At 64.2% G+C, this 91081-nt stretch carries 87 protein-coding genes and 2 pseudogenes (1 of these 89 only partly in view); 35 read left to right on the top strand and 54 right to left on the bottom strand.

All coding sequences use genetic code 11. From position 1 onward, the window contains the following. Nucleotides 1-110: 110 nt before the first annotated feature. The 4 genes and pseudogenes from GGD67_RS39960 to GGD67_RS21175 all read right to left on the bottom strand — a co-directional run bounded on the left by GGD67_RS39960 (nt 111) and on the right by GGD67_RS21175 (nt 4210). Complete coding sequence (locus GGD67_RS39960; protein WP_246783491.1) at nt 111-1391, bottom strand: TRAP transporter large permease subunit; 1281 nt, start codon at nt 1389-1391, stop codon at nt 111-113. 219 nt (nt 1392-1610) lie between these two features. Next, a pseudogene (locus GGD67_RS39955) lies at nt 1611-2087 on the bottom strand (TRAP transporter small permease); the annotation flags it as partial. 152 nt (nt 2088-2239) lie between these two features. Further along, nucleotides 2240-3241 (bottom strand): DctP family TRAP transporter solute-binding subunit, encoded by a 1002-nt coding sequence (locus GGD67_RS21180; RefSeq protein WP_179735547.1) that lies wholly within the window; start codon nt 3239-3241, stop codon nt 2240-2242. Between the two features lie 198 nt (nt 3242-3439). Next, nucleotides 3440-4210: a methyltransferase domain-containing protein gene (locus tag GGD67_RS21175; protein ID WP_179735545.1), complete on the bottom strand. Its 771-nt coding sequence runs from the start codon at nt 4208-4210 to the stop codon at nt 3440-3442. A gap of 145 nt (nt 4211-4355) precedes the next feature. On the opposite strand from GGD67_RS21175, the gene GGD67_RS21170 reads away from it, so the two are divergent. Then, nucleotides 4356-5099, top strand: coding sequence for an SDR family NAD(P)-dependent oxidoreductase (locus GGD67_RS21170; protein ID WP_095426400.1), 744 nt, complete (start codon nt 4356-4358; stop codon nt 5097-5099). A 281-nt stretch (nt 5100-5380) separates the two neighbouring features. On the opposite strand, the gene GGD67_RS21165 is transcribed toward GGD67_RS21170, so the two are convergent. The 5 genes from GGD67_RS21165 to GGD67_RS21145 all read right to left on the bottom strand — a co-directional run bounded on the left by GGD67_RS21165 (nt 5381) and on the right by GGD67_RS21145 (nt 10367). Next, a complete protein-coding gene (locus tag GGD67_RS21165; RefSeq protein ID WP_246790845.1) occupies nt 5381-5998 on the bottom strand; it encodes a hypothetical protein in 618 nt (205 codons plus the stop codon). A gap of 24 nt (nt 5999-6022) precedes the next feature. Further along, a complete protein-coding gene (locus tag GGD67_RS21160) occupies nt 6023-6652 on the bottom strand; it encodes a hypothetical protein (RefSeq protein WP_246783487.1) in 630 nt (209 codons plus the stop codon). Continuing rightward, on the bottom strand, nt 6649-7692 hold the full coding sequence (locus GGD67_RS21155; protein WP_179735543.1) for a TAXI family TRAP transporter solute-binding subunit: 1044 nt from the start codon (nt 7690-7692) through the stop codon (nt 6649-6651). The genes GGD67_RS21160 and GGD67_RS21155 overlap by 4 nt, the downstream gene beginning before the upstream one ends. A gap of 62 nt (nt 7693-7754) precedes the next feature. Continuing rightward, nucleotides 7755-9389, bottom strand: coding sequence for a hypothetical protein (locus GGD67_RS21150; RefSeq protein WP_179735542.1), 1635 nt, complete (start codon nt 9387-9389; stop codon nt 7755-7757). 699 nt (nt 9390-10088) lie between these two features. Next, nucleotides 10089-10367: a hypothetical protein gene (locus tag GGD67_RS21145; RefSeq protein ID WP_157644503.1), complete on the bottom strand. Its 279-nt coding sequence runs from the start codon at nt 10365-10367 to the stop codon at nt 10089-10091. Between the two features lie 131 nt (nt 10368-10498). Between GGD67_RS21145 and GGD67_RS21140 the strand changes: the two genes are divergently transcribed. From GGD67_RS21140 to GGD67_RS40180, 3 genes are all read left to right on the top strand, one after another. Next, the gene (locus GGD67_RS21140; protein ID WP_018322718.1) at nt 10499-10675 is read left to right on the top strand and encodes a hypothetical protein; all 177 of its coding nucleotides are present in this window, start codon (nt 10499-10501) and stop codon (nt 10673-10675) included. Nucleotides 10676-10798: 123 nt separating this feature from the next. Then, nucleotides 10799-11230 (top strand): pyridoxamine 5'-phosphate oxidase family protein, encoded by a 432-nt coding sequence (locus GGD67_RS21135; RefSeq protein WP_179735540.1) that lies wholly within the window; start codon nt 10799-10801, stop codon nt 11228-11230. Next, on the top strand, nt 11230-11514 hold the full coding sequence (locus tag GGD67_RS40180; RefSeq protein ID WP_179735584.1) for a hypothetical protein: 285 nt from the start codon (nt 11230-11232) through the stop codon (nt 11512-11514). The genes GGD67_RS21135 and GGD67_RS40180 overlap by 1 nt, the downstream gene beginning before the upstream one ends. Before the next feature lie 11 nt (nt 11515-11525). Here the strand turns inward: GGD67_RS40180 and GGD67_RS21125 are convergent, their stop codons facing one another. Together GGD67_RS21125 and GGD67_RS21120 are read right to left on the bottom strand one after the other, a co-directional pair. Further along, complete coding sequence (locus tag GGD67_RS21125) at nt 11526-11705, bottom strand: hypothetical protein (protein ID WP_179735538.1); 180 nt, start codon at nt 11703-11705, stop codon at nt 11526-11528. 190 nt (nt 11706-11895) lie between these two features. Beyond that, entirely contained in the window at nt 11896-12957 is a 1062-nt protein-coding gene (locus GGD67_RS21120; RefSeq protein ID WP_179735536.1) for an isocitrate/isopropylmalate dehydrogenase family protein, read from the bottom strand. A gap of 173 nt (nt 12958-13130) precedes the next feature. Here GGD67_RS21120 and GGD67_RS21115 point away from each other — a divergent pair, with 173 nt between their 5' ends. Continuing rightward, nucleotides 13131-14519, top strand: coding sequence for an MFS transporter (locus tag GGD67_RS21115; RefSeq protein ID WP_179735534.1), 1389 nt, complete (start codon nt 13131-13133; stop codon nt 14517-14519). A 39-nt stretch (nt 14520-14558) separates the two neighbouring features. Here the strand turns inward: GGD67_RS21115 and GGD67_RS21110 are convergent, their stop codons facing one another. Next, complete coding sequence (locus GGD67_RS21110; protein ID WP_179735532.1) at nt 14559-16754, bottom strand: hypothetical protein; 2196 nt, start codon at nt 16752-16754, stop codon at nt 14559-14561. Nucleotides 16755-17017: 263 nt separating this feature from the next. Next, nucleotides 17018-18634 (bottom strand): B12-binding domain-containing radical SAM protein, encoded by a 1617-nt coding sequence (locus GGD67_RS21105; protein WP_018322713.1) that lies wholly within the window; start codon nt 18632-18634, stop codon nt 17018-17020. 332 nt (nt 18635-18966) lie between these two features. Between GGD67_RS21105 and GGD67_RS21100 the strand changes: the two genes are divergently transcribed. From GGD67_RS21100 to soxA, 7 genes are all read left to right on the top strand, one after another. Further along, a complete protein-coding gene (locus tag GGD67_RS21100; RefSeq protein ID WP_026202799.1) occupies nt 18967-19416 on the top strand; it encodes a (2Fe-2S)-binding protein in 450 nt (149 codons plus the stop codon). Between the two features lie 12 nt (nt 19417-19428). Continuing rightward, nucleotides 19429-21615, top strand: coding sequence for a molybdopterin cofactor-binding domain-containing protein (locus tag GGD67_RS21095; RefSeq protein WP_179735530.1), 2187 nt, complete (start codon nt 19429-19431; stop codon nt 21613-21615). A 52-nt stretch (nt 21616-21667) separates the two neighbouring features. Further along, nucleotides 21668-22939, top strand: coding sequence for an NAD(P)/FAD-dependent oxidoreductase (locus tag GGD67_RS21090; RefSeq protein WP_179735529.1), 1272 nt, complete (start codon nt 21668-21670; stop codon nt 22937-22939). Nucleotides 22940-23135: 196 nt separating this feature from the next. Continuing rightward, nucleotides 23136-23576 carry a sulfur oxidation c-type cytochrome SoxX gene (soxX, locus tag GGD67_RS21085; protein ID WP_179735582.1) on the top strand — a complete coding sequence of 147 codons (441 nt, stop codon included), beginning with the start codon at nt 23136-23138 and terminating at the stop codon, nt 23574-23576. Nucleotides 23577-23584: 8 nt separating this feature from the next. Further along, on the top strand, nt 23585-24052 hold the full coding sequence (locus GGD67_RS21080; RefSeq protein WP_179735527.1) for a SoxY-related AACIE arm protein: 468 nt from the start codon (nt 23585-23587) through the stop codon (nt 24050-24052). Continuing rightward, entirely contained in the window at nt 24052-24369 is a 318-nt protein-coding gene (gene soxZ, locus GGD67_RS21075; protein WP_179735525.1) for a thiosulfate oxidation carrier complex protein SoxZ, read from the top strand. Before GGD67_RS21080 ends, soxZ begins: the two co-directional genes overlap by 1 nt. Next, entirely contained in the window at nt 24366-25145 is a 780-nt protein-coding gene (gene soxA / locus GGD67_RS21070; protein WP_179735523.1) for a sulfur oxidation c-type cytochrome SoxA, read from the top strand. Before soxZ ends, soxA begins: the two co-directional genes overlap by 4 nt. A 2-nt stretch (nt 25146-25147) precedes the next feature. Here the strand turns inward: soxA and GGD67_RS21065 are convergent, their stop codons facing one another. Continuing rightward, the gene (locus GGD67_RS21065) at nt 25148-25672 is read right to left on the bottom strand and encodes a hypothetical protein (RefSeq protein ID WP_246783486.1); all 525 of its coding nucleotides are present in this window, start codon (nt 25670-25672) and stop codon (nt 25148-25150) included. Between the two features lie 34 nt (nt 25673-25706). Beyond that, nucleotides 25707-27326, bottom strand: a complete 1620-nt coding sequence (locus GGD67_RS21060) for a hypothetical protein (RefSeq protein ID WP_246784408.1) — start codon at nt 27324-27326, stop codon at nt 25707-25709. A gap of 165 nt (nt 27327-27491) precedes the next feature. On the opposite strand from GGD67_RS21060, the gene GGD67_RS21055 reads away from it, so the two are divergent. After that, the gene (locus tag GGD67_RS21055; RefSeq protein WP_179735521.1) at nt 27492-28496 is read left to right on the top strand and encodes a helix-turn-helix domain-containing protein; all 1005 of its coding nucleotides are present in this window, start codon (nt 27492-27494) and stop codon (nt 28494-28496) included. Nucleotides 28497-28574: 78 nt separating this feature from the next. Here the strand turns inward: GGD67_RS21055 and GGD67_RS21050 are convergent, their stop codons facing one another. The 3 genes from GGD67_RS21050 to GGD67_RS21040 all read right to left on the bottom strand — a co-directional run bounded on the left by GGD67_RS21050 (nt 28575) and on the right by GGD67_RS21040 (nt 32146). After that, the gene (locus GGD67_RS21050; RefSeq protein WP_179735519.1) at nt 28575-30242 is read right to left on the bottom strand and encodes a regulator; all 1668 of its coding nucleotides are present in this window, start codon (nt 30240-30242) and stop codon (nt 28575-28577) included. Nucleotides 30243-30252: 10 nt separating this feature from the next. Continuing rightward, complete coding sequence (locus GGD67_RS21045) at nt 30253-30951, bottom strand: cysteine hydrolase family protein (RefSeq protein WP_018322701.1); 699 nt, start codon at nt 30949-30951, stop codon at nt 30253-30255. 247 nt (nt 30952-31198) lie between these two features. After that, nucleotides 31199-32146, bottom strand: coding sequence for a hypothetical protein (locus tag GGD67_RS21040; protein WP_179735517.1), 948 nt, complete (start codon nt 32144-32146; stop codon nt 31199-31201). A 164-nt stretch (nt 32147-32310) separates the two neighbouring features. On the opposite strand from GGD67_RS21040, the gene GGD67_RS21035 reads away from it, so the two are divergent. After that, nucleotides 32311-35787: an indolepyruvate ferredoxin oxidoreductase family protein gene (locus GGD67_RS21035; protein WP_179735515.1), complete on the top strand. Its 3477-nt coding sequence runs from the start codon at nt 32311-32313 to the stop codon at nt 35785-35787. Nucleotides 35788-35990: 203 nt separating this feature from the next. Here the strand turns inward: GGD67_RS21035 and GGD67_RS21030 are convergent, their stop codons facing one another. The 4 genes from GGD67_RS21030 to GGD67_RS21015 form a co-directional block, all read right to left on the bottom strand. Further along, complete coding sequence (locus GGD67_RS21030; RefSeq protein WP_179735513.1) at nt 35991-37721, bottom strand: FAD-dependent oxidoreductase; 1731 nt, start codon at nt 37719-37721, stop codon at nt 35991-35993. 59 nt (nt 37722-37780) lie between these two features. After that, the gene (locus GGD67_RS21025) at nt 37781-38800 is read right to left on the bottom strand and encodes a S1C family serine protease (RefSeq protein WP_179735510.1); all 1020 of its coding nucleotides are present in this window, start codon (nt 38798-38800) and stop codon (nt 37781-37783) included. Between the two features lie 92 nt (nt 38801-38892). After that, nucleotides 38893-39339, bottom strand: a complete 447-nt coding sequence (locus GGD67_RS21020; RefSeq protein ID WP_092259814.1) for a hypothetical protein — start codon at nt 39337-39339, stop codon at nt 38893-38895. 7 nt (nt 39340-39346) lie between these two features. Further along, a complete protein-coding gene (locus GGD67_RS21015) occupies nt 39347-40945 on the bottom strand; it encodes a GMC family oxidoreductase (protein WP_179735508.1) in 1599 nt (532 codons plus the stop codon). Nucleotides 40946-41145: 200 nt separating this feature from the next. Here GGD67_RS21015 and GGD67_RS21010 point away from each other — a divergent pair, with 200 nt between their 5' ends. Next, nucleotides 41146-41934, top strand: coding sequence for a thermonuclease family protein (locus GGD67_RS21010; RefSeq protein WP_179735506.1), 789 nt, complete (start codon nt 41146-41148; stop codon nt 41932-41934). A 219-nt stretch (nt 41935-42153) separates the two neighbouring features. Here GGD67_RS21010 and cyoD read toward each other — a convergent pair whose 3' ends face one another. The 4 genes from cyoD to GGD67_RS20990 are packed head-to-tail and all read right to left on the bottom strand — an operon-like array spanning nt 42154 to nt 46001. Next, nucleotides 42154-42540 (bottom strand): cytochrome o ubiquinol oxidase subunit IV, encoded by a 387-nt coding sequence (cyoD, locus tag GGD67_RS21005; RefSeq protein ID WP_018322693.1) that lies wholly within the window; start codon nt 42538-42540, stop codon nt 42154-42156. Next, entirely contained in the window at nt 42537-43178 is a 642-nt protein-coding gene (locus GGD67_RS21000; protein ID WP_179735504.1) for a cytochrome (ubi)quinol oxidase subunit III, read from the bottom strand. The genes cyoD and GGD67_RS21000 overlap by 4 nt, the downstream gene beginning before the upstream one ends. After that, nucleotides 43178-45178: a cytochrome o ubiquinol oxidase subunit I gene (cyoB, locus tag GGD67_RS20995; RefSeq protein ID WP_179735502.1), complete on the bottom strand. Its 2001-nt coding sequence runs from the start codon at nt 45176-45178 to the stop codon at nt 43178-43180. The genes GGD67_RS21000 and cyoB overlap by 1 nt, the downstream gene beginning before the upstream one ends. Beyond that, nucleotides 45168-46001: a cytochrome ubiquinol oxidase subunit II gene (locus GGD67_RS20990; protein WP_179735500.1), complete on the bottom strand. Its 834-nt coding sequence runs from the start codon at nt 45999-46001 to the stop codon at nt 45168-45170. The genes cyoB and GGD67_RS20990 overlap by 11 nt, the downstream gene beginning before the upstream one ends. 249 nt (nt 46002-46250) lie before the next feature. Here GGD67_RS20990 and GGD67_RS20985 point away from each other — a divergent pair, with 249 nt between their 5' ends. Beyond that, nucleotides 46251-47051, top strand: a complete 801-nt coding sequence (locus GGD67_RS20985; protein ID WP_018322689.1) for an SDR family NAD(P)-dependent oxidoreductase — start codon at nt 46251-46253, stop codon at nt 47049-47051. 198 nt (nt 47052-47249) lie between these two features. Here GGD67_RS20985 and GGD67_RS20980 read toward each other — a convergent pair whose 3' ends face one another. Continuing rightward, nucleotides 47250-48611, bottom strand: a complete 1362-nt coding sequence (locus GGD67_RS20980) for a PQQ-dependent sugar dehydrogenase (RefSeq protein ID WP_409411121.1) — start codon at nt 48609-48611, stop codon at nt 47250-47252. 178 nt (nt 48612-48789) lie between these two features. Here GGD67_RS20980 and GGD67_RS20975 point away from each other — a divergent pair, with 178 nt between their 5' ends. From GGD67_RS20975 to GGD67_RS20965, 3 genes are all read left to right on the top strand, one after another. Further along, nucleotides 48790-49992 carry a urate hydroxylase PuuD gene (locus tag GGD67_RS20975; protein WP_179735498.1) on the top strand — a complete coding sequence of 401 codons (1203 nt, stop codon included), beginning with the start codon at nt 48790-48792 and terminating at the stop codon, nt 49990-49992. 148 nt (nt 49993-50140) lie between these two features. Beyond that, nucleotides 50141-50998, top strand: a complete 858-nt coding sequence (locus tag GGD67_RS20970; RefSeq protein ID WP_179735496.1) for a VOC family protein — start codon at nt 50141-50143, stop codon at nt 50996-50998. A 77-nt stretch (nt 50999-51075) separates the two neighbouring features. After that, on the top strand, nt 51076-51351 hold the full coding sequence (locus GGD67_RS20965) for a hypothetical protein (RefSeq protein WP_018322685.1): 276 nt from the start codon (nt 51076-51078) through the stop codon (nt 51349-51351). Between the two features lie 6 nt (nt 51352-51357). Here the strand turns inward: GGD67_RS20965 and GGD67_RS20960 are convergent, their stop codons facing one another. After that, on the bottom strand, nt 51358-52392 hold the full coding sequence (locus GGD67_RS20960) for a L,D-transpeptidase family protein (RefSeq protein ID WP_179735494.1): 1035 nt from the start codon (nt 52390-52392) through the stop codon (nt 51358-51360). Between the two features lie 184 nt (nt 52393-52576). On the opposite strand from GGD67_RS20960, the gene GGD67_RS20955 reads away from it, so the two are divergent. Continuing rightward, the gene (locus GGD67_RS20955) at nt 52577-53536 is read left to right on the top strand and encodes a lytic transglycosylase domain-containing protein (RefSeq protein WP_179735492.1); all 960 of its coding nucleotides are present in this window, start codon (nt 52577-52579) and stop codon (nt 53534-53536) included. Nucleotides 53537-53584: 48 nt separating this feature from the next. Here the strand turns inward: GGD67_RS20955 and GGD67_RS20950 are convergent, their stop codons facing one another. Further along, a complete protein-coding gene (locus tag GGD67_RS20950; protein WP_179735490.1) occupies nt 53585-54700 on the bottom strand; it encodes a DUF1236 domain-containing protein in 1116 nt (371 codons plus the stop codon). Between the two features lie 106 nt (nt 54701-54806). On the opposite strand from GGD67_RS20950, the gene GGD67_RS20945 reads away from it, so the two are divergent. Continuing rightward, complete coding sequence (locus GGD67_RS20945) at nt 54807-55268, top strand: NUDIX domain-containing protein (protein WP_179735576.1); 462 nt, start codon at nt 54807-54809, stop codon at nt 55266-55268. 21 nt (nt 55269-55289) lie between these two features. Here the strand turns inward: GGD67_RS20945 and GGD67_RS20940 are convergent, their stop codons facing one another. After that, nucleotides 55290-56273, bottom strand: a complete 984-nt coding sequence (locus tag GGD67_RS20940) for a tripartite tricarboxylate transporter substrate binding protein (RefSeq protein ID WP_179735488.1) — start codon at nt 56271-56273, stop codon at nt 55290-55292. A 451-nt stretch (nt 56274-56724) separates the two neighbouring features. On the opposite strand from GGD67_RS20940, the gene GGD67_RS20935 reads away from it, so the two are divergent. The 4 genes from GGD67_RS20935 (at nt 56725) to GGD67_RS20920 (ending at nt 58758) form a co-directional block, all read left to right on the top strand. After that, entirely contained in the window at nt 56725-57372 is a 648-nt protein-coding gene (locus GGD67_RS20935) for a hypothetical protein (protein ID WP_179735486.1), read from the top strand. After that, nucleotides 57369-57665, top strand: coding sequence for an HGGxSTG domain-containing protein (locus GGD67_RS39780; RefSeq protein WP_179735485.1), 297 nt, complete (start codon nt 57369-57371; stop codon nt 57663-57665). The genes GGD67_RS20935 and GGD67_RS39780 overlap by 4 nt, the downstream gene beginning before the upstream one ends. Before the next feature lie 141 nt (nt 57666-57806). After that, nucleotides 57807-58247 carry a CBS domain-containing protein gene (locus GGD67_RS20925; RefSeq protein WP_026202791.1) on the top strand — a complete coding sequence of 147 codons (441 nt, stop codon included), beginning with the start codon at nt 57807-57809 and terminating at the stop codon, nt 58245-58247. Nucleotides 58248-58389: 142 nt separating this feature from the next. Further along, entirely contained in the window at nt 58390-58758 is a 369-nt protein-coding gene (locus GGD67_RS20920; RefSeq protein ID WP_092259841.1) for an avidin/streptavidin family protein, read from the top strand. Between the two features lie 117 nt (nt 58759-58875). On the opposite strand, the gene GGD67_RS20915 is transcribed toward GGD67_RS20920, so the two are convergent. The 3 genes from GGD67_RS20915 to GGD67_RS20905 all read right to left on the bottom strand — a co-directional run bounded on the left by GGD67_RS20915 (nt 58876) and on the right by GGD67_RS20905 (nt 61165). Further along, nucleotides 58876-59040, bottom strand: a complete 165-nt coding sequence (locus GGD67_RS20915) for a hypothetical protein (protein WP_245283389.1) — start codon at nt 59038-59040, stop codon at nt 58876-58878. A gap of 195 nt (nt 59041-59235) precedes the next feature. Further along, entirely contained in the window at nt 59236-59475 is a 240-nt protein-coding gene (locus GGD67_RS20910; RefSeq protein WP_179735484.1) for a DUF3606 domain-containing protein, read from the bottom strand. A 271-nt stretch (nt 59476-59746) separates the two neighbouring features. After that, the gene (locus GGD67_RS20905; protein WP_179735483.1) at nt 59747-61165 is read right to left on the bottom strand and encodes a TAXI family TRAP transporter solute-binding subunit; all 1419 of its coding nucleotides are present in this window, start codon (nt 61163-61165) and stop codon (nt 59747-59749) included. Between the two features lie 287 nt (nt 61166-61452). Between GGD67_RS20905 and GGD67_RS20900 the strand changes: the two genes are divergently transcribed. Both GGD67_RS20900 and GGD67_RS20895 read left to right on the top strand, forming a co-directional pair. Continuing rightward, nucleotides 61453-62973: a CYTH and CHAD domain-containing protein gene (locus tag GGD67_RS20900; protein WP_179735482.1), complete on the top strand. Its 1521-nt coding sequence runs from the start codon at nt 61453-61455 to the stop codon at nt 62971-62973. 226 nt (nt 62974-63199) lie between these two features. Continuing rightward, nucleotides 63200-64450: an MFS transporter gene (locus tag GGD67_RS20895; protein ID WP_179735481.1), complete on the top strand. Its 1251-nt coding sequence runs from the start codon at nt 63200-63202 to the stop codon at nt 64448-64450. Between the two features lie 54 nt (nt 64451-64504). Here GGD67_RS20895 and GGD67_RS20890 read toward each other — a convergent pair whose 3' ends face one another. Continuing rightward, on the bottom strand, nt 64505-65377 hold the full coding sequence (locus GGD67_RS20890; RefSeq protein ID WP_246784407.1) for an outer membrane protein: 873 nt from the start codon (nt 65375-65377) through the stop codon (nt 64505-64507). Between the two features lie 254 nt (nt 65378-65631). Between GGD67_RS20890 and GGD67_RS20885 the strand changes: the two genes are divergently transcribed. The 3 genes from GGD67_RS20885 to GGD67_RS20875 all read left to right on the top strand — a co-directional run bounded on the left by GGD67_RS20885 (nt 65632) and on the right by GGD67_RS20875 (nt 69513). Next, nucleotides 65632-66825 carry a M20/M25/M40 family metallo-hydrolase gene (locus tag GGD67_RS20885; protein ID WP_179735479.1) on the top strand — a complete coding sequence of 398 codons (1194 nt, stop codon included), beginning with the start codon at nt 65632-65634 and terminating at the stop codon, nt 66823-66825. A 171-nt stretch (nt 66826-66996) separates the two neighbouring features. Then, nucleotides 66997-68085, top strand: a complete 1089-nt coding sequence (locus GGD67_RS20880; protein WP_179735477.1) for a mandelate racemase/muconate lactonizing enzyme family protein — start codon at nt 66997-66999, stop codon at nt 68083-68085. A 279-nt stretch (nt 68086-68364) separates the two neighbouring features. Continuing rightward, nucleotides 68365-69513 carry an amidohydrolase gene (locus tag GGD67_RS20875; RefSeq protein ID WP_179735475.1) on the top strand — a complete coding sequence of 383 codons (1149 nt, stop codon included), beginning with the start codon at nt 68365-68367 and terminating at the stop codon, nt 69511-69513. 1 nt (nt 69514) lies between these two features. Here GGD67_RS20875 and GGD67_RS20870 read toward each other — a convergent pair whose 3' ends face one another. Continuing rightward, nucleotides 69515-69730 carry a hypothetical protein gene (locus GGD67_RS20870; protein WP_018322666.1) on the bottom strand — a complete coding sequence of 72 codons (216 nt, stop codon included), beginning with the start codon at nt 69728-69730 and terminating at the stop codon, nt 69515-69517. A 92-nt stretch (nt 69731-69822) separates the two neighbouring features. Here GGD67_RS20870 and GGD67_RS20865 point away from each other — a divergent pair, with 92 nt between their 5' ends. Then, complete coding sequence (locus GGD67_RS20865) at nt 69823-70545, top strand: DUF72 domain-containing protein (protein ID WP_179735472.1); 723 nt, start codon at nt 69823-69825, stop codon at nt 70543-70545. Here GGD67_RS20865 and GGD67_RS20860 read toward each other — a convergent pair. Continuing rightward, nucleotides 70542-71729 (bottom strand): CaiB/BaiF CoA-transferase family protein, encoded by a 1188-nt coding sequence (locus GGD67_RS20860; RefSeq protein ID WP_179735470.1) that lies wholly within the window; start codon nt 71727-71729, stop codon nt 70542-70544. The two genes, GGD67_RS20865 and GGD67_RS20860, sit on opposite strands and share 4 nt — an antisense overlap. 509 nt (nt 71730-72238) lie before the next feature. Here GGD67_RS20860 and GGD67_RS20855 point away from each other — a divergent pair. Then, nucleotides 72239-72748, top strand: coding sequence for a hypothetical protein (locus tag GGD67_RS20855; protein ID WP_246790844.1), 510 nt, complete (start codon nt 72239-72241; stop codon nt 72746-72748). A gap of 19 nt (nt 72749-72767) precedes the next feature. Here the strand turns inward: GGD67_RS20855 and GGD67_RS20850 are convergent, their stop codons facing one another. The 5 genes from GGD67_RS20850 to GGD67_RS20830 all read right to left on the bottom strand — a co-directional run bounded on the left by GGD67_RS20850 (nt 72768) and on the right by GGD67_RS20830 (nt 78051). After that, the gene (locus tag GGD67_RS20850) at nt 72768-75053 is read right to left on the bottom strand and encodes a heavy metal translocating P-type ATPase (RefSeq protein ID WP_179735468.1); all 2286 of its coding nucleotides are present in this window, start codon (nt 75051-75053) and stop codon (nt 72768-72770) included. Nucleotides 75054-75086: 33 nt separating this feature from the next. Beyond that, nucleotides 75087-75539 carry an EF-hand domain-containing protein gene (locus GGD67_RS20845; RefSeq protein WP_179735466.1) on the bottom strand — a complete coding sequence of 151 codons (453 nt, stop codon included), beginning with the start codon at nt 75537-75539 and terminating at the stop codon, nt 75087-75089. Between the two features lie 100 nt (nt 75540-75639). Continuing rightward, complete coding sequence (locus GGD67_RS20840; RefSeq protein ID WP_018322660.1) at nt 75640-75846, bottom strand: DUF2783 domain-containing protein; 207 nt, start codon at nt 75844-75846, stop codon at nt 75640-75642. After that, on the bottom strand, nt 75843-77480 hold the full coding sequence (locus GGD67_RS20835) for an FAD-dependent oxidoreductase (protein ID WP_179735464.1): 1638 nt from the start codon (nt 77478-77480) through the stop codon (nt 75843-75845). Before GGD67_RS20835 ends, GGD67_RS20840 begins: the two co-directional genes overlap by 4 nt. A gap of 28 nt (nt 77481-77508) precedes the next feature. Further along, nucleotides 77509-78051: a VOC family protein gene (locus GGD67_RS20830; RefSeq protein WP_179735463.1), complete on the bottom strand. Its 543-nt coding sequence runs from the start codon at nt 78049-78051 to the stop codon at nt 77509-77511. A gap of 124 nt (nt 78052-78175) precedes the next feature. Between GGD67_RS20830 and GGD67_RS20825 the strand changes: the two genes are divergently transcribed. Continuing rightward, nucleotides 78176-78664: a MarR family winged helix-turn-helix transcriptional regulator gene (locus GGD67_RS20825; RefSeq protein WP_018322657.1), complete on the top strand. Its 489-nt coding sequence runs from the start codon at nt 78176-78178 to the stop codon at nt 78662-78664. A gap of 10 nt (nt 78665-78674) precedes the next feature. Here the strand turns inward: GGD67_RS20825 and GGD67_RS20820 are convergent, their stop codons facing one another. After that, the gene (locus GGD67_RS20820) at nt 78675-79574 is read right to left on the bottom strand and encodes an MBL fold metallo-hydrolase (RefSeq protein WP_026202785.1); all 900 of its coding nucleotides are present in this window, start codon (nt 79572-79574) and stop codon (nt 78675-78677) included. A 43-nt stretch (nt 79575-79617) separates the two neighbouring features. After that, nucleotides 79618-80250, bottom strand: a complete 633-nt coding sequence (locus GGD67_RS20815; protein ID WP_179735461.1) for a DsbA family protein — start codon at nt 80248-80250, stop codon at nt 79618-79620. A 110-nt stretch (nt 80251-80360) separates the two neighbouring features. Here GGD67_RS20815 and GGD67_RS20810 point away from each other — a divergent pair, with 110 nt between their 5' ends. Beyond that, nucleotides 80361-81272: a LysR family transcriptional regulator gene (locus tag GGD67_RS20810; RefSeq protein ID WP_179735459.1), complete on the top strand. Its 912-nt coding sequence runs from the start codon at nt 80361-80363 to the stop codon at nt 81270-81272. Nucleotides 81273-81287: 15 nt separating this feature from the next. Here GGD67_RS20810 and GGD67_RS20805 read toward each other — a convergent pair whose 3' ends face one another. Together GGD67_RS20805 and GGD67_RS20800 are read right to left on the bottom strand one after the other, a co-directional pair. Beyond that, nucleotides 81288-81467, bottom strand: coding sequence for a hypothetical protein (locus GGD67_RS20805; protein WP_179735457.1), 180 nt, complete (start codon nt 81465-81467; stop codon nt 81288-81290). After that, on the bottom strand, nt 81464-81688 hold the full coding sequence (locus tag GGD67_RS20800; RefSeq protein WP_049815116.1) for a hypothetical protein: 225 nt from the start codon (nt 81686-81688) through the stop codon (nt 81464-81466). The genes GGD67_RS20805 and GGD67_RS20800 overlap by 4 nt, the downstream gene beginning before the upstream one ends. A 327-nt stretch (nt 81689-82015) precedes the next feature. On the opposite strand from GGD67_RS20800, the gene GGD67_RS20795 reads away from it, so the two are divergent. Next, a complete protein-coding gene (locus tag GGD67_RS20795; protein WP_179735455.1) occupies nt 82016-82471 on the top strand; it encodes an Hsp20 family protein in 456 nt (151 codons plus the stop codon). Between the two features lie 599 nt (nt 82472-83070). On the opposite strand, the pseudogene GGD67_RS20790 reads toward GGD67_RS20795, so the two are convergent. The 9 genes and pseudogenes from GGD67_RS20790 to GGD67_RS20760 all read right to left on the bottom strand — a co-directional run. Next, nucleotides 83071-83412 (bottom strand): annotated as a pseudogene (locus GGD67_RS20790) (ABC transporter substrate-binding protein); the annotation flags it as partial. Between the two features lie 300 nt (nt 83413-83712). Further along, a complete protein-coding gene (locus tag GGD67_RS20785; RefSeq protein ID WP_179735453.1) occupies nt 83713-85320 on the bottom strand; it encodes a gamma-glutamyltransferase family protein in 1608 nt (535 codons plus the stop codon). 450 nt (nt 85321-85770) lie between these two features. Next, nucleotides 85771-86376: a zinc-binding dehydrogenase gene (locus tag GGD67_RS39435; protein ID WP_246784406.1), complete on the bottom strand. Its 606-nt coding sequence runs from the start codon at nt 86374-86376 to the stop codon at nt 85771-85773. Next, complete coding sequence (locus GGD67_RS39430; RefSeq protein ID WP_246784405.1) at nt 86373-86639, bottom strand: alcohol dehydrogenase catalytic domain-containing protein; 267 nt, start codon at nt 86637-86639, stop codon at nt 86373-86375. The genes GGD67_RS39435 and GGD67_RS39430 overlap by 4 nt, the downstream gene beginning before the upstream one ends. Beyond that, nucleotides 86612-86746 carry a hypothetical protein gene (locus GGD67_RS39775; RefSeq protein ID WP_283814133.1) on the bottom strand — a complete coding sequence of 45 codons (135 nt, stop codon included), beginning with the start codon at nt 86744-86746 and terminating at the stop codon, nt 86612-86614. The genes GGD67_RS39430 and GGD67_RS39775 overlap by 28 nt, the downstream gene beginning before the upstream one ends. Nucleotides 86747-86875: 129 nt before the next feature. Beyond that, entirely contained in the window at nt 86876-88357 is a 1482-nt protein-coding gene (gene gabD, locus GGD67_RS20775) for an NADP-dependent succinate-semialdehyde dehydrogenase (protein ID WP_179735452.1), read from the bottom strand. 7 nt (nt 88358-88364) lie between these two features. Further along, a complete protein-coding gene (locus tag GGD67_RS20770) occupies nt 88365-89918 on the bottom strand; it encodes a class I adenylate-forming enzyme family protein (protein ID WP_179735450.1) in 1554 nt (517 codons plus the stop codon). Nucleotides 89919-89946: 28 nt separating this feature from the next. After that, nucleotides 89947-90699 carry an SDR family oxidoreductase gene (locus tag GGD67_RS20765; protein WP_179735447.1) on the bottom strand — a complete coding sequence of 251 codons (753 nt, stop codon included), beginning with the start codon at nt 90697-90699 and terminating at the stop codon, nt 89947-89949. Continuing rightward, a protein-coding gene (locus GGD67_RS20760) for a xanthine dehydrogenase family protein molybdopterin-binding subunit (protein ID WP_179735445.1) crosses the window boundary here: on the bottom strand, nt 90683-91081 show its final stretch. The gene runs 2034 nt beyond the window's last position; the window shows 399 of its 2433 coding nt (coding positions 2035-2433); the start codon falls outside the window, past its right edge; the stop codon is at nt 90683-90685. Before GGD67_RS20760 ends, GGD67_RS20765 begins: the two co-directional genes overlap by 17 nt.

Raw genomic sequence — 91081 nt, 5'->3', positions numbered from 1 at the left:
TCCTGTCCGCTTCACCGCCATCGTCATTCCCCCAAGGCTTTGCCCTAGGGAATCACAACTGGCGAATTACGCAACAGGCCCACAAGGGGAGAGGGATTCAGAACTCGTCGCTACATCCCCAACAATCGCGGCAGCCACAACGACAGGCCCGGCCAGTACGTCACCACCACCAGGAATCCCAGCATCGTCAGCAGCCATGGCCACACCGCGACCGTGAGCTCTGTGATCCCCATCTTTGCGATGCCTGACGCCACGTAGAGATTGAGGCCGACAGGCGGATGGCAGAGGCCAACCTCCATGTTGACTGTCATCAGGATGCCGAAATGGATCGGGTCGATGCCGAGCTTGATCGCGACCGGAAACAGGATCGGAGCCATGATGAGGATGATCGAGGACGGCTCCATCACGTTACCCGCCAGCAGCAGCAGCAAGTTGACGAGGAGCAGGAAGCCGATCCACCCCAGGCCCTGGTCGATCATCCATTGCGCCAGCGCTTGCGGCACATTCTCGTAGGTCATCAGGAACGAGAACAGGACGGCGTTGGTGATGATGTAGAGCAGCATCGCCGAAAGATTCGCCGACGACAGCAGCACCCGCGGCACGTCGCTCAGCTTCAGGTCTTTATAGATGAACACCGCGACGATGAAGGCGTAGACCGCACTGACGGCGGCAGCTTCGGTCGGCGTGAACAGGCCGCTGTAGATGCCGCCGATCACGATCACGATCAGCAGGATGCCCCAGATCGACTTGCGGAAGGCATCGAAGCGCTCGAACAGCGTTGCCTTCGGCATCCGCGGATAGTCGTTGCGCCAGGCCCGGTAAAATGTGGTGGCGCCGAGCAGCGTGGCCAGGACCAATCCCGGCACGATGCCGGCGATGAAAAGCTTGCCGACCGAGCTGTTGGTGGAGACGGCGTAGAGAACCATCGGGATCGACGGCGGAATCAGAATTCCGAGCGAGCCCGACGTCGTGATCACGCCCGCGCCGAACCGCTTCGGGAAGCCTTGCGCGACCATCGCCGGCAGGATCACCGAGCCGATCGCCACCACGGTCGCCGGCGACGAGCCGGAAATGGCGGCAAACAGCGCACACGCGACCACCCCCGACAGCGCCAGACCGCCGTACCAATGGCCGACCAGCGAGGTCGCGAAGGTGATCATCCGCCGCGCCACCCCGCCATGAGTCAGGAAGTTGCCGGCGAGGATGAAGAACGGGATCGCCATGATCTCGAAGTTCTCGATGCCGGTGAACAGCTTCAGCGCCACCGATTCCGTTCGCACGTCGGTCAGTGTGAACATGAAGCTGAGCACGGTGAGACCGAGCGCGATCGAGATCGGCATGCCCGTCAGCATCAAGGAGAGCAGAAGCGCGAACACGATGAGGACGCGCAAGCCCTGCGGCAGCGTGATGACGTGACCCGCATGCGCGAAGCACAAGGCGACGATCAGGACCGGCAGCAGCATCAGGATCCAGCCGAGCGGGCTGCGCTCGTCCCGGACGACCTGACTATGCGTGACCGGCGCCGGATGCACCGGATCCGCCTCGACACCCTCGACGCCCGCCATGTCGTGATGCGGCAGCTCGCCGGTGCGGTGGAACGACCAGGCGACCTGCAGGAAGCGGAAGCACATCAGGCCGGAGCCGAGCGGGATGGTGAGATACACCATCCACATCGGTGCTTCCAGATCGTTGGACTGCTGGCCGGTCTGCCACATCTGTCCCACGAACGCGGCGCCGAAATAGGCGACGATGGCGGTGAAGAGGGCGCCGCACAACAGACCGAAGGTGATGACGCGCCGGCGCGATCCGCCGGGCAGGATATTAACCAGCACGTCGACGCCGACATGGATGCCGGTCCGCACGCCGTAGGCGGCACCGAACTTCGCCATCCAGATGAACATGTAGATGCAGAGTTCCTGCGCCCAGGACAGATCGAGCGCGGCAAGCCAGACGAATGCCGCGCGCGCCGGGACGGCGAGGAAGGTCAGATTGCGGGCTTCCGCCCATTTGGCGATATCGATCGACAGCCCGGCGCCGTAGCGGTGCAGCACGGCGACGAAGATGAGCGACGTCGCAGCCGCGATCATCGTCGCGATCAGCCACTCCTCGAGATGATCGAGCACACGATTCAGAACACGCAGCAACTTCGTCCCCCCAGCATTGGCTCGTCCATTCAAGAGCGAAACGGCCGGGAGTGCGATCACCCCCGACCGTTGCTATTCTTGTTAGGGCGCGGCCGTCAGTTCATCTTGACGTCGAGTTCCTTGGCGACGAGGTCGAGCACCTCCTGCCCGACCCGGCCCTTTGCCCATTTATAAGTCGGCTGCATCGCATCCTGCCACGCCTTGCGATCGGCATCGGTCAGGTAATGCAGATTGGTCTTACCTGTCTTCTTGATCTCGGCCAGCGCGTCCTCGTTCTCCTGGCGCGCGATCGAGTTGGTGTAGTCGGATGCCTCCGCCATCGCCTTGTCGAGCTGGGTGCGGATGTCGGGCGGCAGGCCCGACCAGAACTTCGAATTGACGATGACCGCATATTGCAGATGCGCGTGATAGGACACGGTGATGTCCTTCTGCACCTCGTAGAACTTCTGCGTCAGGTAATTGGACGCGGTGTTCTCGCAGCCGTCGACCACGCCGGTCTGCAAGGCCTGGTAGACCTCGGAGAACGCCATGATCTGAGGGATCGAGCCCATGATGCGCAGATATTGGTCGGCGACCTTCGATCCGGAGATGCGGAATTTAAGGCCCTGGAAATCGGTCGGCTTCAGCAAGGGGCGGTTGGCGGAGAGCATGTGAAAGCCGTTGTCCCAATAGGCAAGCCCGGTGATGCCCTTGGTCTCGAGCTTCTGGAACAGCCACTTGCCGACCGTGCCCTTCATCGCGTTGGAATAGGTCTGGTCGTCCTTGAACAGCCAGGGCAGGTCGAGCGCCTCGAACTCCTTGATGCCGAGCGGCGCGAATTTCGCGGTCGAAGGGGCAAGCATGTGCACGGAGCCGAGCTGCAGCGCCTCGATCTCCTCCTTGTCCTTGTAGAGCGTGGAGTTCGGGTAAACTTCAACCTTGACCTTGCCGTCGGTGTATTTCTCGGCGAGCTCCTTGAACTTCAGTGCGCCCTTCCCCTTCGGGGTGTCGTTGGCGACGACGTGGCTGAACTTGATGACGATGGGAGTTTGGGCCTGCGCAGCGGCAGGGGCCAGAATCAGCGCGGCCGCCGCGACCGCAAGAAGCAGTTTGCGCATGAAGACCTCCCAACAACCTCGACAAACCGGGTGCTTTTTTGTTTTCCGGTTTGAGTAGTGGCAGCAATCCGCAGGCCGAACAACTAGACCTAAGCCCAATTTGCCGCAGCCAAGCTATCTTGACGAGCGCTGTCTACGCAACCCGGCACCTGCTTCTGTCCAGGGGAACGAGCGCTTATGTCGCATTGCGGCAGAGCATCAGCTCTTGCGCTGCGCAACCATGAAAAGGCGGCGGAACGGGAACAGGGTCTGCCCCGCCGCATTCTTCGGATAAGCCTTCGCAACCCGCGCGCCATAAGCGGCTTCGAATGCGATCTTCTCCTCGCCTGCGAGCACGTCGAGATAGCGCGTCAGCCAGGTCCCCTTGGTCCATTCCTTCACGGGGTTCTCGCCTTCGAGCACCTGCAGATATTCGGTCTCCCAGATGTCGATGTTGGCCGACATCGGCGCAAGAAGATCGTGATAGAAGGCCGGCCCCTCGACCGGCGGCGGCGTCACGAGATGCTCGAGCTTGGATCGCCACGGACCATCGAGTGCGGTCTCGCCGATCAGCACATGCGACGGCGCCAGAAAGTTGCGCGGCATCTGCACCGCAAGCATGCCGCTAGGCTTCACCTTCTCCATGACCGATGGAAACAGCGCCGCATGATTGGGCAGCCAGTGCAGTGCGGCATTGGAATAGATCAAGTCGTATTGCCTGGCGGGGCGCCATTGGCCGAGGTCCTCGTGGGACCATTCGACATCGGGTGCAGCCTTGCGGCCGGCGGCAACCATCTCGGCGGAGCCCTCGACGCCGGTCACGCTCGCCTCCGGCCAGCGCTCCTTGATGAGTTTTGTCACGTTGCCGGCGCCGGCGCCGAGATCGGCAATCTCGCGCGGGCCAAAATCCGGAATCCGCATCAAGAGGTCAACGGCGGGCCGGAGCCGGTGGCCGGAGAATTTTAAGTATTGCTGCGGATCCCAGGCCATCGCTCAACGCCTTTTCTTTTTCGTGTTTCCTTCAAGGTCGCTCTTGGTTACCACTGCTCGTCCCGCTCAGGCAATTCGCAAGGCGCGCGGGACGGGCAGGAAGCGGACAGCAATAAGCAAGAACCAAACAAGAGAGCGTGTGACCATGGACCTCGGGCTCAAATCGAAAACCGCTGTTGTCACCGGCGCGAGCATCGGCATCGGCCGCGCCATCGCCAAGGGCCTCGCCGCCGAAGGCGTGCGTGTGGTCGGCGTGGCGCGGCGCACCGATCTGCTCGCCGAGCTGGTGAAGGAGGAAGGCTCCGGGCTGATCACGCCGCTCGAGCAGGACGTGATGGCGAAGGACGCTGCAGAGCGGATCGCGGCGTTCGCGGTGAAGGAGCTCGGACATGTCGACATCCTCATCAACAATGCCGGCGGCAGCCGGCCACTGCCGGTCGATGCGCCCGACAGCAAATGGGACGAGGCGATCGCGCTGAACTTCACCAGCTACCGCCGCATCGCGCATGCACTGCTGCCGCAGATGATCGAACGGAAATGGGGCCGCATCGTCAACATCACCGGCAAGTCCGAGCCCGAGGGACTCAACGCCGCGTTCGCCGCCAAGGCCGCCGTGCACGCCTGGGCCAAGGGCCTGTCGCGCGAGATCGGCGAGCACGGCATCACCATCAACTGCATCCCTCCCGGCCGCATCATGAGCGAGCAGATCCGCCGCAACTACGCGCCTGACTATCGCGAGCGCTTCGCGGAAGAGGAAATCCCGGTCGGCTATTGGGGCGAGCCGGAAGATCTGGCCGCACTCGCGGTGTTCCTGGCCTCGCCGGTGGCGCGGTACATCACCGGGACGGTGATCCCGGTGGACGGGGGGCTGCGGCGGTATCAGTTCTAGGGCTGGGCTCCTGTATCCACGACCCGCGAACGCTCGCCATGTCCGGTTTGCCCCCAGGGCTATCGCATTTGGGAGTGATTTCGCCTGTGGCCATCCTTCGAGACGCCCGCCGTTGGCGGGCCCTCAGGATGACGATCGAGTGCGCGGCTGCAGTTTCAACGAGCACCGATGCTGCTTAGCCTCATCCTGAGGAGACCGCGAAGCGGTCGTCTCGAAGGACGAGGCGCGCGCTCAGCTCGCGCTAAGCGCCAAATGCATTGACCTGGGTTTGCCGCCAGACCTCACGGTTTGACGTAGCTCCAGCCCTGCTCCTGCAGCTCCATGACGCGGACAACGCCGGATTTCACGACCGTTGCCTGTGGGATCAGGTTGATGTCCTTGTTCTCCGCCTTGCGCATGTTTTCCTGCGTGTTGCCGCAGGCTTTGAACGAGATTTCGGGATGGCTCATCGCGAGCACCTCGATGCGCGGCTTTACCGGCGAGGTGTCGTCGCGCAGCATGTGAAGGCCGGGACCAAAGGTGACGACCTCGATCGACACTGGTTCACCGAGATCGCGATAGTATTGCGCGACGTTGCTCGCATTGTTGAGCGTGAGGTTCATCATCGCAGGTTCGTTGGAATTGACCTGCAGCACCAGCCGGTGCGACTTTTTCGCGCTCTCGGTTCTTGAAGCCTGAGCCATCTTCGTGTTGTTGGGATGATCCTGCCTGATCGCGTGAATCTGCCGCGGCTTGCTCACCTGCTTCTGTCCACCCGGATGCTTCGCGTTGCTCGCTTGGCTCTTCTCGCGCGCCTGCGGGAACCACTGGTTGTCCTGCTGCGCCTGCGCGCCTGGTCCGACCAGAAGCCCTATCGTCAAGCCGCCGATGACTGCCAGCGCCAATTTTGGATTGATCATCTCGTGTCTCCCATATCCTGACCATCACCTACCTGGCCTGGTGACGACATGTGGCCATTTGCATGCAGCCGCCATTTTCTTGCGCACGTTTTCGAATCCGCTGAGCAGGAATTGTCCGTCTTGCGCCGGGCCAGTGCGGGTGAAAAGGCTCACGACGATGTGACCGTCGTCGGGTAGTGAGCTCAACAATTTTACGACGTCGCCCCCGAAAGCGACGCCGGAGCCGAATGACGGCGACGCTGCTGCGAGTTGCATTGGCGTATCCGCATTCAGCCGAAAGGAGATCACGTATTCGTTGGCGCTGCGTGACAGAGCCGGTCCGGCGACGATGACTTCCGTGCGGCCTCTGCGGCAGTGGATTGCGAGCTGCATCGCGGCACCGTCCGAGCGACCGACAGAAGTGGCCGTGGCAGTGACGACCGGCAGATAATCGACTGGCGAAGTCGTCTCGCTGACGATCCAGCCAGCATCCCGGCTACTCCGGCTGGACGGCGGAATCTTGCGCGATAAGCCTTGCAGACATTCCAGCCGGGCTTGTCCCTCCATCGCCGAACAAGCCCTCAGTGTTTCCATGGGATCGCTCGTACTTTGCGCGTAGGCGATACCGCAGGCGACGTTGAAGGCGACAGCGAGCGGCGGAGCGGCAGTCTTCATGGCCTCGCCTGTACGCTGCGCGCTTTGCGATCCAGCCATTCCTGCGCGGCCTGGAAGCGGCTAAGACCCGGGACGGATGCCGCAAGATTGATCGACTGCCATTTCGGATCGAAGCCTGGTGCCTGCAGCCGGTCGATGCGCGAGAACAGGTACTCGACAAGGCGAGCCACGCGTTGGTAGCGATTGGAGCCTGGCGGCCAGTTGAAAGCGACAAGCGCTGTCGGGACCGCGATGGTCGAGACCCGCTCACCCTGCTTGATCAGATTAGGATACTCATTGGCGTCCAAGGTCGCGGGCAGATAATAGTCCTCGAATTTCTTGTCGTAACGGATCGGGAGGAACTTGAATCCGGCCTCCCAGCGGCCCTTTACGAAGGCATCGACGGGTTTCGACGTGATGAACACAACGGCCGACATTTCGCCTTTGCGCATCTGCTCCAGGGCAACCTGATGTGGGATGAATGTCTTTTCGACATCGATCCCGAGGCGGCTGAAGATCAGTGGCCCTGAATAGGCGGCCGCGGTGCCCAGGGTGTTGAAGTTCACCCTCTTGCCGACAAGATCCTGCAGGCTTGTGATCTCAGGCCGCACAAAGATGTGCAGCTCGGATGGGAAGAGATTGAGCAGATAGGTGATGCGGCTCCGGATCTGCGGTACCTGAATCTTATACTCCTCGAGCGCGTCGGAATTGATGATGGCAGTATCGACGCCGCGCAAATAGAGCAGCGCGTTCAGATTGTCGGTGGCCCCCCGGGTGACGATCGGCAGGAGATGCAGGTCTGCTCCGTCGTCGACGACGCGAGCCATTTCTGCGGCAAGGCGGATCGGCGCGCCCTCGAGCAGGCCCCCGGCGAGCCCGACCGTCCAGGCGTTCATCCGGTTCTTTTCGTTCTCTTTCGGAAGCGGCCGTCGGTCGAGCTGTGCATCGGCCTTGGCATTTCTCGCCGTTTGCGCTTCCAGGCAGGCCGTTTGAAGCATCATAGCGACCGGCACCCACCAAGCCAGCAGGAGCAACGAGCGTAACTTTGGCGCCTTGTTCATGTCGTTCCCTTCCGGCTCAGCCGCCGCAAGCTTTCGTCTCTCGGACTGCAAGAATCCCATTCTCAGGGTCGGAGCGCATCCAGCCGTTCCTTGGCTTCGCGAATACCGCCCCTGTGTGCCTTCGCGTAAAATTCGCGCGCCTTGGCCGCTTCGCCGCGAGTTCCATAAGTACCCCAGGCGGAAAGAACCGCCGGATCATAGGTCTCGGCGAGCATGAAACTTGCCTGCGCAATGTCCTTCTCTGCTGCGAGCTCGAGTACAATGCGTGCTGCACCAATATTTCCTTGATCGAGCAGCGCCCTGGCACGCGGGAGCAAACGGGCCTCCGCCTCGTTCTGGACTGCGGCGGTCGGTGGCTCCGCCACTTCCACGCTCCGCGTCGCCGGCAGGACCGGCGCGTCATTTGCTTGCTCGGCAAGGGCGCGCTCATGGGTGGAGCGCCACCCCGATGCAAGATCTCTCTCCCTGGCCTCGGTTTTGCTCAGCTCCTGTTTCAGCGACTGTCGCAGCTCACTGATCTCTCGTTTCGCTGCCTGTCTCTGCTGCAAGACCGCATTTTCGGCATCGCGCAATTGCGCGTTGCGGGTTTCGATCTCCCGGCGCACTTCGGCAAGTTCGCTCTCCAGCGCAGCGGCGTGCGCCTGAGCCGCTTCGAGAGCGCGGCGTTGTTGATCGGCATCGGCAGCTGCTGCCTGCGCTGCTTTGGCTTCCGTGACCAGAATGGCGTTCTTTTCCTGCTCTTGCTGCAGGGACTGCCGCAGTTCCGCAATCTCCAGCCCCTCCGCCGGGCTTTCCTCCGCAGTCGCAGCTTCCGTCACAGGCAAGCGGCGAGGCATTCCGGCGAGTTCGCTCGCGAGCGCGGCGGCGCGCGACTGCGCCTCGTGGCGTTCCTGCTCAGCGCTCGCCGCCGCTGCCTGTGCGGCGTTCACCTGCCTTGCGCGGGCGGTGCTAGTTTCCCGCTCGCGCTGCAGAGACTGCTCTAGTTCTGCGATCTGCCGCTGCGCCGCTTCTCTCTGTTGCGCGGCCACATCCTTCGCCTTCCGCGATTCTGCGTCGCGGGCGTCGACCTGCCGGCGGAATTCGGCAACTTCGTTCGCAAGCGCAGCGTTGCGCGCTTGCTCCTGTTGCAGCGACTGCCGCAACTCGTCCGCCGCAATTTTTGCCGCGTGCGCCTGCTGGACCGCCTCCTCAAGTTCCCTGCGCGCCCCGTCCGGTTCACTGGCGCGCGCATGACTGTGCAAAGCATCTCGATCGGGCCATGGCTCAGGCTGCACCATGCCCGCTGGCACCGTGTACGTTAGGTCTCCGTTCGCTTCGCGCTGAAGGAGCGCTTGCGACCTCGCCCCTATTTCCGGCCGTCGGTCGAAGCGGAGGGCATTCTCGCCGCCGATTTGCGCCATTTCCGGCATCGTTCGTGCGCTGAAAGTATCGAACACACCCAGTAAGGCCGCTCCAACCAGGATCGCGGGAAGCAAAATGACAGCCGCCGCGAGCGGATTGCCCGATGGTTCGCCCTCTGGGTCAATGTCCTCAGCTTCGGGATACCAATGGGTCGGCTCGGCGTTGATTGGAGCACCGTCTTTGGAGACCCATTTGCCTGCTTGAGGCGACCAGCGAGCGACGTCAACGACCCCGGTCGCATCTTCCACCCAGATGTCTTCTCCGTCCCTGGGTGCAGTATCAATCGGTCGGCGCATCGATCACGCCTCTTTAGATAAAGGCTAGAGCGGCGCGATTGCTCCGCCTGTTTCGCGGTTCGGCATGGAAGAAAATCCCGAGAGCGAAAGGACTTGGCAGGCATCAGCCCCACAATTAAATAATTAAATAAATTATATATTTTGAACCAAATGCGGAGTCAAATTAAATCAGCCGGGTCCGACCTGAAAGGGGCGTCAAATCAGGCACGTCTGCTTCCTGTTGGCATTGCGCGGTCGGGTACGTTGTCGTCCACGGCAAACCACCCCTCGTACATCGTTTGGAATATGGGCAGTGCACGGCGAACATGCGAAGTTAAGGCGTTTTCGCGTCTCGGAGCTGAGGAGTGACCGATGCGCCTTGCATTGCCCTATTTGGGAATTGGCGTCTGTTTGTCTCTTGCGACCTGGTTGGCGTTGGGGCTTGCGTTCGAGTGACGGTTTTCCACCCCGAGCGTTGACCTCCACATCGCTTATTCCGCCGATTTCTTACTAGCCGTCTTGTCGCGACCTCGCGCAATTCATCATTCGGAACTACCCGATCTCCCGGCCCCCTAGTCGTCAGCCTGGGCGAGCCTGCTAAGGCAATACAGTGCGGGAGTGCGTGCAGGAGGCACCGACAACAATGTCGGCGACAGCGCGCCGAGCATCTTCCTTGCCTTCAAAAGCGGCCGATGATGCTCGTAAGAGGCGCGCGCACGATCACTGATCCGCCGCCGGCTTCTTCAACCACCACCTGCGGATCAGCAGCCACTGCATGGCGCAAATCGTCACTCCCATGGCAGCAACCACTCCGTAGACGATGAAGAGCGAAACGAAATTGAACGGATGGCTCTCATGAGCTGCCATCTGCTGACGTGATCCATGCAGCGGAAATAAGTGAGCAGTGCGCCTGTCGTGCACCAGCGCCACAGCTCGGAAAGTCCGAGCCACGCCATCAATGCGCAGCGACACCGTCGACGAACGTTCAGCACTCAGCACGATGAGTTTCGCAAGCGCTCTACCATTCTGCGCGTTCGAAGGCACAACTCGGTTCCCCGCAATCTGCGCCGTTATGATACCGGAACGCCAAGTCCGCCAACGCGTTATCGCCTGTATGGAAGGAGAAGATCATGAGCGTTGAAGGCAAGATCAAGGAAGGCGCCGGTTACATCAAGGAAGAGATGAACGAGCACGGCAAGGATCCCGAGAGCCAGCGCAAGGCTCAAGAGGGACGCGATCTTCGCAATGAGGGCCGCATGGAAGACGGCAAGCCCCCGAAGACCACCAAGCCTGGCACCGGCCACTGATCCGATTCAATTCGAAACCGCCTCCGACTGATGTCGGGGGCGGTTTTGCGTTTCCAATGAGTAGAACGCGAGGAACGCGTAGCCTCATCCCGCCGTTGCTCCAGCCCCACTGGAGGAAAATTCATGTCCAAGACATCGCTCGCCGAGATCGCGAAGGAAATGGCCGACATCGACATCGCCATTCTTTCGACCCACACCGAGAACGGCGAAATCGCCAACCGCCCCATGAGCAACAACGGCGATGTCGCCTACGACGGCACGTCTTACTACTTTGCCCATGACCGGACCCGCACCGTCTCGGACATCAGGCGAAATCCGAAAGTCGCGCTCGGCTTTTCGTCGGAAGCGGGCCTGTTCTCGAAGGGGATCTATGTCGCCGTCGAGGGGACGGCCGAACTAATCCGGGACAAGGCGGCATTCCAACAGCATTGGACGAGCGATCTCGACAAATGGTTCGACCGCGGCATTGATACGCCGGGCATCGTGCTGATCAAGGTCAAAGCCAACCGCATCACTTACTGGAAGGGCCGCGAAGAGGGTGAGGTTGCGCTCTGATTGGCTCGGTACAGCGATTCGCTGATTGGTTCTTCCGGAGCCGCGAAACAGGTGCCATCACTATCGCGCAGTGGCCGAATCTTCTTCTTTGGATCGTCCTCGTTGCCGGCGTTCTGCTTTGGATCTGGCCTGCCGCAGGCAAGGTCAGCGTCGGCTTGACGATCGTCATGAAGGGCGGACTCGTCGTCTGGGGCGCCGACGAGGTCTTCCGCGGCGTGAATCCCTGGCGGCGCTGTCTCGGCGCTGCCGTCGTCGTCTACGAGTTCATGACGCTTCTGCCGTGAACCCAACTACTTCAGTCCATCACCTGATCGGCACCGATCAGAAAACTTTCGGAGATCACGAGGTCAAGAGCCTTGGCGGGCCGGCCCGGGCAGCGGCACCGCGATCGGCGCGCGATATCGTAGGTCAGCGCTTGCCAAGCCGATACGTGGCCCGCCTTGATAGGCGGCGTCGCACGTTCACCGGCGTCCACGTCTTTTTCGGGATCGCTAGCACGTTAGCATCCTGCCAGTGTTTTGCCCGACGGTTCAACTTGATCGCAGCCGCGACTGCCGTCGCAAGGCGGTTCGAAAATCCCTTATCAATCAAGGCGACTTCTACTGTGCATGGGGTTGTTTTTCGACTTTTTGTCTTGGGCCCCGAGGAAAGTGTGCAAGCACCGCTCACTCCGCCTGCAGAATCTCCGCAATCGCCGCTCCTGCCGCGATCGTGCCGAGCTTGCCGCCGATGGCCCGCGTCGCCCTGCCCTCGCCAATCGCCTTCGCCACCGCCGCCTCGATCGCGTGCCCGGCCTCTTCATAGCGGACCGCACCAGTCTTCTCGCCGTGCCAGGCCAGCAGCAGCGCGGTCGACAGGATCAACGAGACGGGATTGGCGACGTCCTGTCCGGCAATGTCGGGCGCCGAGCCGTGCGCGGCCTGCGCCATCGCGTAGCGCTCGCCGACATTCAGCGAGCCGCCGAGGCCGAGGCTTCCCGAAAGTTCGGCGGTAAGATCGGACAGGATGTCGCCGAACATGTTGGTGGACACGATGACGTCGAAACGATCAGGACTGCGCACCACATGCGCCATCATGGCATCGACCAGAATGTCGTCGACGCTCAGTCCTGGATAGGCCTTCGCCGCCGCGCGGCAGATCTCGAGAAACATGCCGTCACCGATCTTGAGCACATTGGCCTTGTGCACGATGGTGAGGTGCCTGCGCCGCTTGATCGCGAGGCGGCATGCGGCATGCGCGATGCGCTCACAGCAGAGGCGTGTGATCCTTCGCAGCGAGATCACCACGTCGGGCGTGACCAGCATCTCGCCGCTGCCCTGCTCCAGGTTGCGGTCGGCGTAGAACCCCTCGGTGTTCTCGCGGACCACGACGAGGTCGAAATCACCGAGGCGCCCGGGCTGCCCCGCATAGGTGCGCGCGGGCCTGATATTGGCGTAGAGGTCGAGGTTCTTGCGGAAGTACCTCGACGGATTGATCTCGCCATGAGCCTCGTCCTTGAAGTCGAAGGTCGCGGTCGGACCCAGGATCAGGCCGTCAGCGGCGCGGACGATGTCGAGCAGCTCGGGGCGCACGGTCGTGCCTGATAGCTTCAGGCTCGCATGCCCGACCGCGTGCTCCTCCAGACGCAAATTGAGCTGGAAGCGCTCTGAGGCCGCGCGCAGCACGCCCGATGTCGCGGTCGTGATCTCGGGTCCGATGCCGTCACCGGGCAGAACGACGATTTGCATGGCGATCCCCTGACTTTTGCAGCCGCGGCGCGATCATACGCCAGCGCGAGCCGTCATCGCCTCACCTTCGCGCATACACAGCATGCAAGCATATGCCTGTGGAAGGCGGCCCCGCCGTAGTACATGCGAAATGACCGATTTGAGCCGCGCCGCCGGAGCCACGCGCCAACGCAATGACGATCACGTTACCTGCCGCCGCGCGCGAGCCCGACCACACCATCTCTGATGGCCTCCCCGCCGCGCAGCGGCGCTGGGCGATCGCCGCGATCTTCACCGCGCTGGCGATGGCCTCGCTCGACACCGCGATCGCCAACATCGCCCTGCCCGCCATTGCTGCCGATCTGCATGTCTCGCCGGAGCAGTCGGTGTGGGTGGTCAACGTCTACCAGATCGCGCTGGTGGCGACGCTCTTGCCGCTGGGTGCGCTCGGCGAGATCGTCGGACACCAGCGCATCTATCTCGGCGGCCTCATCCTGTTCACCATCGCCTCGCTGCTCTGCGCGGTGGCGTGGTCGCTGGACAGTTTGCTGGTCGCGCGCATGCTGCAGGGGCTGGGTGCCAGCGGCATCATGAGCGTCAACACCGCGCTGGTGCGCTTCGTCTATCCCGGCCGGATGCTGGGCCGCGGTTTTGGCCACAACGCGCTTGTGGTCGCGACCGCCTTCACCTTCGGGCCAACGATCGCCTCCGCCATCCTGGCCCTCGGCCCGTGGCCGTGGCTGTTCGCCGTCAACATCCCGTTCGGCCTCGTCGCGATCGGCATCGGCGTTGCGATGCTGCCGAAGACGCCGCGCGCCGATCACGGGTTCGACTTTCTCGGCGCAATCCTGGCGTCGGCCTGCCTCGGCCTGTTCATCACAGGCATCGGCAGTGCCGCGCATAATCTGTCGCCGGCGGTCGTGATCATCGAGCTGGTCACGGCCCTCGCGCTCGGCTTTATCCTGACGCGCCGGCACGCCGACCATCCGGCGCCGATGCTGCCGATCGACCTGTTCAGCCGGCCGATGTTCGCGTTGTCGGCCGCGACTGCGGTGTGCTCCTTCGCCGTGCAGGGCCTCGCCTTCGTCTCGCTGCCGTTCTATTTCGAGGACGTGCTCGGCCGCTCGCAGGTCGAGACCGGCTTCTTCATGACGCCGTGGCCGCTGGTGGTCGGCATCATGGCGCCGATCGCGGGACGCCTATCCGACCGGCACGCGGTCGGCCTGCTCGGCGGCATCGGCCTGGTGCTGCTCGGCCTCGGCATGGCGCTGCTCGCAACGCTTCCGGCCAACCCCGCCATTGCCGACATCATCTGGCGGATGGTGATCTGCGGCATGGGCTTCGGCTTCTTCCAGGCGCCGAACATGAAGGCGGTGATGTCAAGCGCGCCGCCGCACCGCAGCGGCAGCGCCTCGGGCATCGTCGCGACCGCGCGCCTGACGGGACAGACGACGGGGGCGGCCCTCGCGGCGCTCTGCTTCGCGCTGGCCGGTCACGACGGCGCAACCGTCGCGCTGGCGCTCGGCGCCGGCTTTGCCGCACTCGGCAGCGTGATGAGCTTCCTGCGGCTGGCGGTGAAGTAGACCGAACGCGTTGGCGCGCCTCAATCGGCCGGCCTGCCTTCACGGAGCCTTCTGCACGATGGGACGGCTCACGATTGCCGCGGCATCGAGCGGCTCGCATTTGATCGTCCGTGTCAGCTTTGGCGGGCCTTTCCAGCCCGCGGTCTCGCTCAGGGGCGCAAACGTGCCTCCTTGCGGCGTCAGGATGATCGGCTCCGACTTCAGGCAGAGATCGGGAAATGCGAGGCCATGGCCGCCGCCTTGGCTGAACCGCCCAACCAGCGTCTGGGAGGCCTGCATCCGCGTCGCTGGCGAGGCTCGCATCGCGCGGTCGGGGTCGAAAGCGCGATAGCACGCCCAATCGGTGTGGTTCGCTTCGAACTCATAGACGACCCGGCAAGCAGCTCCGGCCGATTTCACGAACGGCGCATCCGACGGCGCGGCGGCATCGCGTTCGAAAACCAGGGTCTGCAGCGTCAACACTTCGGTCGTCGCGCGGGACACGTCGGGCTTGCCCGGTTCGATCGCTATTTCCCCACGGGAGAACACCAGCTTGGTCCTCGGTCGCGCCTCCCTGGTCTCCAGCACCAGCATGGGCCTCTCCGCCCACGAGCGGTCCAGGTCCACGTCCCCGTCGCCCATCGTCAGCCGCGCATTGCCAACGGAAGGGTTGTCCCTGGCGAAATCGATCGTGCGAAGGTGCACACTCGACTTCGACGCCTCGAGGCTCAGGAATCGCAAATCATCCGCCTTGCGCGTGATCGGCATCATCGGATCGAAGCGATCGTCGATGTTGAACCGGACGATCTTCTTCAGCTTGGCCGAGAGAGGCCCTTTGGCGGCGAGCGGCGGCGCAACGTCAATCACAAGCAAGGCACCGTCGGGCGAGAAGCTGTTGCCGAAGGCGCGCTGCCAGGCGGCGGTCAACAGCGAATCCGTCCGCTGATCGATGTCCCGCGCGAAATAGATCTGCTGTCCGGCGCGAACCAGCGGAAAGTTCTGGAATGCGCCGAGCGCCGCGCCCTTGCGAACCTCCGGTTCGGGGAAGGTGACGCATTTGGACCGGTCGTCGCCTCCGGACTCCTCGACCTTCCTGGATGCAGAGCGGGAGCAGAAGCTCAGATGCTGCTCCTTTGTCTTCTGTGTGCTGATCGACGTCGCGTAGACGAGATCCGGACTTCCGGGCACTTCCATCGGAAGCGGAGAGGTCGCGAACATGTCGACCTCAACCCTGCTGAGCGACGGGCCCGCATCGACGGAGCAGAGATCCCGGGCCGGCAGGGTATTGGTGAGGAGGCGCGCCGGATCGGCGCCGACGATACAGGACATGCTGTCCTGCGGGTTGTTCCGGCTCATCCAGATCAGACGGTCCTTGCCCGCTCCGTCGACCAGGAGATGCGGCGCGGCGTGTCGACGGCGCGGCGGCAACCAGACCGGCATGGTTTCGGACAGCAGGGGCTCGCGCTTGAGCAGCGCTTCCGGCAACCGCGTCACGCCGACCGAGCGCAACTCGGCGCTGACGGCGTTGGGATCGGTCGTCCACTCGAGAACGGGAACACTCGCGCAGGTGATGCAGGTCACCGCAAGATTGGAGCGGACGTTCTCGAACATGAGAATGACCTGATCGGGGTCGCTGCCGTATTTGGCCGGCGCGGCCGCCTTGAACGGATGATCCACCACACGGCTGACCAGAAATCCGTTCGACCGCGACGGGTCCGAATCGAACTCGAAATAGGTCGATCGGTCCCAGCCGCGATAGGCGTCGTATCCGCCGATGCTCACGCCGGCCAGAACCATCTTGGAGTCGGTCTGACAGCGCGCCGCGCTGCTCTCCTGGCTGCCGTTTCGTATGTAGAGACACAGTCGAAAAGCCGCGTTCTGCAGAATGCGGTCGCAATCGTTCTGGTTATAGCCATAGGTCGCCAGGCCATGGCGATAGCACAGGTCGTGAAAGACGCAGGCCTGCCTGAAGCGCTGCAGGACGAGATGGCGCTTCTGGTTGGAATCCCTGCCGCCGTCGAAAAATATGTTGGCCCAGGGCGGCAGGCTGCAGTTCAGGCCCTCGCCGCTGCCACCGATGGTACTGACGACGTCCGGCCCCGATTGAAAGGCCGTGACGGTGGCGGGCATCTCGCCATCGGTGATGTCGTCGACGTTCTTGTAGATGGAATCGGCGATGAAGGAAGGCAGATATGCGAAGACCAGCACCGCCACGACAATCAGCGCAACCGACCAGCGGATCACCTTCCTGAACATGGCCCAACCCCGCTAGAGCTTTTCCGGCAATGACGTCGGTCGCAATGGCAGACGAACACTGAGCCTCGCGGGCCAACTCAAAATGCCCGCGCGGAACGTCCAGACGCCGAAATCGCGGCGGGCCCGGGTCGTCCTGACGACGATCAGCTTGAGGTTGTCCTGCTGTCAAGCCGGGATCTCACACATGACAGCCAGTTTGATTGCCGACGGCACGCCGGGCAGCGCATTAAAGCGTCGTGGGCGGTTCCATCGCTCTCCGGATGTCAGGCCAGATGTCGAGCCTCGGTCGCGCCCACAGCTACGGCTGGACTCGGGATTTGCTCGTCCAGCGCCGCCAGGCGCGCGTCAATGGCGGCGATGACCTTGCGCGAGAACGGTCCGAGATGGGCATAGGCTGCGATCATCTGCACGGCAATGCGCGCGGATGTCGTGTCGCGCTTGGCGCAGTTCATGAAAGTTTGCCACAACGGTCCACGCGCCTCGGGAAGGGCGGTGACCACCTTGTGCACCGTCTCCATCGCACCGAGCTTGGCGCGGATATCGCCTTCGGCGAGCTCGTGGCGCTGCCGGGACCGGTCGAGCAGCGTCATGAGGCGGTCGACGCGTCCTGAATAGGCAGCCGGGCTGTAGACGTGCTCCAGCACCCGCTTGTAGTCCGTCAGGATGTCGCGGAGCGGGCGCACCGGATCGAAATTGATTCCAGCCGTGCACTGATCGGCGCCGATGGTCGGCGCCACATCGTGGCCCGCGTGGAGCCGGCCTTCGCGCTCCAGGCGGCGCGTCAGCTGCGTGTTCGGCAAGGCATAGAGCAGCCCGACCATGCTGACGGGAATCGCCGCTTCCTCGATGAAATCGATCATGGCGTCCGCCATGGAGACCTTCTCATTGTCGAAACCGACGATGAAGCCAGCGGTGACGAGCATGCCGGCGGCGTAGATCTTGTGGATGCTCTCGGCGATGTTGCGCCGCGTATTCTGCTTCTTCCGCATCGCGACCAGCGTTGCCGGATCCGGACTCTCGATACCGACGAAGATGGCGAAGAAATTCGCCGCCCCCATCAACTCCAACAGCTCGGGATCATCGGCCAGGTTGACCGAGGCTTCGGTCGACAATTCGAACGGATAGCCGTGGGTCCGCTGCCATTCGGCGAGCTTAGGCAGGAATTGCCGCAGCGACTTCTTGTTGCCGATGAAATTATCGTCGACGAAGTCGAGATGGCCGCGGTAGCCCATCTGATAGAGCCTATCGAGCTCGACGAACATCTGCTCGATCGTCTTGGTCCGCGGCACGCGGCCGTAGAGCTCGATGATGTCGCAGAACTCGCACGTGAACGGACAACCGCGCGAATACTGCACACCGAGATAGAGATAGTCCTCGAACTTGAGCAAGTCGAAACGCGGCACCGGCGTCTTGGTCACGTCCGCCTGGAATTTCGGTGCGGTGAAGGTGCCGCTCCGCGCGCCACCCTCCCAGGCCGCAATGAATTCGTCGATGACGCTCTCGGCCTCACCGAGCACCCGGAAGTCGGCCCGCTCATAGATGTGCGGGCTCGAAGTCGGGTCGGGGCCGCCCACGACCACCGGCTTGCCGGCCGCGCGGCAGAGCTCGATCAGGCGCAGCGTGTCGGCCTGCTGCGGCATCATCCCGCCGGTGAAGACGACATCGGCCCAGGCGAGATCCTCGTCGTTGAAGGGCGCCGTGTTGCAATCGATCAGCCGGACCGTCCAGCTTTCGGGCAGCATCGCGGCAACGGTGATCAGGCCCAAAGGAGCGGCCGGGCGCTTTACGCCCAATACCTTGCAGGATTCGCCAAAGGTCCAGAAGGACTCTGCCGAGAACAGCGGGTATAGCATCAGTACGTTGGGACTCGGCACGTTCATGGAACTCCTTCTGGCGTCGGCGCAGTGTACCAAAGCGCCCGCGTCTTGCACCCCGGCAAAAGGGACAAACTGTCGCCGTGGCCTCGACCGGGCCTGGAACCGGCGTTCACGGCTGGCGTCGCCTCAGACCCATGGATTGGCGCCCGCGGAAGGCCGACCGAATCAACCATGATGGAGGGCGAGACAAAACACCACCCTCCCCACAATCTTCCCTCAGCGGCGTAATTCTTCGCATTTCACCCCTCGGACTGTTGATTTGAACAGTTCCAGTTTGCCGGACACATTGCGCCCCTGAGTTCAATCGGTGGATTGGGCCAATCAGGGGACTTGCGATGGCAAACCTAACAATCAACGGAAAAACCTTCACTCTCGACGTCGAGCCGGATACGCCGCTGCTCTGGGCGATTCGCGAGAATGCCGGCCTGACGGGCACCAAATACGGTTGCGGCATTGCACAATGCGGCGCCTGCACGGTTCACATCGAAGGCGTCGCCACCCGCTCCTGCGGCGTCTCGGTCAGCGAAGCCGAGGGCAAGAAGATCACCACCATCGAGGGGCTCGCCTCCGGCGATGCGCTGCACAAGGTGCAGGAGGCCTGGATCGCCCAGGACGTGCCGCAATGCGGCTATTGCCAGAGCGGCATGATCATGGCGGTGGCGGCGCTGCTGAGCGAGAAGCCGAAGCCCACCGACGCCGATATCGACGAGGCCATCACCAACATTTGCCGCTGCGGCACCTTCCAGCAGGTGCGCGAAGCGATCCACACGATCGCAAGCGCGTAAGGAAATCCCCACATGAATAAGCATGTCTCGCCGCGGCTCAACCGCCGCGCCTTCGTCATCGGCACAGCCGCGGTCGGTGCCGGCCTCGCCATCGGCCTCGACCTCCCCTTCGGCGGCCCCGCCGTGGTCCGCGCCGCCGACGGCTCGCCGGAGATCGGCGCCTGGGTCGTGGTCAGGCCCGACGACACCGTCGTGATCCGCATCGCCCGCTCCGAGATGGGTCAGGGCTCGCTGACCGGCCTTGCCCAACTCGTCGCCGAGGAGCTCGAATGCGACTGGACCAAGGTCACGACCGAATATCCGACACCCGGCCAGAGCGTCGCCCGCAAGCGCGTCTGGGGCGATTTTTCGACCGGCGGCAGCCGCGGCATCCGCTCCTCGCAGGACTATGTCCGCAAGGGCGGCGCCACCGCGCGCGTGATGCTGATCCAGGCCGCCGCCGATGCATGGAAGGTGCCGGCCTCCGAATGCGCGGCCGCGAACAGCGTCATCACCCACACGCCATCGGGCCGGACCACGACCTACGGCAAGGTCGCCGAGGCCGCAGCCAAGCTGTCGCCGCCGGCCGAGGTCAAGCTGAAGGATCCGAAGGACTGGAAGCTGATCGGCAAGGGCGTGAAGCGGCTCGACACCGTCGACAAGACCACCGGCGCCATGATCTACGGCGCCGACATCAAGCTGCCGGGCATGCTGAATGCCGCGATCAAGGATTGCCCCGTGTTCGGCGGCAAGCTGAAGAGCTTTGACGAAGCCAAGATCGCCAGCATGAAAGGCGTCAAGAAAGTCGTCAAGGTCGGCGATACCGCGGTCGCGGTCGTTGCCGACACCTGGTGGCACGCCAAGACCGCGCTGGAGGCGTTGCCGATCGTCTGGGACGAGGGCGACAACGCAAAGGTCTCCAGTGAGACGATTGCCAAGTGGCTGGCCGAAGGCCTCAACAACGACCAGCCGGCCTATGTCGGCAACAAGAACGGCGATGCGAAGGCCGCGATTGCCGGCGCCGCCAAGAAGGTCGAGGCCGTCTACTCCTATCCCTACCAGAACCACGCCACGATGGAGCCGATGAACGCCACCGCGCTCTACACCGCGGACAAATGCGAGGTCTGGTGCGGCACGCAGAATGGCGAGGCGGCGTTCGCGGCGGTGCTCGAAGCTTCCGGCCTGCCGGCCGACAAGTGCGACGTGCACAAGGTGATGTTAGGGGGCGGTTTCGGCCGACGCGGCCAGACCGACTATGTCCGCCAGGCCGTGATGATCGCCAAAGAGATGCCGGGCACCCCGGTCAAGCTGTTGTGGTCGCGCGAAGAGGACATGGCGCACGGCCGGTACCACCCGATCACCCAGTGCAAGATGACCGGCGCGTTCGATGCCAACAACAATCTGGTCGCGCTGCACTACCGCCTGTCCGGGCAATCAATCCTGTTCTCGCTGCGCCCCGAAGCGCTGCAGAACGGCATGGACCCAGCTGCCTTCCAGGGCGTCGCCCAATCCGGCGAAGCGGCGTTCGGCTATTCGGTGCCGAACCTGCTGGTCGAGCATGCGATGCGCAACCCGCACGTTCCGCCCGGCTTCTGGCGCGGCGTCAACGTCAATCACAACGCGATCTACATGGAATGCTTCATGGACGAGCTGGCCCAGGCCGCAGGCCAGGACCCGCTCGAATTCCGCCGCAAGTTGATGGGCAACCATCCCAAGCATCTGGCGGTGCTCAACGCGGTCGCCGAGAAGATCGGCTGGACGACGCCGGCGCCGCAGGGCGTTTATCGCGGCATCGCCCAGGTCATGGGCTATGGCAGCTATGTTGCTGGCGCCGCCGAAATCTCGGTGACCGACGGCAGCAAGATCAAGGTGCATCGCATCGTCGCCTCCACCGATCCCGGCTACGTCGTCAATCCGGCGCAGGTGGAGCGGCAGATCGCGGGGTCCTTCGTCTATGGCCTCTCCGCGCTGTTCTACGGCGGCTGCACCGTCAAGGACGGCAAGATCGAGCAAACCAACTTCGACACCTACAACTCGATGCGCATCAACGAGATGCCGAAGGTTGAATCGGTGATGGTGCCAAGCGGCGGGTTCTGGGGCGGCGTCGGCGAGCCCACCATCGGCGTCGCAGCGCCGGCGGTGCTCAATGCGTACTTCGCCGCGACCGGCAAGCGCATCCGCTCCGTGCCGCTGCGGGACCAGAATATCACCTTCGCCTAAGCACAGCCGCGGCGGCCACGACGGCCGCCGCGGCATTTTGCGGACAAGATTCATGAATGCGCCGGTGACACGGCGGAATGCCGTTCTCGGCATCACCGCCGCGGCCACATCGTTTGCCGTCCCCTCGATCCTGCGCGCGCAATCCGCAGGCCGCATCGTCGTGGTCGGCGGCGGCTTTGGTGGAGCGGCCTGCGCGCGGGCGCTCAAGCGTGCGCAGGCGGGCTTGCAGGTGACGCTGATCGAGCCGAACAAGACCTTCACGTCGTGCCCCTTCAGCAACGAGGTGATCGCCGGCTTGCGCGAGATCGACGCGCAGCAGTTCGGCTATGACAGGCTCGCCGCCGAGGGCGTCACCGTCGCTGCTCAGGCCGCGACGGCCGTCGACGCGCAAAAGCGCAGCGTGACGGCCGCCGATGGCGCCACGTTTGCCTATGACCGCCTCGTGCTCTCGCCCGGCATCGACTTCCACTTTGAAGCCCTGCCCGGCTATGACGACGCCGCATCGGAGAAGATGCCGCACGCCTGGAAGGCCGGCGCGCAAACGCTGTTGCTGCGCAGGCAGCTGGAGGCAGTGGCTGACGGCGGCACGGTCGCGATCGCAATCCCCGCTAATCCCTTGCGTTGCCCGCCGGCGCCTTACGAGCGTGCCAGCCTGATTGCGCATTACCTGAAGACGAACAAGCCACGCTCGAAAGTTCTGATCCTCGACGCCAAGGACAATTTCTCCCAGCAGCGGCTGTTCGAGAGGGCGTGGAAGGAGCTCTATGGCGACATGATCGAGCGCATCGCGCTGTCACAAGGCGGTCGCGTGACCTCGGTCGATCCGGCGACCATGACCATTGTCACCGAGTTCGGCAACTACACGCCAGATGTCGCCAATGTCATTCCGCCGCAACGCGCGGGACGCATTGCCGAGATCGCAGGCGTGGCGGACCACACCGGCTGGTGTCCGATCGATCCCGTGACCTTCGAGTCGAAGCTCGTCAAGAACATCCATGTCATCGGCGACGCCTGCCTCGGCGGCGGCATTCCCAAATCGGCCTCGGCCGCAAGCGGGCAAGGCAAGGCTTGCGCCGCTGCCATCGTCGCTTTGCTCGCGGGCCGGGCACCCGAGACGCCACGGCTGACCGGCGTCTGCTACAACACCGTCGCGCCAGGCTATGGATTTTTGCTTGCAGGCAATTATCAGCCGAAAGGCGACATCTTTGCCGAGGTCGAGGGCGGCGCGACGAGCCCAGTCGATGCCCCGCGCGAATTGCGCGCCCGCGAGGCGACCGAAGCCGAGCGCTGGTTTCAAATCATCACGGCGGACGTCTTTGGTTAGAGCGATGATGGGACCAAGTTGCCGCCACGAGCTAGGTGCGCTCCCTCCCCCGCTTGCGGGGGAGGGTTGGGGAGAGGGTGTCTCCACTCGCGAGACTCCCCAAGAGGAAAAAGCCCTCACCCGCCGCTGCGCGGCGACCTCTCCCGCAAGCGGGAGAGGTAAGCGGAGTTCGCGGCGGCACCGTGCACCCAGTCCGATTTCTGCGGTTGCTGCGTTCATCGCGGCGAGCCTCGCCCTGTCCTCGCTTGCCAAGGCAGACGAACCCGCGCCCTACAAGATCGTAGGCGAAGGCATCCCGGCTTCTCTCACGGGCGCGCCAGGCGATGCCGTGCGCGGCCGCGCGCTGGTGCTGGCGCGCACCACGACCTGCATCCTCTGCCATTCCGGCCCTTTCCCGGAAACGCGGTTCCAGGGAGATCTCGCGCCTGACCTCACAGGCGCCGGGAACCGATGGTCGGTGAGTCAGTTGCGGCTTCGGCTGGTCGATGCGGCGCGCTTCAACCCGGACACCATCATGCCGTCCTATTATCGCAACGGCGACCTCGTACGAGTCGGACGCAATTTTGCCGGAAAGCCGATCTTGTCGGCGGCGGAGATCGAGGACATCGTGGCTTTTCTTGCAACGCTTCGCGACTAGGACTGTTCATGCCAACCACGCGACGACAATTTCTGAGCCTCGCCGGAGGCGTGACGGCCGCCGGGACGATCCCGATCGTCACCCTGCGTCCGCTTCACGCGACGCCCGCGATGCTCAACATCGCAATCCGCAATGTCGTCGGCGAAGCACCAATTCGCACCGGCAGGGTGAAGCTCGACATTCCGCCGCTGGTCGAGAACGGCAACACCGTGCCGATGACGGTGAGCGTTGCAAGCCCGATGACGGCGGACGACCACGTCAAGAGCATCCACGTCTTCAACGAGAAGAACCCGCAGCCGAACATCGGCAATTTCTATTTCGGCCCCTCCACCGGCCGCGCCCAGGTCGCGACCCGCATCCGCCTCGCCGACACCCAGAAGGTGGTTGCGATCGCCCACCTGTCCGACGACACGTTCTGGCAGGTCGCCGCCGACGTGGTCGTGACGCTGGCCGCCTGCACCGAGGAGATGAACTGATGGCCGCGCTCATCAACGTTCCCGCGAAGGCCAAGCGCGGCGACGTCATCGAGATCCGCACGCTGACCTCGCACATCATGGAAACAGGCTTCCGCCATACCACAGACGGCAAGCTGGTGCCGCGCGACATCATCACGAGCTTCTCCTGCCGCTACAACGGCGCCGAGATCTTCCGCGCCGATCTGTTTCCGGCGATCGCGGCCAATCCTTATCTGTCGTTCTTCACGGTCGCCAGGGAAAGCGGCAAGTTCGAGTTCGAGTGGATCGGTGACAACGGCTATTCCTCCACCGCGTCGGCATCGATCATTGTCGAATGAGCGTTTGGCGCGCGATAGCAGCGGCCGCATTGTTCGCCGCAGCGCCTGCCCTGCTCGCCGGTGAGATCCTGCCCGATGCGCGCCGATCCGGCTACTCCTTCATGGGCCCGGACACGCGCGCCATGCAGGACGACGACACCTCCAATCCGGGCATGCTGTTCGTGCTCGATGGCGAACAGCTATGGGACAGGAAGACCGGCAGCGCCGAGAAAGCCTGCGCGGATTGTCATGGCGATGCACGCACCAGCATGAAGGGTGTTGCCGCACGTTACCCGGCCTTCGACAAGGCGCTCAGTCGCCCCGTCACGCTCGACCAGCGCATCAATCTCTGCCGCTCCAATCATCAGCAGGCCTCGCCACTGCCTTACGAGAGCCGCGACCTCCTGGCGCTGTCCGCCTTCGTCGCCCATCAATCGCGCGGTGTCGCGATCACCGCCGGCGACGATCCGCAAGCAAAGCCCTTCGTGGAGCAAGGCCGCGACCTCTTCATGCAGCGCGAGGGCCAGCTCAACCTCGCCTGCACCAATTGCCACGACGACAATTTCGACAAGCGCCTTGCGGGCGCGCCGATCACGCAGGGACAGCCGACCGGCTATCCGCTCTACCGCCTCGAATGGCAAACGCTGGGATCGCTGGAGCGACGGCTGCGCAGCTGCATGAGCGGCGTCCGCGCCCAGGCCTATGATTACGGCTCGCCCGAGCTGGTCGCGCTCGAGCTTTATCTGATGTCGCGGGCGCGCGGCTTGCCGATGGAGACGCCGGCCGTCCGGCCCTGAGACTAGTGCTTTGAGGCTTCCGCTTGCGGCGAGGTGGCTTCGGCCGCAGCCGCGGGTGTCGCGACCGATAGTCCATGGAGCCTCCAGCTGCCGCCGACATCCTGAAACATCAGATCGAAATCGATCTGCAACGGCCTCGTCGGAATGGTGCCGCTGAGCCGCAGCATGCCGCGGCCATTGACGTTGGGTGCCGCCGACAATCGCGGGGCGAGAAGTGCGGCTCCAAACAGGTCGAACTTGCGGGCCCGCAGGTCGGAGAACGCAAGCGCGAGATCGGCGGCACTATTCCTGGCCTGGAATTCAGGTGCGGCAAGGTCGCGCAACACCGAATAATTGCCGGAGCGATTGGCGTCATTCAACGTCAGGAGCGAGGAGCGGATCAGATAGAGTGCCTGCTCGACGGTGACCTGCGGCCCGCCCTGTCGTGTCGGGGCCGCGGCGGGCTGAACCGCCCAACGATCCGCAAAGCCGGAAGGCGGTGATTGCGTCTCCGCACGCATGGGTGCGCAGGCTGCGATGAGGATCATACCTATGATCAATCGTGGCGATACGACCATACACTCACCAGCCCATGCGCAAGCCGACGCGTCCGCCGGCGACCCGCTGGTCGGGTCCGTAACCTATTCCGCCGTTGAACTGCATGTTCTGATTGAGACGTAGTGCCGCGTTGAACGCGAGACCGTTGGCCCGCTCGAAGGTCCCGTAGTTCATGGTCACGGCAAAACTCTCATTCGGCAGCAGCGTCGGCACGCCGGCCATGGCAAAGGCCATGGCGACGCCGCTGGTCACCTTGCTGGTCCGGCTGCTGAGGTCGTCGAGGCGGCCGTTGATGCTGGCGAGCTGGCCATTGATGGCGCTGAGATCGCTGGCCGAGGCGATGCCGAGATTGGCAAGCGTCGTGGTCGCGAGATTGCCGGCGCCATCGGAAGTGACAAGCTGGGTCGTGCCGCTCTGCGCAGCCTTGCTGGCCGAAGAAGTGATGCCGGCCATAGTGTAGGTGTTGCCGGCCGTGCCGAACGTCTGCTGGTTGGCGCGGGTCACTGTGGCGCCATTGCCGAAGGCGGCGGAATTGGCAAAGCCGGCGCTGGAATTGTTGCCGATAGCGAAGGCATTGGCCCCAGTGACCGAAACGGTGTTGCCGATTGCGATGCCGCCTGAGCCGGTCACGGTCGCCGCGTTCGCCATCACCAGCGCATTGGGCGCATTGACGGTGTTGCCGGAGCCGAACACGGAGGATCCGGCAGCGCTCGCCGTGCCGGCCACCGCATTGTTGGAGCCGACTACATTGACGTTGTCGCCCCGCCCGGCCTGATTGGTGCCGTTGACGGTGTTGTTGTCGCCCAGCACGAAGCTGCCGTTGCCATTCAGCGTATTGGGGTCGCCGATGGCGTAGCTGCCATTGCCGCGCACGGTCTGCCCGGTGCCGAACGCGCCGCTGTTGTTGCCGGTGACACTGTTGCTCGCGCCGACCGCGGTGCTGTTGGCACCATTCACTCCGGTATTGTAGCCGACCGCCGTGCCGTTTGTGCCCGCTGCATAAACGTTGGCGCTGGCACCTATCGCCAAGGCGTTGTCGGCGAGCGCCCGACTGGCGTTGCCAACCGCCGTGCTGGCAATGCCGCCTGCTGCCGCTCCATAGCCTACGGCCGCACTGGCAAAGGCGCCAGCGGCCGCCTGGTAGCCGATCGCCGTGCCGGCAAAGCCTAACGCGGAACTCTGGTAGCCGAAAGCCGAAGCGTTGGCGCCGCTGGCCGAACTCGAGGCGCCGGCCGCCGTGCTCCAGAAGCCGCCCGCATAGCTGTGATAGCCCAGCGCCGTGCTCATGCCGCCTGCGGCGAGGCTTCCGGCACCAAAGGCCGAGGCCTCCGAACCGGCAGCGCTCGAAGCGCCGTATGCGGCGCCCTCGGTCGTCGCGCTTGCATTGGCTCCGCAAGCGACGCTTGAAAACGAGCTTGCGGTTGCACCGGCGGCACTGTTGCTGGCATCGACGCAGACGAACTGCGCCCGCGCGGATGAGGCATCCAGCCAGGCGAAGGCGAGCGCGATTGCAGCAGCCGCGAAATTCCCGAGCAAGGGCCGGCCGCACCCGCGGCGCGCAGCCCCCCTCGCGGCCGACGTCCTTCTCTCGACGATCCGACCCTCAGCCGGCTTCAACGCAACCGCCATCCCCTGCTCGCTCATCGCTCACCTTCAAGTCATTAGCAAATTGCGCGGGCCGGCAAACACTCACGTCTGGCCCGCGCGCGATAATATGAATATTCATGTCCGTAGACTGCGGTTCGACGACGTGGAAACTTGCCTGATCGTCCCAATTTGCAGACCAACTGCCGGAGGGAGCGGCCTGGCATGACGAAAATTCCGTATCTGCGGTTCGATACAGCGGAGCTACCCGCCGCCGAGCGGCTCGATCGCTACCGCGCGATTCTCACCCATTACGAGGTGTCGGTCCCCGAAGGCACGTCCAGCGACGACTTCGAGGTTCTGGCCGAGGCCTGGCTGCTGGGCGGCCTCGTGACCGCATCCACCAGGATGGGGCCCGTGCGCTTCACCCGCACCGCCGCGCTGGCAAAGGCCGATGGCCGCAACTCATTCGCGCTGCTGCTGCTCCGTCGCGGCGCCTGGAGCGGCGAGGTCGACGGCGAGCCGATCTCGGCCGGCCCCGGCCAGGTGCTAGTGCTCGACCTGACCCGGCGCTTCGACGGCATCGCCACGGCGACCGACACGATCAGCCTCGACGTCGAGCGCGATGCAATCGTCAACGCCGCGCCCGATGGTCTCGACCTGCACGGGCTCGTCCTCGACGGCGCCGCCGGCCGCGTGCTCGCCGATCAGATGGGACTGCTGCGACGACGGCTTCCGGCGATGGACGGGAACGAGGCGCCCGAGGCGGTCCAGACGACGCTCGGGCTGCTGCGCGGATGTTTCGGCATGGCCGCGCGGCCGCGCGAGCAAGGGCTCGCCCGGCGCGACATCGCCATCCTTCATCGCGCCAGCCGTTTCATCGATCAGAACCTCGGTCACCCCGATCTCTCGGTGGCAACCATCTGCCGCGAGATCGGCGTGTCGCGCTCGGTGCTCTATCGGGTCTTCACGCCGCTGGCGGGCGTCGCCGATTACATCCGCGGACGGCGGCTCGAGGCGATCCATGTGCTGCTGGATGACGCCGACGAAGACCGCTGGAATGCGGAGATCGCAGCTGAATTCGGCTTCGTGAGCCAGGCCCATTTCAGCCGCAGCTTCCGGCAACGCTTCGGCTACTCGCCGCGCGCAGCGCGCGACTCCCGCGATCTCGCAGCTGCCGTCGACGCTGGCCCGGAGCTATTCCGCGAGTGGATCAACCAGCTCGGTTGACTTGCCTTGTCGTGCGGCTTGAAAGGAAACGGCCGGGCAGCATATCGCCCCCCGGCCGCAATCTCCGCTTCGCTTCTCCTATTCCGCCGGCGCGGCCGACATCTCCGGATGGGCGGCATAGTGTCCGCCGGCGCCAAGCTTGCTGGCCGCGAACAGGCCGGCGGCCATCGCGGCGTAGGCCAGCGCAACGGCGGGCGTGACACCGAATCCGCCGCCGATGCCGACGGCCTCGCCATGCATGAAGCCGAAATAGGTCAGGACCGCACCGACCAGCGCGAAGCCTGATGCCTTCTCGAAGTCGCGCTCGAGGATGAAGACGCCGATCGCGCCCAGGATGAGGCCGCCGAGGATGGAGCCGCCGCCCATCACCTCCAGTCCGTGGTAGAACACGCCCTGCTGCGGCAGCGCGGCGATCGCGGCAGCCTTCACCGCGTCGGCCTTGTCGGCCGCCATGCCGCCGACGGTTGCCGCCGCATTCATGGTCGAGCCCAGCATCGTGTCGATCTGCAGCTTGGCCCAGGCGGCCAGATGCGGGGTCAGCGCCAGCACGATCGCGGGCGCGTGCTTGACCGGCGTGGTCTGGAACGCCTGGGCGCCGATCAGCATGCCGATGTAGAGCAGGATCGGCGAGATCGCGACCACGGGCACGAGGGCCAGCAGCACCGAGATGATGCCGAACCAGGCCAGCACGATCACCATGATGCCGGTTGCGGCGGAGTAACCGATACGGCCGCCCATTGCCTTCCAGCCGGGATGGCCGATATAGACGGCGTTGATGAAGGGATTGCCCATCAGGCAGCCGATCAGGCTGACGACGCCGTCCGCCGTGAGCACCCGCGTGGTTGGATATTCGTCGCCGGCGGCTTCCGCGCTCTCGACATTGTCCATGGCTTCGACGAGGTCATAGATGCCGAACGGAATGGCGGTGACCAGGATGATGCCGAGGAATTCGAAGCCGGAGAACACGTAGCCCACGGCGGGAATCGGCACCGAGAAGCCGAAATTGGCGAAGGCATCGCCGACACCCTTGACGCTAAGTCCACCGAGGCCAAGACCGAACAGGTTCGAACCCCAGGCGATGATCATCCCGACTGCGATCGCGACGAGGCCTGCGGGAATGCCGCGCGGATATTTCACGCCACCGAACCAGCTCACCAGGATGATGGCGAAGCAGACGAGACCAATCTGCGGCGTCATATACATCTCAAGCGCCGGCCGCATCGAGATGAAGGTGACCGAGACGCCGGCAAGCGTGCCGAGCAGCGCCGCGCGCGGCGTGATCTTGCGGATGAATGGCGCTATGAAGCCGCCGATCATGAGAATGAAGCTCTGGAAGAACACCCAGACGAGGCCGGCCGACCAGCCCTTGAGCGGGTCACCGGTCTTCAGCGTGATCGGCAGCATGATCACGAAGGTGACGATGAACATGTGCGGCACGCTGACGCCCGAGGGTAGCGCGCAGACGTCGTTGCGGCCGGTCTTCTGCGCCAAACGGTAGGCGAGGTAGGCGTAGTAGAAGGTCGAGAGGCACATCATCAGCCCTAGCGCGGGCAGGATGCGGCCGAACACCAGACTGTCCGGCATCTTCAAGACGAAGCGCAGCAGCCCCGTGAGCACCAGCATGTTGACGAGGATGTTGGTGCCGAAGCCGAAAAACGCGTTCCAGTCGCCCGATGTCCATAGCGCCGGCTTGAACTCGGACTTGTTCAAGTCAGATTTGCCGGCCGTCCCCGTCAATGTGCTCATGACAATACCCCTATGTGGTCGAAACCTTCATTGCCTCCAGAACTGCGGCTGAGGTTGCGACCCAGCCGAAGATGCCGCCCTGGGCCTTGATCATCTTCAGGCCCATCTCGTGAAACTCGGGGAAGTAGGATGCGCAGCCGTCCGACATGACGACGCAGCGGTAGCCGCGGTCATTGGCCTCGCGCACTGTGGTGTTGACGCACACTTCGGTGGTGACGCCGCACACCAGCAAATTCTCGATGCCGTATTTCTCCAGCACGTCGCCGAGCTCGGTGGCGTAGAACGCGCCCTTCCCCGGCTTGTCGATCACGATCTCGCTGTCGAGCGGATAGAGCTCGGGAATGATGTCGTGGCCGGCTTCGCCGCGAATGAGGATGCGGCCCATCGGGCCGGGATCGCCGATGCGCAAAGACGGCGCGCCGCGTTCGACTTTCGCCGGCGGCGCGTCGGAGAGATCGGGCAGATGGCCCTCGCGGGTGTGGATCACCAGCATGCCGGTGTCGCGCGCCGCCGTCAGCACGGTGCCGATCGGCTTCACCGCGCGCGCAAGCTGGCTGACGTCGTTGCCGAGCGTCTCGCCGAAGCCGCCGGGCTCCATGAAGTCGCGCTGCATGTCGATGATGAGAAGCGCGGTGCTCGGCCAGTCGAGCCTGATCGGCTCGGGCTCGGCGCTGATGACGCCCAATGTCGACTTGCTCGAGTCCAGCATGACGCCCGCCCCTCGCGAGAACTCTCTTTGCCGGAGTTCTGCAAGCGCCGTGCCATTGTGTACAATTGCGGTGGAGCGCCGGACGCGAGGGAATTCGTTGTGTAGTCAGAAGGTTACGCAAGCGATCGGCGTCTGCATATTCCCTGTGCGACGGCTTCGCCGCGTGCATCTGCTTAAAGGATGGGCGGCCGATTGGCAGCATTCTTCCCTTCTCCCCTCACAAGGGGAGAGGGTGCAGCCATCGCTCCTACACCCCATACAGCTGCCGATACTCTTCCTCGTAGGGCGCATAGGAGTCCTTCATCGTCGCCATGTTCAGCAGCATGGTGGCCACCATGCTGCCCGCCTTGTCGAACACGCGTGTCCTGACCCAGGCGCTTTCGGTGCGGCGGCTGCCGGAGAGCGCGACCACCTCGCGCTCGACTTCGTACTCCTCGCCCTCGAAGAGCGGGCCCTTGATCAGCCGGATCTCCTGATCGGCGAACAGGCCGACGGCCGGGCCCTTGGCCGGGAGCGGATCGTCCTTCGAGCGATACTGGAACAGCACGCTCAGCATCTCCATCGGGATGATCGGTCTGCCCCAGGGGTTGTCGGCGCCGGAATAGTAAGGCGAATTCTCGGTGATGACGGCGAGCTTCTGCCGCAGCGAGAACGGATAGAGGTCGCCCATGGTCTGATCGAACGCCATGCGGACCGTCTGTCGCTTGCCGGTCTGCGCCACCTTGACGTCGCGCAGGATCACGGGATCGGCGAGCGGCTTGAGCTCGGCGAGGCGCGCCTCCAGCGCAGTCGCTGCGTGCGGTTCACCGACCGAAGCCGTGCCGCGCAGCACCTCGGTGCCGTCGCGCTTGACCATCTGGATCTGGCACTGGCTTGTCCCGGGCAGTGGCTTCGACAGAATCGCCTGCACCTCCTCGCCCTCATAGCAGACGCTGCGATAATGCGCGGACAGGCAGCCGGTTTCGAACCAGGTGTGTCCCCACAGCTGCGCGCAGAGCGGAGCGAACTGGCTGAAATGCGTCGGGCCTTCGATGGTGCCGCCCTTGAAGCCGAGCTTCTGCGCGGTGGCGTCGTCGTGAATGGACGCGTGCGCGTCGTAGGTTTGCGCTTGCAGCATCTGACGCGGCTGGCGCCACGGTCCAATCAGGGCCTCGGCCGTCGCTGTGATCTCGGTGTCGAATGCGTTTGCAGCCATGATGTTCTCCACTGGAAGCCATGACTAGCAGGAGCGCCACGGATGCGGCCAGCGATATTGACTTCGCCGGCCCATGCTCTTGACTGGCATCTCTCGCTTCGCAAAGCCGCAAGCCTCCCGCGGCGCAAAATCCCTCGCCGGACTACCACACAAGGACTGCCGAAATGACGCTGTTGCAGGTCGAGCTGGACGACAAATACCGGCTCGAATCGAAGCGGATCTTCCTGTCCGGCACACAGGCTCTGGTTCGCTTGCCCATGTTGCAGCGCGAACGCGACCGGCTCCAGGGCCTCAACACCGGCGGATTCATCTCCGGCTATCGCGGTTCCCCGCTCGGCATGTACGACCACGCGCTGTGGCGCGCGAAGTCGCACCTCCAGCAGCATGACATCGCCTTCGTCCCTGGCCTGAACGAGGATCTGGCGGCGACTGCGGTCTGGGGCAGCCAGCAGGTCGGCTTGTTTCCGGGCGCCAAGGTCGATGGCGTATTCGGCATCTGGTACGGCAAGGGCCCAGGCGTCGACCGCTCGGTCGATGCCCTCAAGCACGCCAACGCCGCCGGCACCTCGCTCAACGGCGGCGTGCTTGCGCTGGCCGGCGACGACCACGGCTGCCAGTCCTCGACGCTGGCGCATCAGAGCGAGCAGGTGTTTGCGGCTGCGCTGATCCCCGTGATCAATCCGGCGACGCTGCAGGACTATCTCGATCTCGGCCTCTACGGTTTTGCGCTGTCGCGCTTCTCCGGCTGCTGGGTCGGCTTCAAGGCGATCAGCGAAACCGTGGAGAGTTCGGCGTCGATCGACAGCGACCCTGAACGCATCAAGATCGTGCTCCCTGACGATTTCGAGATGCCGCCCGGCGGCCTCAACATCCGCTGGCCCGATCCGCCGCTGGAAGCGGAGCGGCGCCTGTTCGGCCCGAAAATGGCGGCGGTGCAGGCCTTCGCCCGCGCCAACCAGCTCGACCGCATCGTGCTCGATTCCAAGCCTGCGCGGCTCGGCATCGTCGCGACCGGCAAAGCCTATCTCGATCTGCGCCAGGCGCTGGCTGATCTCGGCATCACCGACAAGGACGCGCAGGACCTCGGTCTTCGCATCTACAAGGTTGCCCTGACTTGGCCGCTGGAAGAAAGCGGCGCCAAGCGTTTCGCCGATGGTCTTCAGGACGTGCTCGTGGTCGAGGAGAAGCGCGGCTTCATCGAAGACCAGCTGATGCGCATCCTCTACAACATCGATGCATCGCGGCGCCCGACGATCACGGGCAAGCGCGACGAAAGCGGCGCGCCGCTGCTCCCGAGCGAGGGCGAGCTGACGCCGACCATCGTCGCCGGCGCGCTGGTGGCACGCTTGCGCAAGCTCGGCCATCACAGCCCGGTGCTGGAGCAGCGCCTCGCCCGGCTCGAGGCCTTCGACAATCCTGTCACCACCAGCACGCAGATCAAGCTCGCGCGCACGCCCTTCTTCTGCTCGGGCTGCCCGCACAACACCTCGACCCGCGTGCCCGAAGGCAGCCGCGCCATGGCCGGCATTGGCTGCCACGGCATGGCCCTGAGCATGCCGACACGCCGCACCGATCTGATCTCGCATATGGGCGCCGAGGGCGTGAACTGGATCGGCCAGTCGCCCTTCACGAGCGAGACGCACATCTTCCAGAATCTCGGCGACGGCACCTACACCCATTCCGGGCTGTTGGCGCTCCGCGCCGCATCGGCCGCCGGCATCAACATCACCTACAAGATCCTTTATAACGACGCCGTCGCCATGACCGGCGGCCAGCCCGCCGAAGGGGCCTTCAACGTCGCGCAGATCGCGCATCAGGTCTGGGCCGAGGGCGTCAAGCGCCTGGCAATCGTCTCGGACGATCCGGGCAAGTACCCGCAAGGAAACTACTTCCCGCAAGGCGCGACCATCCATCACCGCCGCGAGCTCGATGCTGTCCAGCGCGAGCTGCGCGACATCAAGGGTCTCACGGTCGTGATCTACGACCAGACCTGCGCCGCGGAAAAGCGCCGACGCCGCAAGCGCGGGCTTTATCCCGATCCCGCCAAGCGCGCCTTCATCAACGAGCTGGTCTGTGAAGGTTGCGGCGACTGCTCGCAGGCCTCCAACTGCGTCTCGGTGCAGCCGCTGGAGACCGAGTTCGGCCGCAAGCGCCAGATCGACCAGTCGAACTGCAACAAGGACTTTTCCTGCGTCGAGGGCTTTTGCCCGAGTTTTGTGACCGTCCATGGCGGTTCGCTCAAGCGCATGAAGACTTCGGCCGTCGATTCCGGCCAGCTGTTCGCCGATTTGCCGCTGCCGCCCGCACGCGAGCTGGACGCGCCCTACAACATCCTCGTCACCGGCATCGGCGGCACCGGCGTCATCACCATCGGCGCCCTGCTCGGCATGGCGGCCCATGTCGACGGCCGCGGCTGCTCGGCGCTCGACTTCACCGGCCTGTCGCAGAAGAACGGCGCCGTGATGAGCCATGTCCGCATCGCACGGAAGCCGGAGGATATCGCCGCGGTCCGCATCACCACCGGCGGCGCCGACGTCATTCTCGGTTGCGACATGATCGTCTCGGCCGGCCCCACCGCGCTCAGCCGCGCCGAACGTGGCGTGACCAAAGCCTACATCAACGCCGATTTGCAGCCGACCGCGAGCTTCGTGCAAAACCCCGACCTCGACTTCGAGATGGGCACGATGCAGACCGTGCTGCGCGACGCCGTCGGCGACAAGAACCTCGATATTATCGATGCCACGGGCATAGCCGCCGCGCTGATGGGCGACAGCATCGCCACCAACCCCTTCATGCTCGGTTTTGCCTTCCAGAAGGGCGCGATCCCGCTGTCGCTGGAGGCGCTGCTGCGCGCCATCGAGATCAACGGCGCCGCGATCGAGATGAACAAGCTCGCCTTCACCTGGGGACGCCTGGCCGCCCACGACATGTCGCGGGTGCGCAGCGTGCTGCAGTTCAAGAGCCGGGCGGCGGCGCCGACGAAGTCGCTCGACGACATCGTCGCGACGCGCACGGAGTTTTTGACCAGCTATCAGGACAAGGCCTATGCCGACCGCTATCTCGCGGCCGTCGCCAAGGTACGCAAGGCGGAAACATTCGCCTCTCCCGCGTCAACCGAGCTGACCGAGGCCGTCGCGAAAAATCTGTTCAAGCTGATGTCCTACAAGGACGAGTACGAGGTCGCCCGGCTCTACACCGACGGCAGCTTCGCGAAGAAGGTCTCGGAGAGATTCGACGGCGACTTCACCCTGAAATACCATTTGGCACCACCGATCTTCGCCAAGCGCGACAAGTCGACGGGCCGGCTGCAGAAGCAGGAGTTCGGCGGCTGGATGATCCATGCCTTCCGCGTTCTCGCCAAGCTCAAGTTCCTGCGCGGCAGCGCGCTCGATCCGTTCGGCCGCACCGAGGAGCGCCGGACCGAGCGCAAGCTGGTTGAGGATTATCTGTCGATGATCGATCAGCGGATGGCCGGGCTGAAGGCAGAGCAGATCCCGCTGCTGGCACGCCTCGCGCGCGTGCCCGAGACGATCCGAGGCTTCGGCCACGTCAAGGAGGCCAACATCAAGCTGGCGGCGGCCGAGACGGCGCGGCTGGAGGCGGAGCTGGAGAACAGCCGTTTTGCGGCGGCGGCGGAGTAGCGGCTAAGAACGCAGGCTCTCTCCCCGTCATTGCGAGGAGCCATGCGACGAAGCAATCCAGAGTCTCGCCGCATACTCAGTGTCATCGCCCGGCTTGATGTATAGACCGGGCGATCCAGCTCCCGAGGCGGTTGTGATTGAACCGATGGGCCGCGGCGTACTGCATGCCCCGCTTTCGCGGAGCATGGCAGCGGTGGAAATAGCTAAACCGACGCCGACACGCCTGCAGCGGTCTCACGTGTGACGCTTCCCTCCGCCAGATGCCTTCCTGCGATATATCCAAACACCAGTGCCGGCCCCAGCGTGATGCCCGGTCCCGGATAATTCCCGTTCATGATCGAGCCCATGTCATTGCCGCAGGCATAAAGGCCCGCAATCGGCGTGCCGTCAGCGCGCAGCACCCGGGCTTGCGGATCGACCTTCATGCCGACGGCCGTGCCGAGATCGGCCGGATGGATGCGCATCGCGAGGTACGGGGCGCGGAGGATGGGCGCAACGCAGGGATTAGGCTTGTGAGCGGCATCGCCGAGATGGCGCTGATAGATGGTGCTGCCGCGGCCGAATTCGGCATCGCGCCCCTCCTTCGCGCCTTCGTTGTAGCTCGCGATCGTCGCCGCCAGCACCCGCGGCTTGATGCCGATCTTCGCCGCGAGGCCCGCGATATCAGGCGCCTCGATCAACTCGCCGCTTGCCACATAGCGCCGATAGCTCCGCGCGAACGGCCTGATGCGGCCGAGGCCGTAAGCCCACAGGAACCGGCGGTCGCAGATCAAATAGAACCGCCGGTCCGCTTCGCCATTGCTGTCGCGCAGCATGGCCAGCACGAATTCGTGGTAAGACAGCGCCTCGTTGACGAAACGCCGGCCCGCGGCATTGACGGCGATCACGCCGGGCTTGGCGCGGTCGGTCACAAGGTGCGGGAACACGCCGCGGCTGCCGTCGGCGCGGCGGAATAGCGAGGCCGGCACCCAATAGGCCCGCCTGGTCGCATCCGCATTGAGCGCGGCACCTGTCGCTGCCGCCAGCCGAAGTCCGTCGCCGGTGCTGGAAGGGCTGGTCGCCGAGACGAATCCAGCCGCCGCCGGGAAAAAGCGCTTGCGCAATACGGCGTCGTGCGAGAACCCGCCGGTTGCCAGCACCACGCCGCGGCGCGCTGCGATCGGCCGGTCGCGCGAGCCGTGACGGATCACCACGCCACTGACGCGGTCGCCCTGCATCGAGAGGTCTTCGACATCGGCGCTGAAGAGAACTTCAACCTGCCGCGCCAGCACCGAAGCATAGAGCTGCGCGGCAAGTGCGTTGCCGAGATACAGCAACGTGCCGCGCGGGCTCCGCAGCCGCTGCAGCGCATATCGAGAGATCAGCCGCGCCGCACGCAGGGTCGAGCGCAGCGATTTTCCAACACTGCGCAAATGCGGAACGTCGCGAGGATCGACCATCATCCCGCCGAACAGCGTGAACTCCGGCAACGGTGGCCGCAATCGCGCAAAAGCGCCGCCGAGCCGCGTGCCGTCGAAACCGACCGGCTCCAACACGCGGCCACCGGGCGTTGCGCCCAGCCGCTCCGGATAACAATCCGGACAAGCCTTCACCGGCTGGAGGCGAACTTCCGTATTGGCTTCGAGATAGGCGATCGCCTCGGGCCCGCGCGCGAGGAAGGCGGCACGCAGACCGGCATTGGCGGGCTCGGGCACCGTGCTCGACAGATATTGGACGGCATCCGCGACGCTGTCGGAGAGCCCGGCCTCCCTCATCCTGGCATTGGCCGGAATCCAGACCATGCCGCCGGACCAGGCGGTGGTGCCGCCGACGAACGCGGTCTTCTCGATCATCAGCACGCGCAGGCCTTGCGCAGCGGCCACGGCCGCCGCCGTCATGCCGCCGGCACCGGCGCCGATGACAATGACGTCGTAGGTCTCATGCGCCGGCATCACGCGGCGGGTTTCCGAAGGCGAGGCATGACACCGTCATACCCCGCCTCGCCCCTTCGGCGCTAGCGCTGCGGCTTGCGCTCGATCGGGTCGATATCGATCGCCCGCAGGCGGCCGAGGCGCAGCACGTCCATGGCGAGCCGCCGGCCGATGCGGTCGCGGTCGAGCACGCGGATCAAATCGTCGACGCCGTTGATCTCAACGCCGTCGAGCCTGATGACGACGTCGCCAGGCAACAGGCCCGCCTTCGCCGCCGGACCCTCCGGCTCGATCTGCGCGAGCAATGCGCCCATCTTGTTTTCGATGCCGGCCAGCACCGCATGCCGCCGTGGGATCGGCGCGGTCTGTCCGGCGACGCCGATATAGGCGCGACGGACATAGCCGTGACGGATGATCTCCGACAGCACGAATTGCGCGGTGTTGCTGGCAACCGCGAAGCAGATGCCTTGAGCGCCGTTGATGATGGCAGTGTTGATGCCGATCACCTCGGCATTCGACGACAGCAGCGGGCCGCCGGAATTGCCAGGGTTGAGCGCGGCGTCGGTCTGGATCACGTCCTCGATGGTGCGCCCGCTCACCGAGCGGATCGAGCGGCCGAGCGCCGAGACCACGCCGGCGGTCACGGTCGATTCGAAACCGAGCGGATTGCCGATCGCGATCACGAGCTGGCCGCGGCGCAGCGTCTTGGAATTGCCGAGCGCGGCATAGGGCAAATGGCGCACGCCGTTGGCGCGCAGCAGCGCAAGATCGGTATCGGGATCGACGCCGAGCACCTGGGCTTCGCCGACATGGCCCTCGACGTCGCGCAGCCGGATCTCCTTCGACGTGCCGACCACGTGGCTGTTGGTGAGGACGAGGCCATCAGGCGAGATCACGATGCCCGAGCCGAGCCCGCCGCGCTCGCGGCCGTTCGGCACTTTTGGCCCGGTCTCGACACGCACGACCGCGGGGCCGACCCGGTCGGTCACATCGATCACGGCATTGGAATAGGCGTCCAGCAACGCCCGGTCATCGGCCGGCGCAGATGCTGTCGTTCGCGATGACGCGGCGTCATCGACGATATCTGAGGTGAAATCCAGCATGGCAAGAGTCCTTGAAGGCTCACACAGATGGTGGCCTGTGCCCGGCCGCGCAAGGTGCCCGTCGGGCGCGCAGGGCTGGACTGCCCAGATGGCTAGGGCGCCCGCCTGAGCGTACCGGCCCTCGCCTTCACCGGATCGAGCAGCGACCAGTCCCCATCCGGAAGCACATGGCCCTTCGGGAATGGCGCCCGCAGCTCGATCCCCAGCGAACCCAGCACGCGGTCGTCGCGGTAGTAGCATTGCAGCACGACACGGACGAGCGTCGCGGCGGCGACGCCGCCGTGCTTGCGAAACTCCTGCGCCACCGCATCGCGTCTGGTGGCATCGAGCTCGGCGAGCGGCGCTCCTGCCAGTCGCGCCAGATCATCCAGCGCGGCCGCGACCAATTTGGTATCGCGGCCAAGCGTTGCGAGCATATCTGCCTGGATCGCGGGATCGTCCGCGCCGGGCACCTTGTACTCGTCGCTGGCGGGAACGATCATCGCGGCGATGCTGCGGAGGTCGTCGCGTTGGGTGCGCGTGAGATTGTCTGCGGACATGGCGGCCTTAATCAAACAAATTGGCGAGGCGCTGCTTCATCTGGTCGGCGATGTAGAGCGCGAGGGCCTGGATGGTGGAGGTCGGGTTCACGCCGCCCGACGTGACGAAGATGCTGCCGTCGACGATGAAGAGATTCTTGACGTCGTGCGTGCGGCCCCATTCATTGACCACGGAGCGCTCCGGGTCGGTGCCCATCCGCGCGGTGCCGAGCAGGTGCCAGCCGCCCCAGGGGATCGGCGAATTGATGCAGATGTCGGTGGCGCCCGCGGTCTCCAAAATCTCCCGGCCGCGCGCCAGCGCATGCTCCATCATCTTCCGGCTGTTCTCGCTGATGGTGTAGTCGATCTTCGGCGCGGGAATGCCGTGGCTGTCCTTGAGCACGGGATCGAGCGTGACGCGATTATGCTCCTCCGGCAGATCCTCGCAGATCGCGGAAAATCCGAGCCGGTGGCCGTTCAGCTTGCGGAAGACGCGGTGATGATCCTCGCCCCAGGGCAGAATGCCCTTCTGCTCGCTGACGACAGCCTCGAACACCGGCCCTGCCCCACGCACGAACTGGACGCCATAGCCGCGCACGAAGCCGCGCGAGGGGTCCGTGTCGTACCACTGCTTGCTCCACAGGCAGGTCGGCGGCGCGCGGTTGCTATCGGTCGGCTCCTTCACATAGCCGTAGATCTGCGCATAGGGATGGAACATCAAATTCTTGCCGACGAGGCCCGACGAATTGGCAAGGCCGTTCGGAAAGCGGTTTGACGCCGAATTCAGCAAAAGCCGCGGCGTGCCGACGCCGTTGCAGGCGATGATGACGACATGCGCGGGCTGGAACTGCTCGACGCCGTCCTTGTCGTAATAGACCACGCCGGAGGCCATGCCACTCTCGTCGGTGGTGATCTCACGTACCCGGCAATGGGTGCGCAGCTCGACACCGGCACGGACCGCCTGTGGCCAATAGGTGATGTCGGTGGAGGATTTGGCGCCTTGCGCGCAGGCCGGCGTGCAATGGCCGAGATTGATGCAGCGCGCCCGGCCCTCATAGTCCATCGTCGCGACCGTCGTATCCGACGGCCACCAGTGCCAGCCGAGCTTGTTCATGGCCTTGCCGATGATGGCGCCGGACAATCCGAGCGGCTGTTGCGGCATCGGCGGATGCGTCAGCGGCGAGAGCGGATCGCCTGACAAGCCCGACGTGCCCATGATCCGATCGTTCTCCTCGAAGAACGGGGTCAGCGCGTCGTAATCGATCGGCCAGTCGTCGGCGACGCCGTCCAGCGTCCTCACCTTGAAATCGGAGGGATGCAGCCGCGGCCAGTGCGCGGTGTACATCACCGTGGAGCCGCCGACCGCGTTGTAGTTCACGACCTTGATCGGCGAATTGTCGTCGTTGATCGGATAGTCCTCGGGCCGGCCGCGCACGTTCGGGCTCGACGACCACTCGCCGTAGAACTTGGCCTCCCAGTCCCGGCCCGTGCTGGGATATTCCGCCGGGTTCATCCAGCCGCCCTGCTCCAGGCAGAGAATGTGCATCTTGGTCTCGGCCAGCGACCACGCCACCGCCGCGCCCGAAGCGCCGGCGCCGATGATCAGGACGTCCACGGGGTCTTTCATCGCAACCTTTTCCTCCCGCCCTCGCCGCTTCCCGGGCGATTCGGCCTGCACGGTCCGCAAGGCCTGGGAACGATAGGGTCAGAGCGGGCGGGGAGTAAAGCCGCGGGGCCGGAATGTCGCACTTCGCAGGGTGCAGACCATTGGTATCGCCACATCCGGATGCTAGGAACAGGCACACGAGCAATCGATAGCGAGACCGTATGTCCTTCCGAAATGTCTTTGCCGCCGCCCGCGCTTTTGCGCTCGTTTTGTTTTTCGCCTTGTCCGGAGTCCTGGCGTCTTCCGAGCCGGCTTCCGCGCTGACCGCCGCCGCGACAGTCCGCGACGGCAACTCCATCCAGCTTGGCGACGTCACCTACCGGCTTGACGGCGTCGACGCGCCCGAGCTCGACCAGGTCTGCATCGACGACCACGCCGATTCCTGGACCTGCGGCATCGAGGCTCGCGACCAGCTGGCGAAGCTGATCAACAAGCGCTCCGTGCGCTGTGACGATGTCGGGCCGGAGAAGAGCTTTGGCAAACGGCACCGGGCGATCTGCACGGCCGAGGGCGACAAGGCCAGCCTGAACGAGCAGCTGGTCAAGCTCGGCTTTGCCGTCGCCCGCGAGCCGATCAAGGCGAACGTCAAGCCGGCCGTGGCCGAGGCCAAGTCGGCCGCCGCCGGGATCTGGAAGGGCTGTTTTGTTGCGCCGCAAGACTTCCGCGCGGGCAAGAAGGACGGCGCACTGCTGGGCGCCGCCTGCCGTCCGGACCGCGACAAGGAAATTCGCGCTGTGCTGTTCCCGGAGGAACTGACGATGCCGCCGAGTTGCAGCATCAAGGGAAAGCTCGCGGTGCGCGCACGCGTCACCGGCAACATCGGCATCTATCATCTGCGGGGTTGCCCGAGCTACCCCGCGACCACCAAGCCGGACCGCTGGTTCTGCTCGGAGGACGATGCCCAGGCGGCCGGCTTCCGCAAGGCCTACAACTGCCGCCGGCCGAAGTGAAAAATTCCCTCACGCATCCGTGAGTAGTAGTCCATGACCGTATTGATCCGGAATTGAACCCCTTCGCGAGTTGCTGCACTCATAAAGGTACGCAAGCGCTTGCGCGGGCGTTTCCTTGGCAGCAATCCGGCTCCGGCCTGATTGCCCTGCTTGGGCGTTTCCTCCCTAGACTTGGGCCGCTTGTCACAACAAGCGGCTCTTCTTTTTTGGGCGGTGCTATCACTGCATCCGCATGATCTGGTCCATCGGCGGCATGTTCGCGTTCAGATGCGCCATGATCCAGACCGTGCCGCCCACCACCAGGAAGACCACCAGCAGGCCGAAGGCCAGCGCCAGCACGTTGTTGGTGTTGTCGGGACCGGTCGTGATGTGCAGGAAGAACACCAGATGCACCCCCATCTGCGCGATCGCCAGCACGATCAACGCAACCGGGATGGAGGGTTGCCAGACCAGATCGGTGCCCGCGATGAAGAACGACGTCGCCGTGAGCAGCAGAGCCAGGACAAGGCCGACGACGTAGCCGAGAATGCGGGTGCCGACGCTGTGTTGCTCTTCCTCGCCCGGCGCGAGGTCGTGGTCGCTCCGCGCGTGGCTCTGATCGCTCATGCGGCACTCCCAAGCAAATAGACGACGGAGAACACCCCGACCCAGACGATGTCGAGCGCGTGCCAGAACAGCGCAAAGCACATCATCCGGCGCAGGACGTCGGCGCGGAAGCCCTTGGCAAACACCTGGGCCATCATGGTGAGGAGCCACAGCACGCCGGCGGAGACATGCAGGCCGTGGCAGCCGACCAGCGAGAAAAACGCCGTCAGGAACGCGCTGCGCGACGGGCCGTAGCCGCGCGCGACGAGATCGACGAATTCGCGGAACTCGATGACGAGGAATATCAGCCCAAGCACGCAGGTCACGGTCATCCCGAGATAGAACCAGAACCGGTTGCGCACATCGGCCGCAATGCTGGCCATGCCGCAGGTAAAGCTCGACAACAGCAGGCACACGGTCTCGATCGCGACGTTCCTCTGCTCGAAAATCTCCGAGCCCTTCGGGCCGCCGGCAGTCTGCCCGGACAGCACCGCGTAGGCCGCGAAGAAGCAGGAGAACATCACGATGTCGGAGAGCAGGAAAATCCAGAAGCCGTAGGCGGTCACGATCCGCTTCGAAGCGGGTCCGGGATGCTCGATCACGAGCCCGATGTGATGGGGATCGGCATGCGCGTGGCCGGCGGTCGCAGTCATCGTCATCAGACCGCCCCCGCCATGCTGACGAGGCTGCGTCGTTCCTCGAGATTGATGCGGTCGATCGCTGCGACCTCCTCCGCGGGAATGACGTATTCGTCATGGTCGCGCCAGGCGAAAACGACGAAGGTCGCGAATGCGCCGAGACCGCCCAAAATCACCATCCACCAGATGTGCCAGATCAGTGCAAAGCCCATGACGGTGGCGAAGAACGCGCATACGAAGCCGGTCGGGGAATTCCGGGGCATCTCGATGTCCTGATATTCCGGCCTGTCGCGTTCGAGCGATTGCTGCTGGGCATGGACTTTCATGTCCCAATAGGCGTCCTCGCCGCGCACATCGGGATTGAAGGCGAAGTTGAACACCGGCGGCGGCGACGAGGTCGCCCATTCCAGCGAGCGGCCGTCCCAGGGATCGCCGGTACGGTCGCGCAGCGCCTCGCGGTTGCGGATGCTGACCACGAGCTGCATGATCTGGCAGATCACCCCGATCGTGAGCACGGCCATGCCAATTGCTGCAACGATCATCCAGGGCCGCCACGCCGCGACGTCATAATGCTGCATCCGCCGGGTCATGCCGAGCATGCCGGCGATGTAGAGCGGGATGAAGGTGATGAAGAAGCCGAGAAAGGTGAACCAGAACGCCAGCTTGCCCCAGCGCTCGTCGAGGCGGAAACCAAACGCCTTGGGAAACCAATATTCGAAGCCGGCGAAGGCGCCGAACAACACGCCGCCGATGATGACGTTGTGGAAGTGCGCCACCAGGAACATGCTGTTGTGAAGCATGAAGTCTGCGGGTGGCACCGCGAGCAGGACGCCGGTCAATCCACCGATGATGAATGTCACCATGAAGCCGACCGCCCAGAGCATCGGCGTCGCGAAGCGGATGCGGCCGCCATACATCGTGAACAGCCAATTGTAGATCTTCACGCCGGTCGGCACCGCGATGATCATGCTGGCGATGCCGAAGATGGCGTTGACGTCCGGCCCTGCCCCCATCGTGAAGAAATGATGCAGCCAGACCATGAAGGAGATGACGCAGATGGCCATGGTCGCAAGCACCATCGAGCGATAACCGAACAGCGCCTTGCCGGAGAAGGTCGAGACCACCTCGGAGAAGATGCCGAAGGCCGGCAGTACCAGGATGTAGACCTCCGGATGTCCCCAGGCCCAGATCAGGTTCATGAACATCATGACGTTGCCGCCGGCCTCGTTGGTGAAGAAGTGAAAGCCGAGGTAGCGGTCGAGCAGCAGCATCGCGAGCGTGGCGGTGAGGATCGGGAAGGCCGCGACGATGAGCAGATTAGAGGCCAGCGTGGTCCAGCAGAACATCGGCATGCGCAGATAATTCATGCCCCTAGTGCGCAGCTTCAGCACCGTGGTGACAAGGTTGATGCCGGCGACCAGCGTGCCGACGCCGGATATCTGCAGCGACCAGGCGTAATAGTCGACGCCGACGCCCGGCGAATAGGACAGCTCCGACAGCGGCGGAAAGGCGAGCCAGCCGGTGCGCGCGAACTCGCCGATCACGAGCGAGAGATTGACCAGCAGCGCACCGGTCGCGGTCAGCCAGAACCCGACCGAGTTGAGCGTCGGGAAAGCGACGTCGCGCACGCCGAGCTGCAGCGGCACGATCAGGTTCATCAGCCCGATCACGAACGGCATCGCCACGAAAAAGATCATGATGGTGCCGTGCGCCGAGAAGATCTGGTTGTAGTGCTCCGGCGGCAGGTAGCCCTGCGACTGGTAGGCGACGGCCTGCTGGATCCGCATCATGATGGCGTCGCTGCCGCCGCGCAGCAGCATCACCGAGGCCAGCAGGATGTACATGACGCCGATGCGCTTGTGATCGACGCTGGTGATCCATTCGCTCCAGAGATAGGGCAGATGCCCCTTCACCACGACCCAGGTCAGCACGCCCAGGATCGCGACCAGCACCACTGCACCCGCGACCAGCGGGATGGGCTGATCGAACGGAATGGCCGACCAATCGAGCTTACCGAGCATCGTGGCCTCCACTGTGCGGACGGCCTGCATCGGAGAGCAGCTCCGGCCCCGGTCCCGGCGGAATGTGCTGGGTCGCGATCAGATCGAACAGGCGGGGATCTTCCAGGCGATAGATCGGCCTGCCCTTCTCGACGCCCTGCTGCATCAGCTTCTTGTAGCTGTCCTCATTCAGCACGGCATCGGTCTTCGCCGTGGCCGCCACCCATTCAGGAAAGGCGAGCGGCGAGACCACGTTGACGTCGAACATCATGTCGGGAAAGCCGTCGCCGGAGAAATGCGCGGACAACCCCTGCAGCTTGCCTTCGTTGTCGGCGCGCAGGTTCAGCTTCGTCACCATGCCGTTCATGGTGTAGATCATGCTGCCGAGCTGCGGGATGAAGAACGTGTTCATCACGCTCGACGACGTCAGCTGAAAGTTCAGCTCGGCGCCGGCCGGCACGGTCAGCGTGTTGACGGTGGCGATGCGCTGGTCCGGATAGATGAACAGCCATTTCCAGTCGAGCGAAACTGCTTGGATCCGCACCGGGCTTCCGGTCCCCGGCACCGGTGCTGCGGGATCGAGTTGATGCGAGCCGATCCAGGCGACGCCGCCGAGCAGGATGACGGTGAGCGCAGGGATCGCCCACACCACCATCTCGACCCGGCCGGAATAGACGAAGTCAGGCTGGTAGCGCGCTTTTGGATTCGAGGCGCGAAACCAGAACGCAAAGCCGAGAATCGCGAAAATGGTCGGCACCACGATCACGAGCATGATGAAGACGGAATCGACCAGAATGGTGCTGTTGGCCGCAGCCACGGGCCCTTGTGGGTCGAGCAGATTCATCGGCAAGCCACTGGCGGTTGGGAAGCCCCGGGACAGAGCCTAGCGCGGGAAAGGCTCCGCAACAAACGCGGCGGCCTCAGAACGGTTCCTGAACCGCAAGGGCCAGCCATGCGCGTTGGGCCCGCGCAACATGCAATTCCATGCGATGTCAATGACATGAACGCAGAGACCGCGCCCTTCTCCCCGGTCGGGACGATTGCTAATCTGCACGAAAATAATGAGAAATACGGGATCAGGGAGTGAACCGAGATGCGCTTGAAGGACAAGGTCGCCATCGTCGTCGGAGCCGGGCAAAGCCCCGGCGAAGGCATGGGCAATGGCCGCGCCACCGCGCTGACCTTCGCGCGCGAAGGCGCAAAGGTCTTGTGCGTCGATCATCATCTGGAATCGGCGCAGGAAACGGTGGCGATGATCACCGCGAAACATGGCACCGCCGCGGCCTTCAAGGCCGACGTCACGAAGTCGGCCGACATCAAGGCGATGGTCAAGGACGCCCAGTCGCGCTGGGGCCGGATCGACGTGCTGCACAACAATGTCGGCGTCAGCCTGTCCGGCGGCGATGCCGAGCTGCTGCAACTGACCGAGGAAGCGTTCGACCGCGTCGTCGCCATCAATCTGAAAAGCTGCATTCTGGCGGCAAAAGAAGTGATCCCGATCATGCGCGCGCAAGGAAGCGGCGCCATCATCAACATCTCCTCGATGGCGGCGATCACGAATTATCCTTACGTCGCCTACAAGGCGACGAAGTCGGCGATGATCGCCTTCACCGAACAGCTCGCCTACCAGAACGCCGAATACGGCATCCGCGCCAACGTCATCCTGCCCGGCCTGATGAACACCCCGATGGCCGTCGACACCCGCGCCCGCGAATGGCACAAGACCCGCGCCGAGGTCGAGGCCGAACGCGACAGCAAGGTGCCGCTGCGCAAGAAAATGGGCACCGGATGGGACGTCGCGAACGCTGCGCTGTTTTTGGCGTCGGATGAGGCAAACTTCATTACGGGCGTGACGCTGCCGGTGGATGGTGGAGCCAGCGTGAGACGAGGGTAGGTCTTCTCCCTCTCCCCGTTCTTACGGGGCCGCGACCAGCTTCGCTCGCGCTGAGAGCGCCGGGGTGAGGGCCACCTCCGCAAACTCAATAGAAGGACTCGCGGAGACTCCCCCTCACCCGCCGCGCTCTGGCGCGCAATTGCGCTGCCGAGCGCGTCGGCCTCTCCCCGCACGCGGGGAGAGGCTAAGTGAGCTGGCTCAGCGCGAATGCGTCACCCGCCAGATCGTGCCGTTGCCATCCTCCGAGATCAGCAGCGATCCGTCCGTCGCCACCGCGACTCCCACCGGCCGCCCCCACACTTCCGTGTCGCTGACGACAAAACCCGTGACGAAATCCTCGTACTCACCCGTCGGCTTGCCCTCCTTGATCCGGATGCGGATCACCTTGTAGCCGGTGCGCTTCGACCGGTTCCAGGAGCCGTGCTCGGCGGCGAACGCGTCGCTCTGATACTCGGGCGGAAACTGCGTGCCCTGATAGAAAATCATGCCGAGCGAGGCCGAGTGCGGCTGCACCAGCACATCGGGGACCGTCACCTTGTCCTTGATATCCGGCCGCGCACCGGCGTGGCGTGGGTCTTCGTTGGCGCCGATATAGAACCAGGGCCAGCCGTAGAACGCGCCTTCCTTCACGCTGGTCACGTAGTCGGGCACGAGATCGTCGCCAAGGCCATCGCGCTCGTTGGTCGAGCACCAGGGCAGACCGGTCTGCGGCTGGATCGCAAGGCCGACGCAATTGCGGATGCCGGTGGCGTAGATCTTCCGCTCCTTGCCATCGGGATTGAAAGCCAGCACCGCCGCGCGTTCGGTCTCGCTGGCCCAGGCTGCGCCGAGCGGTTGCGTTTTCGACCACGCCTCCATCCCGCCCGGCGGCGTGCCCAAACCTTCCGCAACGTTGCTGAGCGAGCCGACGGAGACAAGCATACGCTTGTTGTCGGGCGTGAAGACGATGTCGCGGGTGGAATGACCTCCGTCATGCGGCAGGCTCGGCACGATCGTCTCGGCCTTGCCGCGCGCCTTGAGATCGCCGGCCTGATAGGGAAAGCGGACGACGCTATCGGTGTTGGCGACATAGACCCATTGCGGATTGTCCCCGTTCGGGAAGAAGGCGATGCCGAACGGCTGCCTCAGGCCGCTGGCAAACACCTCGTTGGTCGCGAGCTTGTTGCCCTCCCCGGCCCGCAACACACGGATGGTGCCGGCCCGCGTCTCCGCGACGAAGACGTCGCCATTCGGCGCAACCCTGATGATGCGTGGCGCGCGCAGGCCTTCGGCGAACAGTTCGATCTTGAAGCCCGGCGGCACCTGGAGCACAGCCTCCGACGGACGCGGCACCACGCGCGACGAGCTTGCGACCGACCGCGTCGCGCCGGGCCTGACCAGATCCCGCGGCCGGATCAGCCTGACCGTGCCGGGCTTGTCAGCCTGCCAATCGCCATAAGCGTCCTTGCCCTGCAACACCGGCTCGGCCTGCACACCGGTGGCAACCAGCAGCCCCGCGAATATCGCGACGGACAAAATTCTGCTCTTCAAATTGTCCTCCCGGCCTGCAATCTCGACCATCGATACCACCGCGGCAGGTCGAAGCTCTGCCGCATCCCACGTCAGCTGATGCCCGCACGATGTGCATCAGCTGCGCCCATCGTACTGGAAAACACCGCGGATAGGTGCGACACATTGTAAGGGCGGGGGTTGCGGTCATCAAAGCTGCGGCATCGCTGTCGCAATTGACGGGATGATCATGTGGGGATCCATCATATCGGAATGGGCGAGCCTGCTGCTGCGCTGGCTCCACGTGGTGGCGGCGATCGCCTGGATCGGCAGTTCCTTCTATTTCATCGCCCTCGACCTCAGCCTCAGGCCCAAGGGCAACCGAACGAGTGACCTGCCCGACGGCGTCCAGGGCGAAGCCTGGCAGGTCCATGGCGGCGGCTTCTACCGGATCATGAAATATCTGGTGGCTCCCAACCAAATGCCGGACGAGCTGACCTGGTTCAAATGGGAGGCCTACACCACCTGGCTGTCCGGCTTCGCACTGATGGTGGTGGTGTATTATCTCGAGGCCGATCTGTTCCTGGTCGACAAGTCGATCCTCGATCTCACGCCGTTCCAGGCCGGCCTGTTCAGCCTCGCGAGCCTGGCTCTGGCGTGGCTGCTCTATGAAGCCGCCTGCCGTACCGGCCTTGCCCAGCGCGAGCTGCCCTTCGCCATCGGCGGCTATCTGTTCCTGGTCGCGCTGACCTATGCCTTCACCCATGTGCTGAGCGGCCGCGGCGCCTTCAACCAGATCGGCGCCATCATCGGCACCATCATGGTGGCCAATGTCTTTGCGCTGATCATCCCCAACCAGAAGAAGATCGTGGCCAGCCTGATCGCGGGACAGGCGCCGGATCCGAAGCTCGGCAAGGCCAGCAAGGAGCGCTCGGTCCACAACAACTACCTGACGCTGCCCGTGGTCGTGCTGATGATCAGCAACCACTACCCCCTGCTCTATGCCACGCGGTTCAACTGGATCATCGTCGCTATCATCCTGGCGCTGGGGCCCGTGATCCGCCACTTCTTCAACGAGCGCCACGCGGGGCGCAAATCGCCATGGTGGGTGTGGGGCGTCGCGGCAATCGGCGTGATTGCGATCCTCTTCCTCTCCGCCGCCGGACCGCGCGAGGTCAAGTCCGGCGCGCTGCCGACACAGCCGACCCTTGCCGCTGTCGAGGAGATCGTGACGTCCCGTTGCAGCATGTGCCACGCCGCCGAGCCGGTCTGGGCCGGCATCGTGACCGCACCGAAGGGCATCCTGCTCGATGCGCCCGAGCACATCCATCGCAACATCCGCCTGATCGGCCGCGTCGCGGCCTGGTCGAGCGCGATGCCGCCGGGCAACATCACTGAAATGACCGGCGAGGAGCGCGCGATCCTCGCCGCCTATCTCGAGCAGGCCCGCTGATGCTGCCCGCGCGGCGACAGATCATTTCGCGGAATGAAATTCCGCATCTCCCACTGAATTGAAAATGACTTGACCGCCTATCCGGCGTAGACAGGACCAGCGGCCGCCGACGCGGCCCAAAGTCATTTGCATGCGCGGGGAAAGAACAGTGGCCCTCAAGAACGTCATCGGTATCGACCACGCTGTGGTCATGGTTCAGGACCTCGACAAGGCCGCCGAAAATTATCGGCAGCTTGGCTTCACCGTGTCGCCGCGCGGCACCCACAGCGCGCATATGGGCACCGGCAATTACACCATCATGTTCGACCCCGATTATATGGAGCTGCTCGGCGTGCTCGTCGCGACCGAGCACAACGCACCGGCGCGCGCCTTCCTCGACAAGCGCGGCGAAGGCATCGAGCGCATCGCTTTCACCGCGGTCGATTCCGCCGCCGGCGCGGAAGAGATCCGCGCGCGCGGCCTGGCGCCGATCGGCCCGACCGATTTCGAGCGCCCGGTAACCTTGCCCAACGGCACGGTCTCGGCGGCAAAATTCCGCACCTTCATGTGGCCGACCGCGGAAGCGCCGGGCGGGGTGCGCATCTTCGCCTGCCAGCACAAGACGCGCGAGACCGTGTGGATTCCCGAATTGATGAGGCACGCCAACGCGGCAAAGCGGATCAGGCAGACGCTGATCGCAACCCCGGAGCCGGCAAAGGACGCCGCGCATCTCGGCCGGCTGATCGACCGCGAACCGACCGCCGAGGCCGACGGCGCGGTCACGGTGCCCTCCGGCGGCGATCGTGCCGACTTCGTCTATCTGACGCTGGACCAACTCGCCAAACGCTATCCGGGCGTTCCGCTCGCGGGCCTTTCCGAGCGCGGCGGCGCGGCGCTGGTGCTCGCCAGCGGCGACCTGGCAGCGACCGAGAAGGCCCTGGGTTCGGCAGCGGTGCGCAGCGGGCCGACGATCTGTGTGCCGCCGGCCAAGGCCAACGGCACCCTGCTCGCCTTCATTGCCGGCTGATTTGAACTAATTCTTCAACGCGTGTTTACCCGGCGGCTCTAGGATTCCCTGCAATCCAAGCCACCGGGTCCAAACGCATGTTCAAAGAGGGATCGCCGATCGCCTATGACGCGCCGGCCGAACTGAAGAAGTGGCCGTCGCTGAAGGGCGAGAGGCAGAAGGACCGAGGTCCGCCTTATCTCGTCTACAACGGCACGCTCGCCGACTGCGTCCGCGAGCTCATGGGCAAGCCGATCAAGGGCATCTCGCTCTACGACATCATGACGAAGCCGCAAGCGGCCTTCGATCAGACCGTGCTGTCGCCGGGCGATGCCGCCGAGATGGCGATGCGCAAGGATTTCCCAAAGGACTAGCAAGGACTAATTCGCGGCGCGCTTGCCGGCCGTCTTGCCCTTCTGCTTCGAGGAAGATTCCGTCGGCGCATCGAGGAAGACGACGGGCGTACCGCGCTTGGTGTTTTCGCCGAGCGTGCGGGCGTCCCAATTGGTCAGCCTGACGCAGCCGTGGGACGCCGACTTGCTGACCCTGTCGGGCTCCGCCGTCCCGTGGATGCCATAGCCCTGCGCCGACAGGCCGATCCAATACGAGCCCACGGGATTGTTGGGACCCGGCTTGATGTCGAAGGGTCTTTTGGATTTCACACTCTTGAACTTGTACTCCGGATTGTAGTGATAGGTCGGCTGCTCGTTGATGCCGGTGACCTTCAGCGTCCCCGTCGGCGTCGGGCGATCCGGGCTGCCGATTGATGCCGGGTAGAACGCGACCAGACGACCAGAGCCCTCGTAAGCCTTCAGCGTCGCGCGCGTCTTGTCGATCTCGATCCGAGCGATGCGCGGCAGCTCCCGCCGCGCCGGCACGTTGGCCACGGCAATCGCCTCGCCAGCCTTGTCGAATGACTTGCCCGGATTGAGCGCCTTCAACAGCTCTCCGCTCATGTGGAATTTTTCCGCGAGCCCTTCGAGCGGGCTGGTGTAGCTCAGCGCGTCCAGCGACTTCATGTCATCGAGCTTGGCCGGTAGCTTCTTGAGGAACGGCCCCTTCACGTCCGCGTCGGTGATCTTATAGTCGACAACGACAGGCCCCTCACTCACTGCGGTCAGCTTGTCCCAGAGTTCAGGGGCAACGACCTTGTCGAAGGCCATTCCGTTCTGCTCGGCGAACGCCTTCATCGCCTTCTGCGCGTTCTCGCCGAACTTGCCGTCGATCTGGCCAGGAGAGAACTGCGCACGATCGAGCAGAATCTGCAGCTTCGTCACCGGCGCGTCGACCTTGTCCGCGGCCGGCTGCTTTTCCGGCCGCGCGGCCTCGTTCACCGCTTTCGCATCGAGATGGCCCGCGAGCACCGGGCAGACGAACCACATCGACATCACCGCGCCAAGCAGCCACCGCCTCATGATCGCTCGTCCCATTCTAAAAATAATGATCCGCAAAACCGCGGGCAGTTTCTTCTTGGGAACACCGTAGTAACACCGAAGGAACCAACGAGACCGCAGCTTTGCCGCAATCAGACGGTTAAGAACTTCTTATCGCCGGCGCACCGCTGGCCGTTCATCCCACAGTTCGAGGTTGTCTCCGCAAATGCGATTTGTCATCGCGGCTTGCGCCGCGTTCATGATTCTGATGTGCGACCTCGATCCGTCGGCGTCCCGGCAAACATCAACTTTCGACCGCGCCGTTATTCAGAACAATCGGGCCTCCCCACTTGTTCCGGTGGTCGAGCTCTTCCTCGCAAGTGTGCAGGCCATCGAGCTCGCCAACGCGCGTGCCGCCTATGAGCAGGTGATCGAGCCGCCCCGGGCGGACGAGCCAGCCCTACAGGCGCCGGTTTCCCCGACCGAGCGATTTTGCCATGCGCTGCGCGAGGCCGCCGAGGCCAGCGGCATTCCCGTGCCATTCTTTGCCCGCCTGCTCTGGCAGGAGAGCCGCTTCAAGTCCAACGAGGTGAGCCAGGCCGGCGCTCAGGGCGTGGCGCAGTTCATGCCCGGGACGGCCGCCGAAGTCGGGCTCGACGATCCCTTCGATCCCATGAAGGCGCTGCCCGCATCGGCAAAATTCCTGCGCAAGCTTCGCGACGATTTCGGCAATCTTGGCCTCGCCGCGGCTGCGTATAATGCCGGTCCCGGCCGCGTTCAGAAGTGGCTCGCCAAGGAGAGCGAGCTGCCGCGTGAGACGCGCGACTATGTCCGCATCATCACCGGTACCAAGGCTGAGGACTGGACCGAGCGGTCCGAGGCGCTCGCGATCAGGATCGACTTGCCGCGCGAGGCGCCATGCGAGGGCATCGGCAGCCTCTCCAAGGCCAAGGATATCGCCTGGGTTCCGGTCAACCTGACACCTTCAGTCGCGACCATTATTCGCAAGGCCGAACAGCTTGCGGCGCGCCTGTCGACCAACCGCGCGCGCAAGCGGCTCGTATCCCTGCTCCACAAGAACGCCTCGGCCCGTGGCAAGGCGAGGGGCATGATTGCAGCGCGCGTGGCGAAGGGCACCAAGGCTCGCGCCATCCGCATCGCGGCGCGCGAACGTTCGGCGATCTGACGCACAAATCGAGAAGCCGCCCGATGGGCGGCTTCCGACGGCTGAGAACTAGTCGATCTCCTCGATCACGCGTCGTTCGCGAGGCTCGATGACATAAGTCCGGGTATCGCGATGGATGTAGCGGTACTCCCGCAGGTCGGGCGCATCCCGATAAACCGTGCTCGGAAATTCCTCGACCTCGACGCTATCAGGGACGCGATCGCCGACATGGATCTCGGTGCGTGCGGTGCTTCCGGTGGTCTGCCGTTCGCTCCGGCTCTCGGGACGCGCTTTCGCATGCTTGCGGATCGCATCGCGATCGCGGTCAGAGAACTTGCTTGCGCTGCGCTCGCGGGTGGTCGACGTCGTCGTTGCCGTGGATTTCCCCGAATACGGCAGCACCGTCACGATCTTGTAGGTCGCCGGATCGACCACGACGATCTCATCCTTCACCAGCGCGAAGCTGTAGCCGCGATATTGCGGCACGATCTCGACCACGTCAGGCGGCAATGTCGACAGATGCACATCGCGCGGCACGACCGTGCCGACATTCAGCGAGAAATTGACACTGGTCAGCGGCCGGACGTTCAGATGCGAGATCGAGGTGCTGATCTTCGTCTCCTGCTGGCGGTTCAGATTGACGTTGGTCTGCGCGGCCGCCTGAGAGTTGGTTCCGGACCGCTCGCCCTGCGCCTGATTGCCGGCTGGCGCCGTCGGCGCCTGCTGAGCCTGGTTGGTCCCGGATGCAGCGGGCGCCTGCTGCGCCTGATTGCTATTGGCCGGTGGCGGATTGGACCGATCCTGCGCCTGGTTCGTGTTTGCCGGCGGCGGGTTGGCGCCCTGCTGGGTCGCGGGCTGGTTACCGGTCGTGTTCGAGCTTGCCGTGCCGCTCTGCGGCCGCGAAGTGTCCGTGCTGTTCGCAGCATTGTTGGATGTGCCGGAATTGGCGGCCCCGGAGGATGGCGCGGTGCTCTGCGTCGTCTGTGCCGAGCTTCCTGTCGACGGTGATTGCTGCGGCTGCGATGTGGTCTGCTGCGGGCCGGCCGCACCAGACGGTGCGGTGGTGGACGGCGCCGTGGAATTGGATTGGGATTGCGGCGTCTGCTCGGACTTGGTGGGCGATTGCGCGAAGGCGGCGTTCGCCAGCACCAGCCCTAATGCGGTGGTTGCCAACAGGCGGATCATGGTTCACTCCCTTTTATCAAATGAACGTTGGCTACTAACCTGCGCTAAAACGGCCGGTTCCACTTTTTCCCGAGACAAAGCGGACCGCTTCTGCACGGAACCTGCGATGCCATCGAAGAGTGCGGGGATCATTGCCTATCGCAAACGCCGGGCGATCGAGATCCTCCTCGTTCATCCCGGCGGGCCGTTCTGGCGCAACAAGGATCTCGGCGCGTGGTCGATCCCCAAGGGCGAATATGCGGACAAAGAAGATGCGGAGGCGACCGCGCGACGGGAATTTTCCGAGGAGCTGGGATTAGAGCTGTCCGTGCCGCTGGTCTCGCTTGGCGAGGCCAAGCAGCGCGGCGGCAAGGTCGTCACGGCGTTCGCCGCCGAGCTCGATATCGACGTGCGCAGCATCCGCAGCAACACGTTCGAGATGGAATGGCCGCCGCGCAGCGGCAAACGGCAAGTCTTCCCGGAAGTCGACCGTGCCGAATGGTTCACGATCGAGGAGGCGCAGGAGAAGATCAACGCAGGACAACGCCCGCTGCTCGATCGGCTGGCGCAGCTGGCCGGCGGTGAATAGCGATGGAAGCAGGTGCGCTCCCTACTCCGCCTTGATGTCCGCGGCTGCGACGACCTCGGCGAGCTCCTTCGTCTCCTTCGCGATCTTCGCGGCGTACTCGGCCGGGGTCAGCACGCTGACGACCCCCTGCGAGCCGAGCTTCTCCGCGACCGCCGGATCCTTGGCGGCCGCGACGATTTCCCGGTGCAGCGTCTCCAGGATCGGCGCCGGCGTCGGCTTTGGCATGAAGAAGCCGACCCAGAACGAGATGTCGAAACCGGGGAAGCCTGCTTCCGCGACGGTCGGCACATCAGGCAACGCCGGCAGCCGCTCGGCCGACGACACCGCGAGCGCGCGCAGCTTGCCGGCCTTGACCAGCGGCACGGCGGAGAGCGGATCGAACACCGCCAGCACCTCCTGGGCGAGGATGCCGACCTCGGCGGCCGAACCGCCGCGATAAGGCACGTGGATCAGCTTGATGCCGGCCTTCTGGCTCAGCAGCTCCATGGCGAGATGGGCAAGGTTGCCGTTGCCGCCCGAACCGTAGGCCAGCGCGCCGGGTGCCGCCTTCGCCGCGGCGACGAGATCGGCGACGGTCTTGATATTAGCCGTCTTTGGATTCTCCGGATTGACCACCAGCACCAGCGGCGCCGACACGACGGTGGTCAGCGGCGCGAAGTCCTTTTCCGGATCGTAGCGGATATCCTTGAATAGCGTCTTGTTGAGCGTGATGGTGGACGAGTTGCAGGCGAGCATGGTGTAGCCGTCGCCTTCCGCATGGGCGACGCCTTCGGCCGCGATCATGCCGTTGGCGCCGGCGCGGTTCTCGACCACGAAGGGCTGCCCGAGCTTGTTGCCCAGGCGATCGCCGACGATGCGCGCGACGACGTCGACCGGCCCGCCGGCGCTGAAGCCGACCAGGACCTTGACCGGCCGCACCGGATATTTCTGCGCCATGGCCTCCGTCGACAGTACAGACGCACACAATCCGGCGACGACGGCGAGCAGGCGGGCGGTTCGTTGCATTGGTTCTCTCCCCAGACATCAGCAGCGCCGCTTGTGCAGGCTTGTTGGTGCGACGCATGTGACGATCATGAATAGCGGCCATCCCGGATTTCGCAATCGCGTTTGGTCGCCGGCATTCCGCCCCACGGCACGTGTGCATCGCTTGCAGACAAAAAATGCGAAAACAACCCCATGCACAGTAGACGGCCCCTGTCCGAACAAGGACTTACGCCAGGCAGAGACTTTCGGATGTTGCGAAATCGGTTTTGACTCGTCGGGCAAAACAGGGGCATAATGCCATCATCGCGATCCGCGTGAGCAATCGGCCTCCACAGCCATGTGGGCCTCGCTTCGATCGCGAACAAGCCCAGCATCGACATTTGAATACGCAACCGCCGCACGGCAACTGAGAGGTCTTCTCGCACCGGAGAGGCCTGCTCGCGGGTGCCGTGGGCTCAAAGGAGACATCGACATGACAACAGCCATGACACGCAACAGCACGACGCCAGTCGTCAGGTACGGCAGCAGGCCCGCCCCGCGGGTCAAGCTCACCGGACAACGGATCGCAATTCAACACCCCGACGCGGAGACCGGCGAGCACTTGCTGGGCGAGGCGCTCGGTGCCGTCGATCAAGACGCTCTGCATGGCATCCTCAAGCAATTGATGAAAGCCAGCGTGATCCTGCAGAAGCCCGATGAGGACAATCTCGCCTTCATGATCTCGATGATGAAAAGCATCGCCCCGCGGGATTCCCTCGAAACCATGCTGACGGCGCAGATGGTGTCCGTCCACGTCGCGACCATGCGCTTTGCCTGCCGCCTCGCCTTCGCCGAAGGCATCCCGCAGCAGGAAGGCGTCGCCCGCACATTGACCCGGCTGGCTCGCACGTTCGCAGCCCAGATGGAGACCCTCAACCGCCATCGCGGCAACGGGGAACATCCGATCACGGTGCAGAATCTGTCGGTGCAGGACGGCGGCAGCGCGATTGTGGGGAATGTCACGCAACAGGCACATCTGATCGCTGCCAAGCCGGGCACCGCGACAGAGGCAGGGCTGGTCCCGCCCCGCGACGCCGGCGAACGCGACCGGACCGAGGCGTTGCGAGGCACCATCGCATGAGGGCCGGTCACATCCGCAACACGCGCGCGATGGCGGCGAGCCCGCGCTGCGGCGCCGACACACGCGGCGGGTTCGCCTGCCGCGCGCCGGCCATGCGCGGCAAGCTCCGCTGCCGTATGCACGGCGGCGCCCCAGGATCTGGCGCGCCTTGGGGCAACCGCAATGCGCACAAGCATGGCGCCTTCACACAGGAGCGGATCGCGGAGCGAAGGGCGATCCGGGAACTGCTCGATGAGGCAGGAAAGCTGCTGGAGGAGATGGCACCAGACGATCGGAGGGATCAAACCGCTTAGTCCAAAAGCCTGGCGTCAATGGACAATCATTGCCTGCGGCACTGCATCATGACTTCGGGAACTCGTCGCCATTTGCGACCTGTTCCTGAGGAACGACCGCCGGCGCATTTTGTTGGCGGCCTATCAGCGATGGAGATTTCCATGAGAGTCAGCGATGTCATGACTCCCGACGTGCAGCTTTGCACCCCACAGGACACCATCAAGGACGCAGCCGAGGCGATGGCGGCGCTCAATGTCGGCCTGCTGCCCGTGGCTGAATATGATCACCTTGTCGGTATGATCTCGGACCGCGATATCGCAACGCGAGGGGTCGCGATGGGCCTGGGGCCGGACGCGCCAGTGCGGAACGTCATGACCACAGACGTCAAATACTGCTACGAGGACCAGGACATCGAAGAGGTCACCCGTAACATGGCCGACATTCAGGTGCGGCGCCTGCCGGTGCTCAATCGAGACAAGCGGCTGGTCGGCATCATCGCACTCGGCGATATCGCCGGGTGCAGGCCCGGCGACGGTGCGGCGAAGGCGCTGCACGGAATTTCGCGAGCAGGCGGACAGCACGCAGGCGCGATCTCCGGCTGAAGCAGGCCGTCGCGCCTTGGAATGCCGGCGTCCCGAGCCGTACGTAGGCCGCAGCCAACCGCAATCGGACTGTGTCGCAAAGGAACTGCACAGGCCGCCCGGCTGCGCGCCGAGCCAAATCGACGAGCGTAGGAGAACCGACATGACCTGGGTCGGCGATTGGCGAAATCAATTCGGCTCCATCTTACGCATCACCGATGATGCGAACGGCCGCATCGAGGGGAATTTCGAGACCGCGCTCGACGACAGCGGCTTCTACGGCCAAGCAGTGCCCATCACCGGATTTCATAAAGGCAATTGCATCGCCTTTGTCGCAGTGGGCTCGTCTGTGACGGGCGACCGCGCCGTCTCCTATACCGGATTGCTGCGTCACGGAAAGATGGAGACCGCCTGGTTCGTGATCGCAGACCAAGCGCTGAGCGCGTCCAGAGAGGGCGACCCGGCGAAGCTCAAACCAGTGAACTGGTGGCGCGCCGTGACAACGAACGTCGATACGTTCGAACGGACCTGAAGCACGAGGAAGCGGGTCCCGTTGGTGCCATTGCCGCCCGTCCTTGGGCGCCCGTCCTTGCCGTCGACAATTGCGCGAGGCGTTCACCCCGCACATCACCGGTTGCCAGCCGAAAAGCTAGCGCGGCGCGCTTGTCGGATCGACTGGGGAAATCTGCAGCCCTGCCTCATCCAGCGCCTGGGCAATCTGCTTCGCCAGCAGCTTGGCCTCTTCGGTCCCGATCTGCGCGTCGGGATGTCCCTTGAAGAACGCGCAAATGGTCGTGGCGATGATGGTATTCACCTGGTGCAAATCATCCATTTGATGCACGCGAAGTTGCCAAATGCTTCACCCAGACAGGTGGCGCGTCGGCTAGTAGAAAAGAGATCGGTCAACGCAAGCCAAAGAATGACAGAATGGCCGCGATCACGACGACTAATCCTATGAGGTAAATCAGGCCGTTCATTGCAGTTCTCCTTTTCTATGGAATGACTGAATCTATCCGGGGAACGTGGGGCCACTCTTGAGTCCATCCTTGGCGCTGCACTGCTCCACCGGTTCGAGCTTTTCGAGCTGAACTTCCTTCTCTATGGCCGTCAGAGAGTTGCCGATCTTTTCGACGATCCTGATCAGATCGGCATCGGAGATCTTGAGGCGCCTTCGAACGGACTTGACCTGCTTTGCGTCCGCAAGATCAAGCGTCGTGCGAATGACCCGTGGCGGCCTTGAGCACAGCATGAGCAGGTCTCCTTGCTAGAGTAAGAGCGATGATGTCCGTTTTGTTCCGATTCTTCCCGAACAGCGCCGGCACCGAATGATGGAATAAGCGAAACGGCGACGAGAGCGTCACGATCGACAGAAGGATGTGTGTCGGGGCGGAGAACTTCGACCGCGCCGGAAGCCCATGCACACAAGCAGAAGTTGATCCAGGCGGCTCCGCCCCTCGATCCGTTGGCATTTGCGGGCCGATGCGTCGCAGAGATCGACAGCGGCAGCTTCAGAGGGCGCCTCATCCTCGCGGCGCGCTCGCCGCGCCTCGAACGGTTTCGAAGTTGGCACGCTGCAGCGCGGCTCGTCTCTCCGCGATGGCGCTGCTCAACAGGCCGAGCACCAGACCGAATGCTGCGAGTTCCTCCTCTTCGATAGCGCCGTCGTCGTAGCATTCGAGCGTTTCAGCTATGATGGCGTCGGCCTCGCGCTGCAGAACCAGAAGCTCCTGGCTCGATCCCGCGGTTCGCGCGCTGGACACCATGGCCAGGATTCTCTTGCGATGGTCGTTGGTTTCCTCTCTTTCGTCGCGATTCAAATAGCGACGCAACCAGGCGGCGGCCGAGCCGATCCCGGAAAGAAGCAGCAGCCCGAACCAGAAGTAATCGCCGTATCGGTCGAGGAAGGTACGTTCGTTGCCGTCGATGACAGCCGCCGCTCCCCGATGCACCGGCAGCTCCGTGTCCTTGTCGACATCAGGCTTGATAATATGCGCAGCACCCGGGACCTGTCTTGCAATCGCCTGGCGAACGGCAAAGAGCTGGCGGAAAAAGGCGGCGACTGTCGTTTCAGGCAGGGACTTTCTCGCGACGATGAGGTGGCTGACGCTGACGGTTTCGACCTTGTCACCCGGCCAGGCCGGATCCGGCTTGAAGACGCTGGGCGGAATTTCCTCCGATTCATACCGCGGATGCTTCAGGGCGATCGCTTCCGATGTCTCGATGGCGAGAAATCTCGGCTCGCCGCGCAGGCGCGCCGTTGCAGCCACGGCATCGGACGTGATTTTGCTGTCGAGCGGCCCGACCGCCATGAAGGCATCGATGGTCAGATCGCGTGCCAGCTCCTCGGTCTGGTCCGTGCCGAAGTGTGTCACGACGACCTTGTCCGCCTCCACTCCGGAGGCGCTCAGGATGACGCGTAGCAATGCGGCATTTGCCGGGGTCCGGCCGATCACGCCGACGCGGCGCCCTGCGAGATCGGCGACCTCCTTGATTCTCGGCGAGGGCTTTCTTTTCGAGCTCTTGCCGGCGGCTCCAGACGGAGTCCACAGCACGACGAAGTTCTTGCGCACGACGGCGACGGTCTGTGCCTCGGCGGGCATGTCCAGATCGCCGCGGCCGACGGCAAGGTCGGCCTTGCCTGCCCCAAGCAGGGCGAGAGACTCCACCGCCCCGTCGGTTTTGACGGGAAGCAGCCTGACAGTGCGGCTTTCGCTCGCGAAGGCATCGGCCATCGCCTGAATGACTTTGTCGTCATCGCTGCCGGGTGGTCCAACGGCGATCCGGAGGACGTCCGGCCGCAACGCATAATAGAGCGCGCCCGCTGCGGCGGCAAAAATGAGAAATCCAACGGCGAGGACCAACAGTAAGGAATTGCTTCTTCTCCGCTCGCGGCGGGCCGCTTCACTGGTCGTTTTACTCGGACTCTCGGACGAAGACATGGCCGCCGCCAACCGCAGATCGGGGTTCTCCCTGTTCCGCAGGATACCACGTTTTCCCGGGAACAATCTCTGGCTTCCGGCCTGGTCCGTACGCGCGAACGATGACGAGGATCGCAATTGCATTGGTTCGGCCCAGGGTGTCGCTTCAGTTCATGGCGTTGCCTTTCAATCGCGTGAAGTTTCCATGCCTTTGCGGCTCCCGCAGCGGCGTGCGGGTCGAAAAGCCGGCGGGCCCGGAACTTCCCGAGCCGGCACCGCTTTGAATTCAGCAAACGAAAGAATTCGCCATGGCCTCCGAAACGGAACTTAAATTCCGCGTTGCGCCGCGAAAATTGTCGTCAGTGTTGCGGACGGGCGGTTTGAGTGGGCGGCGCGGCGACCAGTCCGAGCAGTCGCTCGTGTCGACCTACTACGATACGACCAAGCACAAGCTCAGGCGCCATGGCCTGACGCTGCGCGTCCGCAAGATCGAGGGGCGCTACGTGCAGACCGTGAAAGCCGGCGGCACGGATGGCGTGAAGCGGGGCGAATGGGAGCACGAGGTTTCCGGTGCGCGTCCCGACCTGAACAAGACGGGACACACGCCGCTCCGGAACCTTGCGACGCGAAAGCTTCCTCGCAAGCTGAAGCCGGTCTTCCAGACCGACATTCATCGACTGGCGCAGGCGCGACGCGTCCGGAAGAGCCAGATCGAACTGGCGGTCGACCGTGGCCGCATCAGCGCCGGTCACCGGTCGCGGCCCGTCGCCGAGTTGGAGCTGGAACTGAAGTCCGGGCATGTCGCGGACCTGTTCCGCCTTGCCCGCGATCTCGAACGCAAAACCGGGGCGGAGCTCGATCTGCGTTCGAAATCCGAGCGCGGCTACCTGCTCGTCGCCGGCAGTGGCGGCGGCGCACAGCACGCCGAGCCAATCGCGCTGGAGGACGGACTCTCACCGCGCGAGGCGTTCCGCGTCATCGCGCATTCGACGTTGCGTCAGGTCACCGCGAACGCCGATCCGGTGCGTGAGATGGACGCCGAAGGGGTTCATCAGATGCGGGTCGGCTTGCGGCGTCTGCGTGCGGCCATCTCGCTGTTCGCTGATATCCTTCCGCGGGCGAGCACCGCGCGGATCAAGGCCGAGCTGAAATGGCTCACGAGCGAGCTGGCGCCGGCGCGTGAAATCGACGTATTCCTGAATGAGAGCATCCGGCCGATCACCGAACGGGACGTGCCGCGACGCGGCGCCCGCGCGATCCGCAAGAGGTTCTCCCGGCAACGGGTGGCGGCATTCGAGCGGGCACGCGATGCGGTCATGTCGGCGCCTTACCGCCGCCTGCTGATCGACGTGATCGAGTGGATCGGAAGCGGACGGCCTCACGGCGATGATGACCGTTCGATCGCCGCTTACGCCGCGGCGTTGCTCGACCGGCGCATCAGGAAGGCGCGAAAGGAGGGCAAGCGCCTGCACGATCTGGATCCGATGCAGCGCCACAAGCTGCGGATCAAGATCAAGAAGATCCGCTACGCCGTCGATTTCTTCGAAAGCCTCTACGCTGATCGCGACCGCAAGGAGCTTGCAGCCCTGTCCGACCGCCTGAAGCAGATTCAATCCGCGCTCGGATCGCTGAACGACTTCATGGCGCACCGCGAGCTGGCAACGGAGGCGGCGCTGACGGCGCCACCTGCACACCGCCGCGCCCAGGCTTTCGCATCGGGCGTCGTCGTCGGCCAGGAACGCGAGGCCGCTGACGGCCTGATGAAGGACGCAACGAAGGAGCTGAGCAGGTTGCGCCGGCTGCGCGCGATGCCGAGTGCGCGAGCGTAGGAGGGCCGGCATGGCAACTGACATCGCTTGGGTCGGCAACTGGCGAAATCAGTTCGGCTCCATCTTGCCCATCACTGACGATGCGAACCGTCGGCTGCCTGTATCTCGTCCTTCCGCGCGCTGATCCCGAGACGCCACAATCCGGAATGAGGGGGTCGCGCTGCCGCCATTGGCGCCCGCCTCGTCATCATGTACGCCCATCCAAACCTTCCGGGACGGGACGCTCATGGCCACCACCGACGACGCGGGCACCGCCACCCGCACGCTGATCTTTGCACTTCTCGCGCTCGCCTGCGGCCATATGCTCTCGACCTTGTTGCGCACTATTCCCGCCGTCAGCCTCGACCTCATGGCCGCGGATTTCCACATCGAGCCGCAAGCCCTCGCCAGCCTCACCTCGATCTATCCTTTCGCCTTTGCCGCAGCGCAGATCCCGGTCGGGGCGGCGATGGACCGGTTTGGCGTGCGGCCGGTGTCGCTGAGCCTGCTCGCGGGGACCGTATTCGGCGCGGTGGCGTCGGGCTTTGCCACGGGGGCTGCGAGCTTTGCGGTCGGGCAGTTCATGCTGGGCGTTGCCACGTCCGGCATGCTGATGTGCCCGATGACGCTGGCGGCCAAGCAATTGTCGGCGGGCCGCTTCGGGCTGTGGTCGGGCGCGATCCTGTCGATCGGCAATATCGGCATGCTGCTGTCGTCGAGCCCGCTCGCCTTCGTGGTTGACGCTTACGGCTGGCGCGCCGGGTTCTGGATATCCGCGGCTGGCGGCGTTGCAGTCGCGCTCGCCGTGTTCGCGCTGGTGCCGCAGCAGCCGGCCGAGCACAAGGACGATTCCTCGCCGTTGTCGCAGATGATCGAGGTGCTCAGGCTCGGCCTCTCACGTCCGTTGCGCGGGCTGATTGCGCTCGCGCTGGTGTCGCTGGCAACCTCGCTGGTGCTGCGCGGCCTGTGGGGCGGACCGTGGCTGATGGACGTCAAGGGCTTGTCGCGGGTCGAGGCCGGCAATCAGCTTGGCGCATTCACCCTGGCGATGATCGCGGGGCCCCTGTGCATCGGCATGATCGATCGCAGGCTCGGCCGCCGCCGCGCGCTGGTGGCAGGCTCGCATATGGCCGGGGCGGTGCTGCTGGCGCTGATGGCGCTCGGGGCGCCGCATTACCCCGTGTCCGTTCTGTTCGGCGTGCCCGTGATGCCGCCGCAATACGACCTCGTTCTGTTTGTGCTGATCGGCCTTGCGACCTCCGCCCAGCCGCTGCTATTCGGCATGTCGCGGCAGCTGGTCGACGCGCAGACTACCGGCAAAGCGCTGGCGGCCGTGAACCTCGCCTTCTTCCTCGGCGCCGCCTTGGTGCAGTCGGTGACCGGCGCGGTAGCAGCACTCGCGGGATTGCCGGCGGTGCTGCTGTTCATGGCAGCAATGCTGGCAATCGGCGTGCTGGTCTTCCTGGCCTACACGCTGCCACTTCGCGGGACCGGCTGAGCGCTTCGCTCAACCCCATCCTTGCACGCTCTCAGAGCATCCCCGCGACCAAGCTCAGTACCTGGCGACCACCGGCCCGCCGAAGCGATAATTGACCCTGAGGGTCGCTTGCTCGACGGTCAGCCGCGAGCTTGACGTCCCCGTCGCGAAAACGCCGCCGAACCCATCAGGAACGGTGAAGGCGACGCTGCGGCGGCCGAAGTCGGTGTAGCGATATTCGCCAGCCAGGCTCCAGTTCGGGGTGAACGCCCACTCGATGCCTCCGCCGACGGTCCAGCCCCAGCGCGTGGTCGAGCCGTTCGTTGCCGTGAACGTTCCCGCCGGAATGCCGATACCCGGGCCGTTGACAACGGTGGTCCTGGAACCGCCGATCTCGGCAACGGCGGCGCCGCCGGTGACGTAGAACACCGCCCGGTCCACCGTGACGCCGGCGCGGCCGCGGAAGGTGGCCATCCAGTCGATATGACCGAAATCGACCGTCACTGTCTGCGTCACCGGCGGCGCAAATGTCGGGGCGCCGAAGGTACGCGAAGCGCTGCCGCTGCTTCCGTTCAAGCCGGTGCCGACCGCGTCGGCTTCCACGCCGAGCACGAACTGCTGGACCTGCCAATTGTATCCGATCTGGCCGCCGCCGATGACACCGCTGTGGCGGCCGTCGCCGGGAATAATGCCCCTCTGTTCGGGAACAATCGTCAGCACGGGTGCGACCGGGGGCGGCACGCCGAAAGCGGGAAACAGCGGTCCGAAATCGCTGTCACCGGTGCCGGGAGTCCAGGCGCCGCCGACATTGGCGCCGACATAGAAGCCGGTCCAGTTGAAGATCTGCGCAGCGACCGGCACGGGTCTCGCCTTGACCGCCATATCCGCGGCATTTGCCGCCACGACACCGAACAATAAGGCACTTCCGGCAATGGCCGCGATCCGCATCGTCGTCCCCAGCATTTCGGCAAATATCGGCGTGCCGCGGCGCCACGAAACACCCTTAAGTTAGAAGCGAATCGCAGCCGACGCTGTCACCTGACAGCAACATCCGGACACATTGTGTTCGCGCGACGCGACGCCATCTGCGGGACCATGCGCGCATGGCAACGCAGCGCCGTCCCTCATGCGTCGAGCCCGCCTTGCACAACGGCGCGCTGCAAGGGATGCTGACAAGCATCGCGCATCAAGGGAATGAACTCATGCCTGTCGACACCAAAGCCGCCACCGACCGCCTCATGCGCTTCCTCGCCGTCGAGGGCGTGACCGGACAGGAGGCGGCGATCGGGCGTGAGATCACCGCCGCGCTGAAGGACAGCGGCGTGGCGGCGAAGGCCATCCGGCTCGACGATGCCAACACCCGCATTCCGGTGCCGACCGAGACCGGCAACCTGATCGTCGACCTGCCCGGCCGCGGCGCGCTGCACAACCAGCCGCGCATCATGTTCATGACCCATATGGACACCGTGCCGCTGTGTGCTGGGGCCAAGCCGAAGAAATCGGGCCGCAAGATCGTCAACTCCGCCAAGACTGCGCTCGGCGGCGACAATCGCTGCGGCTGTGGCGTGCTGGTGACGCTGGCGGCCGAGCTCGAGAAGCACAAGCTCGACCATCCGCCGATCACGCTGTTGTTCTGCGTGCGCGAGGAGAGCGGGCTCTACGGCGCGCGTCACGTCAAGCTGGACGAGCTCGGCTCGCCGGTGATGGCTTTCAATTATGACGGCGGCTCGGCCTCCAACGTCGTGATCGGCGCGGTCGGCGCCGACCGCTGGACCGTCGAGATCATGGGGCGCGCCTCGCATGCCGGCGTCGCGCCGGAGCGCGGCATCTCCTCGACCATGATCATGGCGCTCGCGCTTGCAGACGTGAAGGCCGGCGGCTGGTTCGGCAAGGTGGTGAAGGGCAAGCGGCAAGGCACCAGCAATGTCGGCCCCGTCACCGGCGGCGAGGGCCGCCCCGCGGGCGATGCCACCAATGTCGTCACCGACTACGTGCATGTCCGCGGCGAAAGCCGCAGCCACGACGGAAAGTTCTTCAAGGAGATCACCAAAGCCTACAAGGCCGCGTTCGAGAAGGCGGCCAAGAAGGTGACGAACGCGCAAGGCAAGTCCGGCAAGGTCAAGTTCAAGGCCGAGACCGACTATTATCCATTCCGCATGAAGGACAGCCAGCCCGTCATCAAGCGCGCGGTCGAGGCCGTATCCGCGGTCGGCGGCACGCCGAACGTCCGCACCGCCAATGGCGGCCTCGATGCCAACTGGATGGTCCGCCACGGCATTCCGACCGTGACCTTCGGCGCCGGCCAGAACGAGGCGCACACGATCGACGAATGGATCAATCTCGACGAATACGACCGTGCGTGTGCGCTGGCCGTGCAGCTTGCGACGATGCGGTGAGTTCGGTCTGTACGGTGGGTTAGCCCTGGGCTGCGCGAAGCGCAGTCCGCTGGCGTAACCCACCTCTTTACTTTCCGCGCCGACAGAAGTGGTGGGTTACGCCGAGCACATGCGCTTTGCGCATTTGCTCGGCTAACCCACCTACGAAACAAAAACAAGAAGGGAGGCCACATGCCGCACATCGCAAATATCGAGACCGGGCTCTACCGGATCCCCCTCCCCGTCACGCTCTCCGACTCCACCCATGGCGAGATCGCGGCGTTCGAGCTGATCACCTGCCGCATCCGCGATGCCGACGGCGCCGAGGGCGTCGGCTACACCTACACCGTGGGCCGTAACGGCGGCGCCGTCGCCGACATCCTCAAGCGCGAGATCCCTCCGCTCGTCGAGGGACGCGAGGCCGACGACACCGAGGCGATCTGGCATCACGTCTGGTGGGCGCTGCATTATGGCGGCCGTGGCGGGCCCGTGGTGCTGGCGCTCTCCGCGCTCGACATCGCGCTGTGGGATTTGAAGGCGCGGCGCGCCAAGCTGCCGCTGTACCAATTGCTCGGTGGGTTCGACGCGCGCGTCCCGTGCTATGCCGGCGGCATCGACCTCGATCTCTCCGTGGAGGCGCTGCTCAGGCAGACCGACGGCAATCTCGCCAAGGGCTTTCGCGCCATCAAGATGAAGGTCGGCCGGCCCGATCTCAAATCCGACGTCGCGAAAGTCTCCGCGATGCGACAACACCTCGGCGACGGTTTTCCGCTGATGGTGGACGCCAACATGAAATGGACGGTCGAAGAGGCGATCCGCGCCGCCCGGGCGTTCGTTCCCTACGACCTCACCTGGCTCGAGGAGCCGATCATCCCCGACGACGTCGCCGGCCACGCGCGCATCTTGCAAGCGGGCGGCGTGCCGATCGCGGCGGGCGAGAATTTGCGCTCGCTGTGGGAGTTCAAGAGCTACATCGCCAGTGGCGCGGTGTCCTATCCCGAGCCTGACGTCACCAATTGCGGCGGCGTTTCCGCCTTCATGAAGATCGCGCGGCTGGCGGAAGCGTTCAACCTGCCCGTCACAAGCCACGGCGCGCACGACATCACCGTGCACCTGCTCGCGGCCTGCCCGAACCGATCCTATCTGGAGGCGCACGGGTTCGGGCTGGACAAATATATCGAGCATCCGCTGGTGCTGCAGGAGGGCAAGGCGCTGGCGCCGGACCGGCCCGGGCACGGCATCAGCTTCGACTGGTCGGGGCTGGCGAAGCTGGCGCCTTAGACTCGGTGTCCTAACCTCTCCCGCTTGCGGGAGAGGTCGCGCCGAAGGGCGCGGGCGAGGGCTTTCTCCTCGTCGGGAATCCCACCGCGGAGGCACCCCCACCCCGACCCTCCCCCGCAAGCGGGAGAGGGGGCGCACCTTTCCCCGCGGCACCGTCGAACCTGATCTCACGCCGACGAAGCGCGTTGCTGCACGCGAGGCATTCCAACGCGCTTGATGCGGGCCACGGATAATCCGCTATGGTGGCGGCAACCAACACTTTTGCGAAAGATCCCCTCCTTGACACCCGAGCTGCACCAGAAACTGACCGCGTGGCGCCGGCACCTTCATGCGCACCCGGAGCTGTCGCTCCAGGAGAAGGAGACCGCCGCCTTCGTGCAGGACAAGCTCACCGAGCTCGGGATTCCCTTCGAGGCGGGAATCGGTGGCCACGGCATCGTCGCGACCTTGACCCGCGGGCATGCGCGCAGCCGCGTCGGCTTGCGCGCCGACATGGATGCACTGCCGATCACCGAAGATACCGGGCTTGCCTACGCCTCCAGGACATCAGGCGTGATGCATGCCTGCGGCCACGACGGGCACACCGCCTCGCTGCTCGGTGCCGCCGCGCTGCTCGCCACTGATACCAGTTGGAGCGGCACGGTCGATTTCATCTTCCAGCCGGCCGAAGAAGGCTTTGGCGGCTCGCGCGCGATGGTCGCGGCCGGGCTGTTCGACCGCTTTCCGATGGAACGCGTGTTCGGCTTTCATAATTGGCCGGGCCTTGCCGCCGGCACCATCGCCGTGCATGACGGCGTCGTCATGGCCTCCGGCGGACGCATCACCATCACCATCGAGGGCCACGCCGGCCACGCCGGCATGCCGCATCTGACGCGCGATCCGGTGATGGCGGCGGGCCATCTGATCGTGGCGCTGCAATCGATCACCTCGCGCGGCGTCGATCCGCTCGACACCGCCGTGCTGTCACTCTGCACCATCGAAGGCGGCACCGCGCCGAACCAGATCGCCGGACGTGTCACCATCCGCGGCACGCTGCGGTACCATCGCGAGGCGGTCAAGCACGTCATCCTCGACGGCATCGAACGGACCTGCGCCGGCATCGCGACCAGCTTTGGCGTCAAGGTGACACCCGAGATCGTGATGGGCGTCGGCGTCGTGGTCAATACGCCTGATGAGGCCGCGCTTGCGCGCATCGCCGCCGAGAAGGTGCAGGCTGAGGTACGGCGCGATCTCGCGCCCAGCATGGCCGGCGAGGATTTTGCCCACTATCTCCAGCAGCGGCCGGGCGCCTTCGTCTGGATCGGCAATGGCGAATTGCGCGACGGCGCCGAGTTGCACGGCCCGCGCTACGATTTCAACGACGCGATCCTGCCCGTCGCCTCCGGCTGGATGGCGGAAGTCGCCAAGACGGCGCTGGCGTCGAACTAGTTCACGAGATCTCGCGCGGCAGCTTCCAATCCGACCGCGGCGCGAACGTCTCCTCGACGGGCGCCACGTGATATCCGGCAGGGAGAAGCCGGCCGCCCTCCTCGTCCGCGACCGGAACGTCGGTCACGAGGCCCTCGATCAAGGCGGCTTCCCACACCTCTTTCTCGGTCGGAAAGGGATCGCCGATCTGCTTGTTGCCTTCGAACAGCGCGTACATCGGTTACGGTCCTTGCGTTGGCGGGTTCACCAGCAACGTATCGGCTGCCTGGACGTTCCTTTCCGGCAAAGGCAACGGAGGGCACGGAAACCATGGCGCGCGTTCTGGTCGGAACTTCGGGCTGGCATTACGACTCCTGGCGCGGCCCGTTCTTCCCCGAGGGCGTGACGCTGAAGCAGCAGCTTAGCTACTACGCCGGACAGTTCGACACGACGGAGCTGAACGGCGTGTTCTACCGCACGCCGACGCCTGAAGCGGTGAAAGGCTGGCGCGAGCAGACCGGCCGCGACTTCGTGTTCGCCTGGAAGGCATCCAAATTCATCACGCACTGGAAGCGCCTGTCGGAGCGCTCCGTCAACAGCCTCGAGCTGCTGGAGGACCGCATCTCGCGGCTCGGCGGCAAGGCCGGCCCGATCCTGTTCCAGCTGCCGCCGCAATTCCAGGCGGATGCGGACCGCCTCGCCTCCTTCTTCAAGCTGTTGTCACGGAAACGGCGTTACAGCTTCGAATTCCGGCATCCGAGCTGGTATCAGCCGCGCATCCTCAAAATGCTGGCCGACGAGAACATGTCGCTTTGCCTGTCCGACCATCACGATGCGCCCGCGCCATGGAAGCGCACGGCGGATTTCGTCTATGTGCGCGGGCACGGGCCGGGCGGGCGCTATCACGGGCACTATACCAGGGCGGCGCTGGCGCAATGGGCGAAGCGCATCAAGTCGTGGAAGCGGCAGGGCTGCGACGTCTATGTCTACTTCGACAACGACCAGAAGAGCGCGGCACCCACGGACGCCAAGGCGTTGAAGCAACTGCTCTAGATGACACCGCTTTGCCGAAGCGCCGCGATCGCGGCCGCGTCATAGCCGAGCTCGGCGAGAACGCGATCCGTATGCTCGCCGAGCGTCGGCGGGCGGCTCGCGATCTCGCCCGGCGTTTCCGACAACCGGACGGCGGCACGCGTCACCGGGGCGGGCTTCGGTAGGCCGGGATAATCGACATCCTGCATGAAGCCGGCGGCGCGGATGTGCGGATGATCCAGCGCCTGTTGCGGTGAGAGGACGGGCCCGGTCGGGATCATGGCCTGGCCCAGCGCATCGACGGCTTCCTGCGTGGTGCGCTCGGCGCACCAGCGCGCCATCCGCTCGCTGATGATGGCGCCGTTATTGCCGCGGCTGATGTCGTCGGCAAAGCGGGCATCGTTCAGCCACAGCTCCTCCTCGCCCATCAGCCTCGCCCAGCGCTTGAACAGCGGATGCCCGGTGACCTGGCACAGCACCCAGCCGTCCCGGGTGCGGTAGATGTCGGCGGGCGCTGCGGTCTGGCCGAGATTGCCCGTCGGCACGCGATTGACGTTGATCACAGCCTGCTCGATCAGCGTCGCGTTGGTGAAGGACAGCGCGGTTGCGAGCAGCGCGCCCTCGACGATCTGCCCGCGCCCGGATTTTCCGCGCTCGATCAGCGCGGCGAGCGTGCCGAACGCGCAGTGCAGCGCGGTGCCGAAATCGACCCAGTTCACCGCGGCACGGTACGGCGGCTCGCCGGTGCCCGTCATGTACACCGATCCCGACATCACCTGCCCGACGCCGTCGAAGCCGACGCGGTCGGACCAGGGGCCCGGCCCGCCGAACGCGGTTGCGGTCGTCAGGATGATGTCGGGCTTGATCGCCTTCAGGGACTCATAGTCGAGCTTCATCGCGCGCAGGGTCTGCGGCGGCAGGTTGGCGACGACGACGTCCGCGGTCGCAACCAGGCGGCGCATCACCTCCTGCCCTTCCGGCTTCATCGGATCGAGCGTGATGCACTTCTTGTTGCGGTTGACCTGGAGGAACAACGCGCCCTCGCCGCCTTCGCCGACCGGCGCGACGAACCGATCCTCGCTGCCCTCGCGCTTCTCCACGCGAATGACCTCGGCGCCGAATTCGGCCAGCAATGTCGCGCAATAGGGCCCTGCGATATAGCGCCCGAAATCGAGCACGCGCACGCCCTCCAGAACACCTCCCATCGATTCCTTCCCTGTTGTTTTCCGCAGATTACAGGGACTGGCTGCCAGGGCAAGTTGGGAAGCGGGATGCACGCGCGACTTTCATCATCGCATCGCGAACAGTTCCTGATGAAACGCTTCTCGACAGGGAAACCGTGCGCGCTGAGGTCTCGTCTGAGCGCTTCCCCGAAACCCGCCGGACCGCGGCGCAAGGATCATCGCCATGCTCATTCAACCGATCGCCAGGACCAGCCGCAGCAAGACGAGAGCCTCAAGGTGCGCCGTAACATCGTGAGGGAAGGACGGCATGCAAAAGCTCAAACGGGCATTTTGGCGCACTCTGGCCACCGATGAGCTGCGTTGCATTGAGCTGACTCAAGCCTGCTCGTGATGAGCTGCACGGGCTCATCTAAGCGGGCGCCTGACGACTGCCTGATGGCTGGCTCGACGCATCCTGCGTCGCGGGGCCGCAGCTCATTCCGTCCACGACTTTGCTCCAGCGCAAACTCCTGGATCTCGCAATCTCCCACTTGAAGGCAAAGAAGCTCTTCGGAGGAAGTCCCGTGATCATCTCAACCAAGTCACTCCTGATGTCAGTCCTCGCGCTCTGTTTCGTGCTGGGGCAGCCTGCTCTCGCCGCCGGACCCCACAGCCATGAAGGACCAACCACGACCGCCCGGCCGGAGCTCGACCACGGCAAGAAGTGGCCGACTGATGATGTCTTGCGCCGCGGCATGGACGACATCAGTCTCGCGATGAGGCAATCGCTGGCACCCATTCACAGCAACGTGTTTACGCCTGCGCAATACGAGGCTTTGGCGACGCGAATCCAGGCGCAGGTCGATGACGTGGTCGGAAACTGCAAGCTGCCCGAGCAGGCCGATCAGCAGCTTCACCTCGTCCTCGAGCAGATCATCGATGGCGCGGCGACGATGAAGACCGGGACCAGCCGCGATCAGGGAGCCATGAAGATCGTGCGGGCGCTCGCTCAATACGGCAAGTATTTTGACCATGCCGGCTGGCAACCGCTGCAACATTGAGGTCGATTGCCGCTGCCTCCTATGCCGCCACGGCCTCGTAGATGTCCTCCTCCTGGGCCGTGTGCATGCGCACCAGCGTCTCGATCGCCTCGATCACGCGCTGGGCGTCGCGAATGAGGTAGCGGTCGATCTTCTCTGACGGCAGATCCTCCGCGATCCGGGCGAGCAGCCGCGCGAGATGCAGTATCTCGCGATGCGCACGGCTCATGGCGGAGAGTCCGTGGCGGTCGCGCAGAACCTCCGTGAGCTTCGGATAGACGCTGTCTTCATCCTCGCGTTCGTGCATCACGACGCTGCTCTGGACCAGTCGATGGGCCTCGCCAATCAAGGCAGCGACGGCTTCGGGCACCGCGTCGTCGAGCGCATCGACGATCTGGCGCAAGCGGTCGAGATCCCTGAGCAGGGCCTGATGATCGTGATGCAACGTCAGCCCCTGCTCTGCGGTGAGGCGCGGACCACTCCTGACGAGAGGCGGATTGAGCGCTCGCAGCGCGTTCAGAATGACGGCAACATCGATCACCTCCTGGACGATGGCGGCGGGCACGGGATCGAGCCAGCCAACGGTGGCAGCGACCATGGCTACCAATGACAATCCCATACCGGCGAAGATGCTCTGCAGGGCAATGCGTCGCGCCCGCTGCGCGATGATGATCGCTTCGCCGACCCGATCCAGCCGGTCCGTGAGGATCACCACATCTGCCGCCTCGGAGGAGGCGCTTGCACCACGCGCGCCGAGCGCGATCCCGGTGTCAGCCACGGCCAGCGCCGGGGCGTCATTGATACCGTCGCCGACCATGATGGTCGGATGCAGCCGCTGTTCGCTACGCACCGCTTCGACCTTATCTGCGGGAACGCGGTCGGCCAGCACGGCATCGAGATCGAGCGCAGCTCCGATGGCCTGCGCCGCCGCGGCGCGATCACCCGTGACCATCACCATCCGCGCGATGCCGGCATCGCGCAGCAGCCGGATCGCGCGTGGCGTGTCGGCCCGCAATTCGTCGGCCAGCAGCAGCGCGCCGATCAGACGGCCGTCCACCGCGACAAAGACGATCAGCGCCGAGCGCCACGAGGCACGTCGTATCGCTCGCAACTCCCATGGCGACAGATCGGCATGCGAGAGAAGCATTTCCCGCGAGCCCGCCACAACGTTGCGCCCGTCGATCTGGCCGCTGAGGCCGGATCCCATGATCTCTTTGACATGTTCCGGCGGCCTCAGCTCGAGCCCCTGGGCGAGCGCCGCAGCGACGACGGCCTTCGCAAGCACATGATGCGACGCTTGCTCGAGCGACGCTCCGAGCCTGAGGACCTCATCCGGATCCTCGCCCGGCGCGACCTCTACGGACAGCAGCCGCGCCCCGCCCACCGTCAGGGTACCGGTCTTGTCGAATAGCACGGTGTGCGCGCGGGCCAGCGCCTCCAGCGCCCTTCCGCCCTTGGCCAGGATGCCGCGGCGGGCCGCTTGTGCCACCCCCGCGATGAAGGCGACGGGTGCGGCCAGAATCAGGGGGCAAGGCGTCGCCGCCACCAGCACGGCAAGGCTGCGGGTCAAGTCGCCGGAGATGTGCCATGCCACAAAGGCGATGACGAGTGTGACCGGCAGGAAGATCAGCGCATAGCGGTCGGCCAACCGCACAAAGGGAGCTCTCGCAGTCTGCGCCGCAGTCACCATACGCACGATGCCCGCGTAAGTACTCTCGCTGGCCATCGCCGTCACGGTCAATTGGAAGGTCTCACCCGCATTCAGAGAACCAGAGAGAACGGCACTGCCGCGTGTCTTCTCCGCCGGAATCGGCTCGCCAGTCACGGCGGACTCGTCGATGGTGGCAGAGGCCGACGCAACCACACCGTCGACCGGCACGATTTCGCCGGCCTTAACCAGAAGCTCTTCGCCGACCGCGACGTCCCCAACCGGAGCATCCTCGATCCGCTCGCCGGATCTGCGATGGACCTGGCGCGGTGCCCGATCAACCAGGGATCGCAGATCATGCTCCGCCCGTGCGACCGCGATCTCCTCCAGCACGTTGCCGCCGGAATACATCAGCGCGACCACAGCGCCCGCGAGCGGTTGTCCGAGCGCCAACGCCGCACTCATCGACAGCAGCGCGATCGCGTCCACGCCGACGCGGCCGCTCAAGAGATCCTTGACGATCGAGACCGCCAATCCCGCAATCACGGGCGCCGTGCCGAGCGCCCAGGCGAAGTCTGCTACATCAGGCCGGCCCGCGGCTCGCGCGAGAATACCTGCGATCAATCCTGCGATTGCGATCGCAACCAGAGCCCATCGCAGGACCCGATCAAACGACATGGCTTGGCGCGCCCGCCCTTCGGTTTCCACTCGCTATTGCTGCGGGACGGCGCTCTTGTTCCCGTGCATGAACGCCATCATCTCGTCCGGAGTGAGCTTCCCGTCCTTGTCGCGATCCATGGCCTTGAAAATTCGTTCGTGCGCGACCTGAAACTCGGGCAACGAGACGGTTCCGTCGCCATCGGCATCCATCAGCGCGAAGATGATGCGAAAGGCGACCGGCGGCCCCATGGCGTCACTGCCTGTCGCACCATGCCCCTTCATTCCCTGTCCCATCATTCCGCGCCCCATCATTCCCATCATATCTCCACCGCGCATCGGGCTCTGCCGCTCGGCGGATGGGTTTGCAGGAGAGCTCGACTGCGGCGAGGCCGGCGCCTGCTCCTGTCCGGGATGGTGGCTCTGATGGTCCGCTGGCGATTGAGCCAAAGCCGGCTGGCCCAAAGTGGCGAGCAGCAACGCTGCAGCAATGGTTCGACCTGGCATGGCGCTTCCTCCAATCCTTGGGGTGGGCCTACAAGGTGTCGAACTTCACCGAGTTTACGTTGAGCCAAATCAAAAAGCGGCTTTTGCTCCAGCTTGGCCCCTACGGCTTTTCGACGCCGCCGCCGGTGCGGGCGCAGCCGATCGCCTCCGTGAGCACCTTGCGGTCGCCGATGTGATTGGCGAGCAACAGGATCAGCCGTGCGTTCATCCGCAGCGCCTGTTCCTCGTCGAGATCTCGCTGGCCGTCGATCAGCTCGGCGTAGAAGTCGTCGGGATCGGCGATGTTGGGTGACAAATTGAGCGTCATGCTGCCAGCTCCTTCCGTCCGGCGGTGTCGTGCCCGGAGGCCCGCAACATCGCATCCGCGATCTCAGCCTCGTCGAATCCGGTCCAGCGTGCCGCGACGTATTGATCGGGCCGGAACAGGTAGGTGGTCCCGGCCGAAGCGCCGTAGCGCTCGGCAAGCAGGCCGGAGGGATCGGCGATGTCGCGGCCGACGACAATGAGTTTCGCTTTGAGGGGACCCACCGCGATCTCGGTCTTGTCGGTCTCCTTGCCGAAGGCCACGACCGTGAAGCCATCGCCGAGACAATGGAGGAACCAGGCGGGCTTGCCATCCACCGTGATCGGCGCATCGGCCGCATTGGTGCCGGGCCGCACGCCGCCCATCATCGCGTCGTCATCGGGGGTATTGAGGACCGACATCACATAGGGCGTCGGCGTCGAGAGACGGCCGCTGTTGACCAGAGGTCGCGCAAAGGCGTGATGGCGGGCGAGCTCCAGCACCGCGTCACGGAAATAGCGGCTCGCTTTCGTCTTCGGCGTGATGAAGTCGGTGGCGCGCGTCGAGTTCAGGATGTTGTCGTCGGCGGCATAGGCGCGCTCCTCGTGATAGCTGTCGAGCAGTGCTTCCGACGCCTCGCCGCGCAGCACCATCGCGAGTTTCCAGGCGAGATTGTCGATGTCCTGGACGCCGGTATTGGCACCGCGCGCGCCGAACGGCGAGACCTGGTGCGCGGCATCGCCGGCGAACAACACCCGGCCCTGGCGGAAATTGTCGATGCGCCGGCAGGCGAACTGATAGATCGAGACCCATTCGAGCACGAACTCGGTGTCCTCGCCGAGCATGGCACGAATGCGCGGTATCACCCGCTCGGGCCTCTTTTCCTCATCGGGATCAGCTTCCCAACCGAGCTGGAAGTCGATGCGCCAGATCTTGTCCGCCTGCCGGTGCAGCAGCACGGACTGGCCGCGGTGGAACGGCGGATCGAACCAGAACCAGCGCTCGGTCGGGAAATCTGCCTTCATGGCGACGTCGGCGATCAGGAAGCGGTCCTGGAAGTACTGTCCAGTGAACTCGGCCCCCACCATCTTGCGCACGTCGGAGTTGGCCCCGTCGCAGGCGATCACCCATTGCGCCTCCATGGGGAAGATGCCGTCGGGCGTTTCCACCGCCAGCGTGGCGTGATCGGCGGCCTGCTTGAGGCTGAGGAGCCGGTGCCTCCAGCGCAGCTCGATCAGCGGATTGGCCCGGCATTTCGCAACCAGCATCTCTTCCAGATGATATTGCTGCAGATTGATCATGGCCGGCCATTGGTGGTCGGCCTCGGGCAACAGATCGAACTGGTAGGACAGCTGGTCCTGGAAGAAGACCCTCCCGACGTTCCAGCTCACGCCGCGCTCGACCATGGGCGCCGCGCAGTCGAGGCGGTCCCAGATTTCGAGCGGTCGCTTGGCGTAGCAGACCGCGCGCGAGCCGATCGAGACGGTGTCGTTGTCGTCGAGCACCACGACCGGCTGGCCGCGCGCCGCGCAATCGAGCGCCGCGGTCAGGCCGATGGGACCTGCGCCGATCACCACGATCGGATGCCGCTTCACGATCCCCTCGGCCTGCTCTTGGGAACGCCGATAGCCGAACTTCGGATAGATGTAGCTCGTCATGTTCGCTTCCTGATGCGCGTGCCCGGGATCAATGCGCGTCGGCGAATTCCTTCTCGTGCATCCAGGCGGTATGGCGCGGCGGGCGCTTGGTGCGCGACCATTCCTCGACCATCTCGTGCGCGACCGACTTCATGCGGTCGATCTGCTCTGGCGTCGCGGTCCAGACCGCGATCTCCAGGCGATGGCCGCTCGGGTCTCGGAAATAGATCGACTTGAAGATGGTGTGGTCTGTAATGCCGACGACGTCGAGGCCGGCGGCCTCCGCGCGCGCCTTGGCCTCTTCGAGCTCGGCGAGGTCCTTGACCTGAAAGGCGATGTGCTGGGTCCACTCCGGCGTGTTGGGATCGCGGCCCATCGGCGGCGAGTTCGGCAGCTCGAAGAAGGCGAGGATGTTGCCGTTCCCGGCATCGAGGAAGATGTGCATGTAGGGATCGGGCGCCTTGGTCGAAGGCACCCGATCCTCGGCAATGGCGCCGAGAAGATCCATGTTCATGACGGTCTTGTAGAATTCGACAGTCGCCTTGGCATCGACGCAGCGATAGGCGACGTGATGGATCTTCTCGATTTTCATGGCGTTTCGCTCCCTGGATCTGCGGTTGCGAAATTAGTATCAGATGTTACTATTTCCTGAATTTGATCTGGATCAATCCACTCCGAAGAATTTTTCGAGTGGGTCGGGCGACGGGAATCGCGTGATGGGACGTTCAAGCGTGGAGCGCGGCGAAGCGGCCAAAGCCGCCACGGCGCAGGATGGCGTCGAGCTGGACCTGCAGCGATATTTTCCGTACCGGCTGGCACGCCTTGCCGAGCAGGTGTCGCTGGCGGTTGCCGAGGTCTATTCCGAACGTTTTGCGCTGACACGGCAGGAATGGCGCGTGCTCGCCATTCTTGGCGTGCGCCCGGAGATTGCGACCAAGGAGATCGGCCCGCTGACGACGCTCGACAAGATGCAGGTCAGCCGCGCCGTGCAGGGCCTGGAGTCGCGCGGCATCGCCGGCCGCAAGCACCATCCCGACGATCGGCGCGAGCTGATTGTCTCGCTGACCCCAGCCGGTCGCGCGCTTTATCGCAAGATCGTGCCCTACGCGCTGGCGCGGGAGACGAAGCTGCTTGGGGCGCTGACCGCCGAGGAAGTGGCGGTACTCGACCGGGTGATGCGCAAATTGTCGGCCGCCTTGGCGTAGCTTCTCCCGCTCAGCCCCACTTCATCTCGCCCTTGGCGACCTTCGAGCCGATATCGAGCGCGACGCCCATGCCGAGATTCGGGAAGCGCGCTTCCATGGCAGCCTTCAGCGCAGCGCTGTCAGCGGCCTTCGCCAGCTCTTCGTCGAACGCGAGCAGATATTTCCTGGTGTGATCGACAGCGGAAAGATCGACGGCGACGCCCGCTGCCATGTGGCCCGGCACGACGAGAGACGGCTTGCGGGCCGCGATCTTGTCGAGGTTGGCGACCCAGGCTGCGCGCTGCTCCTTGGTCGGCGTATCGGCGGTCCAGACATGCACGCCGGAGAAGATCATTACGCCGCCGAACACGGCATTCAAGGACGGAACGAAGAGATAGCGGCGGTTGGCGAGACCTTCGGCGTTGACGATTTCGATCGCCTCGCCGTCAACCGCAAGAGAAGCCCCATCGAACGCGTCCGGCAGAACGACATCGGCGAGCGTCTGCGGACCGTTCTCCTTGAGCTGCGGTCCCCAGACGGCGAGCTTCTTCTCCACATTCGCCTTGATGGCCGCGAGCGTCGCGGACGCCGCCAGCACCTTGGCAGTCGGGAAAGCCTCGCGCACCGGCTTCAGGCTGAAATAATAGTCCGGATCGGATTGGCTGACATAGATGGTGGTGAGCTTCTTGCCGCTCGCCTTGATCGCCTCGACGAGCGCGCGTCCGTCCGGATAGGAGAAGCCGCCGTCGATCAGCACCGCCTCGGTCGGACCGGAAAGCAGGACGGGCGCACGGAAAAATCCATTGGGGCCTGCGGGAAAATGTTTCCAGCTCAGCTTGCCCTCCGCGGCATGGCCGACGTCGGCGGGCGCGAATAATGCGGCGGCCCCCGCGGCAAGGCTGGTCTTCATGATCTGTCTCCTCGACAACATGGCTCTCTCCATTGAACTCTGCAGGGAAAATCGGTTTGGATGATCAGGCGGCACGGAGTTGTGCGGCCAGCAGATCGAACCGCCCGAACAGCATGCTGCCGTCCAGCAGCCTCCGCCCGGCGCCCTCGCCGACCACCAGGGCCGGCACGCCACCGGCCCCAAATCGCGTCATGTCGGCGCGCGCGGCCGCGGTCCGCGCCTGGTAAGCCGCGATCAATGCATCGTCAGGCGCCCGCACGCGGCGCGCTGCATCGGTCAGTTGCGCGCCGTCGAGCAAATCGGCGACGATTTGAAGGTTGGAATTGTCGCGGCCATCAACATAGCGGGCGCGCTGCAAGAGCTTGAGCGCCTCGAGCTCACGAGCCGGATCAACCAGGCCTACGGCGACGACGCCAAGGGTCGCCGGCGCCGAGTCGAACAGGCTGCCGGTATTGCCGAGAATGCCAGTGCGATAGGCCTCACTGAACGGCTGGCCGGTCAACCGTGCGATGCGCTGGTCGTTCTGCCAGGCATAGGCGGCAAAATGCTGGTCCATGGTCCGCGCCGCGGGGCCCGCAAACAGGCCGGTCGGTGCCAGCACCAGCGTCACATCGCCGTGCGCGGCAAGCTGCTCCAGCACCGGCGATGCGCCGTAGCACCAGCCGCAGAGAGGGTCGAAGAGATAGGTGATTTGCATGATTTTCGGGCCGCCAATGTTCGATGCGGAGAACCTAGCGGCCGATCATTATTTGATAAATATTAGATAATGGTACATATTGTTTGTTATTAGCTGACAATGGCGACCGCATGGAAGCGATCAATCTCAACCGCCTCGCCTATTTCGCAGCCGTGGTCGATGCCGGCTCGTTCACGCGCGCTGCCGAGCGCCTCGGCATCACCAAGACCGTCGTCAGCCAGCAGGTGGCACGGCTCGAAGCAGAATTGAAAACGGCTTTGCTGCTGCGGACCACCAGGAGGGTCGAGCCGACCGAAGCCGGCCGGTTGCTGCATGCCCGCTGCGTCATGATCCTGCGCACGGCGGAAGATGCCGTGGACGAGCTCGCCCAGACCAATGCCGAGCCGATGGGCATGCTGCGGATCGCCGCGCCGAACGACTATGGCGCAACGATGATCGCGCCGCTGGCGGCAAAGTTTGCGCGCAAATATCCCGCTTGCGGCGTCGAGCTGATCCTGTCGGACACGCGAACGGACCTCCTCGCCAACCAGATCGACCTGTCGATCCGGGTCGGCTGGTTGAACGATTCAAGTCAGCAGGCCAGGCGGATCGGATCGTTTCGACAATTGCTGGTGGCCGCGCCGGACGTGGCCGCGGCGTTCCGGAGCAAGACGCCCGACGAGCTTGCGGCTCTGCCGTTCATTGCCAACGGCGCGCTCGACGAGCCGCTGGTCTGGCGCTTCACCAGACGCGATATCGACAGCCGCACGATCCGCATGCGGCAGTCGATCTCGATCAATACGACGCCTGCGGTGCTGGGCGCCGCGCTTGCCGGCGGCGGACTCTGCGTGCTGCCCGACTATTTGGCCGCGGAGCATTTGAAGTCCCGCCGGCTGGTCCATGTCCTGCCGGCCTGGAGCCTGCCGACCGGCGGGATCCATGCCGTGTATCCCGCGGCCCGGTTCCGGCCGCCGAAGATCACCGCGTTCGTGGCCATGCTGGTGCAGGAAGGCCGCACGCTCGCCAGCAAATTTCCGGAATGACAGGTGCCCGCTGGTTCATGCCGCGGATCGATACGGCAGGCCGCCCCGCAGGGCGTCAAGCAGGCGCTGCTCGCGCTCGATCCGGGCGCGATAGAGCTCGCGTTCGCTCTCGCTTCTGGCACCGGCCAGCAATACGCGATAGTGCCCGATCACCTTCTCGCTGCCGCTGATGAGGAGGTTGCGGACGTCACTCATCGTTCCGCTCCGGTCGTGGCAATCGCCGATGGTGTATTCGGAACGGTGAATGCGGCCGGGAAGGCATCGGCGGCGAGAGCCTCGAGCGCGGTCTGCTCCTCGGCGAGGCGTCGTTCGATAAACTGGCGCTCAATGTCCGACAGCTCGGTCTTGAGCAAGCGTCGATAACGAGAGAGGTTGTTGCGGTGCGCGCGGATGCGGGCGAAATCCTGATCGAGCATCGTCGTCACTCCTGACGGTCTTTCACTGTCCTTTTCGAATTTGCGGTGCGGGAAGAAACATCTTCCGGCGCAAAAATATTCAGGCTTGTTTTGCTGTCAAGATCCTCTTTCGCCGCTTCCTTGACACCGTTGGGGGTGCCCGAAAAAAAATTTTGCGCGTCCCTCTTGCAAGGGCCTTGCGGCGCTCTAAGTCGTTTTTCGCCGCGAGAGCGGTGTGCCGGATGCCCGATCGGGTCCGGCGCGGGCGCCGGGCCGGGATCTTCGGATCCGTTCCCGATTCCTTAACGGCGCTCCTTCGTATCCATCTTGCTCTTTGGAGGACTTGGTATGAGGACCACCTTTGACTTCGCGCCGCTGTGGCGCTCCACCATCGGCTTCGACCATCTGGCCGACCTCGTCGACAGCACGCTGCGCCAGGCGGGCGAGGACAATTATCCCCCCTACAACATCGAGCGTTCCGGCGAAGACCAATACCGGATCACGCTGGCCGTGGCGGGCTTTGGCGTCGACGACATCAGCGTGACCGCCGAACAGAACGCGCTCACCATCGAGGGCCGGAAGCCGGACAGCGCCACGCGTGAATATCTCTATCAGGGTATCGCCGCGCGTCCGTTCCGCCGCGTGTTCAATCTCGCCGACTACGTCCAGGTCAAGCAGGCCGCTTTCCAGGACGGTCTCCTGGTCATCGATCTGCTGCGCGAGATTCCGGAAGCCATGAAGCCGCGCCGGATCCAGATCGCGGGTGCTGCGTCACCGCAGATCGAGCAGAAGAAAGCGGCTTAGGCCGGTCGAACGCGTTCGACAGCGACCACCCTGGCGGATGGCGACCGGATCGCCATCCGCCGATCGGACCATCCCTTCGAAAGGAGTGTAGAGGGAGACGAGTGATGACCAATGCCAATGCGACCACCGGCGGTCTCGGCGCGCTGTTCCATCCCGCTGCGCATTATGCATCGCCAAGCGCCGTCCTCGACGACGGCAAGCTCTCGACAGCGGAGAAGCGGATCATATTGTCGTCCTGGGCCTCGGACATGTACGCGGTCGAATCCCATCCGGCGCTGCGCGAGATTCCCGGCATGGATCAGCCGATCCGGCTCGCGGACATTCTCGCCGCGCTGCGCAAGCTCGATGATGATGACGACCACCCGCCGCCCGGCGGCGGCGTCCCGATGCGGCTGCGGCGGCCCTGGGCCGCCGCAACGCCGTGACGAGGACCAGCGAAAGGGTCTGAACTGATTGGGGGTGTCGACAACCACTCCTTCTGGCCGGTTCTTGAAGAGCATGTCCTGAAAGGATGGAAGCCAGTCCACCTTCAGCGACACCGCCAACTCGCCGCCGGCATCGAATCGACGATCGACGACAGCACCGCCTCCGGCCGCGCCCGGCTGCTTCAGCTTCAGGACGATCGTCCGTGGATCGGATGCCTCCAGCGACGCGGTATAGCTCGCCAGCAGTTGCCCCATAGTGTCGCGCTGCCACCAGCGCTTGAGCGAGGCGACGCAGTCTTCCGCAGTCACGGGCGCGCCGTCGTGCCAGGCCAGACCGTCGCGAAGCTTGAATGTATATGTGAGCTTGTCGTCCGAGATCGTCCAGTCGGCCATCTGCGGCCGTGGTTGAAAGTTCTCGTCGGCAGCGACCAACGTGTCGTAGATCATATAGCCGTGGTCGCGAGAAATGTAGGCCGTCGACGTGATCGGATCGATCAGTCGTAGCGGAGCGTGCATGACAGCGCGGATCGTCTTCGACGCCGCCGCCGCGGAAGGAATCGAAGCGCCTATCAGCGCAGCTGTAGCCCCAAGTAGAGCTTCGCGGCGGGTGAGGCGTCCAAACGGCACGTGCGCGGCAGAACGGCGAGGATTATCCATATTGCGCTCCTGACTGGGCCCGGCGGGGTTCACACGATGACAAGCCTATGAAGGCGGCTCAGCCTTTGGAAATTCAAATTACAGGGCGCGGCCTATCGGAATAAGCGATGGAGCAGACGCGAGGCGCGTGCAGCGCAGATGCGAATTTGGGGCCGACGCCTACACGACCAGAGCCATTCCTCCACCGCCAGGATCAGCTGCTCCCTCCGGTTTGCCCGCTTTGCCGCAGAGAATGGCGTGAACCTTGGCCACCGTGAAACTCTGAGCCGATCGGGCAATTTGGTACCCGCGCGCCGCTACCGCATCGCAAACATAGGCTGGAATCCGGGCGCTAAGATCAATCACCTCACCGGGCGCGGAAAATCTCGGCGCCGCAACAGCGTCGGAAATCGACATATCGTGGTCGAGAACGTTGAGAATGACCTGGAGAACGCCCATCGGAATATGCGATCCCCCAGGTGCCCCGAGCAGCATCCGCAATCGGTTTCCGGCGAATACCATGGCTGGAGTCATGGAGGTAACCCGGCGACGATGGGGTTCGAGCGAACGGGAGTTACCGGGACGAGGATCGAACATTCCGATAGCGCCGTTGTACATGAAGCCCAGGCCGGGCGTCAGAACACCCGATTGGGCCCCGAGCGAGTGGGTCATGGTGACGGCATTTCCCTCCGCATCCATGACCGAGACATTGGTGGTCGTCTTGGTCTCGGGATCACCGATCCGCTCGATGCGGACCCGTTCGCCACGCTTGATCTCGTCCGCTTCCTGCCGACAGACCGCGGGATCGAAAATCGCCACCGGATCGACGCGGTCGTGCCGCGGATCTCCGATCAACGTCTCTTTTGCGAGTTGGGCACGCTTCATGACCTCCGCAACCGTCGCGATGTAGTCCGGCGTATTGTGGCCCATGCCGCGCAGGTCGAAATGCTCAAGTGTCCCCAGCATGCGCAGGAGCATGGCGCCGCTGGTCGGCGGCGGCAGTACGCTGACTCGATGGTCGCGATACTCGCCCCAGAGCGGCAACACCGGTTCGACTTCATAGGTCTCGAGGTCCTCACGGCGCAACAGGCCGCCATTTCTCTCCATATCCTCAGAGATTGCATCAGCGACGCGGCCCCCGTGGAAGCCGGCTGCACCATCGCGAGCAATGGTCTCGAGGGTCGCACCGTAATCGGCATTGCGCACGACGGTACCCGTCTTCAGCGCGGCACCATCGGAAGCAAAGAACAGATGCGCATAGGCCGGCGTTTGGCGTAGACGATGGATGTTATCGGCCCGACCGGCGTCATCGACGACGAACCACTGTTCGCGCACGGCAGGTGTAATGCGGTATCCATTCACTGCGAGACGCAGCGCCGGCTCGACGACATCACCCCAAGGCAGCACCCCGAAGCGCCGCTGAAGATCGTGCCAGCCTTTCACGGCCCCCGGCACGGCGATCGATTGATATCCGAAATCGTTGATGTATCCCTTCAGTACGAAGCCGAACCCGTCAGGCGTCTCGCGCTCCAGCAGATGGCTCCACATGCCTGGGATCACGGCCGCAGGCGCTTGAAACAGAAAGTTCAGGCCGTCATGAATTCCGCGCGCTGGAAGATAGACCTGAGCGCATCCATACCCGGCCACGCCCCCGTTCATCTGGTCGACCACGCCTTGCGCAAACGCGCACGCGATTGCGGCATCCACCGCATTGCCGCCCGCCATGAGGATGCGGGCACCAACCTCTACCGCGTCAGGCTGTTCAGCCACGACAATGCCCCTGCTCATTCTGCCTCCGTCAACTCGCAATGATGGATGTCAGTTTGGCACCCGCGCATCGAGAAATGCGCTAAAATACGTCGCGCCCAGAGCATAACTGAGCACGTTCCCTCCTTCGAGCAGGATCAAAATGCCGTTGGGCAGGCAGGCCGAAACAGCAGATTGCTGCTCTCTGGCCGAGATCGCACTCAGAAGTGCAGCGAGAAGCTCCTAATCCTCGGGCCCTCCTGCCTTCAATCAAGGGGGCGAGGAGAGCTTCGCGGATGGAGTTTCAGTCGCGAAATCGCTAAAGCGGCGCCAATTGACGAAATGGGTGAAAGGAGTGGCCGACTTCGACGGTTCGATTGAAGCGACCGATATTCCAGTCATCTTATTCGTGTGAGTTCCACATCATGATCGCGTAAGCGGTTGATCCGGTCGCAACTTCCTGCTGCTTAGTGTCCGCCAAGCTCAACGGCTTCAACTAATTCGGACGACCATCTTGCCGGTCGCAGCGCGCGCCTGCATGGTCGTGAAGGCCTCCCGGAAATTCTCGAAGTCAACGACTTTGCCGACGGCGGGCTCAAGCTTGCGGTCGACAAGCCAATTCAGGAGCTGAGAGATGAGACGTCGCTGAATATCCGGCTCTCGTGGCCCGACCTGAGCCAAGTCTACCCCCAACAGCGCGCCTCCCTTCAGAAGCGCCAAATTAAAGGGCAGGCTCGGAATGCTGCCGCCTGCGAAGCCGACCACGAGATGGCGCCCGCGCCAGGCGATTGATCGAAACGCCTGCACGGAGATATCGCCTCCGACAGGATCAAAGATGACGTCCGCACCCTGACCATCGGTCAAGCCCTTCAATTCGTCGCGCCAGTCGGGACGCGTGTAATCCAAGGTGGCGTCGGCCCCGTACCGGCTCGCAAAGGCCCGCTTTTCCTCCGTCGAGGCAGCCGCGATGACCCGTGCGCCGAACAGTTTCGCGATCTGGGAAGCGGCAATGCCCACGCCTCCTGCGGCTCCCAGCACAAGGAGGACCTCTCCCTGACGAAGCGAGGCGCGCTCGCTCAATGCATAGAGAGCGGTCAAATAATTGGCCAGAAACGAAGCGCCAATTTCCGGCGCAATGCCCTGCGGATGGGCTGCAAGAACGCTGAGGGAACGACAATATACTCTGCGAGGGCACCGGATCGTGCCATCCCGATGACGGGCGTGCCTGGAGCGAGCCCCTTGACGTCCGAAGCAACCGCATCAACGACTCCGGAGAATTCGCTTCCGGGCGTAAAGGGCAGCGGATCCTTGGTTTGATAGAGCCCCTGTACTTTCAGGCCATCGACAAAACCAATTCCCAAGCCTGTACCCGGACTCGCACTTTACCGCTGGATATCGCCGGCTTGGCGACCTCCTTCAGTCGAACGCCGTCGATCGTTGTATATTCTTCGACGACCACAGCTTTCATTTCTCATTCTCCCCACTGTCTTGCGGAACACAGAGATCGCATTCGCCAGATTCGATCGTGTGAAGCTCGCAAGCCCGCATCTGTCGCGTTTTGCTCATGTGAATGAATTCAAGATGTCCAAGGCTGCGCTCAGATACCTCCGAGACAGAGATACTTGATCTCCAGGTAGTCCTCGATCCCGTATTTGGAGCCCTCACGGCCGTTGCCGCTCTCCTTCATACCGCCGAACGGAGCGACCTCACTCGAGATGATGCCTTCGTTGATTCCGACGATGCCGTACTCGAGCGCCTCCGCTACGCGGAAGATACGGCCGATGTCCCGACCATAAAAATAGGCGGCCAAACCGAACTCCGTCGCATTGGCCAGACTGATCACCTCCTCTTCCGAAGAGAAACGAAACACCGGCGCGACGGGGCCGAAGGTCTCTTCCTTGAAGATGAGCATGTCCGGCGTACTGTCCGCCAGCACCGTCGGCTGGTAAAAGGAGTGTCCGAGGGCATGGCGTTGTCCGCCGGCGACAATGCGCGCTCCTTTGGTCACAGCATCGGTGATATGCTGCTCGACCTTCTGCACCGCATCGAGATTGATGAGCGGCCCGATTGCCACGCCTGGCTCGAACCCATCGCCCACCTTCATCGATTTCACGGCCTCGGAAAGCCGGGAAACAAAGGCGTCGTAGACCCTGTCTTGTGCGAACAAGCGATTGGCGCAGACGCAGGTCTGTCCAGCATTGCGATATTTCGATGCAATGGCGCCCTGCACCGCCGCCTCGATGTCCGCATCGTCAAACACGATGAAAGGCGCGTTGCCGCCCAGCTCCATCGATGTACGCTTCACGGTCGATGCCGCCTGCGCCATGAGCTTCTTGCCAATCTCGGTCGAGCCCGTAAACGTCACCTTGCGTACGGCCGGATTGGACGTCATCTCACCGCCGATCGCGCTTGCCGACCCAGTCACGACCGAGAAAACGCCGCTCGGGATGCCTGCACGTTCCGCCAGCACCGCCAACGCAAGCGCGGAGAGCGGCGTCTGGCTTGCAGGCTTGACCACCATAGTGCAACCGGCGGCGAGCGCCGGGCCAGCCTTGCGGGTGATCATGGCTGCGGGAAAATTCCACGGCGTGATCGCGGCGCAGACGCCGATTGGCTGCTTGAGGACGATGATGCGCCTATCGGCGGTGAAACCCGGAATGGTATCGCCATAGACACGCTTTCCCTCCTCGGCGAACCATTCGATGAATGACGCCGCATAGGCGATCTCGCCGCGACTTTCCGTCAGCGGCTTGCCTTGCTCGGCGGTCATGATAACGGCGAGGTCTTCCTGATTGGACATCACCAGTTCGAACCATTTGCGCAGGATTGCGGCGCGCTCTTTGGCGGTCCGCGCGCGCCAGCGGGGCCAGGCGGCGTCGGCCGCGGCAATTGCCCGACGTGTCTCCGAGGCGCCCATGTTGGGCACCGTTGTCAACGCCGCACCGGTTGCGGGATTGGTAACGGTCAGCGTACCGCCGCTGTCCGCCGCCGACCACACTCCGTCGATCAGACACCTATCGCGTAGCAGCGACAGATCATTGGGCTTGAGCCCGGCTGCGATCTTCTCTTGTATTGTCATTACAAATTTATCCCGAGGACTTGGATAGGAAAGCATCGCGTAGCTTGAAGCGAATGATCTTGCCGGATCCGGTGCGCGGAATCTCGGCGACGAAGACCACGCGTTCAGGCACCTTGTAGGAGGACAGATGCTTGCGGCAATGCGCGATGATCACCTCGCCATCAGGTGAGGCCACCCGGCTCACCACAAACAGCGCGGGCACTTCGCCGAGATGCTGGTGCGGTACGCCCACGACAGCGCAATCCACTACCTGCTCGCATCCGCTGACGACCTCCTCGATCTCGGCGGGCGCGATATTCTGCCCGCCGCGGATGATCAGCTCCTTGAGGCGCCCCGTAATAGTCAGGAACCCGTTTTCATCACTCCTGGCGAGATCGCCGGTGTGATACCAGCCGTTGCGCAAGGCAGCCGCCGTCTCCTCCGGTTTGTTGTGATAGCCGATCATGACATTCGGCCCGCGCACGATCAATTCACCTTCGGCCCCAAACGGTACATCGTTTCCGGCCAAGTCGACGATACGGACAGCAAGGCCAGGGATTGGAAGCCCGCAGGAGCCCAACACGCGGCCGCCAGCCGGCCAGTTCATGGTTACCATGGTCGAGGTCTCGGTGATGCCATAACCGTCCAGCAACTTGACACCAAACCGGGACTCGAACTCGCGGTTTAAGGTCGCCGGCATGATGGCGCCGGCGGAGATCGCCAGCCGAACGCCAGCCAGGTTCACCTCGTCCCGGCCCTTTGCCGCTTCCAGCAAGTAGTGGAACATCGTCGGCACACCAGGAAACAAGGTGAACCTGCCGCTTCCCAGCAGCCGCAGCACTTCGCTAGTTGAGAACTTCTCGAGGATGTACTCGCTTGCGCCGGCGGCAAGGATGCTGAGGACAGAGAAATTTAGCGCGTAGGAGTGAAACAGCGGGAGCGGCGAAAGCACCGCATCCTTTTCCGAGAGCATCGAGATGGGCGCCCAACACGATGCGGCGATCCAGACCATGCTGTGGGTCGACAGCAGGACGCCCTTCGCGCGGCCGGTCGTTCCGGAAGTGTAGATGATGAAGGCCGGCTCCTGCATTCCCAGCGAATCGCGCGGCGCCAACGCCGCCTTCGCCGACGCCAGTTGTTCGTAGCGCGGGCCCTGTCCTCGGCTCGGCCCGCGTTCCACCAGAACGACGCTGCTCAACACCGGACATTGCTGCTGGATCGCCTCCATGAGCTCCGAACGCTCATCGGTAGTGATGACCATCGTGCAAGCGGCATCCTGCAGGCGATAGACCACCTCGCTCTCGGTGGCATCATAGCTGATCGGGACCCCGATTGCCCCGGCTCTGGCGATCGCCAGGCACGTCTCGACCCAGCGCACGCAATTGGGCAGGAAGATAGCGACCGTGTCGCCTGCCTGGACGCCGAGCGCCGCGAAGTGTCCGGCCAGATTCGCCGTCCTTGTGGCGAGCTCGCCGTAGCTCACCTTCCCTGCGGCATCCTCGAATGCGGTCTTGGTTCCCCGCTCCTTGGCATGCCGCTCGATCAGCGCCGGGATCGGCGCGATCAGGCTACTCTGCAGCATGTTTCCTCCGCTTCGTTTGCTGTCGTCATCAAACCATGCTGAAGCCGCCGCTGATGCTGATCACCTGTCCAGTGATCCAGCTTCCATGCGGCGATGCCAGCAATGTGACTGTCGGCGCGATGTCTTGCGGCTGGCCCAATCGACGCAGTGGATAGAACTTGGTCAGTTTGTCGCGATTGGCCTCGACCCAGGCCCGGTCATGCGCGGTCTCGATGAGGCCGAGCGAGATCGTGTTGGCCGTCGTGCCGAACCGACCGAACTCGCGGGCCAGCGATTTCATCAGGCCGATGACGCCCGCGCGAGCGGCCGCCACGATCGCTAGCCCGGATTCGCCGACCCGCGACGAGTCGCCGACCAGCGCAATGATCCGGCCGTCGCCGGCCTTCTCGAGATGCGGAGCTGCAGCCTTTGATACGTGGATGGCGCCATAGAGGCAGATGTTGATCTGCTTTTCCCATTCCTCGCGCTTCGTATCTGTGAAGCGGTTGCGCAAAGCGACACCGGCATTGTTCACCACGATGTTCAGGCCGCCGAAATCCTTGACGATGCCGTCGATCATCGTGGTAACCGCAGCAAAATCGGAGACATCGGCCTGGTATGCGATGGCCTTGCCGCCCATCTTTTCGATGTCGGCGACGACGGCGGCTGCGGCATCCTTGGAGCCGTTGTAGTTCACCGCGACCGCGGCGCCTTCCGCCGCGAGGCTCAGCGCAATCTCGCGGCCCACATCTCTTGCCGCGCCCGTGACGAGCGCGACCTTGCCCTTAAGCTTCATGTCCATCGGCTAGTTCCTTGCGATTTGTTGCGTTTTCGATGAGGCGGAAGAGCCGTTCGGGGGAGACCGGCAGCTCGAGGATGTCGATGCCCAGGGGCGAAAGCGCGTCGGCGATAGCATTGGCGATCGCCGCGGGCGCGCCGATGGTGCCGCCCTCGCCCATGCCGCGGAAGCCGCCGAGCGTGGTCGGCGAGTCCTTCTCGATGTGGACCACCTCGATCGAGGGCACCTCGACAGCGGTCGGGATGATGTAATCGACGAGGCTGGCGGTCAGGTTCTGCCCCTCCTCGTTGTAGACGACCTCTTCGTAGAGCGCAGCGCCGACGCCTTGCGCGACTCCACCATGAACCTGGCCATCGACGATCATCGGGTTGATCAACCGGCCGCA

Source organism: Bradyrhizobium sp. IAR9 (genome assembly GCF_013408065.1).
Lineage (GTDB): Bacteria > Pseudomonadota > Alphaproteobacteria > Rhizobiales > Xanthobacteraceae > Bradyrhizobium.
Note: the sequence above shows the minus strand (reverse complement) of the source record. Positions and strands in the feature narration are given on the sequence as shown.

Excerpts from the sequence above, each read along its gene's own strand:
- GGD67_RS21180 (WP_179735547.1), bottom strand. The coding sequence starts at position 3,241 with ATGCGCAAACTGCTTCTTGCGGTCGCGGCGGCCGCGCTGATTCTGGCC.
- GGD67_RS21175 (WP_179735545.1), bottom strand. The coding sequence starts at position 4,210 with ATGGCCTGGGATCCGCAGCAATACTTAAAATTCTCCGGCCACCGGCTC.
- GGD67_RS21170 (WP_095426400.1), top strand. The coding sequence starts at position 4,356 with ATGGACCTCGGGCTCAAATCGAAAACCGCTGTTGTCACCGGCGCGAGC.
- GGD67_RS21165 (WP_246790845.1), bottom strand. The coding sequence starts at position 5,998 with ATGATCAATCCAAAATTGGCGCTGGCAGTCATCGGCGGCTTGACGATA.
- GGD67_RS21160 (WP_246783487.1), bottom strand. The coding sequence starts at position 6,652 with ATGAAGACTGCCGCTCCGCCGCTCGCTGTCGCCTTCAACGTCGCCTGC.
- GGD67_RS21155 (WP_179735543.1), bottom strand. The coding sequence starts at position 7,692 with ATGAACAAGGCGCCAAAGTTACGCTCGTTGCTCCTGCTGGCTTGGTGG.
- GGD67_RS21150 (WP_179735542.1), bottom strand. The coding sequence starts at position 9,389 with ATGCGCCGACCGATTGATACTGCACCCAGGGACGGAGAAGACATCTGG.
- GGD67_RS21140 (WP_018322718.1), top strand. The coding sequence starts at position 10,499 with ATGAGCGTTGAAGGCAAGATCAAGGAAGGCGCCGGTTACATCAAGGAA.
- GGD67_RS21135 (WP_179735540.1), top strand. The coding sequence starts at position 10,799 with ATGTCCAAGACATCGCTCGCCGAGATCGCGAAGGAAATGGCCGACATC.
- GGD67_RS21120 (WP_179735536.1), bottom strand. The coding sequence starts at position 12,957 with ATGCAAATCGTCGTTCTGCCCGGTGACGGCATCGGACCCGAGATCACG.
- GGD67_RS21115 (WP_179735534.1), top strand. The coding sequence starts at position 13,131 with ATGACGATCACGTTACCTGCCGCCGCGCGCGAGCCCGACCACACCATC.
- GGD67_RS21110 (WP_179735532.1), bottom strand. The coding sequence starts at position 16,754 with ATGTTCAGGAAGGTGATCCGCTGGTCGGTTGCGCTGATTGTCGTGGCG.
- GGD67_RS21105 (WP_018322713.1), bottom strand. The coding sequence starts at position 18,634 with ATGAACGTGCCGAGTCCCAACGTACTGATGCTATACCCGCTGTTCTCG.
- GGD67_RS21100 (WP_026202799.1), top strand. The coding sequence starts at position 18,967 with ATGGCAAACCTAACAATCAACGGAAAAACCTTCACTCTCGACGTCGAG.
- GGD67_RS21095 (WP_179735530.1), top strand. The coding sequence starts at position 19,429 with ATGAATAAGCATGTCTCGCCGCGGCTCAACCGCCGCGCCTTCGTCATC.
- GGD67_RS21090 (WP_179735529.1), top strand. The coding sequence starts at position 21,668 with ATGAATGCGCCGGTGACACGGCGGAATGCCGTTCTCGGCATCACCGCC.
- GGD67_RS21080 (WP_179735527.1), top strand. The coding sequence starts at position 23,585 with ATGCCAACCACGCGACGACAATTTCTGAGCCTCGCCGGAGGCGTGACG.
- soxZ (WP_179735525.1), top strand. The coding sequence starts at position 24,052 with ATGGCCGCGCTCATCAACGTTCCCGCGAAGGCCAAGCGCGGCGACGTC.
- soxA (WP_179735523.1), top strand. The coding sequence starts at position 24,366 with ATGAGCGTTTGGCGCGCGATAGCAGCGGCCGCATTGTTCGCCGCAGCG.
- GGD67_RS21065 (WP_246783486.1), bottom strand. The coding sequence starts at position 25,672 with ATGATCCTCATCGCAGCCTGCGCACCCATGCGTGCGGAGACGCAATCA.
- GGD67_RS21060 (WP_246784408.1), bottom strand. The coding sequence starts at position 27,326 with ATGAGCGAGCAGGGGATGGCGGTTGCGTTGAAGCCGGCTGAGGGTCGG.
- GGD67_RS21055 (WP_179735521.1), top strand. The coding sequence starts at position 27,492 with ATGACGAAAATTCCGTATCTGCGGTTCGATACAGCGGAGCTACCCGCC.
- GGD67_RS21050 (WP_179735519.1), bottom strand. The coding sequence starts at position 30,242 with ATGAGCACATTGACGGGGACGGCCGGCAAATCTGACTTGAACAAGTCC.
- GGD67_RS21045 (WP_018322701.1), bottom strand. The coding sequence starts at position 30,951 with ATGCTGGACTCGAGCAAGTCGACATTGGGCGTCATCAGCGCCGAGCCC.
- GGD67_RS21040 (WP_179735517.1), bottom strand. The coding sequence starts at position 32,146 with ATGGCTGCAAACGCATTCGACACCGAGATCACAGCGACGGCCGAGGCC.
- GGD67_RS21035 (WP_179735515.1), top strand. The coding sequence starts at position 32,311 with ATGACGCTGTTGCAGGTCGAGCTGGACGACAAATACCGGCTCGAATCG.
- GGD67_RS21025 (WP_179735510.1), bottom strand. The coding sequence starts at position 38,800 with ATGCTGGATTTCACCTCAGATATCGTCGATGACGCCGCGTCATCGCGA.
- GGD67_RS21020 (WP_092259814.1), bottom strand. The coding sequence starts at position 39,339 with ATGTCCGCAGACAATCTCACGCGCACCCAACGCGACGACCTCCGCAGC.
- GGD67_RS21015 (WP_179735508.1), bottom strand. The coding sequence starts at position 40,945 with ATGAAAGACCCCGTGGACGTCCTGATCATCGGCGCCGGCGCTTCGGGC.
- GGD67_RS21010 (WP_179735506.1), top strand. The coding sequence starts at position 41,146 with ATGTCCTTCCGAAATGTCTTTGCCGCCGCCCGCGCTTTTGCGCTCGTT.
- cyoD (WP_018322693.1), bottom strand. The coding sequence starts at position 42,540 with ATGAGCGATCAGAGCCACGCGCGGAGCGACCACGACCTCGCGCCGGGC.
- GGD67_RS21000 (WP_179735504.1), bottom strand. The coding sequence starts at position 43,178 with ATGACGATGACTGCGACCGCCGGCCACGCGCATGCCGATCCCCATCAC.
- cyoB (WP_179735502.1), bottom strand. The coding sequence starts at position 45,178 with ATGCTCGGTAAGCTCGATTGGTCGGCCATTCCGTTCGATCAGCCCATC.
- GGD67_RS20990 (WP_179735500.1), bottom strand. The coding sequence starts at position 46,001 with ATGAATCTGCTCGACCCACAAGGGCCCGTGGCTGCGGCCAACAGCACC.
- GGD67_RS20985 (WP_018322689.1), top strand. The coding sequence starts at position 46,251 with ATGCGCTTGAAGGACAAGGTCGCCATCGTCGTCGGAGCCGGGCAAAGC.
- GGD67_RS20980 (WP_409411121.1), bottom strand. The coding sequence starts at position 48,611 with ATGGTCGAGATTGCAGGCCGGGAGGACAATTTGAAGAGCAGAATTTTG.
- GGD67_RS20975 (WP_179735498.1), top strand. The coding sequence starts at position 48,790 with ATGTGGGGATCCATCATATCGGAATGGGCGAGCCTGCTGCTGCGCTGG.
- GGD67_RS20965 (WP_018322685.1), top strand. The coding sequence starts at position 51,076 with ATGTTCAAAGAGGGATCGCCGATCGCCTATGACGCGCCGGCCGAACTG.
- GGD67_RS20960 (WP_179735494.1), bottom strand. The coding sequence starts at position 52,392 with ATGAGGCGGTGGCTGCTTGGCGCGGTGATGTCGATGTGGTTCGTCTGC.
- GGD67_RS20955 (WP_179735492.1), top strand. The coding sequence starts at position 52,577 with ATGCGATTTGTCATCGCGGCTTGCGCCGCGTTCATGATTCTGATGTGC.
- GGD67_RS20950 (WP_179735490.1), bottom strand. The coding sequence starts at position 54,700 with ATGATCCGCCTGTTGGCAACCACCGCATTAGGGCTGGTGCTGGCGAAC.
- GGD67_RS20945 (WP_179735576.1), top strand. The coding sequence starts at position 54,807 with ATGCCATCGAAGAGTGCGGGGATCATTGCCTATCGCAAACGCCGGGCG.
- GGD67_RS20940 (WP_179735488.1), bottom strand. The coding sequence starts at position 56,273 with ATGCAACGAACCGCCCGCCTGCTCGCCGTCGTCGCCGGATTGTGTGCG.
- GGD67_RS20935 (WP_179735486.1), top strand. The coding sequence starts at position 56,725 with ATGACAACAGCCATGACACGCAACAGCACGACGCCAGTCGTCAGGTAC.
- GGD67_RS39780 (WP_179735485.1), top strand. The coding sequence starts at position 57,369 with ATGAGGGCCGGTCACATCCGCAACACGCGCGCGATGGCGGCGAGCCCG.
- GGD67_RS20925 (WP_026202791.1), top strand. The coding sequence starts at position 57,807 with ATGAGAGTCAGCGATGTCATGACTCCCGACGTGCAGCTTTGCACCCCA.
- GGD67_RS20920 (WP_092259841.1), top strand. The coding sequence starts at position 58,390 with ATGACCTGGGTCGGCGATTGGCGAAATCAATTCGGCTCCATCTTACGC.
- GGD67_RS20910 (WP_179735484.1), bottom strand. The coding sequence starts at position 59,475 with ATGCTGTGCTCAAGGCCGCCACGGGTCATTCGCACGACGCTTGATCTT.
- GGD67_RS20905 (WP_179735483.1), bottom strand. The coding sequence starts at position 61,165 with ATGTCTTCGTCCGAGAGTCCGAGTAAAACGACCAGTGAAGCGGCCCGC.
- GGD67_RS20900 (WP_179735482.1), top strand. The coding sequence starts at position 61,453 with ATGGCCTCCGAAACGGAACTTAAATTCCGCGTTGCGCCGCGAAAATTG.
- GGD67_RS20895 (WP_179735481.1), top strand. The coding sequence starts at position 63,200 with ATGGCCACCACCGACGACGCGGGCACCGCCACCCGCACGCTGATCTTT.
- GGD67_RS20890 (WP_246784407.1), bottom strand. The coding sequence starts at position 65,377 with ATGCGGATCGCGGCCATTGCCGGAAGTGCCTTATTGTTCGGTGTCGTG.
- GGD67_RS20885 (WP_179735479.1), top strand. The coding sequence starts at position 65,632 with ATGCCTGTCGACACCAAAGCCGCCACCGACCGCCTCATGCGCTTCCTC.
- GGD67_RS20880 (WP_179735477.1), top strand. The coding sequence starts at position 66,997 with ATGCCGCACATCGCAAATATCGAGACCGGGCTCTACCGGATCCCCCTC.
- GGD67_RS20870 (WP_018322666.1), bottom strand. The coding sequence starts at position 69,730 with ATGTACGCGCTGTTCGAAGGCAACAAGCAGATCGGCGATCCCTTTCCG.
- GGD67_RS20865 (WP_179735472.1), top strand. The coding sequence starts at position 69,823 with ATGGCGCGCGTTCTGGTCGGAACTTCGGGCTGGCATTACGACTCCTGG.
- GGD67_RS20860 (WP_179735470.1), bottom strand. The coding sequence starts at position 71,729 with ATGGGAGGTGTTCTGGAGGGCGTGCGCGTGCTCGATTTCGGGCGCTAT.
- GGD67_RS20850 (WP_179735468.1), bottom strand. The coding sequence starts at position 75,053 with ATGTCGTTTGATCGGGTCCTGCGATGGGCTCTGGTTGCGATCGCAATC.
- GGD67_RS20845 (WP_179735466.1), bottom strand. The coding sequence starts at position 75,539 with ATGCCAGGTCGAACCATTGCTGCAGCGTTGCTGCTCGCCACTTTGGGC.
- GGD67_RS20840 (WP_018322660.1), bottom strand. The coding sequence starts at position 75,846 with ATGACGCTCAATTTGTCACCCAACATCGCCGATCCCGACGACTTCTAC.
- GGD67_RS20835 (WP_179735464.1), bottom strand. The coding sequence starts at position 77,480 with ATGACGAGCTACATCTATCCGAAGTTCGGCTATCGGCGTTCCCAAGAG.
- GGD67_RS20830 (WP_179735463.1), bottom strand. The coding sequence starts at position 78,051 with ATGAAAATCGAGAAGATCCATCACGTCGCCTATCGCTGCGTCGATGCC.
- GGD67_RS20825 (WP_018322657.1), top strand. The coding sequence starts at position 78,176 with ATGGGACGTTCAAGCGTGGAGCGCGGCGAAGCGGCCAAAGCCGCCACG.
- GGD67_RS20820 (WP_026202785.1), bottom strand. The coding sequence starts at position 79,574 with ATGTTGTCGAGGAGACAGATCATGAAGACCAGCCTTGCCGCGGGGGCC.
- GGD67_RS20815 (WP_179735461.1), bottom strand. The coding sequence starts at position 80,250 with ATGCAAATCACCTATCTCTTCGACCCTCTCTGCGGCTGGTGCTACGGC.
- GGD67_RS20810 (WP_179735459.1), top strand. The coding sequence starts at position 80,361 with ATGGAAGCGATCAATCTCAACCGCCTCGCCTATTTCGCAGCCGTGGTC.
- GGD67_RS20805 (WP_179735457.1), bottom strand. The coding sequence starts at position 81,467 with ATGAGTGACGTCCGCAACCTCCTCATCAGCGGCAGCGAGAAGGTGATC.
- GGD67_RS20800 (WP_049815116.1), bottom strand. The coding sequence starts at position 81,688 with ATGCTCGATCAGGATTTCGCCCGCATCCGCGCGCACCGCAACAACCTC.
- GGD67_RS20795 (WP_179735455.1), top strand. The coding sequence starts at position 82,016 with ATGAGGACCACCTTTGACTTCGCGCCGCTGTGGCGCTCCACCATCGGC.
- GGD67_RS20785 (WP_179735453.1), bottom strand. The coding sequence starts at position 85,320 with ATGAGCAGGGGCATTGTCGTGGCTGAACAGCCTGACGCGGTAGAGGTT.
- GGD67_RS39775 (WP_283814133.1), bottom strand. The coding sequence starts at position 86,746 with ATGAAAGCTGTGGTCGTCGAAGAATATACAACGATCGACGGCGTTCGA.
- gabD (WP_179735452.1), bottom strand. The coding sequence starts at position 88,357 with ATGACAATACAAGAGAAGATCGCAGCCGGGCTCAAGCCCAATGATCTG.
- GGD67_RS20770 (WP_179735450.1), bottom strand. The coding sequence starts at position 89,918 with ATGCTGCAGAGTAGCCTGATCGCGCCGATCCCGGCGCTGATCGAGCGG.
- GGD67_RS20765 (WP_179735447.1), bottom strand. The coding sequence starts at position 90,699 with ATGGACATGAAGCTTAAGGGCAAGGTCGCGCTCGTCACGGGCGCGGCA.